The 115,343-nt window shown below is 53.7% G+C and carries 103 protein-coding genes and 1 pseudogene (2 of these 104 only partly in view); 63 read left to right on the top strand and 41 right to left on the bottom strand.

Going from position 1 to position 115,343, the window contains the following annotated elements; translation table 11 throughout:
- Positions 1-1,389: the 5' end (the start) of a YhdP family protein gene (locus COO92_RS16025; protein ID WP_101303712.1), read on the bottom strand. The gene continues 2,136 nt to the left of window position 1, outside the view; only the first 1,389 of its 3,525 coding nucleotides appear in the window; its start codon is at positions 1,387-1,389; its stop codon lies beyond the left edge, outside the window.
- Between the two features lie 221 nt (positions 1,390-1,610).
- Between COO92_RS16025 and COO92_RS16020 the strand changes: the two genes are divergently transcribed.
- From COO92_RS16020 to adhP, 5 genes are all read left to right on the top strand, one after another.
- The gene (locus COO92_RS16020) at positions 1,611-4,652 is read left to right on the top strand and encodes a bifunctional [glutamine synthetase] adenylyltransferase/[glutamine synthetase]-adenylyl-L-tyrosine phosphorylase (RefSeq protein ID WP_276307569.1); all 3,042 of its coding nucleotides are present in this window, start codon (positions 1,611-1,613) and stop codon (positions 4,650-4,652) included.
- Between the two features lie 157 nt (positions 4,653-4,809).
- A complete protein-coding gene (gene bcp, locus COO92_RS16015) occupies positions 4,810-5,274 on the top strand; it encodes a thioredoxin-dependent thiol peroxidase (protein ID WP_101303708.1) in 465 nt (154 codons plus the stop codon).
- A 161-nt stretch (positions 5,275-5,435) separates the two neighbouring features.
- A complete protein-coding gene (locus COO92_RS16010) occupies positions 5,436-6,269 on the top strand; it encodes a response regulator (RefSeq protein ID WP_240626472.1) in 834 nt (277 codons plus the stop codon).
- A 142-nt stretch (positions 6,270-6,411) separates the two neighbouring features.
- Positions 6,412-7,236, top strand: coding sequence for a ferritin-like domain-containing protein (locus tag COO92_RS16005; RefSeq protein WP_101303706.1), 825 nt, complete (start codon positions 6,412-6,414; stop codon positions 7,234-7,236).
- Positions 7,237-7,360: 124 nt separating this feature from the next.
- Entirely contained in the window at positions 7,361-8,386 is a 1,026-nt protein-coding gene (adhP, locus tag COO92_RS16000; protein ID WP_101303703.1) for an alcohol dehydrogenase AdhP, read from the top strand.
- Positions 8,387-8,433: 47 nt separating this feature from the next.
- On the opposite strand, the gene COO92_RS15995 is transcribed toward adhP, so the two are convergent.
- The 8 genes from COO92_RS15995 to COO92_RS15960 form a co-directional block, all read right to left on the bottom strand.
- Entirely contained in the window at positions 8,434-8,967 is a 534-nt protein-coding gene (locus tag COO92_RS15995; RefSeq protein WP_240626471.1) for a methylated-DNA--[protein]-cysteine S-methyltransferase, read from the bottom strand.
- Positions 8,967-10,484 (bottom strand): DNA-3-methyladenine glycosylase 2 family protein, encoded by a 1,518-nt coding sequence (locus COO92_RS15990; protein ID WP_240626470.1) that lies wholly within the window; start codon positions 10,482-10,484, stop codon positions 8,967-8,969. Before COO92_RS15990 ends, COO92_RS15995 begins: the two co-directional genes overlap by 1 nt.
- A 46-nt stretch (positions 10,485-10,530) precedes the next feature.
- The gene (locus COO92_RS15985; protein ID WP_101304006.1) at positions 10,531-11,136 is read right to left on the bottom strand and encodes a nucleoside deaminase; all 606 of its coding nucleotides are present in this window, start codon (positions 11,134-11,136) and stop codon (positions 10,531-10,533) included.
- A gap of 134 nt (positions 11,137-11,270) precedes the next feature.
- Entirely contained in the window at positions 11,271-11,525 is a 255-nt protein-coding gene (locus COO92_RS15980) for a hypothetical protein (protein WP_101303699.1), read from the bottom strand.
- Positions 11,526-11,790: 265 nt separating this feature from the next.
- Positions 11,791-12,919 (bottom strand): peptide chain release factor 2 gene (gene prfB, locus COO92_RS15975; RefSeq protein ID WP_101303697.1). Its coding sequence is split into 2 segments (ribosomal slippage): positions 11,791-12,849 and positions 12,851-12,919, totalling 1,128 coding nucleotides; the frame shifts between segments, so codons are not numbered across the junction.
- A gap of 171 nt (positions 12,920-13,090) precedes the next feature.
- The gene (locus COO92_RS15970; RefSeq protein WP_101303695.1) at positions 13,091-14,662 is read right to left on the bottom strand and encodes an alkaline phosphatase D family protein; all 1,572 of its coding nucleotides are present in this window, start codon (positions 14,660-14,662) and stop codon (positions 13,091-13,093) included.
- A 255-nt stretch (positions 14,663-14,917) separates the two neighbouring features.
- The gene (locus COO92_RS15965; RefSeq protein ID WP_240626469.1) at positions 14,918-17,329 is read right to left on the bottom strand and encodes a penicillin-binding protein 1A; all 2,412 of its coding nucleotides are present in this window, start codon (positions 17,327-17,329) and stop codon (positions 14,918-14,920) included.
- 319 nt (positions 17,330-17,648) lie between these two features.
- Positions 17,649-18,944 (bottom strand): N-acetylmuramoyl-L-alanine amidase, encoded by a 1,296-nt coding sequence (locus COO92_RS15960; RefSeq protein ID WP_101303691.1) that lies wholly within the window; start codon positions 18,942-18,944, stop codon positions 17,649-17,651.
- 691 nt (positions 18,945-19,635) lie between these two features.
- Between COO92_RS15960 and COO92_RS15955 the strand changes: the two genes are divergently transcribed.
- Together COO92_RS15955 and COO92_RS15950 are read left to right on the top strand one after the other, a co-directional pair.
- Positions 19,636-22,713 carry an Rne/Rng family ribonuclease gene (locus tag COO92_RS15955; RefSeq protein ID WP_101303689.1) on the top strand — a complete coding sequence of 1,026 codons (3,078 nt, stop codon included), beginning with the start codon at positions 19,636-19,638 and terminating at the stop codon, positions 22,711-22,713.
- A 119-nt stretch (positions 22,714-22,832) separates the two neighbouring features.
- On the top strand, positions 22,833-23,114 hold the full coding sequence (locus COO92_RS15950) for a hypothetical protein (protein ID WP_101303687.1): 282 nt from the start codon (positions 22,833-22,835) through the stop codon (positions 23,112-23,114).
- 107 nt (positions 23,115-23,221) lie between these two features.
- Here COO92_RS15950 and COO92_RS15945 read toward each other — a convergent pair whose 3' ends face one another.
- Both COO92_RS15945 and COO92_RS15940 read right to left on the bottom strand, forming a co-directional pair.
- Entirely contained in the window at positions 23,222-24,373 is a 1,152-nt protein-coding gene (locus COO92_RS15945) for a pyridoxal phosphate-dependent aminotransferase (RefSeq protein WP_101303685.1), read from the bottom strand.
- 81 nt (positions 24,374-24,454) lie between these two features.
- Positions 24,455-25,843, bottom strand: a complete 1,389-nt coding sequence (locus tag COO92_RS15940; protein ID WP_101303683.1) for a gamma-glutamyltransferase — start codon at positions 25,841-25,843, stop codon at positions 24,455-24,457.
- On the opposite strand from COO92_RS15940, the gene COO92_RS15935 reads away from it, so the two are divergent.
- From COO92_RS15935 to COO92_RS15925, 3 genes are all read left to right on the top strand, one after another.
- Positions 25,830-27,197: a M48 family metalloprotease gene (locus tag COO92_RS15935; RefSeq protein ID WP_022733484.1), complete on the top strand. Its 1,368-nt coding sequence runs from the start codon at positions 25,830-25,832 to the stop codon at positions 27,195-27,197. The genes COO92_RS15940 and COO92_RS15935 overlap by 14 nt on opposite strands.
- Positions 27,194-27,907, top strand: a complete 714-nt coding sequence (locus COO92_RS15930) for a hypothetical protein (protein ID WP_240626468.1) — start codon at positions 27,194-27,196, stop codon at positions 27,905-27,907. Before COO92_RS15935 ends, COO92_RS15930 begins: the two co-directional genes overlap by 4 nt.
- 76 nt (positions 27,908-27,983) lie before the next feature.
- Positions 27,984-28,745 (top strand): DsbA family protein, encoded by a 762-nt coding sequence (locus tag COO92_RS15925; RefSeq protein WP_101303681.1) that lies wholly within the window; start codon positions 27,984-27,986, stop codon positions 28,743-28,745.
- A 127-nt stretch (positions 28,746-28,872) separates the two neighbouring features.
- On the opposite strand, the gene thiS is transcribed toward COO92_RS15925, so the two are convergent.
- On the bottom strand, positions 28,873-29,868 hold the full coding sequence (gene thiS / locus COO92_RS15920; protein ID WP_101303679.1) for a sulfur carrier protein ThiS: 996 nt from the start codon (positions 29,866-29,868) through the stop codon (positions 28,873-28,875).
- A gap of 568 nt (positions 29,869-30,436) precedes the next feature.
- On the opposite strand from thiS, the pseudogene COO92_RS22420 reads away from it, so the two are divergent.
- From COO92_RS22420 to COO92_RS15895, 5 genes and pseudogenes are all read left to right on the top strand, one after another.
- Positions 30,437-30,517, top strand: a pseudogene (locus COO92_RS22420) (hypothetical protein); the annotation flags it as partial.
- Positions 30,518-30,545: 28 nt separating this feature from the next.
- On the top strand, positions 30,546-30,989 hold the full coding sequence (accB, locus tag COO92_RS15910) for an acetyl-CoA carboxylase biotin carboxyl carrier protein (protein ID WP_101303677.1): 444 nt from the start codon (positions 30,546-30,548) through the stop codon (positions 30,987-30,989).
- 17 nt (positions 30,990-31,006) lie between these two features.
- On the top strand, positions 31,007-32,347 hold the full coding sequence (gene accC / locus COO92_RS15905; RefSeq protein WP_022733479.1) for an acetyl-CoA carboxylase biotin carboxylase subunit: 1,341 nt from the start codon (positions 31,007-31,009) through the stop codon (positions 32,345-32,347).
- Between the two features lie 254 nt (positions 32,348-32,601).
- Entirely contained in the window at positions 32,602-33,249 is a 648-nt protein-coding gene (gene aat, locus COO92_RS15900; protein ID WP_101303675.1) for a leucyl/phenylalanyl-tRNA--protein transferase, read from the top strand.
- A gap of 42 nt (positions 33,250-33,291) precedes the next feature.
- The gene (locus COO92_RS15895; protein ID WP_101303673.1) at positions 33,292-33,774 is read left to right on the top strand and encodes a GNAT family N-acetyltransferase; all 483 of its coding nucleotides are present in this window, start codon (positions 33,292-33,294) and stop codon (positions 33,772-33,774) included.
- 81 nt (positions 33,775-33,855) lie between these two features.
- Here COO92_RS15895 and serA read toward each other — a convergent pair whose 3' ends face one another.
- Positions 33,856-35,097 carry a phosphoglycerate dehydrogenase gene (gene serA, locus COO92_RS15890; protein WP_101303671.1) on the bottom strand — a complete coding sequence of 414 codons (1,242 nt, stop codon included), beginning with the start codon at positions 35,095-35,097 and terminating at the stop codon, positions 33,856-33,858.
- Between the two features lie 227 nt (positions 35,098-35,324).
- On the opposite strand from serA, the gene COO92_RS15885 reads away from it, so the two are divergent.
- Entirely contained in the window at positions 35,325-36,479 is a 1,155-nt protein-coding gene (locus tag COO92_RS15885; protein WP_101303669.1) for a GNAT family N-acetyltransferase, read from the top strand.
- 115 nt (positions 36,480-36,594) lie between these two features.
- Positions 36,595-37,785 carry a benzoate/H(+) symporter BenE family transporter gene (locus COO92_RS15880; protein ID WP_101303667.1) on the top strand — a complete coding sequence of 397 codons (1,191 nt, stop codon included), beginning with the start codon at positions 36,595-36,597 and terminating at the stop codon, positions 37,783-37,785.
- A gap of 12 nt (positions 37,786-37,797) precedes the next feature.
- Here COO92_RS15880 and COO92_RS15875 read toward each other — a convergent pair whose 3' ends face one another.
- A complete protein-coding gene (locus COO92_RS15875) occupies positions 37,798-38,238 on the bottom strand; it encodes a VOC family protein (protein ID WP_101303666.1) in 441 nt (146 codons plus the stop codon).
- 390 nt (positions 38,239-38,628) lie between these two features.
- Here COO92_RS15875 and COO92_RS15870 point away from each other — a divergent pair, with 390 nt between their 5' ends.
- Positions 38,629-42,111 (top strand): indolepyruvate ferredoxin oxidoreductase family protein, encoded by a 3,483-nt coding sequence (locus COO92_RS15870; RefSeq protein ID WP_101303664.1) that lies wholly within the window; start codon positions 38,629-38,631, stop codon positions 42,109-42,111.
- A 56-nt stretch (positions 42,112-42,167) separates the two neighbouring features.
- Here the strand turns inward: COO92_RS15870 and COO92_RS15865 are convergent, their stop codons facing one another.
- The 4 genes from COO92_RS15865 to COO92_RS15850 form a co-directional block, all read right to left on the bottom strand.
- On the bottom strand, positions 42,168-42,614 hold the full coding sequence (locus tag COO92_RS15865) for an MmcB family DNA repair protein (protein WP_101303662.1): 447 nt from the start codon (positions 42,612-42,614) through the stop codon (positions 42,168-42,170).
- A gap of 76 nt (positions 42,615-42,690) precedes the next feature.
- Positions 42,691-42,936 (bottom strand): DUF2312 domain-containing protein, encoded by a 246-nt coding sequence (locus COO92_RS15860; protein WP_022733469.1) that lies wholly within the window; start codon positions 42,934-42,936, stop codon positions 42,691-42,693.
- A gap of 101 nt (positions 42,937-43,037) precedes the next feature.
- Entirely contained in the window at positions 43,038-44,207 is a 1,170-nt protein-coding gene (locus COO92_RS15855; RefSeq protein ID WP_240626467.1) for a carboxylate-amine ligase, read from the bottom strand.
- Position 44,208: 1 nt separating this feature from the next.
- Complete coding sequence (locus tag COO92_RS15850) at positions 44,209-45,009, bottom strand: N-formylglutamate amidohydrolase (protein ID WP_101303658.1); 801 nt, start codon at positions 45,007-45,009, stop codon at positions 44,209-44,211.
- A gap of 317 nt (positions 45,010-45,326) precedes the next feature.
- On the opposite strand from COO92_RS15850, the gene COO92_RS15845 reads away from it, so the two are divergent.
- The gene (locus COO92_RS15845) at positions 45,327-46,076 is read left to right on the top strand and encodes a FadR/GntR family transcriptional regulator (RefSeq protein ID WP_101303656.1); all 750 of its coding nucleotides are present in this window, start codon (positions 45,327-45,329) and stop codon (positions 46,074-46,076) included.
- A 60-nt stretch (positions 46,077-46,136) separates the two neighbouring features.
- The gene (locus COO92_RS15840) at positions 46,137-47,399 is read left to right on the top strand and encodes a glycerate kinase type-2 family protein (protein ID WP_101303655.1); all 1,263 of its coding nucleotides are present in this window, start codon (positions 46,137-46,139) and stop codon (positions 47,397-47,399) included.
- 21 nt (positions 47,400-47,420) lie between these two features.
- Here COO92_RS15840 and otnI read toward each other — a convergent pair whose 3' ends face one another.
- Together otnI and gcvA are read right to left on the bottom strand one after the other, a co-directional pair.
- Positions 47,421-48,212 carry a 2-oxo-tetronate isomerase gene (gene otnI, locus COO92_RS15835; protein ID WP_101303653.1) on the bottom strand — a complete coding sequence of 264 codons (792 nt, stop codon included), beginning with the start codon at positions 48,210-48,212 and terminating at the stop codon, positions 47,421-47,423.
- Positions 48,213-48,280: 68 nt separating this feature from the next.
- Complete coding sequence (gene gcvA, locus COO92_RS15830) at positions 48,281-49,189, bottom strand: transcriptional regulator GcvA (protein WP_101303651.1); 909 nt, start codon at positions 49,187-49,189, stop codon at positions 48,281-48,283.
- A 122-nt stretch (positions 49,190-49,311) separates the two neighbouring features.
- On the opposite strand from gcvA, the gene COO92_RS15825 reads away from it, so the two are divergent.
- Complete coding sequence (locus tag COO92_RS15825; RefSeq protein ID WP_101303649.1) at positions 49,312-50,001, top strand: FMN-dependent NADH-azoreductase; 690 nt, start codon at positions 49,312-49,314, stop codon at positions 49,999-50,001.
- A 23-nt stretch (positions 50,002-50,024) separates the two neighbouring features.
- On the opposite strand, the gene COO92_RS15820 is transcribed toward COO92_RS15825, so the two are convergent.
- The gene (locus COO92_RS15820) at positions 50,025-51,314 is read right to left on the bottom strand and encodes an NAD(P)/FAD-dependent oxidoreductase (RefSeq protein WP_101303647.1); all 1,290 of its coding nucleotides are present in this window, start codon (positions 51,312-51,314) and stop codon (positions 50,025-50,027) included.
- A 163-nt stretch (positions 51,315-51,477) separates the two neighbouring features.
- Positions 51,478-52,428 (bottom strand): LysR family transcriptional regulator, encoded by a 951-nt coding sequence (locus COO92_RS15815; protein WP_101303645.1) that lies wholly within the window; start codon positions 52,426-52,428, stop codon positions 51,478-51,480.
- A gap of 95 nt (positions 52,429-52,523) precedes the next feature.
- On the opposite strand from COO92_RS15815, the gene COO92_RS15810 reads away from it, so the two are divergent.
- From COO92_RS15810 to hemN, 4 genes are all read left to right on the top strand, one after another.
- Positions 52,524-53,567 (top strand): NAD-dependent epimerase/dehydratase family protein, encoded by a 1,044-nt coding sequence (locus COO92_RS15810; protein WP_101303643.1) that lies wholly within the window; start codon positions 52,524-52,526, stop codon positions 53,565-53,567.
- Positions 53,568-53,677: 110 nt separating this feature from the next.
- Positions 53,678-54,106 (top strand): HIT family protein, encoded by a 429-nt coding sequence (locus COO92_RS15805; RefSeq protein WP_101303641.1) that lies wholly within the window; start codon positions 53,678-53,680, stop codon positions 54,104-54,106.
- Between the two features lie 63 nt (positions 54,107-54,169).
- A complete protein-coding gene (locus tag COO92_RS15800; protein ID WP_101303639.1) occupies positions 54,170-54,526 on the top strand; it encodes a DUF3088 domain-containing protein in 357 nt (118 codons plus the stop codon).
- Between the two features lie 70 nt (positions 54,527-54,596).
- Complete coding sequence (gene hemN, locus COO92_RS15795) at positions 54,597-55,952, top strand: oxygen-independent coproporphyrinogen III oxidase (RefSeq protein WP_101304001.1); 1,356 nt, start codon at positions 54,597-54,599, stop codon at positions 55,950-55,952.
- A gap of 71 nt (positions 55,953-56,023) precedes the next feature.
- On the opposite strand, the gene COO92_RS15790 is transcribed toward hemN, so the two are convergent.
- Positions 56,024-56,956, bottom strand: a complete 933-nt coding sequence (locus COO92_RS15790) for an EamA family transporter (protein WP_101303999.1) — start codon at positions 56,954-56,956, stop codon at positions 56,024-56,026.
- A 118-nt stretch (positions 56,957-57,074) separates the two neighbouring features.
- Positions 57,075-58,256: an MFS transporter gene (locus COO92_RS15785; protein ID WP_101303637.1), complete on the bottom strand. Its 1,182-nt coding sequence runs from the start codon at positions 58,254-58,256 to the stop codon at positions 57,075-57,077.
- 158 nt (positions 58,257-58,414) lie between these two features.
- Here COO92_RS15785 and COO92_RS15780 point away from each other — a divergent pair, with 158 nt between their 5' ends.
- The gene (locus COO92_RS15780) at positions 58,415-59,341 is read left to right on the top strand and encodes a LysR family transcriptional regulator (RefSeq protein ID WP_101303997.1); all 927 of its coding nucleotides are present in this window, start codon (positions 58,415-58,417) and stop codon (positions 59,339-59,341) included.
- Between the two features lie 4 nt (positions 59,342-59,345).
- On the opposite strand, the gene COO92_RS15775 is transcribed toward COO92_RS15780, so the two are convergent.
- A complete protein-coding gene (locus tag COO92_RS15775) occupies positions 59,346-60,341 on the bottom strand; it encodes a mitochondrial fission ELM1 family protein (RefSeq protein WP_101303635.1) in 996 nt (331 codons plus the stop codon).
- Positions 60,342-60,582: 241 nt separating this feature from the next.
- On the opposite strand from COO92_RS15775, the gene COO92_RS15770 reads away from it, so the two are divergent.
- The 7 genes from COO92_RS15770 (at position 60,583) to COO92_RS15740 (ending at position 69,544) form a co-directional block, all read left to right on the top strand.
- The gene (locus tag COO92_RS15770) at positions 60,583-62,577 is read left to right on the top strand and encodes a sensor histidine kinase (RefSeq protein WP_101303995.1); all 1,995 of its coding nucleotides are present in this window, start codon (positions 60,583-60,585) and stop codon (positions 62,575-62,577) included.
- Between the two features lie 61 nt (positions 62,578-62,638).
- Complete coding sequence (locus COO92_RS15765; protein ID WP_101303633.1) at positions 62,639-64,015, top strand: sigma-54-dependent transcriptional regulator; 1,377 nt, start codon at positions 62,639-62,641, stop codon at positions 64,013-64,015.
- 315 nt (positions 64,016-64,330) lie between these two features.
- Positions 64,331-65,323, top strand: coding sequence for a TRAP transporter substrate-binding protein (locus COO92_RS15760; protein ID WP_101303631.1), 993 nt, complete (start codon positions 64,331-64,333; stop codon positions 65,321-65,323).
- Positions 65,324-65,364: 41 nt separating this feature from the next.
- The gene (locus tag COO92_RS15755; protein ID WP_101303629.1) at positions 65,365-65,931 is read left to right on the top strand and encodes a TRAP transporter small permease; all 567 of its coding nucleotides are present in this window, start codon (positions 65,365-65,367) and stop codon (positions 65,929-65,931) included.
- A 21-nt stretch (positions 65,932-65,952) separates the two neighbouring features.
- On the top strand, positions 65,953-67,362 hold the full coding sequence (locus COO92_RS15750) for a TRAP transporter large permease (protein ID WP_022733447.1): 1,410 nt from the start codon (positions 65,953-65,955) through the stop codon (positions 67,360-67,362).
- A gap of 360 nt (positions 67,363-67,722) precedes the next feature.
- Complete coding sequence (locus COO92_RS15745) at positions 67,723-69,009, top strand: multidrug effflux MFS transporter (RefSeq protein ID WP_101303627.1); 1,287 nt, start codon at positions 67,723-67,725, stop codon at positions 69,007-69,009.
- Between the two features lie 25 nt (positions 69,010-69,034).
- A complete protein-coding gene (locus COO92_RS15740; protein WP_101303625.1) occupies positions 69,035-69,544 on the top strand; it encodes a DinB family protein in 510 nt (169 codons plus the stop codon).
- 9 nt (positions 69,545-69,553) lie between these two features.
- On the opposite strand, the gene COO92_RS15735 is transcribed toward COO92_RS15740, so the two are convergent.
- From COO92_RS15735 to COO92_RS15725, 3 genes are all read right to left on the bottom strand, one after another.
- On the bottom strand, positions 69,554-70,339 hold the full coding sequence (locus tag COO92_RS15735; RefSeq protein ID WP_101303624.1) for an enoyl-CoA hydratase/isomerase family protein: 786 nt from the start codon (positions 70,337-70,339) through the stop codon (positions 69,554-69,556).
- A 174-nt stretch (positions 70,340-70,513) separates the two neighbouring features.
- Complete coding sequence (locus tag COO92_RS15730; protein WP_101303622.1) at positions 70,514-72,220, bottom strand: SulP family inorganic anion transporter; 1,707 nt, start codon at positions 72,218-72,220, stop codon at positions 70,514-70,516.
- 78 nt (positions 72,221-72,298) lie between these two features.
- Positions 72,299-72,589, bottom strand: coding sequence for a helix-turn-helix domain-containing protein (locus tag COO92_RS15725; protein ID WP_101303621.1), 291 nt, complete (start codon positions 72,587-72,589; stop codon positions 72,299-72,301).
- 258 nt (positions 72,590-72,847) lie between these two features.
- Here COO92_RS15725 and COO92_RS15720 point away from each other — a divergent pair, with 258 nt between their 5' ends.
- Complete coding sequence (locus COO92_RS15720; protein WP_028791713.1) at positions 72,848-73,537, top strand: orotate phosphoribosyltransferase; 690 nt, start codon at positions 72,848-72,850, stop codon at positions 73,535-73,537.
- Positions 73,538-73,630: 93 nt separating this feature from the next.
- Here the strand turns inward: COO92_RS15720 and COO92_RS15715 are convergent, their stop codons facing one another.
- Positions 73,631-74,251, bottom strand: a complete 621-nt coding sequence (locus COO92_RS15715) for an NAD(P)H-dependent oxidoreductase (protein WP_101303619.1) — start codon at positions 74,249-74,251, stop codon at positions 73,631-73,633.
- 93 nt (positions 74,252-74,344) lie between these two features.
- Here COO92_RS15715 and COO92_RS15710 point away from each other — a divergent pair, with 93 nt between their 5' ends.
- Entirely contained in the window at positions 74,345-74,968 is a 624-nt protein-coding gene (locus COO92_RS15710) for a TetR/AcrR family transcriptional regulator (protein WP_101303617.1), read from the top strand.
- A gap of 18 nt (positions 74,969-74,986) precedes the next feature.
- On the opposite strand, the gene COO92_RS15705 is transcribed toward COO92_RS15710, so the two are convergent.
- Positions 74,987-75,697 carry a glutathione S-transferase family protein gene (locus COO92_RS15705; protein WP_101303615.1) on the bottom strand — a complete coding sequence of 237 codons (711 nt, stop codon included), beginning with the start codon at positions 75,695-75,697 and terminating at the stop codon, positions 74,987-74,989.
- A gap of 72 nt (positions 75,698-75,769) precedes the next feature.
- Positions 75,770-76,141, bottom strand: a complete 372-nt coding sequence (locus COO92_RS15700; protein ID WP_101303613.1) for a VOC family protein — start codon at positions 76,139-76,141, stop codon at positions 75,770-75,772.
- Between the two features lie 132 nt (positions 76,142-76,273).
- Between COO92_RS15700 and COO92_RS15695 the strand changes: the two genes are divergently transcribed.
- The 7 genes from COO92_RS15695 to COO92_RS15665 all read left to right on the top strand — a co-directional run bounded on the left by COO92_RS15695 (position 76,274) and on the right by COO92_RS15665 (position 83,664).
- Positions 76,274-77,140, top strand: coding sequence for a LysR family transcriptional regulator (locus COO92_RS15695; protein WP_240626466.1), 867 nt, complete (start codon positions 76,274-76,276; stop codon positions 77,138-77,140).
- Between the two features lie 178 nt (positions 77,141-77,318).
- Positions 77,319-77,939, top strand: coding sequence for a hypothetical protein (locus COO92_RS15690; RefSeq protein WP_101303611.1), 621 nt, complete (start codon positions 77,319-77,321; stop codon positions 77,937-77,939).
- Positions 77,940-78,099: 160 nt separating this feature from the next.
- Complete coding sequence (locus COO92_RS15685) at positions 78,100-78,942, top strand: universal stress protein (RefSeq protein WP_101303609.1); 843 nt, start codon at positions 78,100-78,102, stop codon at positions 78,940-78,942.
- Between the two features lie 198 nt (positions 78,943-79,140).
- The gene (locus COO92_RS15680) at positions 79,141-80,544 is read left to right on the top strand and encodes an aspartate aminotransferase family protein (RefSeq protein WP_101303607.1); all 1,404 of its coding nucleotides are present in this window, start codon (positions 79,141-79,143) and stop codon (positions 80,542-80,544) included.
- Between the two features lie 527 nt (positions 80,545-81,071).
- A complete protein-coding gene (gene hemA, locus COO92_RS15675) occupies positions 81,072-82,289 on the top strand; it encodes a 5-aminolevulinate synthase (protein ID WP_101303605.1) in 1,218 nt (405 codons plus the stop codon).
- A gap of 241 nt (positions 82,290-82,530) precedes the next feature.
- Positions 82,531-83,070 carry a hypothetical protein gene (locus tag COO92_RS15670; RefSeq protein WP_101303603.1) on the top strand — a complete coding sequence of 180 codons (540 nt, stop codon included), beginning with the start codon at positions 82,531-82,533 and terminating at the stop codon, positions 83,068-83,070.
- An 87-nt stretch (positions 83,071-83,157) separates the two neighbouring features.
- On the top strand, positions 83,158-83,664 hold the full coding sequence (locus COO92_RS15665) for a GNAT family N-acetyltransferase (RefSeq protein WP_101303601.1): 507 nt from the start codon (positions 83,158-83,160) through the stop codon (positions 83,662-83,664).
- 96 nt (positions 83,665-83,760) lie between these two features.
- Here COO92_RS15665 and COO92_RS15660 read toward each other — a convergent pair whose 3' ends face one another.
- On the bottom strand, positions 83,761-84,504 hold the full coding sequence (locus COO92_RS15660) for an SDR family NAD(P)-dependent oxidoreductase (RefSeq protein ID WP_101303600.1): 744 nt from the start codon (positions 84,502-84,504) through the stop codon (positions 83,761-83,763).
- Between the two features lie 124 nt (positions 84,505-84,628).
- Between COO92_RS15660 and COO92_RS15655 the strand changes: the two genes are divergently transcribed.
- Positions 84,629-85,414, top strand: a complete 786-nt coding sequence (locus tag COO92_RS15655) for an SOS response-associated peptidase (RefSeq protein WP_240626465.1) — start codon at positions 84,629-84,631, stop codon at positions 85,412-85,414.
- 97 nt (positions 85,415-85,511) lie between these two features.
- On the opposite strand, the gene COO92_RS15650 is transcribed toward COO92_RS15655, so the two are convergent.
- Positions 85,512-85,700 carry a hypothetical protein gene (locus COO92_RS15650; RefSeq protein WP_101303598.1) on the bottom strand — a complete coding sequence of 63 codons (189 nt, stop codon included), beginning with the start codon at positions 85,698-85,700 and terminating at the stop codon, positions 85,512-85,514.
- Between the two features lie 214 nt (positions 85,701-85,914).
- Complete coding sequence (locus COO92_RS15645; RefSeq protein ID WP_101303596.1) at positions 85,915-86,772, bottom strand: universal stress protein; 858 nt, start codon at positions 86,770-86,772, stop codon at positions 85,915-85,917.
- 343 nt (positions 86,773-87,115) lie between these two features.
- On the opposite strand from COO92_RS15645, the gene COO92_RS15640 reads away from it, so the two are divergent.
- A complete protein-coding gene (locus tag COO92_RS15640) occupies positions 87,116-87,424 on the top strand; it encodes an ArsR/SmtB family transcription factor (RefSeq protein ID WP_101303594.1) in 309 nt (102 codons plus the stop codon).
- Positions 87,425-87,523: 99 nt separating this feature from the next.
- On the opposite strand, the gene pdxH is transcribed toward COO92_RS15640, so the two are convergent.
- Positions 87,524-88,144 carry a pyridoxamine 5'-phosphate oxidase gene (gene pdxH, locus COO92_RS15635; RefSeq protein WP_101303592.1) on the bottom strand — a complete coding sequence of 207 codons (621 nt, stop codon included), beginning with the start codon at positions 88,142-88,144 and terminating at the stop codon, positions 87,524-87,526.
- Between the two features lie 130 nt (positions 88,145-88,274).
- Here pdxH and COO92_RS15630 point away from each other — a divergent pair, with 130 nt between their 5' ends.
- The 7 genes from COO92_RS15630 (at position 88,275) to COO92_RS15600 (ending at position 95,850) form a co-directional block, all read left to right on the top strand.
- On the top strand, positions 88,275-88,766 hold the full coding sequence (locus COO92_RS15630) for an RT0821/Lpp0805 family surface protein (RefSeq protein ID WP_240626464.1): 492 nt from the start codon (positions 88,275-88,277) through the stop codon (positions 88,764-88,766).
- 361 nt (positions 88,767-89,127) lie between these two features.
- Positions 89,128-90,069 carry a DnaJ C-terminal domain-containing protein gene (locus COO92_RS15625; RefSeq protein WP_101303590.1) on the top strand — a complete coding sequence of 314 codons (942 nt, stop codon included), beginning with the start codon at positions 89,128-89,130 and terminating at the stop codon, positions 90,067-90,069.
- A 204-nt stretch (positions 90,070-90,273) separates the two neighbouring features.
- The gene (locus tag COO92_RS15620) at positions 90,274-91,608 is read left to right on the top strand and encodes a mechanosensitive ion channel family protein (RefSeq protein WP_101303588.1); all 1,335 of its coding nucleotides are present in this window, start codon (positions 90,274-90,276) and stop codon (positions 91,606-91,608) included.
- 76 nt (positions 91,609-91,684) lie between these two features.
- Positions 91,685-92,392, top strand: coding sequence for a thermostable hemolysin (locus COO92_RS15615; RefSeq protein ID WP_101303586.1), 708 nt, complete (start codon positions 91,685-91,687; stop codon positions 92,390-92,392).
- A 2-nt stretch (positions 92,393-92,394) separates the two neighbouring features.
- A complete protein-coding gene (locus COO92_RS15610) occupies positions 92,395-94,413 on the top strand; it encodes an AMP-binding protein (protein ID WP_101303584.1) in 2,019 nt (672 codons plus the stop codon).
- The gene (locus COO92_RS15605; RefSeq protein ID WP_240626463.1) at positions 94,385-95,188 is read left to right on the top strand and encodes an SDR family NAD(P)-dependent oxidoreductase; all 804 of its coding nucleotides are present in this window, start codon (positions 94,385-94,387) and stop codon (positions 95,186-95,188) included. Before COO92_RS15610 ends, COO92_RS15605 begins: the two co-directional genes overlap by 29 nt.
- Positions 95,185-95,850, top strand: coding sequence for a tetratricopeptide repeat protein (locus COO92_RS15600; RefSeq protein ID WP_101303580.1), 666 nt, complete (start codon positions 95,185-95,187; stop codon positions 95,848-95,850). Before COO92_RS15605 ends, COO92_RS15600 begins: the two co-directional genes overlap by 4 nt.
- A gap of 95 nt (positions 95,851-95,945) precedes the next feature.
- On the opposite strand, the gene COO92_RS15595 is transcribed toward COO92_RS15600, so the two are convergent.
- On the bottom strand, positions 95,946-97,304 hold the full coding sequence (locus COO92_RS15595) for a YihY family inner membrane protein (RefSeq protein WP_101303578.1): 1,359 nt from the start codon (positions 97,302-97,304) through the stop codon (positions 95,946-95,948).
- A gap of 203 nt (positions 97,305-97,507) precedes the next feature.
- Between COO92_RS15595 and fabI the strand changes: the two genes are divergently transcribed.
- The 6 genes from fabI (at position 97,508) to COO92_RS15565 (ending at position 102,656) form a co-directional block, all read left to right on the top strand.
- A complete protein-coding gene (fabI, locus tag COO92_RS15590; protein ID WP_101303576.1) occupies positions 97,508-98,338 on the top strand; it encodes an enoyl-ACP reductase FabI in 831 nt (276 codons plus the stop codon).
- A 97-nt stretch (positions 98,339-98,435) separates the two neighbouring features.
- Complete coding sequence (aroC, locus tag COO92_RS15585; protein WP_101303574.1) at positions 98,436-99,539, top strand: chorismate synthase; 1,104 nt, start codon at positions 98,436-98,438, stop codon at positions 99,537-99,539.
- A 68-nt stretch (positions 99,540-99,607) separates the two neighbouring features.
- Positions 99,608-100,747: a hypothetical protein gene (locus tag COO92_RS15580; RefSeq protein WP_165792377.1), complete on the top strand. Its 1,140-nt coding sequence runs from the start codon at positions 99,608-99,610 to the stop codon at positions 100,745-100,747.
- 184 nt (positions 100,748-100,931) lie between these two features.
- The gene (locus tag COO92_RS15575) at positions 100,932-101,537 is read left to right on the top strand and encodes a TetR/AcrR family transcriptional regulator (RefSeq protein WP_022733416.1); all 606 of its coding nucleotides are present in this window, start codon (positions 100,932-100,934) and stop codon (positions 101,535-101,537) included.
- A gap of 72 nt (positions 101,538-101,609) precedes the next feature.
- Positions 101,610-102,077: a DUF2269 family protein gene (locus tag COO92_RS15570; protein WP_101303570.1), complete on the top strand. Its 468-nt coding sequence runs from the start codon at positions 101,610-101,612 to the stop codon at positions 102,075-102,077.
- A gap of 150 nt (positions 102,078-102,227) precedes the next feature.
- The gene (locus COO92_RS15565; RefSeq protein ID WP_101303568.1) at positions 102,228-102,656 is read left to right on the top strand and encodes a GlcG/HbpS family heme-binding protein; all 429 of its coding nucleotides are present in this window, start codon (positions 102,228-102,230) and stop codon (positions 102,654-102,656) included.
- Positions 102,657-102,699: 43 nt separating this feature from the next.
- On the opposite strand, the gene COO92_RS15560 is transcribed toward COO92_RS15565, so the two are convergent.
- Both COO92_RS15560 and COO92_RS15555 read right to left on the bottom strand, forming a co-directional pair.
- Positions 102,700-103,440 (bottom strand): TlyA family RNA methyltransferase, encoded by a 741-nt coding sequence (locus COO92_RS15560; RefSeq protein WP_101303566.1) that lies wholly within the window; start codon positions 103,438-103,440, stop codon positions 102,700-102,702.
- 55 nt (positions 103,441-103,495) lie between these two features.
- Entirely contained in the window at positions 103,496-104,173 is a 678-nt protein-coding gene (locus COO92_RS15555; RefSeq protein ID WP_022733412.1) for a GntR family transcriptional regulator, read from the bottom strand.
- A 318-nt stretch (positions 104,174-104,491) separates the two neighbouring features.
- Between COO92_RS15555 and dctP the strand changes: the two genes are divergently transcribed.
- From dctP to COO92_RS15525, 6 genes are all read left to right on the top strand, one after another.
- A complete protein-coding gene (gene dctP / locus COO92_RS15550) occupies positions 104,492-105,499 on the top strand; it encodes a TRAP transporter substrate-binding protein DctP (protein ID WP_101303564.1) in 1,008 nt (335 codons plus the stop codon).
- A 111-nt stretch (positions 105,500-105,610) separates the two neighbouring features.
- Complete coding sequence (locus COO92_RS15545) at positions 105,611-106,300, top strand: TRAP transporter small permease (protein ID WP_101303562.1); 690 nt, start codon at positions 105,611-105,613, stop codon at positions 106,298-106,300.
- 12 nt (positions 106,301-106,312) lie between these two features.
- Positions 106,313-107,629: a TRAP transporter large permease gene (locus tag COO92_RS15540; protein ID WP_101303560.1), complete on the top strand. Its 1,317-nt coding sequence runs from the start codon at positions 106,313-106,315 to the stop codon at positions 107,627-107,629.
- Complete coding sequence (locus tag COO92_RS15535; RefSeq protein WP_101303558.1) at positions 107,629-108,945, top strand: malonyl-CoA decarboxylase; 1,317 nt, start codon at positions 107,629-107,631, stop codon at positions 108,943-108,945. Before COO92_RS15540 ends, COO92_RS15535 begins: the two co-directional genes overlap by 1 nt.
- A gap of 11 nt (positions 108,946-108,956) precedes the next feature.
- Complete coding sequence (locus COO92_RS15530) at positions 108,957-110,483, top strand: malonate--CoA ligase (protein ID WP_101303556.1); 1,527 nt, start codon at positions 108,957-108,959, stop codon at positions 110,481-110,483.
- A 158-nt stretch (positions 110,484-110,641) separates the two neighbouring features.
- The gene (locus COO92_RS15525; protein ID WP_101303554.1) at positions 110,642-111,424 is read left to right on the top strand and encodes a glucose 1-dehydrogenase; all 783 of its coding nucleotides are present in this window, start codon (positions 110,642-110,644) and stop codon (positions 111,422-111,424) included.
- 58 nt (positions 111,425-111,482) lie between these two features.
- On the opposite strand, the gene dxs is transcribed toward COO92_RS15525, so the two are convergent.
- The 3 genes from dxs to COO92_RS15510 all read right to left on the bottom strand — a co-directional run.
- Complete coding sequence (gene dxs, locus COO92_RS15520) at positions 111,483-113,402, bottom strand: 1-deoxy-D-xylulose-5-phosphate synthase (RefSeq protein WP_101303552.1); 1,920 nt, start codon at positions 113,400-113,402, stop codon at positions 111,483-111,485.
- 101 nt (positions 113,403-113,503) lie between these two features.
- A complete protein-coding gene (locus COO92_RS15515) occupies positions 113,504-114,472 on the bottom strand; it encodes an alpha/beta hydrolase family protein (RefSeq protein ID WP_101303550.1) in 969 nt (322 codons plus the stop codon).
- A gap of 11 nt (positions 114,473-114,483) precedes the next feature.
- On the bottom strand, positions 114,484-115,343 hold the 3' portion of the coding sequence (locus COO92_RS15510) for a polyprenyl synthetase family protein (RefSeq protein WP_240626462.1). Its footprint extends 37 nt past the window's final position; 860 of the gene's 897 nt are visible here — the last part of the coding sequence; its start codon lies beyond the right edge, outside the window — the gene reads right to left on this strand; it ends in the stop codon at positions 114,484-114,486.

Raw genomic sequence — 115,343 nt, 5'->3', positions numbered from 1 at the left:
GGTATGCATGGTTGCCTGATGAACAATGCCCTCAGACAGGTTTTCAATCACCCATTCGCGCGCATCATACCCGACGTTTTCCGGCCATAACCGGTTTAAATCATTGGTCGCAACGTCTGTTGCTGACACATCCAGATTGATTTTCCAGTCGGAAAACGGATCAAGGACAACACCCTTAAGGCTTGCCACCGACGCACCGACATTCAGGGTCACATCATCAAAGCTGATCCGACCGGGCACATAGCTTGTGGCAATACGCCCGCCCGTCACACGATAGGTTGCGCGCATTTCGTCGGGCAAGGAAACAACGCCACTTCCAACAGACAAATCCGCACTGGCCGAAATCAACTCGCCATTCGCGTCATACTTTGCCTTTAGCCCCCCGGAAACCGGTACAAAAGCATCGCGCAGGCCATCAAATACATTTGAAATCGTCGCAAGTTCCGCAAGCTCGATCTCACCAAGCTTAGCGGTAAGGTCAATCTCGCCGGTTCGGGTGCTGTAGTCACCGGTAACATCGATACGGGTTGCAACAGAACCAGCTGAAACCTGCATGGATGCTTCGGCTGAAACGCCGAACTTCCCACGTGACAAAAGAATATCTGCCTGTGGCGCGGCCCAGATAACACCAAGCTTCTCGTCACGCACCTGCAGATCAGCGTTTACAACGCCGAAACTTTCAAAGTAATCCGCTGCGGGGAAATCTGTCCGTGCGCCAGACAGAATATCAACAATATCGCGCAGCGCCTGACTGCCTGAATGCACATCCGATCCCGGATCAGTGCCATTTGCACCATCCTTGGGCAACGCATCAGTCCCCTGATCGTCCCCCGGAACTGGCGGCAGATCAATCACAAGGGATGGCGCGCGCTCTGTCTGATTTGAACCATCGGGTGATGCGGTGTCTTCTGTCGCAAGATTACTGCCGTCCGGTGATCGGTTTGCATCATCCACGACGTCCTCTTCGGCGGCGTATCCGATATTGATCGCGCCATCGCGTCCCCGTTCAAGTCGGATCCGCGGTCCGATCAGATTTAATTCGCGCAGGGCAAGAACACCTTCAAAAAGTGCCTTGGTTGAAAATACAACGTCTGCCTCGGGGACTTGCAGAAGTTCGTTGTTATCTGGTCCGTGCACCGAAACATCGCGCAGGCGCACATCAAACTTTTCGTCCCAACCGCGCCAATACAAAACAAGATCGTCAACAGACAGGCGGTTTTCGCCCATCGACTGATTAAGACGATCCACGATGTAAGGCGTAATACGATGCAGCGAGACAGGTCCCTGTGCGACGCGCCAGACGGTAACCGCGCCAAACACACCGACAAACAGGACGAGGGCCCCAAAAATCAGCCCCAACCATCCAGAAAAGGTTTTTAACAGGCGCACCCTATTTACCTTGAATTTTCGGTGTCATACACAGATTTACCAATTAGCCCAAAACAGTCCAATACAGTTTATCGCACGCAACACCGTGCTAAAACCGGTAAAAGAAACAAACTGTTATTGATCTTATCCCTTTTTACCGACGCACAGAAAAGATAGGGTCGGCGTCGTAACTAGAAACATGTTTCCCCGACCCTCTGGATCACGATACCATCATAGGTCTTATGCTATCAGCCGTAAATCTGTGCATAGCCCGGTTCGTCACCCTTTCGCAATACAAGGAAAGCAATAAAGTGTCTCTTTCCTGGATATCACATGATCTTCCCAAACCATTTGATCCTGAACGTACTGCCACCGCATTTGAACGCTGGCGGGCATTGGCAGAACGTCCTGCCTTTGAAAGTATTTCTGATCAAATTGTCGAGATTGCGACAAACGCGCAAACATCGTCTGTTTTGGCTGCTCTTTTTGGTAACAGCCCGTATCTGACGAACCTGTGTTTGCGCGATCCGGGGACGGTCTGTGATGTCTTTGCCAATGGCCTTGATGATGCTTTTAAAACGGCTCTTGATCCGGTCCGTGAAAGTGCCAAGGCCGCCCCGCTTGATCAACCAACCACCATGGCCACCGTTCGCATTGCAAAACGCCATGCCGCATTGGTGATCGCCATTGCCGATATCACAAACGCATGGTCGCTTGATAAAATCACCGCTGCGATCAGCGACACGGCCGAGCTTACCCTTGGCTTTACCATGGCCCATTGTTTGTCCGCCTTGGCACGTCTTCGCAAATATGATCTGCCAAATCCGGAAAACCCACTGAAAGACAGCGGGATTTTCGCCATTGGCATGGGCAAGCTTGGCGCAGGTGAGTTGAATTATTCATCGGATATCGACCTGATCTTCCTGTATGATCAGGATGTTGTGACCTATGTCGATCCGGACCGCATCCATCAGGATCTGGTGCGTATGGTCCGCGATATCGCCCGCATCATGGAAGAACGTACCGGCGACGGATATGTGTTTCGTACTGATTTACGATTACGCCCAGACCCATCATCAACCCCACCGATTTTATCGATGCTGGCGGCTGAAACCTATTACGAAACAGTGGGGCAGAACTGGGAACGTGCGGCCATGATCAAGGCCCGCATTGTTGGCGGCGATCACAATGCTGGAAATGCGTTTCTTGAAATATTGCGCCCCTTTGTCTGGCGCAAGCACCTTGATTTTCTGGCAATCCAGGACATTCATTCGATCAAACGCCAGATCAATGCCCATAAGGGCGGCAGCAAGATCAACATCCCGGGCCACAACATCAAGCTTGGCCGTGGCGGCATTCGCGAGATCGAATTTTTTGCCCAGACCCAGCAACTGATTTGGGGCGGACGCGAGGTCTCCCTGCGCTGCAAGGCAACCTGCGAAACATTACGCGAGTTGACCAAATTCGGACAAGTATCAGAAAATGTCCGCGATGAAATGCTCAGCGCCTATGCGTTCCTGCGCACCGTCGAACATCGGTTGCAAATGATCGATGATCAACAAACCCAGACCCTGCCGGAAAGTGATGAAGGCCTGCATGCATTGGCAACCTTCCTTGGCTACACCGACCGGGCCGGGTTCATTGCTGACTTGTTGCTGCATTTGCGCAACGTTGAAAACAATTATGCGGAACTGTTCGAAGACGACGTTCCCTTGGCCGGTGCGACCGGCAACCTTGTCTTCACCGGCACCGAAGACGACCCCGAAACATTGGCAAACCTGCGCCAAATGGGGTTTGAGAATGCCGAAAATGTATCGGTTACGGTGCGCGGCTGGCACCATGGCCGATATCGCGCCACCCGGTCGCGTCGTGCGCGCGAAATCCTGACTGAACTGATGCCAACCCTTCTGGGTGCATTGGCCAAAACCACCAATCCGGGCATGGCATTTCGCGCCTTTGATGATTTCCTCAAAGGACTTCCAGCAGGTGTTCAGGTTTTCTCACTGTTTACCGCCCACCCGGAACTTCTTGAACTGCTGGCCCAGATTGCCGGAACCGCCCCGCGCATGGCCAAATACATTGGCCGGAATGCGGCGGTCCTTGACTATGTGCTGATGTCGGGCTTTCACGAAGAACTGCCCGATGCGCAGGATATGATCATGGAACTTGACGCGCGCCTGTCGCGCGAAGACATGGTCGAAGACTGGCTTGATTGCGCCCGGCGCTGGGCCAATGACCAGAAATTCCAGATTGACGTGCAAACCATCCAGAACCGCCATACCCCGCACGCTGCGGGACGCGCCCTTGCCGATGTTGCCGATGTTGCCATTCGGTCCCTTTTCCCGCGCATTGCCGATGATTTTGCCACCAAACATGGACAATTCGAAGATGGCGGCTTGGCGGTCTTTGCACTTGGCAAGCATGGCGGTCAGGAACTGTCGCCGGGCTCGGACCTTGATATGGTCTTTATCTACGATGTGCCCGAAGACGCCGAAGAATCAGATGGCGATAAGCCGTTGTCACCGGGGCATTATTACATCCGTCTCAGTCAGCGATACATCAATGCCCTGTCGGCCCCGACCGCCGAGGGTATCTTGTTTGAAACCGACTTGCGCCTGCGTCCCAGTGGATCAAAAGGCCCGCTTGCGACCCATTTCAAAAGTTTCGATACCTATCAAAACAACGACGCATGGACATGGGAACACATGGCGCTGACCCGCCTGCGTCCGGTCTATGGCCCGGAAAACCTGTGTAAAAAGGTCGTTGCGACGACCAATGCGGTGCTGTGCAAAAAGCGGGACCCTGATCGGTTGGTGCGCGAAGTCTTTGACATGCGAAACCGCATGGATGCTGGCAAGGGCGACAATCACCCTTGGGCAATCAAAATGCGGCGTGGTGGTCTGGTTGATCTGGAATTCATTGCGCAGTATTTGCAATTGCGCCACGCCCATGATCATCCTGAAATATTGTCGCCAACCACCCGCGATGTGTTTAAAAATCTTGATGCAGCGGGAATTCTGGATGGGGAACAGGCAAAGTTTCTTGCCAATGCCGGATCGTTCTGGCTGGCCATACAGGCCATGCTGCGGCTCACCACCGAGGGCCCGTTTGATCCGCAAACGGCCAGCACCGATCTGCGTAAAATGCTGGCGACCGCGGGGAAATGCGACGATTTCGAACAATTGCAGGCCAAGGTCGACGAAACAGCCACCAAAACCAAGGCCATCTATGACCTGATCATTAGCGACCCGGCCGAAAAAGCAGGCCCGATCCCTGAAAGCTGATGAAAGCCTACGATAACGGTGAAAATATCAATGATCCGGATGCCGTTGCCATCCCTATAATGGATTATATTTTTATGCCCGCGCCTTCAAACACGGCGAACGATGGATGCGCGACACTACGGATCGCACATGCGCACGAACAGACAAAGGATAGAACATGACACTTGATACAGTCGCGACAGCCCCGGATTTTGAACTGCCGACCGACGGTGGCGGCAGCGTGAAACTGTCTGATCTACGCGGCAAGCCGGTGGTGATCTATTTCTATCCCAAGGACATGACACCGGGCTGCACGACAGAATCCTGCGAATTCCGTGATGCCGAACCAGATTTTAGCGCCGTTGACGCTCAGATCATTGGCATTTCCAAAGACAGTGCGGATCGCCATGACAAGTTCAAAGCCAAACATGACCTGAACTTCATTCTCGCCTCTGACGAGAATGGCACCACCTGCGAAGACTACGGTGTGTGGAAGGAAAAAAGCATGTATGGCAAGAAATTCATGGGAATTGAACGGACCACCTTTGTCATTGATGCCCAAGGCACAATCCGTAATGCGTGGCACAAGGTCAAAGTCAAAGGCCACGTCGCCGAGGTTCTTGAAGCCGTCCGCGCCCTTTAAAATCTGCATTATGATACGTAAAGGCCCGACAATCATCCTGTCGGGCCTTTTTTATTCGATCTTAAAATGCTTTAAGTTCAATGTCGTGACCGATGAGGCCCATATTGATTTGGTTGCCTTACCTTGTTTCTCAGGCTAAGAATTTGAATATGGGAATATAGGTGAGCATAAATTTCACCTATCAGGAGAAAACAAACCGGTTCACCGGCAAGGCGGGTAATTCAATGAACAAGAATGTTGTCGATCTTGACGATCAGATGCTTGCAGACTTTCGTGATGAAGCCCACGACATCATTAATTCGATTGATGTCCATTTGCAGAATGCACGTGGCAAGGCCGACCCGATACACCTGACAGCCATTCAACGCGAAGTTTTCAATTTGCGGTACAAAGGCAAATCGGTCGCCGCCCCGCTGATCAACCTGACCAGTCATCGCCTTGCAGATTATGTCACGACCTGTAAGGAACTCAATGAAGGTGCTATCGAAGACATTCAGGCCTTTGTCGATAAAATCCAGACCCTTCTTGACGGCGACATGACCGCAGGCGGCACCGACACTGCCGAGTTTGTCCGCGAACTGCCCTCAAAACGCACACCAGACATTGATCCCAACTGGCTCAAACAAACCAACGTCGAGGCCCTTTTGGTCATTCCGCAACGTTCAATGGCGGTGATTGTTGAACGTGAACTGGCTGCTTGCGGATATCGCAGCTCCGTGACCCAGACATCGTTTGAGGCCATCGAACTTGCGGTACGCACCCGCCCAGATTTCATCATTGTCGCCAAGACCATCGATGAACTCAGCGGCGTTGATCTTGCCAATGCGCTGCAAGCCATGCCCAAAACGCGCAACATCCCAACCGCGGTTCTGACATCGGATGCGCCGAACCATCCGTCTTTGCAGGACCTGCCGTGCCGAACTGCGATCATCCGCAAGGGGAACTCGTTTGGCGAAGATCTGGCAGAAGCCCTTGCGCGCTTTAACATCACCTGATCAAACGATCAGATGATCATCCATCTTTGCGGGCGTTCCGGCATTGTCGTGCTGGACGCCCTTTTTCTTTGCCCATTGACCCGACGTCTGGCAAATGTCAGACACAGCCTGCCCTTAACTCCTGCACCAGTTCCGGATGATCATGACCAAACTGACCCTCGCCGAAGCCGCCAAGCGTGCCCTGCTCACTGCAGATGCCATCGAGAAGGCCAATGTAACCGCTGAAATGGCTGCACTGTGGCGTAGTGGCGAGATCACGGAAGTTGGGTCAACCGATCTTCCCGATCGTCCGGGACGCCCGGCAAAGCCGGAACTGCTGCCACCCAACAAAATGCCCAAACGCAAAAAAGGCAGTGTTCAGGGACGTATCAGCCTTTTGCATGCGCTGGCCCATATTGAACTCAATGCCATTGATCTGGCATGGGATTTATGCGTGCGCTTTCCGGATGCAGAGATGCCAAAGCACTTCCATGATGCATGGGTTCAGGTCGCCGATGACGAAGCCCGTCATTTTAAAATGATCGTTACACGACTGGGCGAAATGGGGGCGGCCTATGGCGACCTTCCGGCTCATGACGGGTTGTGGGAAACATCGATGGATACGGCCTATGACGTTTTGCCACGTCTGGCCGTGGTGCCGATGGTGTTTGAGGCACGCGGGCTTGATGCCGCCCCGCCGACCATTGAACGGTTAATGGCCCACGGGGACACCGAAAGTGCCCGTATTCTCGAAATCATCGCCCATGATGAAATCGCCCACGTCGCAGCGGGCCGGAAATATTACGAATATGTCTGCGATCAGCGCGGCCTTCCGTACTACACAACCTGGCATGACATGCTGCGCAAGCATTTCCGTGGATCGTTAAAGCCCCCCTTTAACGACGAAGCCCGTTACGAAGCCGGCATGCCGCCTGATTATTATCAGGACTATGTGCTTGAACTGCCTGATATCGGTTATGACGCCTGATTGATCTTTTCCCGGCAAGATTGATTCAAAGCAAGGCTTTCAAACATCCATCGCACTATTCTTTTGACGTGAATTAAACAGACCCAACCAAACGGGTCTTTTCCTTCCGTCAGGAGGTCCGAACATGCCTGCCACGATGAAAGCTGCCTTAGTCCGCGAATTTGGCAAACCCTTGTCGATCGAAGAAGTCACAGTGCCCAAAGTCACACCGGGTAAGATCCTTGTGAAAATCGAAGCGTCGGGCGTATGTCACACCGACCTGCACGCCGCCGAAGGCGACTGGCCGGTAAAACCCAATCCGCCGTTTATCCCCGGCCACGAAGGTGTCGGGATTGTTTTCGAAGTTGGAGAAGGTGTTACATCCGTCAAGGAAGGCGACCGTGTAGGTGTGCCGTGGCTGCATTCGGCTTGTGGTCATTGTCATCACTGCGTTACCGGCTGGGAAACCCTTTGCGGTGAACAAATCAATACCGGCTATTCGGTCAATGGCGGTTTTGCTGAATATGTTTTGGCCGATCCGAACTATGTCGGGCATCTGCCGGACCGGCTTGAATTTGGCAATGCAGCGCCTGTGCTATGTGCCGGTGTCACGGTCTATAAGGGGCTTAAGGAAACCGAATGCAAACCGGGTGAAACGGTTGTCATTTCGGGTATCGGCGGCTTGGGCCATATGGCCGTGCAATACGCCAAGGCCATGGGCATGAAGGTCATTGCAGTTGATATCAGTGACGATAAGCTGACCTTGGCCAAGGATCTTGGCGCAGACTGGACGCTGAACGCCAAGGAAACCGATGTGGTTGCCGAAGTCCAAAAACAAATGGGGGGAGCCAACGGGGTACTGGTCACAGCCGTTTCCAAATCCGCCTTTTCCCAAGGGGTTGGCATGCTGGGCCGTCATGGCACCATGGCGCTATGTGGATTGCCGCCCGGAAAATTCGAACTTGATATTTTCGATACAGTTCTATCGCGCAAAACCATCCGCGGGTCGATTGTCGGCACCCGTGCGGACCTTCAGGAAGCGCTTGATTTTGCGGGCGACGGCAAGGTGCATTCACATTACACCACCGAACCGATGGAAAACATCAATTCGATTTTTGACCGCATGCGCGAAGGAAAAATCGATGGCCGTATCGTGATGTCGATCTCATAACGTCATGCCGGAAAAAACGGGCAGCCGTCTGGCTGCCCGTTTTGGCGTTAGGCTGCTTTTGCCAAAATGCTGGCTTCGTACTCTAGCAACCACTTCTTGCGCTCCAACCCACCGGCATAACCGGTCAGGGTGCCGTTTGAGCCAATCACCCGATGACACGGCACAATGATCGACACTGGATTCAACGCGTTCGCCCGCGCAACTGCCCGTACGGCCTTTGGGTTGCCGAGTTGATCGGCCAGCCCGGCATAGGATAAGCTTGTGGCAAACGGGATCGTGATCAGTGCATCCCACACGGATTTCTGAAAATCTGTACCGATCATATTGATATCGGCCATCGGCAAAGCTGAGCATTCACCATCAAAATACCCCTCCAGCCATCTGATGACGGATGCTGGAACGTTACCGTTTTCAGCCCATTCAAGATTTTTGAAACGGCGGTTCTGAATGGTTTTAAGTCGATCATCATTGCCGTCAAAATCCAGATGCACCAACTTACCCTCAACACTTGCAAGGCTCAGCATCCCAATCGGGCTGTCATGGCGTGCGACATTGATTTTGGTGGTCATGGTTGTTGTCATCATCCTTCTCCTTCAAGGGCGGACCAAAGATATTGCGCCGCATAGGCACGCCATGGCCGCCAGCGTTCCGAAAGTGTTTCGAGTGCCTTGGCTTTATCTGGCCCTCCGCCCATGGCGGATGCCTTTAAAATTCCAAGGTCGGCGGCAGGGAAGGCATCGGGATCGCCTAAACCCCGCAGGCCAAAATAATTCAGGGTCCATGGTCCGATCCCCTTGATCGCGGTCATTTCCGTGATCAAGGCATCGCCACTTTTCTGTTCGCAATCGGGGGCGGCAAACATATCAATGACATCCGACACGGTTTGTGCGCGCCGTCGGGTCAACCCAATGCCAATCAAGTCCAATCCCAACAGTGTTTCAGGCTGTGGAAACACGTGGGTAACGCCGGTATTCTCGGTCAAATCATCCGGCAACGCGTCGCCATATCCCTGTACCAATCGCCCGGCCAGCGTTCGGGCCGCAGCCACCGAAACCTGTTGCCCCAAGACAGCACGGATCGCCAATTCAAATTGATCCCAGCATCCGGGCACACGCAGTCCCGGACGTTTATCAATCAACGGGGCAAGCAACGGGTCATTGGCAAATTGTGCGGTGATGGACGGAACATCGGCATCAAGATCAAATAGACGTCGTACCCGGGACCCAATTTCAAGAACCGCCCCACGGGCAGGCCCGCGCAAGATCACCTCTACCCCGCTGTTATCATTTGGGAAACGACAAATCATCAGACCAATCAAACCGCCAATCCGAAAGCCCCGCACATACGTACGATCGCCAACCGATTCCAGACCGGGAATGGCGCGCGCGCGGAAAAACGCCAAAAGGTAATTGGCATCAAAAGGCTGCCGGGCGCGCAGGCGCAAAACCAAATCATCATCGCGACGCGCACACGGATCATCTTTTTTTATGCCCGCGAGTGGTGGCGACTTCATGCCCCGGCGAAACGCCGTTGGCGCCTGCCCATAGGCCTTTTTCATCGCATCATTAAACCGGCGCAAACTGCCAAACCCGGCAATGTCAGCGATATCTGTCATGGAAAGGTTGCTATCGACAATCAACTGACGGGCGCGGAGCAATCGACGCGCCTTGGCGTGATCTTGCGGGGTAACACCGGTATGTTCCTTGAAAATCCGGCGCAAATGCCTGTCCCCAACGCCCAACCGGTCTGCCAGACCGGCAATCGAGCCGGTTTCCAGCATGCCCTGATCAATCAAGCGCACCGCGCGCGCGACCGTGGCATGCACCCCGGCACTGGCGGGGCTGCCGGGGGCGGCTTCGGGGCGGCACCGCAAACACGGACGAAACCCATGGGCGATTGCAGATTCTGCACTGGGATAAAATTCGACATTCACCCGTTTTGGCGTCACGGCCGGGCAAATCGGGCGACAGAAAATCCCGGTGGTCAGAACGGCGGTATAAAACCGCCCGTCAAACCGACGGTCCCGGGTTTTGAGTGCTTGATAGCATATGTCATTGTTGAGCTGTTCCATGCCGCACAGTGTAGCAGAACGCGACAATAAAACTCGCCAGTTTCGGACTCAGACGTCAAACCGCCACCATGCTTTAGTTCAGCGGAATGTCGTTGTCCGATTTTGTGTCCTGATACTCTGTGGAAAGCTGATCATACTGATCGGAAATGGCCTGCGCACGCGCAAGGTATGCAGCTTGCTGATCTTTGGGCAGCTCGGCGATCATGCCCATCATAGAATGACTGTCCCAGAACGCGTTTGATTTATTGTATTCACCGTCTTTCAGGGTGAAGACTTCCTGCATGATTTTCAGATCATGGGGAATGGCGAACGCATCGCGGGAATCCTCATACGAGAAGAAATAATAGAAATTATCAAACCCAGCCCAGGTAATTGCCGACAGGCACATCGAACAAGGTTCGTGGGTTGACAGGAAGATAAGGTCTGAGGTTGCAGGTCGCTGATCGGCAGGCATTTCATAGAACCGCTTCAAACAATGGACTTCGCCATGCCACAGCGGGTTTTCCATTTCATTATTGGTTTCGGCAATCACTAGCGCATGGTCGGATTTACGCAAAATAGCGGCGCCAAAGACCTTGTTGCCCGCCGCAACGCCAGATCGTGTTTTGGGTAAAACATCGTTTTCCAGAACGGAAAACAGGGTATCAAGCAGTTCCGTTTGCAACGTTCCGTGTGACATGTTGGCGGCCCCTGATGGCATGGATTGAAATTTGATCCATTTCACCGCGTGTGGGCCGCCATGCCAACTTCTTTCTTGCGAACATTCTCGTGAAACAGCCTATTGCCCGATAGTATAATCGCGCAGCATGCACCTCAGGAACCGCGCAATATGCCATCGTTATCAGCAGTTTGGCGGTTTTCCGGTGCAACCGGAATGTAGAAGTCACGGTTCAACAATGTGGTAACGGCAATAAGGGTTGGCGATTTGGTATCGCGGACTTTTGTGATCTGGGCATGATCAACGGGCTTCATTTCACGGATTTTAACCACCACGAAGACCGGACCGTTGGGAGTTGCAAGTTTGAACTGGTCGCCGACTGCGACCGGGCCTAGGGACTGTTGGGCCATTTTGGACTTCACCTGAATGATAGACGTTTGCTCAGAGCTGTTCCTGCCAGGAACCAGTCATGATCTGGTCATTTGTTATTGCTTGGCAGGTGACGCTTAGCCACACCGTGGCAGGCATATCCGGCAATTGTGTGACAGAAATGGAATTTTTACGGGCAAAGCGCAGAATTATGCAGGTTAGCGCCTGGTAAACACGCCAAGCCTTTGAAATAGAACACCCCGCCAAAATCAGCGGGGTGTTCTAATTTCGATCACTTTGGTGCGATCAATCAATGTCTTCGATTTCGCCTGCTGATCCGGTGACTTTTGCCGCCAGGGCAGCCGCCATAAAGGCATCAAGATCACCGTTCAAAACACCCTGAGTATCGGATGTTTCGGTTCCTGTGCGCAGGTCTTTGATCATCTGATAAGGCTGCAGGACGTAGGATCGGATTTGATGGCCCCAACCGATGTCGGTTTTGTTGTCTTCAACGGCCTGTGCTTCGGCTTCGCGTTTTTTAAGTTCCGCCTCATACAGACGGGCTTTGAGCATCTTCATCGCCGTATCGCGGTTTTTATGCTGCGATCGGTCGTTCTGGCACTGGGCAACAATCCCGGTCGGGATATGGGTCATACGTACCGCAGAATCGGTCCGGTTGACGTGCTGACCACCGGCCCCGGATGCACGATAGGTATCAATGCGAAGATCCTTATCGAGAATTTCGATCTGAATATCGTCATCAATCACCGGATACACCCAGACCGATGAAAAGCTGGTATGGCGACGTGCCGAACTGTCATAAGGCGAAATACGCACCAGACGATGCACCCCGACTTCGTTCTTCAGCCAGCCATAGGCATTGTGACCGGAAACCTTATAGGTCACCGACTTGATACCGGCTTCCTCGCCATCGCTTTCTTCGAGCATCTCAAGCTTGTATTTTTTGGACTCTGCCCAACGATAATACATGCGTGCCATCATGCTTGCCCAATCCTGCGCCTCAGTACCACCGGCACCGGCATGGATTTCAAGATAAGCATCATTGCTGTCGGCTTCACCTGAAAGCAGGCTTTCAAGTTCACGCTGTGCGGCAATCTTGTGGATGGACCGCAGGCCGTCCTCGGCCTCGGCAACCGTATCGTCGTCGCCCTCGGCTTCGCCAAGTTCGATCAGTTCGATATTGTCATCAAGCTCTTGCGCGAGCTTTTTATAGCCGTTAATCGCATCGTCAAGCTGGGTACGTTCGCGCATGATTTTCTGCGCATTGCCCGCATCGTCCCAAAGGGTTGGGTCTTCGGCCAGTGCATTCAGTTCGTCCAGGCGCCTAAGTGCGTTATCCCAGTCAAAGATGCCTCCTCAGCAGTGCCATCGACTGCTTGATTTCATCGACCAATGCCTGTGCTTCAGCGCGCATTGATGTCTCCGTTATTCATATGAAATTCTGTTCAGCCATACATGACATATGGCTATGTAGGCGGCGGTTATAACAGTTTTTGTCTCAGTTGAAACCCCTGCAACCATGCAAAAACCCGGCACAGTGAATGTGCCGGGTTTCATTAACAAGACAAGGCCCGAAAACTAAGCGTCAGCTATAAACCGGATCGAGTGTCACGGTGTAAAGCTCTTCGTCGGCAACATCGCGCAACGACACCCGGAACTGTTCAGTGTCGGCATCAATGTCGACGAGACCAAAGAACTGCATTCCAAATGATGGCGGCAGGTTGATGCCTTGTTCTTTGCTGGGGTGCTTAGTGAATTTCACCTGTGGGCCGAATGTATTGTCCATGTCCTGGGGGCCGAATGTCCCGGCATGGAGCGGACCTGAAACAAATTCCCAGAACGGTTCGAAATCCTGAAACTGGGCCTTATTCGGGTCGTAGTAATGGGCTGCAGTGTAATGCACATCCGCCGTCAGCCAGACCGTATTGTTGATTTTGGCCGATTTGATAAAGCGCAGCAGTTCGACAATTTCAAGTTCGCGGCCCTTTGGTGCACCATCCCCATTTGCCAGATTTTCAAATGTGCTTTTGGACTTCCAGTCATCATACACAATCATGCCAATCGGCATATCTGCTGCGATGACCTTCCAAGTTGCCTTGGAATTGAGCAGGCTGCGTTTAAGCCATTCAATCTGTGTGCGGCCAAGGAAATCCGTACCATTGGTTGGAACCGGGCTATCATTAGCATCGTTCGGCCCGCGATAGGTCCGCATATCAAGGAAGAAAATTTCAAGAGACGGTCCATAGGACACCTTGCGATAAACACGGCCAGGTTCGGTATCAAACTCGGTAATCGGCAGCATTTCCCGGAAGGCCCGATTGGCACGCGATGCCAAAAGCGAAACCGACTTTTCGCTATAACGGTCATCACCGGTCAACATTTCACCTGGATACCAGTTATTGAGAACTTCGTGATCATCCCATTGATAATAAACCGGCATCATACGGTTGAATTCCAGAACGTTCTTATCAAGCATGTTGTATTTGTAGTTACCCCGAAACTCGTCAATCGTTTCTGCAACCTTGCCGGTGTGTTCGGTGGTGATATTTTTCCAAACGTCACCATCTGGCATTTTCGCCTGCTTTTCGAACGGCCCATCAGCATAAATCGTATCACCCGAATGGATAAAGAAATCGGGATTGTGCTTGGTTACGGTGGCATATGTTTTCATACCGCCGCGGTCCTCATCAATACCCCAGCCCTGCCCGGCGGTATCTCCAGACCAGCCGAACCGGATATTGCGTTTGGCTGCCGGGGCAGTTCTGAAATGACCGATAAGCGGTTCGGATGACGCGCGGCCATCGTCAAGGTTTTCAAAATGAATCTTGTAAAAGATGTCCTGTCCGGCAGGTAAATCCTGCAATGTCAATTTGCCCGCGAAATCACGCTGGGGCACGACATTCATATGCGGAATACGCACCGAGTTCTTGAACCCTTCGGTCGTTGCAATTTCGGTCACCATCTTTGATGCACGGTCAGCACGCCCCCAGATGCAGGCCGTGTTCGCGGTAACATCACCACTTTGTACGCCATGGGTAATCACAGGGCGATCCGCAGCACGCGAAATCGACGGCATGAAAAAACCGCCCATCGTCGATGCGGCACCAGCTGTTGCCGTGGTGGTGAGGAACTTGCGGCGGGAAAGACGAAAAGTCATTTTTAAACCTCTTCAAGGCGTGAACTGAAATCTTGAAGATCATGACAAAACTGCGTGACATGCCAGTGTCACACGGTTGATGATTTTATCAATGTTTGATGACGGTTGATGGGGTATTTTCGGCCCAAACGAACGTAAATTCTTTCAGACGAACACGCGCAAACACAGAAAAAGCCGGATGCTGCTCACATCCGGCTTTATTCATGTATTGAGTGTCATAAACATCAAATTTATGGCTCTCGCATTTCGGCGTGATCAGTAAATTCCGCCTGGTCCCGAAACGGCACCACTGCCGCCGTCTGATCCGTTGTTTCCGTCATAACCGCCATCAATGACATTATCATTTGAGGCCGGAATGGTGCCGGGCTTGAAGGCTTCCCAGATCACATCCTGAGCCCCCGGACCGGCCGGAAGCCCGGTACGGGAATCCACCCGGACCATACGGATACCCGGCGGGGTACGGAATGGAATGGCTTTGGTGCCTTCGAGTGCGCCGCGCATGAACTCTTTCCAGATCGGCGCTGCGGCACTTGCACCTTGTTCGCGATCACCAAGGGATCGGTTATCGTCAAAGCCGACATACACCCCAACCGCAAGGTCAGGCGCAAAACCGACAAACCATGCATCGCGGGAATCATTGGTTGTCCCGGTTTTACCGGCCAAAGGATATCCAAGTTCAGCAATCGTCCGGCCAGTACCGCTTTGAATCACGCCTTCCATGATGTGGACCATCTGGAACGCACTGGCCGGGTCGGTCAGCTGTTCACGGGTATCAGGCAAATCTGGCGGCATTTGATTGCGGAACGCAACATCCTGGCACTGCGCACAGTCACGTTCATCACGGCGATAAATCACGCTGCCGCGACGGTCCTGAATACGATCAATCAGAGTCGGGGTGATTTTCTTGCCCCCATTGACCAGTTCGGCATAGGCCGCGGTCAAACGCATCACTGTCGTTTCCGCCGCACCAAGCGCCATGGAAAGAACTTCTGGCAGTTTATCGACAATCCCGAAACGTTCGGCGTAATCGGCAACCACCGGCATGCCAATGGTCTGGGCCAAGCGTACGGTCATCAGGTTTCGCGATTTTTCAATCCCAAGGCGCATGGTCGAGGGGCCATAGAACTTGCCGCTGTAGTTGCCCGGCTTCCACTTTCCAAGCCCCGGCCCCTGATCAATCACGAACGGTGCATCAAGAACCAGTGTTGACGGGGTAAAGCCCTGATCAAGGGCCGCCAGATAGACAAACGGCTTAAACGCCGAGCCCGGCTGACGACGCGCCTGTGTTGCACGGTTAAATTTTGACAGGTCGTGCGAAAAGCCACCCGACATTGCCAAGACACGTCCGGTATGCGGATCCATCGCCACAAGCGCCCCGTTCACATTGGGAATCTGACGCAGACCATACGTGTTGGGGGGCAGCTGTTCGCCATCCAGTTCGGCAAAATGCTTCACATAGATCACATCGCCAGCATTGATCACATCGGATGGTTTATTGACCACCGGTCCCAATGTTTGACCTTTTTGCCACGGACGCGCCCATGTCAGGAATCGCTTCGGAATACGGCCCTGCTCGCCGGTCATAAGGCCAAGAATTGCCTCATCAGCATCCGTCGACAAGACAACAGCCCGGTCCCACGGGATATCGGCAGGGACTTCGACTTCACGCAGTTTTTGTTGCCAGTCATCGGCAAGCTCAATTGTCGTGATCGGACCGCGCCAGCCATGACGGCGGTCATAATCCACCAATCCTTCAAGCAGGGCTTTGTCAGCAATTGTCTGCATGCGCGGATCAACGGTTGATCGAACGGAAAGTCCGCCGTCATAGAGCATCCCCTCACCGTAGCGATCCACCAGTTGGCGACGTACTTCCTCGGCAAAGAAATCAGCCTGATAGATATCGACCGACTCACGTGTTTTGCCAATCAGCGGGGCCGCCCATGCAGCCTGTGCTTCGGCTTCGGTGATGTATTTTTCTTCAAGCATCCGGCCAATGACCCAATTACGACGCGCCTTGGCTTCGTCGTGGTTGCGGACCGGATGATAATTTGAGGGAGCCTTTGGCAGTGCCGCCAGATAGGCAGCTTCTTCGATGTTCACCTCATCAAGCGATTTATCGAAATAGCGAAGGGCCGCTGCGGCAACACCGTAACTGCCACTGCCAAGGTAAATCTCGTTGAGATACAGCTCAAGAATATGCTGCTTGGAAAAGGCGCGTTCGATACGGAATGACAGGATGGCTTCCTTGATTTTCCGTTCGTAGGAAACTTCGTTGGTCAAAAGGAAGTTTTTTGCGACCTGCTGGGTGATTGTCGACGCCCCAACCGGACGACGCCCGGTGCCAAGGTTGACGACATTGGTCACAGCAGCGCGCAGTACCGATGCAAAATCAATTCCCGGATGTGACCAGAAATTCTTATCTTCGGCGGCAACAAAGGCGTCCGTGACTTTGTGCGGGATGGCGGTGATTGGCACAAACACGCGTTTTTCGCGGGCATATTCCGCAATCAAGGCACCATCGGCCGCATGGACACGCGTCATGACCTGGGGTTCATAATCTTCAAGCTGTGTGTAGTCAGGCAAATCCTGACCAAAATGCCAAAAGATCGCCATAACACCGGCGCCACCCGCGACAGCCATCAAAAACAGAAAGCCGAAGATAATCATTAATATTCGCATTTATGCAGGTCTTTTTCGTTTTGTTGGCCGGATCGGAAAGATCGCGCATCATCATGCACAATCCCCCCAAATGCAATCATCCCAAAGGAACACGCCGCTGTTGAGGCATATCCCCCTCACTTAAGATGACTATAGCGGTTTAAAAGTGACGAGGTTGTGACAGCTCGCACTGTCATTGCTTTTTCCATCGACATTGCTTTTTCAACTGGCCCGATCCCATCATTACGATATTGGGCTTTTGCGTGTGTGAAAAAGCCCCGTGCAGGCATAATTTTGAATTTTCACGCGGACCGGAAAGGCCGCTGCCTTAGAATTTGTGGGTATCGAAATAAATATCGATGGCCCGCATGACAGCCTCGGCAACTTTTTTACGGTGGGCGGGACTTTGCAGAAGCTTGGCATCCTGCGCGTTTGAAAGATACCCCATCTCAAACAGTGCCGAGGGAATATCAGGTGCCTTAAGCACCGCAAACCCGGCAAAACGGTGCGTTCTGCGCTGCAATTCGATGCTTTTCGCCAACTGGCTGACCATATTGGCTGCAAGGGTTGCCGACAGGTTCATGGTTTCGCGCTGGGCAAGATCAATGAGGATACTTTGTACCAACGTATTTTCGTCTGACAAATCAAGACCGGCAATCACGTCTGCCTTGTTTTCCTTGGATGCCAGTGCGGCGGCTTCTTTATCCGACGCGTTTTCAGACAAGGTATAAACAGACGCGCCGCGGTGTTTCGGATTGGCGATAGAATCGGCATGCAACGAGATGAAAAGGTCTGCACCGTTTTTACGTGCAATTTCGACACGCTGACGTAATTTCAGGAAAACGTCCTTATCGCGGGTCAAAAGAACGCGATACCGGCCCGATGCGGTCAGGGTATCGGCCAATTGCCGGGCCGCCGCAAGGGTCAGGTTTTTCTCGTAAACACCATCAACCCCGATGGCACCGGGATCAACACCGCCATGACCGGCATCGATTGCAATCAACGGCTTATTATCCCCCGGACGTCCCGATTTGACGGCCACATCAGCACTTTGTTCGGTTGCACTGGTGTCATTCCGGCTGCGTGCGGAATAGGCGACCATGCTTTCACGCGACGCCTCCATAAAGGCTTCGCGCTTGGCCGGGGTTAAATCGACGACAAGCCGGTTCGGTTTATCCGCCGATGCCGGAAGTGAGAAAATCTTTGATACCAGCGATGGCTCGGCAACATCCAAAACGACACGGAACGTACCGGGCTTAAACAAGCCATAACGCAAGCCGGAAATAAGTCCTCCGCCCGAGGTTACATTACCCGGAGGCGCGCTCCAGTCGATTTCGGGCATATCGATAATGATGCGATACGGATCGGGCAGAAGGAAATATGTAAAATCAACATTCCGATCCAGATCGATCACAAAACGGGTGTAATCCGGATACACGCCAAGGCGCGCACCAAGGACTTTGGCACTGTCGGCCAGTGCCGTTCCCATGGCAAAGTGAAGGGAAAACAGAAATAAAAACAGCAACGTAACCGCCTGCCCGGTTTTGCGAGCAGCGTTACCGACGCGACCGGACCATTTTCCATTTTGTGCATTGCAATGCACGTTTGCCGCTGGTGATGCCATTTACCCTGCTGTGCCCATTTTCACGATTGGAGCCATTGATAAGCGCTTATAGCAACGCGTTGGTTAACGGGCAATTGACCAAAGGCTGACTTTAGGGTCTGAATCCAATTGAATGCTTGAAATGGGTTCAGCCCCTAATCACAAGGATGATCACCCTTTCGAGAACAAAGGCATTTTAATGCCCCGGTTAAAAACATTGCGTTTTCATAGATTTGCCCGACATTGGCCGTGCGCGGCGAAATAGAGCGGAAAACTTCCTGATTTTTGAACAAGACACCAAAAACACGACAAAAGATGTAACAAAACTGTTTGTCGCAGACGCATAAACCAGATATGTTGCAAACGAGATTCCTAATGCTTTGTGGTAAGACACTAAAAATCCACCAAGTTGAGGACGCGACTAGAGCAGTTCTTACGGTCGGTGTCTCGGTGACGCGGCAATTCCCGCTCCCGATAGAGCCCTCCTAAAAAAGGCTGTCTTGGCGCGCTCGAAAATACGCAACCAAGTTTTTTTTTCAACACCAAGACCAGGTCCAAACCGGAAGAGCAGCCGACACGCGATGAACCAGAGACATACAGGACATATCGCGGACTCAATGTACGGCGCCTCCGGTCACGCCGGTTTGTTTGCATATCAGCACAACTACGCTTTAGGCATTGAACTGGCGGGGCCTCCAGGAACAGGTTCCGAATGGTTAAACGCATGCTCATCGATGCAACGCACGCGGAAGAAAGCCGCGTCGTTGTTATTAACGGAAATCGCTTAGAAGAATACGACGTCGAAACTTCGACGAAAAAACAAATCAAGGGAAACATCTATCTCGCGAAAGTGACGCGAGTAGAACCGTCATTGCAGGCGGCGTTTGTCGACTATGGCGGAAACCGCCATGGTTTCCTTGCTTTTAGCGAAATCCATTCCGATTATTATCAAATCCCGGTTGCTGACCGCGAAGCCTTGACGCAAAGCCATACGCGCAACGTCAAGGATGCTGAGATTGTCGAAGACAATGTCAGCGACGGTGAAGACAGCCCGAAAAAAGAAAAGAAACCGACGCGTTCGCGTTCGCGCCGCAAACCGCGTGCGAAGGACAAGGACGAGACGGTTGAAGCCGCAGATGGGGATGCTTCGCCAGTCGAAGCAACCGCAACTGCGGACGCAACAACATCCCCTGACAGCAAAAACGATGCGACCACGGGCTCGGACGAAGAAGACGCCAAACCGCGTCGTCGCCGGACGCGCAACCGTCGCAAGAAATCCGATGAAGTAGATGCTTCAACGGCCGATGCAGATGCAAAAGACGCCTCAGCTTCTGAGGATAACACGTCAGATGCAAACACCGGTTCTGATGATGATGACACCCCGACGGGTGGCAATGCCGCGATGTCAGCAGAAGTCGCTGAACTGACTGTCGACATTGATGCCGATGGCAGTGATGGCGACACGGTTTCTGAAATCAACGCGAAATCAGACGAAGAAGACATCGAAGACCTTGGTGGTGACGATGCCGACGAATTTGTCGAATCGCACAGCCGTCAGCTTCAGAAACGTTACAAGATTCAGGAAGTTATCAAACGCCGCCAGATCCTTCTGGTACAGGTTGTTAAGGAAGAACGCGGCAACAAGGGTGCTGCACTTTCGACCTTCCTGTCGCTTGCAGGTCGCTATTGCGTTCTTATGCCCAACACCCCGCGTGGTGGCGGCATTTCACGCAAGATCACCAATGCGCAGGATCGTAAGCGTCTGAAATCCATTCTTGCCGAGCTGGAAATTCCGGACGGCATGGCTGTAATCGTTCGTACCGCAGGTGCCGAACGGACCAAAGCCGAGATCAAACGCGATTTTGATTATCTGATGCGTCTGTGGGATCGTATTCGCGAAACCACCCTTCAAAGTCAGGCACCTTGCCTGATTTATGAAGAAGCCGATCTGATCAAACGCTCCATCCGTGACCTTTATGCACGTGATGTTGATGAAGTTCTGGTTGAAGGTGACGAAGGTTACCGGATCGCCAAAGACTTCATGAAAATGTTGATGCCTTCACATGCCAAGCGTGTGCAGCCTTATAAAGATCAGGGCGTTCCGCTGTTCCACCGTTTCCAGGTGGAAAGCCAGCTTGATGCGATGCTCAATCCGGTCGTTCAGCTTAAATCGGGTGGTTATATCGTTATCAACCCGACCGAGGCCTTGGTCGCGATTGACGTTAACTCCGGCCGCTCGACCCGTGAACGCAACATCGAAGAAACTGCTTACAAGACCAACCTTGAAGCCGCAGAAGAACTGGCACGCCAGCTGCGTCTGCGCGATCTGGCCGGTTTGATCGTTGTCGATTTCATCGACATGGAAGATCACCGCAATCAGGGTGCGGTTGAACGCAAGATCAAAGAAGCCATGCGCAATGACCGTGCACGTCTTCAGATCGGTCGTATCAGCCCGTTTGGTCTGCTTGAAATGTCGCGTCAGCGTCTACGTCCGTCGCTGGTTGAAAGCGCATTTGAAGTTTGCACCCATTGCCGTGGTGTTGGCCTTGTTCGTTCAATCGAAAGTGCAGCCCTTCATTTGCTGCGCGTGCTCGAAGAAGAAGGCATGCGCCGCCGGTCAGGTTCCCTGACCGTTCATGTTGCAAGTGAAGTCGCCCTTTATATCCTGAACCGTAAACGTGAAGCGCTCGCCGAGATCGAACAGCGTTACGGTTTCACGGTGATGATCTTTGGCGATGACAGCCTCATTTCTCCGGATCACCGGATCGAACGCTCACGTGCGAAAAAAGGCGATGAGCTCGAAGATGTTCCTGCCGTCCTCAATACCGACAGTGTTTCACTCACCGCGATTGAAAACCCGGTCGATACTGACGATGACGACGAGGAAGAAGAAGAAGCTCCGTCGGCCAAAAACACCGCGCAGGATGACGAAGAACAGGGCGGCAAACGTCGCCGTCGCCGTCGTCGCCGTCGTGGTCGTAATGATGACCGTGATGATCGCAATGATCAGCAGCAGGAAGCGTCAGACGCCGAAGCAGGCAATGACGATAATGCCGATCAGAACAGCGACAACGAAGATGACGACGACGAAGAAAGCCAGCGCAAACGTCGCCGTCGCGGCAAACGTGGTGGTCGTCGCCGTTCGCGTCGTCAGGACTTTGAAGCCAAAAGCACACGGTCGCCAAATGATGATCCGGCCCTGACGGCAGCACGCCGTAACCGTGATCACGAAGCACCGGACGGTGCCGAAGAAAGCACGGTGATTGACGCTGAAAGCGAAGGTCAGGATGCCGACAGCTTTGATCAGGAAGGTGTTCGTGAAGGCCGTTCACGCAGTACAACTGCACCGGCCCCAGCGCGCCCGCGTCGTGATCGCAATGACAACCGTCGTAACCGTCGTGATCGCAATGATCGTCCCCGTGGCAAAGACAGCAACAACGACGGCGGCAATGATCGCGGTGATGTGAAAAACATCCCGATCCAGAGCGGCCCGGCCCCTGAAGCAGATACAAACAGCAAACCTGACGCCACCGCAGCAGCCCCTGCTGCTGCACCGGCGGAAGTAGCCGCGCCTAAGGCAGCCACACCGGCACCAAAGCCAGAGGAAAAGGTCGCACCGAAAGCCGAGAAACCGGCAGAAAAGGCACCTGAACCTAAGGCCGAGGCAAAACCGGAACCGGTTGCTGCTGAAAAACCGTCAACGGCATCAGAACCAGCTCCGGCTGCTGAACCGGCAAAAGATAAAAAATCCGAACCGAAGAAACGCGGTTGGTGGAGCCTTGGTCGCTAAGATCCAATAGATAAACAAAAAAGACCGCTGAAATTCAGCGGTCTTTTTTTTATGTCTGAGAAACTGTAGTTTTTGATAGTTATATTAAGATACCGACCGCCACATTGGACGATACATCAATGGAAAAGAAACAGTTTCATCCAAAGATGACACACCGGAAGTGGTTTAAACTTATCGGCTTACTTTGCCTGATTGATGTGCTTTTCGCTATTGGCGTTTATGGCTGGGTTGCAAGCAGCACACAGGGAACCAGCACTCTCAAGCTTCTCCAGATTCCGATTACTATTCTGGTATTGGCGACACTCGCATCAGTCTTTCTTTGGATAGCTTCGATACTGCACAGCGTCATTTACGCTTTTTTTGCGCGCCGTAGCATTCATAGTGCGACGGATCGAATATGAGAAACGCCTTTGACCCTTTATCTGATCAAAGAGATAATCGATAAAGCAGATATAGAGGGCCTAGAAAACCGCTATAATTGAGAAGGCAGTTTCTGAACCCAACCTCGTCAACGTTTCCAGCTCTGCAATGCCTTAACCGCCCCGATCATGGTTGCTTCGCTGTGCGCGAAGGAAAACCGCACATAGCCCTTGCCGCGCATCCGATCAAAATCGGTTCCGGGCGTGGTTGCGACGCCGGTTTCATCAAGCATCCGTTTGCAGAATGCTTCACTGTCGTTGGTCAGTTCGCGCACATCGGCATAGAGATAAAATGCGCCGTCCGCCGGGGCGAATTTGGTGACCCCGGCCTTCGGCAGACCATCAAGCAGGATTTCACGGTTGCGCGCATAGGCCGCGATGTTGGCCTGAAGTTCGTCTTCGCAATCAAAGGCCGCAACAGCGGCAATTTGCGATAGTGCCGGGGCAGAAATAAACAGATTTTGCTGCAAGCATTCCACCGCACGCATCAAATCAGGCGGAACAATAGCCCAGCCAAGACGCCAGCCGGTCATCGAGAAATATTTCGAGAAACTGTTGATGATGATCGCATCATCGCCGAACTCAAGGGCTGTGCAATCCTTGACGTCACCAAAGGAAATCCCCTGATAGATCTCGTCACTGATCAGGCGAATGCCATTTTCCCGGCAATAGGTTGCCAGTTCCCGGTATGTTTCAACATCAATCATACTGCCCGCGGGGTTTGACGGGCTGGCAACGATCAAACCGTCAATCGGGTCCTCAAGGTCGCGCAACATTGAAACCGTCGGCTGATAATGGGTTTCTGGTCCGGCAAGAAGATTGACCGTCTCAATCCCAAGCGCACTTAGAATGTTGTGATAGGCCGGATACCCCGGTGCGGCCATCGCCACTCGATCCCCGGCATCAAAGGCCGCCAGAAACGCCAACACAAAGATCGAGGACGAACCACTGGCAACACAGACCCTTGCCGGATCAACCGATACATCAAACTTGGATTTGTAATGCCCCGCAATGGCTTCGCGTAGGGGATCAATGCCCATGGCATTGGTATAGCCAATCAGATCAGCCTCAAGCGCCTTGGCCGCGGCTTCGCGCACTTTGCGCGGTGCAGGCGTTCCCGGCTGACCGACTTCAAGATGAAAGACAGCCTTGCCGTCATTTTCGCGCGCATTGGCCGCGCGCATCACGTCCATAACGATGAAGGGTGAAATTGCACCGCGAAGCGACTGTTTCAATGCCATGTGTGGGTCCTGCATTATCGTGAAAAGCAACAGGGCAAGAACGATGCCCTGCCCTGTGATCTCAAACCTGTATGTATCGGTTTATCGGGTTCCGGCCATGCCGCCGCCTGCCGGATCGGCAATGAAGCGGCAACTTTCCGGATGAGGTGGCGTTCCTTCAAGACAGCGAATGACATTGACCGACGCTTTCCCGTCTGTACTCATCGCAATCCCTGACGCAGCCCCTGAACCAATCAAATCTTCGGCCATGGTCGCAATCTGTTTGGTCGCACCTGCCGGTGTGCCGGTGCCTGCAATACCGTAATAATATTCCCAAACATACGGGTTCACCATCAAGGCTGGTCCGATCAAAGGCGTCGCAGCATGGGCAACATCCCCGGCAGCAAGGCCAAGCCCGAAGGCCTCAGCCCCCAGTCCGGCACCAAACGGTTTGTTCATCGTGGTGACACAGGCGACCGCATTGGCCGCACGGTCCACAACAACAAAGCCACTGCGCCCTGACGCGGCCTGTGCGCTATTGTCACCTGCGGTAATATCAGCAAGGTAACGATTTAAGATGTCCCCAAGTTCTTCGCCCTGACTGATCACCGACGGACCACTATCGGAGCGCGGCGGATAGGCAAGATAAAGGGTTTCATTGCCAACCTTGACCTCGGTCGCGGTTTTCCATTCCGGGCGGTAATTGCGCAAATCATCCGCCGTCAGCGTCCCACCGGCTTCCTGAACAGCATCGGCAACACGCGCACCAAGGGCACTGTTATAAAACTCGCCCGGCCCCTGAACCCGCAAGGATGTCAGGAGGGCCGCAAGGTTAACTGATCGAATGCGATCGCCTACCTGCAATACCTTGCCATTGGGCATAAGGCTGTTACGCAGCATCGGGCTTGCGTAGACCTGATCCTGGTTGGCTTCAATATCATTGACCAGCGACCGCGACACCGGCACGCCAAGACGGGCATATTGTTCCGCGGTACTAAGCAACGAGCGCCATTCAAGACGACCATAACGCGCACTTAGGGCATAAAGCCCGCGCGGCACAGCTGGAATGGTCGTTGCAATCTGATCAGATGACGTCCGGGTGCCCGGGCGCGGCCAGAAATCAAGAACTTCGACTTTTTTCGATACGCGATCATGGATAACACACACACCGCCACCACCGATCCCGGCAACCGATGGCTTGGTGACTGTCATCGTCGCATAAAGGGCTACAGCAGCATCCGCAGCCGAGCCGCCGGCAGAAAGAACATCACGTGCATTGCGTACAGCGCGCGGTTCATCAGCAACCACGCCCCCAAGATAACCGCTTACTGCCCCGATTTGACCAATATTTTCAGGTTCATTAGAACTGCAAGCCGCCATACCAGCAGTCATTGCGATTGCGACCGCTATCCGCCATGATGGCTTGCGCGTCGGACGCGACCCGACATCAGATGAACGAAAATATGGAACGCACATTTTGCTCAGACGCATTGTAACTCTCACTGCCATTTTCCTTGTTGCCCTGCCTAGCATGGTTTTCGCACAGGGTCGTTCTTTTATCCGCGATACCGAGATCGAGGAAACCTTACGTATGTATGCCACGCCGATTTTTCAGGCGGCGGGGCTCGATGCGAATGGTGTGTCTGTTTACATCGTTTCCGACAACAGCCTGAACGCATTTGTTGCAGGCGGCCAAAAGCTTTTTATCAATACTGGGCTGTTGTTAAAAGCAGATACTCCAGAACAGGTTATGGGCGTCATGGCGCACGAAACCGGACACATTGCCGGTGGGCACCTTTCGCGCATTCATGATCAGCTGCGTAATGCGTCTGCAATCTCCATTCTTTCGACCTTGGCCGGTGTTGCAGCGGGTGTTGCCGCCGGGCGTTCCGATGTTGGTACCGCGGCAATTCTTGGCGGCCAAAATGTTGCTCAGCGTAACTTTCTGGCCTATTCGCGGACACAGGAAAGCAGCGCAGATCAGGCGGGCGTTAAATTCCTGACAGATGTTGGCATTTCATCGCGCGGAATGCTGGACTTCATGAAAAAGCTTGAAGGTCAGGAACTTCTCAGCACCGCCAGTCAGGACCCGTATCTGCGCAGTCACCCTTTGACCACAGAACGTGTTGATTTTTTGGCAAACTTTGTGGCCAACTCCGACCTTAAGGACAAAAAAGTCAGCCCGGAGCTGTATGAACGCCATGCCCGCATGCGCGCCAAACTTTATGCCTTTACCAATCACATCCAGAATACGTTACGTACCTATCCCGAAACCGATACCAGCATCGCAGCACGCTATGCGCGCGCCATTGCCTATTATCGCGATTCGCAGCTTGATCCCGCCCTTGAAATCATCAAGGGCCTGATCGCTGATGAACCTGAAAATCCCTATTTTGAAGAACTTGAAGGTCAGGTCCTGCTTGAATTCGGGCGTGCCGCAGATGCCGTGCCGCCGTTGCAAAAATCAGTAGATCTTTCTGGTGGCGCGCCGCTTATTCGTTTGCTTTTGGCCCATGCGATGATTGAAACCGGTGATCCGGCAATGCTCGAACCGGCAAAAGCCAATCTGATCGGGGTTCTATCACGTGAACGTGGCAACTCATCTGCGTGGCGGTTCCGTGCCATCGTCGAAAGCCGCCTTGGCAATGAAGGCGAAGCATCGCTTTCACAGGCCGAATACAGCCTTCTTTCCGGCGACCGGCAGGCCGCGAGCTATCACGCGGTTCAGGCAGAACGGAAATTGGAAAAAGGGACTGCCACATGGTTGCGGTCCCAAGATATTCTTCAGGCCACCGATCCAGACGGGCAAGACAAAAAGAACGCAGAGAAAGACGCACCGAAGTGACCGGTTGCCTTCGCAACCACCCACAACTTGATGCATGGACGTCAGCACTGATTACAGCTTACCGTCGTTTTTGCCTGTTTAGCCTTCTTGTGGCTGCGGGTTTGCATTTATCTGCGTGCACATTGCCCGGGTCCGGGGTCGATGTCGGCGGCGATTTAAAGTTGCTTTATGCGCCTTTTTCGCTCTCGAACCCGCCAAAATACTGGCAATACAATCATCAGACTAATGCTTCTACGCCAAGTCAGTCACCGTCGGCGGCCCTTGAATGGCAGGACAAGGATGGCAAAATCGCACTGGCTGCACGCCCGGCGGCAGGCCCGTTTGAGTTGGGGCGTCGCACCAACATTCTTGTGCTCGCATCGCCTTATTTGTCGTTTGACTGGCAACAAAACAGCACCGCACAGGTCGGTGATGTTGAACTTGTTCTGGGATTTCGCCTGCAAGATCAAGGCGACTGGGCCGAGAATGACCTTGGCACGGGCAAACCACCAACCGATCACACCGTCCGTATCCCGGTTGGGAACAGTCAGGTGACCTATGGCCAATGGCAACGCGAATATTTCGACCTTGCGGGCGTTTATCGCCGGTATTGGCCAGATGCACCGGGTGACGAGGTTCGGTTGGTCTGGATCGGCGTCGCGTCAGGCAAGGATAAGTTGGCTGCTGTGACCAGCGTAACATACCTAACGCAGATTTTACTTTCCCGTTAGCCACTCGATCCCGTATCACAGAGCAATGATATTTTCCGTCGGGTAAAATACTGCCCAATGACAATAAGGACGTCCTATGAATTCTCAGATCGTTAAACGCCTTCTTGGTGGTGCTGGTATTGCCGCAGTCATGCTGTTTGCTGTTCCGGCTGCACAGGCAGATGACCAATTCAGCCCGGCGCAGAAAACCGAAATCGACGCGATGATCGAGGAATATCTGATTAAGAATCCGGATGTTCTTTTGCGTGCGATCCAGAATGTTCAGAGTTGGCAGGCTGCTGAACAGTCCCGTCAGCAATCCGAAGCCATCATCCCGGTCTGGGATGCACTGGTCGCGGATGCCTCGGTTCCATCCATTGGCCCCGCCGATGCGCCCGTCACCGTGATTGAGTTTTTTGATTACCATTGCGGCTATTGCAAACGTGCGCTTGATGGCGTGATGGAGATTGTCGAAAATTCCGATGGTAAGGTCCGGACCATTTTCGTCGAACTTCCCATTCTGCGCGAAGAAAGTGCAACGGCCGCACGTGCCGCCTTGGCTGCGGCCAAGCAAGGCAAATACATGGAAGTCCATCAGGCCTTCATGACCAATCGTGGTTTGCTTGACGAAGACCGTATCAATGATCTGGCGGCGGCTGCCGGTGTCGATGTTGATCAGATGCGCGCAGATATGCAATCGCCGGAAATCAATGGCATGCTGGCGCAATATTCCGCCATGGCACAGACTGTCGGGATCAGTGGCACCCCGGCCTTTATCATCAATGGCACCATGGTCTCGGGTGCGGATATGGAACGGGTCGACGCGCTGGTACAGGCGGGTCTTGAAAAGGCATCTTGATCGCGGATCAGACGCTGACTGACTACATTTGCAGTCAAGCCGTTTCGTATACCCAACAAACAACAAAAGGCCGTTTCGTTCATGAAACGGCCTTTTGTTTGCGCGGATTACCGTCGAGCAAGCGTACTCAGATGATCCCGGCCAATGGCGATGACGGATCAGCATATTGTTTCTTTGGCATCCGTCCAGCCAGGAACGATTCACGTCCGGCAATGATCGCATGCTTCATCGCACGCGCCATACGAATTGGGTCCTTGGCACCAGCAATGGCTGTGTTCATCAAAACCCCGTCACAGCCAAGCTCCATCGCAAAGGCCGCATCCGACGCCGTCCCGACCCCGGCATCAACCAGAACCGGAACACTGGCATTTTGCTTGATCAGGGCGATGTTCACCGGATTAAGAATGCCCATACCCGACCCGATCAAAGAGCCAAGCGGCATAATCGCACAGCATCCCATGTCTTCGAGCATCTTGGCCTGTATAGGATCGTCGCTACAATACACCATGACATCGAAGCCATCCTTGATCAGCGATTCGGCCGCCTTGAGTGTTTCGGGCATGTTCGGATAAAGCGTTGCCTGATCGCCCAGAACCTCAAGCTTCACCAGATTCCACCCCCCCGCTTCGCGTGCCAGACGCAACGTCCGCACGGCATCATCGGCGGTGAAGCAGCCTGCGGTATTGGGCAAATATGTGTATTTCTTGGGATCAACGTAGTCGACCAGCATCGGCTGGTTCGGGTCGGTCAGATTAACGCGGCGCACAGCGACCGTGACAATTTCCGCACCCGATTGCTCAATCGCGATACGGGTTTCATCGAAATCCTTGTATTTCCCGGTGCCAACCAGCAAACGCGACGAGAATTTTTTACCCGCGACAACAAACCCGGCGTCATCGGCTGCGGCCAAATCAGCTTCCTGCGAGCCGCCGCCAATGAAATGAACGATTTCGAATTTATCGCCATCACTCAGCGGGGTCTCGCCATAAGCTGTCTTGGGTACGATTTCCAGATTGCGTTCGACAGCAACCTTGGTCGAGGCAATGCCAAGTTCGCCGAGCAGTTCTGCAACATTACCGGCATTTTCGATATTGCGGTCTTCACCGTTGATGGTCAGGCGCATCTTTTTCGTTCAATCCCTGTAGTATCAAAATATTCACGATTGCCGCGCAGTATGCGCAGCAGTCGGGTCTGAGGCAAGCTGTGTTCCGCGGTTTTTATACCTGAGGGCGCGTAAAGCGTTCTTGATCACCGCATGCGGATCACAATCGGTTATGCAGCCAAGTCGCAAAGGCCCAATGCAAAGTTGCGTCAGACCTTGGTCGTGTTATAAAAGCTGCACCAAATGTTGGGCATGTGGGAACGAATGACGAAACCCGTCTACATTCTAAATGAGCCGAATTTGAACCTGTCAGGGTACATCCGCGAGGATTCCTTGGGCGCGGGAACACTCAATCGATCAGGGAGACAGTCACAATGACAGCACATCCCGTGACATTTGTGTTCTCGGTCGTTCAGGCCCCCCTAAAGGCGGTTCGGTTGACTGGAATGAGCACGCCCAACAAGAAGATTCTGGTATTCTTATCGATGCTGGGGCATATACGCACATATCGGTTGCGATCTTTGAGGTCCATCTGTCCAATTTTTAAAAGCGGGATGCCTTCAGACATCATTCTTACGTCTCGAAAGCTGCAAACGGCATGATCTACGGGTTTGGCTCCCAGAGCTATATACACGTTATATCCACGCCCTGGATGCCATGCGCGGATTGATCCACTCACCATCATAAAAGATATCGAAATGAGCAAGTTCAACATCGACAATGACGCCATTCGCCAGCTCGCCGAGCTGCTTGACGACACCAAGCTGACCGAAATTGAAGTTGCCGCTGGTGACAACCGCATTCGCGTTGCCCGTCAGGGCACCATGGTTGCAGCCGCACCGGCAGCTGCCCCGGTTGCAGCAAGCGCACCTGCAGCCGCCGCTGCACCGGCCGATGCAGGCGCCCATCCTGGTGCCGTCAAATCACCTATGGTCGGTGTGGTCTACTTTGCACCGGAACCGGGTGCTGCACCTTTCATTTCGGTTGGTTCGTCCGTTACCGAAGGTCAGACTCTTATGCTGATCGAAGCAATGAAAACGTTCAACCCGATCCGTGCGCCGAAATCCGGCAAGGTGTCCCAGATTCTGGCCACCGACGGCCATCCGGTCGAATATGACGAACCGCTGATCATTATTGAATAAGCCGGGGCAATAACCGCATGTTCGACAAAATCCTGATTGCCAACCGTGGTGAAATCGCGCTGCGTATTCAGCGGGCCTGCCGCGAAATGGGCATCAAAACTGTCGCGGTGCATTCGACCGCCGATGCAGACGCAATGCATGTCCGTTTGGCCGACGAATCGGTCTGTATCGGACCGCCTGCATCCAAAGACAGTTATCTTAACGTTCCTGCCATCCTGTCGGCCGCCGAAATCACCGGGGCAAACGCCATCCATCCGGGATATGGTTTCCTGTCGGAAAGCGCCGACTTCGCATCGATGGTTGAAGAACACGGCTTTACCTTTATCGGTCCGACGCCAGAACACATCCGCACGATGGGTGACAAGATCACCGCAAAACAGACTGTGGAAAAGCTTGGTATTCCAGTTGTTCCGGGGTCCGACGGCGAAATCACGACGGTCGAAGAGGCGCGTAAATGTGCCAATGAAATCGGCTATCCGGTGCTGATCAAGGCATCTGGTGGTGGTGGTGGCCGCGGCATGAAAGTCGTGGAGCGCGACGAAGACCTTGTTGATGCCTTTTCCATGACACGTAAGGAAGCATTGCAGAACTTTGGCAATGCGGCCGTTTACATCGAAAAGTATCTCGGCAAGCCGCGCCACATCGAACTGCAGGTGATTGGCGACACACATGGTAATGCCGTGCATCTGTTCGAACGTGACTGTTCGTTGCAGCGTCGCCATCAGAAGGTTCTGGAAGAAGCACCCTCACCGACCTTAACGCCCGAAGAACGCCAGCGTATCGGCACCACGGTCGCCAATGCCATGATCGGCATGGGCTATCGCAATGCTGGCACGATTGAGTTCCTGTATGAAAATGGCGAATTCTATTTCATTGAAATGAACACCCGTCTTCAGGTCGAACACCCGGTCACGGAAATGATCTCCGGCGTTGACCTTGTACGTGAACAGATCCGTGTCGCAGCGGGTCTTGAACTGTCGTTCAAGCAGGAAGACCTTGAAATCCACGGCCATGCGATTGAATGCCGCATTAATGCCGAGGACCCAGAAACTTTCGTTCCGTCACCGGGCAAGATCAAGGAATACCATGCGCCAGGTGGTCTGGGCGTGCGTGTCGATAGCGGTATTTACACCGGTTATTCGATTCCGCCCTATTATGACAGCATGATCGCAAAACTGATCGTGCATGGTCGTGACCGCGAAGAATGCATGATGCGCCTGCGCCGTGCACTGGCGGAATATGCGATTGGCGGGATTAAGACCACCATTCCACTGCATCAAAAGCTTCTTGCCAACCCGGACATCCAAAAAGGGGATTACGACATCCACTGGCTGGAAAAGTTCATGGGCATGAAATAAGCAATCAATTGATTGTCACGAAAAACGGGGATCTTTCAGGTTCCCGTTTTTTTATGATCTGCCGTCATCCGCCAGACAGATCATGCAACTTTCATTTGTCTTGCCAACGATTGGCATCAAATATTTAATCAAACGCACCTAAGATGGAAAAACATCATGATCAAACGCCTTGAACAGTCTTGTCAGGGCGAACGACCGCCACATATGTACAGTGTCGTCAGATAGACAGGACGGAAACCATTATCACTGCCATCATGTCAAACCAACTGACACCTGATCTATTGATCCGGGCATATTCTGTCGGACTTTTCCCGATGGCCGAAAGCCATGACGATCCAACCCTTTATTGGATTGATCCGGAATGGCGCGGGATATTGCCCCTTGATGGATTTCATGTGCCGCGCTCCTTGCGAAAGGCCGTGCGCAAGGGTGATTTCAAAATCCATGTTGACCGGGCTTTCCCGGATGTGATTCGCGCCTGTGCAGAACCAACTGACGACCGTGATGACACATGGATCAATGATAATATTCTCGATGCCTATTGTGCACTTCACAAAATGGGCTGTGCACATTCCATCGAAGCCTGGAAAGACGGGCAGCTTGTCGGGGGCCTTTACGGGGTCAGTCTTGGCAAGGCCTTCTTTGGCGAAAGCATGTTTTCACGTGCGACCAACGCATCGAAAATCGCCTTGGTCCATCTTGTCGCGTTAATGCGCCAAGGCGGCTACAGCCTGCTGGATACTCAGTTCGTCAATGATCACTTAAAACAGTTTGGCGTTCTCGAAATACCACGTGAGCGGTATCGCAATGAACTCGCACAGGCGCTTGCCGGGCGGGCGAACCTTCCGTTTGAGGTCGAACCGGAATTTCTTGAACTCACACTGTCGGGCGGCGATAAATAGAAACACATTATCGTGTCTCACAGTTTAGAAGTTTGCCATTCGATGCACATCCGAGAAGCCGCCCCACGTGACAAGGATGCCATCCTTGCGATTGTCGAACCGATCCTGCGCGCGGGTGATACCTATGCGATTGATCCCAACCTGACACGCGACCAGATCGCCGATTACTGGCTGGGCGCCGACAAGACCACACTGGTCGCAGAGCAAGACGGTCAAATTCTTGGCACCTATTACATCCGGACCAATCAGGCCGGTGGTGGCGCACATGTCTGTAATTGCGGCTATATGGTTGCCCCAAACGCCAGCGGGCAAGGCCTTGCACGCAAGATGTGTGAAGACTCGCTTGTTCGGGCCAAGGACCTTGGCTATCGCGCGATGCAGTTCAATTTCGTCATCGCCAGCAACGCCGCCGCCATTCACCTGTGGCCAAAACTCGGCTTTGAAGTTGTCGGCCGCCTGCCCGATGCCTTCATGCATCCGACATTGGGCGAAACAGACGCACTGGTGATGTATCGCAAGCTATAAATACGTCGCGTTAAATAGAAAAAGGGGCGGGATCCATATGGGTCCCGCCCCTTTTAATTTATGTTCATCAGGCTGTTATGATCAGAACAGGAAGCGCACCCGCAAAGTACCTTCGATGTTGGCAAGTTCCTTGCGCACACCAAGGCCCGGTTTGATTTCCTCGTCGACTTCGACGACGACATACCCAACACCACCTTCGGACCGCAAGTACTGGCCACTGATGTTCATGCCGCGCGTTGAAAACACGTCGTTGATTTTCGACAGAACACCCGGAACGTTGCGATGAATATGCATGAAACGGGTATGAGTGCGGTCCTTGACCGGAAGGGACACTTCCGGGAAGTTTACAGCACCCAATGTCGAACCATTATCGGAATATGTGATCAGCTTGTCCGCAACTTCAAAACCGATATTTTCCTGTGCTTCCTGCGTCGATCCACCGATATGCGGGGTCAGGATGACGTTACTCATGCCCCGAAGTGGGCTTTCGAACTGCTCATCCTTGCCTGCCGGCTCAACCGGGAACACGTCAAGCGCCGCACCGGCCAAATGACCACTTTCAAGCGCAGCAGCCAAGTCTTCGATTACAATGACATTGCCGCGTGCCGCATTGATCAGATGTGCGCCAGGCTTCATTTTGCCGATCTCAACTGCCGTGATCATGTTTTTGGTCTGATCATTGGCCGGAACATGCAGTGATACCACATCCGATTGCGCCAGCAATTCATCCATCGATGTGCATGTGGTGGCGTTGCCCATGGCAAGCTTGTTGATCACGTCATAGTAAATGACATTCATACCAAGCGATTCGGCCAAAACCGACAGCTGCGAACCGATATGACCGTAACCAATAATGCCAAGCGTCTTGCCGCGTGCCTCATAGGACCCTTTGGCATTTTTCAGCCAGTCACCCGCATGGGCAGCAGCATTACGCTGCGGAATACCGCGCATCAACATGATGATCTGGCCCAGAACCAATTCAGCCACCGAACGGGTATTTGAATAAGGCGCGTTAAAGACCGGAATACCGCGCATGGCAGCCGCCTTCAGATCGACCTGATTGGTGCCAATACAGAAACAACCGATTGAGGTCAGCTTGCCTGCTGCGTCGATGACTTCTTCGGTCAGTTTGGTGCGAGAACGGATGCCCAGAAAATGCGCTTCGGAGACAACGGATTTCAATTCATCCGCGTCGAGCGCAGCAGGGTAATGGTCGACATTAGAGTAGCCGGCCTGTTTGAACATCTTTACAGCGTTTTCATGGATACCTTCGAGCAGGACGATCTTGATCTTGTCCTTCTCCAACGAAAGTTTGCTGTTCACGGCGCACCATCCTTTTCTTAAGCGAGGGCGACACGGGAGAATCCCGAGCCGTCAGTGATCGTCACAGGACAATCATGGCCCAATGGAATAGGACTTTGAGACATCTGCGTCAAAGGCTTTCCCTTGCGTAAATACGCAATGCGCCTATCTTCTGAACGCATATACCGGCTACTGCGTATAAAACTGGCCACCCGTTGCGATCAGAATACAAGTCAGGGGACTACAACTTGCCCGCCGAAATCAAGACCGTCACCGATATCCATGAAATCGGGCAAGCCCAATGGGACAAATGCGCTGGTTCTGATAATCCCTTTGTCAGCTTTGCATTTTTGTCGGCCATGGAAGACAGCGCCTCAACCTGCGCTGAAAATGGCTGGCAACCCTTTCACCTTGTACTTAAAAACGAAGATGGTCTGGTGATCGGAATCGTCCCGCTCTATGTCAAGGCACACTCCTACGGGGAGTATGTTTTTGATTGGGCGTGGGCCGAGGCCTATGAACGTGCCGGCGGTCAATATTACCCAAAACTGCAATCAGCCGTCCCCTTCTCACCGGTCACCGGCCCCAGACTTCTTGTGGCAAACGATCATCCCGATCCCAGCAGTGTGCGGCGCATGCTGATTGAAGGCCTTTCGATACTGCCCGAAAAGCTGGGCATGGCGACGTTGCACGTCACCTTTTGCAGTGGTGACGAAAGCAAACAAATGCGCGACGCCGGGTTTCTGACGCGCACCGGCTTGCAATATCACTGGCATAATCGGGACTATCAGACCTTTGACGATTTCCTCGGCGCACTAAATTCGCGCAAACGCAAAAACCTGCGCAAGGAACGCAAACAGGTTCTTGAAGCCGGATATACGTTCAAGGCCCTGCGTGGTGATGATCTAAAGCCTGAACACTGGGATAGGTTTTACCATTTTTATCGCGATACATCGGACCGCAAATGGGGTCAGGCTTACCTGACCCGGCAGTTCTTTGAATTGCTGCATGAACGGTTGCGCGACAGAACGGTTTTGGTGGCGGCGTTCCATGATGACGAAATGGTTGCCGGCGCGCTGAACCTGATCGGGTCCGAAACCCTTTATGGGCGCAACTGGGGCACAATGGACCGTACCCCGCTTTTACATTTTGAAACCTGTTATTATCAGGCAATTGATATCGCGATTGAACATGGCCTGAAAACCGTCGAAGCAGGCGCACAGGGCGAACATAAAATTCAGCGTGGCTATGAACCGGTCATCACCCATTCCGCCCACCTGATCGCCGACCCCGGCCTACGCCGTGCGGTCGCGCAATTCCTGGCTCAGGAAAAAGATCACATCGCACAGGACCAAGAATTCATTAAATCCGAACACAGCCCGTACCGGCAGGATCAAGGGTAATTCAGCAGACCAAGAAAAACTGGTTTGTTTAAAAAGTTCCCGCTAGGGTCAAAAACCCTGTGGTTAACGGCTTCTCCATGCGCCACTAACCTTTGATCAACCTGCCGGAGCCACCATGCTGCGTGATATTTCGCCCCAGAGTATTTTCATGGGCCTACTGGCCGGGTTTGTTGGGTCGGCTAGTTCATTTGCTGTTGTACTACAGGGGTTAACGGCAGTTGGTGCCACGCCTGAACAGGCAGCATCGGGGTTGATGGCACTGTCCCTTTCCATGGGGTTATGTGCGATTGTTTTATCGCTTAAGACAAGGCTTCCAATCAGCATTGCCTGGTCAACTCCGGGGGCGGCACTTCTGGCAACGTCCGGGGCGATTGACGGCGGCTTTGCCGTAGCGGTCGGGGCCTTTATCATCTGTGCCATCCTCATCATCATCAGCGGTGTTTGGAAACCCTTGGGCCGTGCGGTTGCGGGCATCCCTGCCCCGCTTGCCAATGCGATGCTGGCCGGTGTGCTGCTTGGCCTCTGCTTTGCCCCGGTCAAGGCGGCTGCCTTTGATCCGCTGTTGGGCCTCCCCATCGTGATTGCGTGGCTGGTGGTCGGGCGGATTAACCGTCTGCTTGCGGTGCCTGCGGCCCTTTTGGCGTTTATTGGCGTGATGATTTTCGGGATCGATTTTCCGCCAAATGCCTTGGCGAACCTTGGCAACTCCATCGCCCCACCAGTGGAATTCATCATGCCGGACTTTACCCTTGCCGGGCTGGTTGGCATTGCCTTGCCACTTTTCATCGTCACCATGGCATCGCAAAACATTCCGGGCACGGCGGTTCTGCGCGCCAATGATTATGACACACCACCGGGTCCTCTTTTTACCGTGACCGGCATCTTTTCATTGCTTTCGGCCCCGTTTGGCGGACATGCGGTCAACCTTGCCGCCATTACGGCTGCATTATGCGCAGGCAAGGATGCCCACCCCGATCCAGCCAAACGCTATTGGGCGGCTGTGTTTGGCGGGGTGTTTTATATCGCGTTCGGATTGCTCGCCGGACTTGTCACCGCCTTCATCAGCCTTGCACCAAGCATCCTGATCGAAGCCGTCGCGGGTCTTGCCTTGATCGGCGCGTTTGCCGGATCGGCTGTTGCGGCCTTCAGGCAAGAAGATGCCCGTGAAGCTGCCGCTGTCACCTTTATCGTCACGGCAGCCGGTTTGACATTCTATGGCATATCGGGTGCGTTTTGGGGATTGCTGGCCGGGGGGCTTATTTACCTGCTTACACATTTGCGCAATCGAAAACCGCCGACCGCGTAAGGTGGCAACACGCTATCCCTGCGGCGGAATATGCAGGTTTCCGGCGTCATCAAGTTCCCAGAATGGGTTGAACGCCACTTCCCATGCATGTCCGTCGGGATCGCGAAAATACCCGGAATAGCCGCCCCAGAATACTTTCTCCGCCGGTTTCTGGATTTTGGCCCCGGCTTTTTCGGCCTCAAGCATCACCGCGTCGACCTCGGCCTCGCTGCGCGCATTAAACGCCAATGTCAGCCCGCCAAATGTCGCCCCGGTATCATCGTCAAACTTGCCATCCTTGATCAGATCCGCCCGGCCAAACAGACCAAGTGCGAGCCCATTGGACAGTTGATAGAACACAACCTGACCCTCGACCATCTGGGTGACGTGCCAGCCAAGCCCGTCTTCGTAAAACCGCCGGGACCGATCCAGATCGGCAACACCAAGTGTGATCAGTGAAACACGTTGGTCCATCTACATGATCCTTTCCTGATTCTTTACCCAAGTTCCACGCAAACGATACCACGTGGGTTTTGCTGTTCCGAGCAGAGACTCGGCCAACCCGAAATATCGCACCGCAGCAGAAACGCAATTATATTGCGCGCAAATCGGTACCGGAATAAGTAAATATTAAGTTGACGTAACGTCAATCCATACAATCGGGCGTTTTGGGCTGTGCACTGCGAGTTCGCTTTGAAAAAAGGTCAGCATTCATTACCATTACGACATCTCGCATTGGTCCCGCAAACCGTGCGAGATGGATTTACACACGGGCCATACCGAAACACTGCACCAACGCCCATATCCCTATAAGCAGTGTGTAAAAGGTCCGGCACATCAGAGAGATTCCGAGGGAGACTGGTCATGGCACAATTGGCGGCAATTAGCCTTGATGATAAATATACGCTTGAAGAAGGCCGGGTTTATCTGACAGGCATTCAGGCACTTGTTCGATTGCCTCTGATGCAGCGCCAGCTTGATGCGCGCGCAGGCCTTAATACTGCGGGCTGTATTTCCGGCTATCGCGGGTCGCCGCTTGGTGGTCTGGATCAACAATTATGGCGGGCCCAAAAGTTTCTATCCAAGCAACAGATCGAATTTCAGGCCGGGGTCAACGAAGACCTTGCCGCCACCGTTGTTTGGGGCAGCCAACAGGTCAATATGTACCCGGATGCCAAATATGATGGCGTTTTTGGCATGTGGTATGGCAAGGGACCGGGCGTTGACCGGTCCGGCGATGTCTTTAAACACGCCAACTATGCTGGCACATCCCAAAATGGCGGTGTCCTTGTTCTTGCCGGGGATGACCATTCTTGCAAATCATCCACCCTGCCCCATCAGACCGAATATGCCTTTATTGATGCGCAAATCCCGGTTTTAAACCCATCCGGTGTTCAGGATATCCTTGATTTCGGCATTCATGGTTGGGCCATGAGCCGTTATTCCGGTTGCTGGGTGGCGATGAAAACCATTGCCGAAACGGTCGAAAGCTCGGCTGCGGCCGATGTCGCACCAGACCGCATCACTCCGATCATCCCCGATGATTTCGCCATGCCCGAGGGCGGCCTGCATATCCGCTGGCCCGATACCCCCAAGGAGCAAGAACATCGCCTGATGAAATACAAGCTCTATGCCGCATTGGCATATGCGCGGGTCAATAAACTCAATAAAACCGTGATCGATAGCCCGAATGCGCGGCTTGGTATCATCACAACGGGTAAGGCATATCTTGACGTCATGCAGGCGTTTGATGACCTTGGCATTTCCGAGCAAGACGCCGCACAGATCGGCATTCGGGTTCTAAAAGTCGGGATGAGCTGGCCGCTCAACCGTGACGATGTGCGCGAATTTGCCATGGGCTTAGAGGAAATCATCGTCGTCGAAGAAAAACGCGCGGTGATGGAAAATCAGGTCAAGGAACAGCTTTATAACTGGCGCGAAGATGTCCGCCCGCAGGTTATTGGCAAGTTTGATGAAAAAGGCGAGTGGATCCTGCCATCGATGGATGAGCTGACCCCGGCCCGCATTGCCGTGGTTCTGGCCGAGCGGATCAAACGGTTCTATGACAGCCCGGCCATTCATGAACGCATTGACTGGCTGGCCGAAAAGGAAAAGGAAATCGCCGAACCGCGCCCGGATGTCGCGCGCATTCCGTGGTTCTGTCCGGGCTGCCCGCACAACAGTTCAACCAAGGTCCCCGACGGCAGCCGTGCCATGGCCGGGATCGGGTGCCATTACATGGTTAACTGGATGGACCGTTCGACCGAAACCTTTACCCATATGGGCGGCGAAGGTGCGACCTGGATCGGTCAGGCACCCTTTACCCATGAAAAACATGTTTTCCAGAACCTTGGTGATGGGACCTATTACCATTCCGGGTCTTTGGCCGTGCGCGCCGCCGTCGCGTCGGGTGTCAACATCACCTATAAAATCTTGTTTAACGACGCGGTTGCCATGACCGGTGGCCAGCCGGTTGATGGTCCCCTGACCGTGCCACAGGTCACCCGTCAGATGTTTGACGAAGGTGCCAAGCGCATCATCGTTCTGTCTGACGAGCCAGATAAATACCCGATGGGGTCTGACTTTGCCCCCGGTGTGGATATCCGCCATCGTGATGAACTCGATGCCACCCAAAAAGAACTGCGCGAGATCGAAGGTGTTACCATCCTTGTGTTTGATCAGACCTGTGCGGCGGAAAAACGCCGTCGTCGCAAACGCAAACTGATGGTCGATCCGCCCAAGCGCGTTTTCATCAATGACCTTGTCTGTGAAGGCTGTGGCGATTGCGGTGAAAAATCGAACTGCCTTGCCTTGGTGCCGGTCGAAACCGAATTTGGCCGCAAACGTGCCATTGACCAATCGGCCTGTAACAAGGATTTCTCATGCCTAAACGGCTTTTGCCCAAGCTTTGTAACGATTGAAGGCGGATCGCTGCGTAAGCCAGATGCCGCTGCCAAGGGCGACAATCATGGCGATGCCGTCTTTGCCAGCCTGCCGCGCCCGACCCTGCCTGATATCGACGAACCATGGTCGGTTCTGATCACGGGCGTTGGCGGGACCGGTGTGGTTACCATCGGCGCATTGCTGGGCATGGCCGCCCATATTGAGGGCAAGGGCATTGTCGGACTTGACATGGCCGGCCTTGCGCAAAAAGGCGGGGCTGTGGTCAGCCACATCCGCTTTGCCAACGAACAAAGTAAACTGCATGCCGCGCGCATTCCGGCCGGCGAAGCCAATGTCGTGCTGGGGTGTGACCTTTTGGTCGCGGCAAGTTACGAAGGCTTGGCCAAAATGCGCCGCAACTTTACCCAAGCCGTGATCAACACCCATGAAACCGTGACGGGTGCCTTTACCAGCAACCCGGACTTTGAGCTTAAAACCAACGAGCATATGAAAGTCATCTCCGACACCTGTGGTGCGGACGCGGTCAATTTTGTCGAAGGCAGTGACATTGCCACCCGCTTAATGGGCAATTCGATTGCCACCAACCTGTTCATGCTTGGTGTCGCGTGGCAGCGCGGCCTGATCCCGATCACCGAAGAAGCCCTGATGCAGGCGATTGAGCTTAATGGTGTGGCCGTTGATATGAACAAGCAGTCATTCTATTGGGGCCGGTTATATGCCCACGAACCCAATCGCGTTCTTGAGGTTGTTGGCCCGAACGAAGTGCAGGCTCACCCGGTTGCCACCGAACTTTCCGACATCATCGCCAAACGCGTCGATTTCCTGACCGGTTATCAGAATACCGCCTATGCCAACCGCTATACGACCCTTGTTGATCAGGTCGCCGCGGCGGAAAAACGCCTTGATGGTGGGGATGAATTGACCCGAACAGTGGCGAAATACTACTTCAAACTGCTGGCCTATAAGGACGAGTACGAAGTCGCACGACTTTATACCGATCCAGCGTTCCTTAAGAAGTTGGCCAAAAACTTCACGGGTGATTACAAAATCAAATTCCACCTTGCCCCACCGGCGATTGCCGATAAGAACCCGGAAAATGGTCAGCTAACGAAATCGACCTATGGTCCATGGATGATGAATGCCTTCCGCGTTCTGGCGAAGTTCAAATTCCTGCGCGGTACCGCCCTTGATCCGTTTGGCCGCACCCATGAACGCAAAGCCGAACGCCAGTTGATTACCGATTACGAAGTGCTGGTTGCCGAAATCATTGGCGGGTTGACCCATGACAATGTACGTATTGCCAACGCGCTTCTGGCATTGCCCGAACAAATTCGCGGATATGGTCACATCAAAGATGGCAATATTGAAAAGGTCAAAACGCGTGAGGCCGAGCTGATCGACCAGTTCCGCAACCCGCCAGAACACCTTAAGGCCGCGGAATAATCCCGCACAGACCACCAAAACCAAAGGCCCCGACAAATGTGCGGGGCCTTTGTATTTCAGGGCATAAACACGTTATCGCCAATCGTGTTGCCTAATCGTCCAGCCGCCGTTTGCCCAAATGAAATCAACAGCTTCTTGCGCCGTGCTGCTGAAAGTTTCTGTTCTTCGGGCATGCGAAGGATCGCTGCTTCAAACCGGTCGGCAACAATTAGTCCCACACTCTCGGGGATCAGTTCCTTGGGAAAATCCATCGGCACGGCAAAAAACAACCTGTCGCAATACTCGACATAGCTTTCCCATTTCTGATCGGCTTTAAAATCCGCGACCGATGATTTGACTTCAACCGCCCAAAGTTCCCCCTTGGCCCCAAGCGCCAACACATCCAGCCGCCGCCCATTGCCCAACCGAAGCTCGGTCAGGCAGGACATCTGATGGTGATACAAAAGCCGACAGACACCGTCTGTGACTTCGGCTGTGATTTCGGGACGGGTTTGCGTGTTCATTGGATCAGGATACAAAAACAAAAGCCCGCTCGAAAGCGGGCTTTGAATTCATGTTGCAGTCTGCTGACACAAGGTGTCAGCTCATGCCAAGCGCGCGCTTGTACACTTCAAGGATTTGTTCCTGTTCGCTGCGTTCGTGGTCTTCGATTTTACGCAGACGGATAATCTGACGCAGGATTTTCACGTCATAGCCAAGTGCTTTGGCTTCGCCGTAAACTTCCTTGATATCAGCCATAAGGTTGGCTTTTTCTTCTTCAAGACGTTCAATACGCTCAACATAACTCGCAAGCTGATCAGCTGCGATACCACCGACTTCGGTCATTCATTCTTCTCCGATGATGGGCTGCACAGCGGATACCCGGTGCGCGAAAACTTTTAATGCGGCGCGACGATACTCAATGCGTTGCGCGCTGACAAGGGGCGTTAGACGACCGATTGCGACCCCGGCACTGTCTGTTCAATCAAGTGGTCCGCCACCGCGACAAGCGCATCGCGCGGGCTGATCCCCTTTTCAATCGCAGCGTCAAAGACCTCGCGCTGACGCCGCGCACTTGTGCCTCGCCGCACGATTTCACGCGCATGTTCAATTTCCGCAACACAGCCAAAAAATTCCGCATCCGGGCGGATCAGTTCAAGGATTTCCTCGACCAGATCGACATACGGCACAATTTCAGCCCGGCCAAAATCAATCAATCCGGTTTTCTCGCCCGGATCACTGCCATATCGGCAGGCCCGCCAACGGTTTTCGCGTACCAGCATGTGCGAATAAATACGCCACCGCTGATTATTACGCCGCAATCGATACAACATCCGCATCAAGCATCGCGTAATTGACGCAACACACACCGCATCTTCAAGATCGGTACAAACATCGGCAATCCGCATCTCAAGAGTCGGCCACCGGTCCGATGGGCGCAAGTCCCACCAAAGCTTGGTACCGTCCTCAATCACACCGGCCTGGATCAGCATATCAACATGGCGGCGATATTCCGCCCACGACCCAAACACTTCGGGCAGTCCCGTACGTGGCAGGTTATCAAACACCGAAAGCCGGAAGGTCTGAAGCCCGGTATCACGGCCCCGCCAAAACGGCGAACTGGTGGTCAGGGCCAGAAGATGCGGCAGGAAATAACTGGCCTGCGCCATCAGTTCGATCCGAAGGTCATCATCCTCAATACCCACATGCACATGCATGCCACAGATCAGCAATCGGTCAACAACCGTGCGCAAATCACGCGCGATGGTGCTGTAGCGTTCGCCTTCGGTGTGTTTCTGGCTGTCCCATTGGGCAAATGGGTGGGTCGATGCCGCCAGCAACGCCATATCATATTTGCTGGCAATTTCGGCCAGGGTTGAGCGCATATGGGTCAGTTGTTCGCGGGCGTCCTTTGCACTGTTGCAAACCTTGGTACCGGTTTCGATCTGGCAGCGCATAAACTCGCTGGAAACCTGATCACCCAGCTTTGCCTTGGCATCCTTTAAAAAGTCCGCTGGCGGATCATTTGCAAGATCGCGGCTTTGGCGATCAACAAGCCAGAATTCCTCTTCGATACCAATCGAAAACCCCGGTTCTTGCGTCTGGAACGCCGCCAAATCAGTCTCTCCTGATCTTATAAAGGTTTGGATCGGCAAGAATATCGACAAACGCGTCGCCAAGAATTTTTGCCCATTTCTCGCATCCTTCATCAGTATCAATCAGATCCTGACGGATTTCAATCGACACACAGGGCAAACCACCGGCTTCACCATGATGATCAATGGTATAATCCGCCATTTGCTGCCCGGAATAAGGTTCATTGTCACCAATGGTCAGATCGGGATTCTGTTCGCGCAGCCTGGCCAGCAGCGGAACTGGAATACGATCATCCTGATCCCAAAGAATGCCAAGCTCCCAAGGCCGTTCAAACTCTTGAAACACCGGCGTGAAGCTGTGGATTGCGATCAAAGCTGGGACAATTTTATGGGCATGGAAATTGGCAATCTGTTCTTCAATCGCCCAATGATACGGCAGGAAAATCTCACGGATCCGTTTCATATGTTCTGTGGGCGACACGTTTTTATTGCCCGGCACCACCGTCTGATCAGAAATTTCAGGCATCCCGGTCGGATCCCAAAGTTGCCGGTTGCAATCAATCACCAACCGCGAATATCCCCCCAGAACAGCCGGGCAATCAAACCGGTCAACGAGAATTTCGGTTACTTTGCGCGCCCCGATGTCCCACCCGATATGACGTTTGCGTTCCTCTTCTGGCAAGCCAAGCGTACCAAGACTTTGGGGAATTTCACGCGATGCATGGTCGCAAACAAAAAGCGAATATCCTTTGCCATTTGCGTTCAAAATTTCAAACGGGGCCGGATCATCTTGGCCCAAAAGAGGCCCTGCATGGTGACGCACGCGTATTCTCCTGAAAGTCGGTAACGGAACGGCAAACCGGTAAATCGTCAAACATGCCTGTCATGGGGCAGCCATGCTGTGTTGGTTTACACCTGTTGAAGTATCAATTTATCGACGCTCAGACAAGCTCATGCAAGCCGATCTGCCCTGAAAACCAAGGGTCATTATCAATGAGCCTTGGCATAACAATGCGTCTTGAGCGTATCGTGCTTTGCGTCCGCCCCAAACATCCCCTAAACTGGTATGACCATTTATAAAAATACGGTACGACTTCGTGACAGCATCGGCTGATAAACCGCGACTGGAGAAACCTTAAAATGCCGTCTGCCAAAATGACCCCGGCCCCGGACGATCAGGAAACGAAGCGTCCCAAACGGATTGCCGATCAGGTCGCAGACCAGCTGCTTGAAAAGATTTCAGACGGTATTTTCCTGCCCGGTGACCGACTTCCCGGTGAACGCCAACTGGCTGAAACCATGAAAGTCAGCCGGGTTTCCGTGCGTGCCGCCCTGCAAAAGCTGAAAACCCGCGGCTATCTACGCGCGGTTCAGGGCGGTGGAACGGAAATCCTGTCATCGACCGGGATCGACATGGATACCGCCATGACCGATCTTGTCCGCGATTCCATCAGCAACCTGCGTGATCTGCAAGAAATACGCTGCACGCTGGAAACATGGGCGGCTAGGCGCGCCGCAATCAACGCCAGTGACGAAGACATCAAGTTGCTGCGTATTGCCTACCGTCAGGCCCATGATCCGCGCCGTGCGTCCAAATACCGCGCCGATGACGATCATCGTTTGCACATGATGATCGGCCGGGCCACAGGATCGATCATTTATTATCACGTGATGAAAATGCTGCACGATGTGTTGCAGGCTGCCTTGATGGAAATCCGGTTTAACAATCTGACCGGTCCCTCGTTTGACCGGATGGTGCAGGAACATCATCATGACATCATCGAAGCCATTGCCGCACGCGATCCTGATGCGGCGGAAAAGGCGATGTCAAATCACCTGCAAGCGGTCCTTGATTTCTTTAAAACAGCCTCGGACAAACAATCGACCTGACAATATTCAAACCGCCGCCCAAAGACGGTCAGACCAAAACTCCATTCAGGGAACCGAACCATGACAACCGCGCGCGAAAAACTTTTGGCCATGATGGATGCTGCGTTAAAGGCAGCCGATCCAGCCGTTCAAATCCCATTGAACATGCCCGCAAAGCCCAAAGGCAAAACCATTGTCATTGGGGCCGGCAAGGCATCGGCCAATATGGCCCGCGCGTTTGAAAAGGCGTGGGATGGTCCGCTTGAAGGATTGGTTGTCACCCGCTATGGTCATGCGGTTGCCTGCGAGAAAATCGAAATTGTCGAGGCATCCCACCCGGTCCCTGATACGGCGGGTCAAAAGGCCGCCGAACGCATACTTGAGATTGTCCAAAAAGCTGGCCCAGATGATCTCGTGGTCTGCATGATTTCAGGCGGTGGGTCGGCCCTGCTGGCCCTGCCCGGTCCGGGCTTGACACTCGAAGACAAACAATCAATCAGCAAGGCACTTTTGCGCAGTGGTGCGACCATTTCGGAAATGAACTGCGTGCGCAAACATCTGTCCGCGATCAAGGGCGGCAGACTGGCACAGGCATCCGCCCCGGCGCGCATGGTGACATATCTTGTGTCTGATGTTCCCGGTGATGATCCGGCGATCATTGCATCGGGTCCAACGGTTGCCGACCCGACAACGGGTAAGGATGCGCTTGATATCCTGCGCCATTATCAGATCGATATTCCAACGGCTGCCAAGGATCTTCTGACCGACAGCGCCCATGAAACCATCAAACCGGGTGATCCCTGTTTTGATGGCCATAAAACAGTCATGCTGGCCCGCCCGCAAGACAGTCTTGAGGCCGCCGCCAAGATCGCCCGCGAATTGGGTCTTAACCCGGTCATCCTAGGGGATGCCATCGAAGGCGAAGCCCGTGAAGTCGCCATCATGCATGCGGGCATTGCCCATCAGGTCGCCAACCACGGTCAACCAGCAGCCAAGCCCTGTGTTCTGCTTTCCGGTGGGGAAACCACGGTCACCGTGCGCGGCAAAGGTGGACGCGGCGGGCGCAACAGTGAGTTTTTGCTATCCCTGCTTATTCAGTTTCGCGATCAAGCTGGCCTTAGCGCGATTGCGATTGATACCGATGGTATTGACGGCAGCGAAGACAACGCCGGTGCGATCATTGATCCGACAAGCTGGCAGAAGGGCCAAGATGCCGGAATTGATCTACGCGAATATCTGGCCAACAACGACGCCTATAGCGCCTTTGCCAAGATTGACGACCTGCTGGTCACCGGCCCGACCCTGACCAATGTGAATGATTTCCGCGCTATTTTGATTGAGTAACCACCGCGACCAATAGAACGATCAAGTCCCCGGCTTTGACATCCATGGCCGAAGCCAACCCAGCCCGTCTTCGGTCTTGCCATGTGGCTTGTATTCGCAGCCGATCCAGCCGTCATACCCGATCCGATCCAATAGATACAACAAGAACGGGTAATTCAGTTCCCCACTGTCGGGTTCATGACGGCCCGGCGCGCCAGCCACCTGCACATGACGGGTGATCTCAAAATACTGGTCAAGACGGGCGGCGATGTTCCCGCCGACAATTTGTGCGTGATAGATATCAAACTGCAATGCCAGACGTGGATGGTCGAGCTGTTTGAGGATAACCGCCGCCTGCTCCACCGAATTAAGCAAATAGCCCGGCATATCCATCGGATTGATCGGTTCAATCAGGATATCGACACCGGCCTGATCGGCCAGATCGGCGGCATAGAGCAGGTTGTCACAATAAAGCCGGGCAATTTCACCGGCATCTTCGTCCTTGCCCATAACACCGGCCATGCAATGAAGCATCTTGCAATTGGTCGCCGCCGCATAATCAAGCCCCTTGACCACCGCGTCACGAAATTCATCTTCACGGCCCGGTCGGCACGCCAGCCCACGATCCCCGGCATCCCAGTCGCCAAGTGGCAGATTGAATAAAACCTGCTCAAGGCCATTATCGGTCAGAAGCGATTTTGCCGTTGCCATCGGCACATCATAAGCCCCGATATATTCCACGCCGACAAATCCTGCCTCTGCTGCTGCCGCAAAACGCTTCTCAAACGGCAGATCAGCAAACAGGAACGACAGATTGGCAGCAAAACGTGGCATAATGCACCTTCAATGGCTTTAATATATCAAGACTGTATCGTTTCGCATGCGACCCTTTAGGTCAATCATCAATCGCCTGCGGGTTTTGAATGTTCTTGTGATCTGGCAATTTCACTCACAATCCAGTTTCCAAACACCTCGACTTCTGCCCGATGGTCGCCGCGGCCGGTATGCACCAGATTGTAGGTATGACCTTCGATCACTGGCCCAAACGGCTGCACGAGCAGCCCACCGTCAAGTTCGGCGCGTGCCAGTTCGCGGCTGGCCAGAACCACGCCCTGCCCGGCAATGGCCGCCTGAATGGCATGGGCATCATCAGAAAACGTAAATCCCCCCGAAAGTTTCAAGCCACTGATACCCGCTGCCGAGCCCCAGCGTTCCCATGTCGGTGTCTGATCATCGGGTCTTAGCCAATCGAGATGCAAAAGCGCACAGTCCTTAAGGTCTTCAGGATGCTTCAGACCCAGCATCGGACTGCAAAGTGGCACGAACCGTTCTTGAAACATGGTTTGCGCCACAAGTCCGCGGTAGGGCCCGGCGCCATAACGGATTGCAGCATCGACAACCCCGCTTGGCAGATCAACCACCTCGGGCGAGGTATGCAAACGCAGATGAATATCAGGATGTTCGGCCTGAAAGCGCGGAAGTCGCGGCAACAGCCATTTGGCAGCAAAAGATGGCAAAACCGACACCGTCAGGCTTCTGGTCTTTGTGCGTTGCCCAACATGATCAATCGCCAAGGCAAAGGATGCAAACCCATCACGCAGAACAGGGAAAAGCTCATGCCCCGCCGGTGTCAAAACAACCTGCCTTGGCCTGCGATCAAACAAACGAATGCCAAGCGTTTCCTCAAGCAGGCGTATCTGATGGCTGATTGCTGTTGGCGTTACGGCGATTTCAGCCGCAGCCTTTTTAAAACTCTGATGGCGGGCGGCGGCCTCAAAGGCGCGCAATGCGGCAAGTGGTGGCAACGACATATAGGTGAACCTAATTCATCCATGAACTGAGGAATTCGATTTTGCCGAAACATCCAAAACAAGGCAAGTCTTGGTCATCGAACAAACAACAGATGAACAAGTATCATCCTTAGGAGGATATCATGACCACGATCTTGCACATCGACAGCAGTGCCCGCCCCGGCCGGTCCGACCAAAAACAACACGGCTCCCAAAGCCGCCGCCTGAGTGCCAAATTCATCGAACTCTGGCGCACCCAACGCCCCGATGATGAAATCATTTACCGCGATGTTGGCGCATCCCCGCCCAAACCCGTCACCGGTGACTGGGTCCATGCGGCATTCACCAAACCCGAACAACGCGAAGACTGGATGCATGATGCCTTGGCCCAAAGTGACACACTGGTCGATGAATTGCTGCGTGCCGATGTGATTGTTGCCGGTGTTCCAATGTATAATTTCGGGATGCCCGCCCAGATGAAGGCCTGGCTTGATAACATCGTCCGGGTGGGTCGCACCTTTGGGTTTGACCGGACACGCGACGGTGTTCCTTATTGGCCGATGGTAACGGGCAATAAATCCATCGTTGCCCTGTCATCGCGCGGTGATTACGGCTATGGCCCGGATGGCCGAATTGCGCATCTGAACTTTGTCGAAGGTGCTCTTTTCACCCCGCTCGAATATATCGGGATCACCGATCAATACGGCGCGGCCATCGAATATGACGAGTTTGCCGATAACCGAACCCGTCAATCCATCGCCGATGCCGAGGGTGAGGTTGCCAACATCGTTGATCGTTTGATCGCAAAACACAGAACTGAAAACGCGGCCTGATGTTTGTGGCCACACACAGTCGTTCAGGTTTCCTTTTGCGGCGGCGGCACAACCGCCGTCGCATTTTCCCTGTCCTGCCCGGTAATCAGGCGCGCACCTTTTTTACGAAACAGGTAACTCCACATCCATTGCACCATGACAAGTGCCGGGGCGCGCAACCCGATCAGAAAATAAATATGCGCCAGCCCCCAGAACCACCAGGCCAGCCATCCTCTTAGCTTGATGCCATTAAGGTCCATCACAGCACGGTGTCGGCCAATCGTCGCAAGGTTGCCGGCGTGACTATATTTAAACGGCGATGTTTGCCGCCCGTTCATCAGATCAAGAATACGCTGCCCGACGTATTTTCCCTGTTGCTTGGCCGCCGGTGCAATGCCCGGCACGGTTAAACCATCGCGCCACGCAACATGGGCAGCATCGCCAATGACAAAAACATGTGAATGGCCCGGAACCGAAAGGTCCCCCTCAACCATGATCCGCCCGCCACGATCCGCAGGTTTTTGCGTCCAGTCTTGCAAATCAGGAACCTGAACTCCGGCCCCCCAGATGACATTGGCACTGGGAATAAATTCATCGCCGATTTTCGCACCTTGTGCGGTGATCTCGGTGACAGCCTGCCCAACGCGCACTTCAACCCCAATGCTTTCAAGCGACTTTTGCGTATAGTCAGACAAATCTTCGGGGAATGCAGCCAGCAACCTTGGCCCACCTTCGGCAAGGATGATGCGCGCGTCACGCGGATCAATTCGGCGAAAGTCATCAGACAGTGTCTTTTTGGCAAGTTCGGCAATTGCCCCGGCCATTTCGACACCGGTCGGACCACCGCCAACAACAATGAAATTCAAAAGTCGGCGTTTTTGATCCTCATCCTGACTGTTCTCGGCCCGCTCAAACGCCATCAAAAGGCTTTTGCGGATGTCGGTCGCCTCGGTAATATTCTTCAAACCCGGAGCCACCGACGCCCAGTCATCATTGCCGAAATAGGACGTCACCGCCCCGATTGCCAAGACAAGGTAGTCATATTCCAGAACATGCTCCCCGGACAGAACACGCTGATTTGGCAAGTCAATCCCGGTGACTTCACCCATAAAAACGGAAACATTTGGCGATTTACTGAACATGCTGCGGATCGGCCAGGCAATTTCAGCCGGCGACAAATCCGCCGTTGCCACCTGATACAGCAACGGTTGAAACAGGTGATGATTGCGTTTGTCGATCAGAATGACGTCAACATCTTTACCAGCAAGTTTTTTGGCCGCACTCATGCCACCAAATCCGGCCCCAACGATAACGACGCGCTTTCGATCCGACATACTGAGGTTTCCTTTTGCTGCGTAAGGCATGAAAGCCAACCCAGTTGTTAGCTAGGAGCAAACCAATCAAATCGCAAGCAAACCAGTGTGATCAGCACCACAGGCCACTGCTGCAAAAGGATAAGGTCGCCGTGGCTTCGCATGAAACCATATGCGTCACCTGTCAATCACCGAGCGATCCAACAGGCGGTACTGAAAGACCTTTTAAGCCACCGCGCACATAAGATTTCATTCCCCTAACCAGGGCATCGAACACCATCCGGCAGCGCAATGTATCGCGCAGGCCTTCGTGCATGGTTATCCACGTGTCCAGTCCGACCGAAAACTCTGGAATCAGACGCACACAATCGCCACTTCGTGCAGCCAGATGCGACTGGCAAAGAGCAACACCGAAACCCGCCCGCATCATCGCCAACTGCGCGGTATTGCTATCAACACGCATGTCAAATTCCACATTGCCAAGGTGCTGATTTCTTTCAATAATCGATCGAATGTCAGCTGTCTTGGTGTCAAAACCGATCAGATCAAGTTTGACAAGCTCCGACCAGTCAATTTTATCATGGCGATCCGCCCAGCCAGATTGCGCAAGATATCGCGTCGTCGCATAAAACCCGATCTCAACGGTCCCGGTCTTCTGCGCGATGAGGGAATCCTGATTTGGTGCAACCATACGCACCGCAATATCGGCATCGCGTCGCAGCAAATTTTCCACCCGGTTTGACAACACAAGCTCAAATTCAAGATCAGGAAATGAATTGCGAATACCCGTCAGGATGGGCGGCAAAATTTCAATCCCGACCACTTCAGCTGCGGTGATGCGCACAGTACCTTGAACGGCACCTCTCTCGGCACTTGCAGCGCGTTGAAGTGCCTTTGCCGTTGATCGCAGTGCTTCTGCATGTGGACGTAACCCAATGGCTGTATCTGTTGGCACCAAACCAGATTGCGACCGGGTGAAAAGCACAATCCCCAACTGCTCTTGCAATTCATCAATGTGTCGCCCAACCGTCGGCTGCGTCAAGCCGAGCACGCGTGCAGCCGCCGAAAGAGACCCATGCTCTAACACAGCAAGAAACGTCCGATAAAGGTCCCAGTTGGGTTCATGCATTGCCATACATTTATGTATATCATAAATGCCAATTTATAGAATACCGTTTTACCGACATGACCAGTACCCTTTGTCCATCCCAATTAACGGAGGACAAAATCATGACCCGAAATTCAAACCGTATCGCCCTTGTCATTGGTGCCAATGGTGGCATTGGATCGGCCATTACCACCGCACTTCATGATCATGGCTGGCAGGTTCGTGCACTGGTGCGAACATCCCCCAAGGCCGATCAATCCAATGCAGATGATATTGACTGGCGCGTCGGCGATGCCATGTGCCGTCATGACGTGTTAAATGCAAGCCGAGGTGTTGATGTCATCATTCATGCCGTTAATCCGCCGGGCTACCGCAATTGGTCCAAGTTGGTTTTGCCCATGCTTGACAACACGATTGCGGCCGCCATCGTAAACAAGGCACGCATTGTCCTGCCCGGAACGGTTTACAATTTCAATGAAGACCAACTTTCCAATCTGACCGAAACCAGCCCGCAGCTCCCGAACACCCGCAAAGGCGCTATTCGGGTCGAAATGGAACGGCGGATGCGCCGAGCTGTTCATTCAGGTGCAACAGGATTGATTGTTCGCGCAGGTGATTTTTTTGGACCGGGCGCAAACAACAACTGGTTCTCCCAATGTCTGGTCAAGGCCGGTCAACCTGTTCGTGAAATCACCTATCCGGGCAAGGCGGGCGTGGGCCATCAATGGGCGTATTTGCCCGACGTCGCCGAAACGATTGTGCGGCTTCTTGATCAATCCGATGTCTTAGGATCCTTCGCGCAATTTCACCTGCAAGGACATTGGGACAACGACGGGACACAAATGATCGCTGCGATCAAACGCGCGGTTGGAAATCCCGATATTCCAGTCAAATCCCTTCCATGGACGATGATTGGCCTGCTGCGCCCATTTGTCCCGTTCTTCCGCGAAGCCTGGGAAATTCGTTACCTTTGGCGCAACCCGGCCCGCATGCACAATGATCGTTTGCGTACACTGTTTGGCAACGAACCCCATACGCCGCTTGATGTCGCTGTTCATCGGACACTTGATGCCTTGGGCTGTCTGGCGCCTCAAGACCATCAAAAACAAAATACGCGCCCCGATCAACCGGTCGCCACACCACCCCATCTTCGAATGGTCGGATGAAAGTGACGTGATGCCGACCACTTGCCAAATAATCACCACGCAAGAGAAGACACTTCCGACTGAGCAGGTTATAACAACACGTCTTTTTGGCTTAAGATTGAGGTCCCCACATGAACAACGCCTTTTCGCTTCATCCCCAACTTGCTGCTGATACGACCTTGGTCACAGACGGCCCGCTATCACATGTTTTGTTGATGAATGATGCGCGCTATCCATGGCTCATTCTTGTTCCTAAACGTCCTGATCTTGTTGACTATGATGATCTCAGCCCGGAAGATCGCAAAACGCTGGGCGACGAAGCCGCCACCGTTTCAGCCGCTCTAAAACGCCGGTTTGATGCCCATAAAACCAATGTCGCGATGCTGGGCAATATGGTGCCACAGCTCCATTGCCATGTGGTTGCCCGCTTTAAGGATGATGCTGCTTGGCCCGGCCCGATCTGGGGTGTTGGACAATCAAAACCCTATGAAGAAGACGAAGGTCGCGAACGACTGGCCACCCTTAGAGCCGATCTGATCTCAGCGTTCAAGCACCTCTGATAAAGTGTTGCGATATCCACGCGGCGAAGCACCTTCTCGCCCCCCATTAAAAGGCGCTGCCCCATGCCTGTTATCGAGCGTGATACGATTTTTGTCCTAAAACCCAATTTCGAAGATCCGGCATGGCCCGGACAGCGATTTTATTGCTGGCACTGCGCGCTGATCGAGGGTGTTCTGGCGTCTTTTCCCGATCTGTGCGGCGACCTTGATATTCATCGCATTGCATGGCCGCGTCCGCGCGCGGAGATAGTTGACCTTCTGGGGGAAGACCACCAATCTCTTCCGGTGATGATCCTGAAATCGGGTGATACGTCTGATGTTCAAACCGGCGTAGCCAATGGCCATGCTTTTATTGATGACAAAGACACCATCCTGCAGGCCCTGAGCAAACGGCACGGTTTTCCCGTTCCCCATCCTTGACGCACATCAAGGCGCGCATCATTGGAATGATGCAAAAGACGGACAGAACGCACCAATCGGGATGTCCGTCATGCAGCTTGCCCTTTATGAAAAATACGACCTGCGCCTGCCGCGCTACACCAGCTATCCAACGGCACCGCATTTTCATGACGCCATAAACGGCAAAGTGTTTGCAAACTGGCTTGGCGAGTTAAATCCGCTTCAGCCGCTATCGCTATATCTGCATGTCCCCTATTGCGAGGAAATGTGCTGGTTCTGCGGCTGTAACACCAAAATCACCAAGCATTACAAACCCGTTGGCACCTATGTCGCGGCCCTTCTGACCGAGATCAAAAACACGTTGGGCAAGCTTGATCCCACACACAGGTTCACGGTCTCGCACATTCATTTTGGCGGCGGCAGCCCGACCATCCTTAAGGCCGATGATCTTCGGACCATCATGGGTGCTATCCGCAAAAAGGTTGATATCCTGCCCACAGCCGAAGTCGCCATTGAAATGGACCCGCGCACGGCAAATGATGATCTGATGGATGCCATGATCGAATGCGGCTTTAACCGCGCAAGCATTGGCATTCAGGATTTCAACGCCGATGTCCAGCGCGCGGTTAACCGCGTCCAAAGTTATGATCTGGTCCGTGACGTCATTTCCCGATTGCGCCATCGCGGCCTTCGCGGCATCAACGTCGACCTGATGTATGGCCTGCCCAATCAAACCGTTCAATCCATCCGCCAGACCGTCGATCAGACCGCCACACTCTGCCCGGATCGTCTGTCGGTATTTGGCTATGCCCATGTGCCATGGATGAAAAAACACCAAAACCTGATCCCGACCGAAACCCTGCCAGATACGCAGGAACGCTGGGCACAGTATGAAGAAATCCAGAACAGGCTGGCCTATCACCGCTATGTCGCAATCGGTCTGGACCATTTCGCCCATCAGGCAGACCCGATGGCAACCGCACTTTACAACGGCAAACTACACCGTAATTTCCAGGGATATACCACCGACCGCGCCGAGGCCCTGATCGGGTTTGGTCCATCGGCCATTTCGTCCCTGCCGCAAGGCTATGCTCAGAATGATCCGGCACTGGCCCGTTGGCAGCGCGCGGTTGAGGGCGGCGACTGTGCGATTGAAAAAGGCGTTGCCGTTTCAAACGAAGACCGCCTGCGCCGTGACATCATCAACGAGCTGATGTGCAATCTGTCGGTGGATGTCGCAAAAATCTGTGCCACACACGGCACATCTGCCGACAGATTTGCACCAGAACTCAATCGCATTCGTGCAATGACCAATGATGATATCGTGGAAGTTAACAGCACGCACATTAAACTGACCGATACGGGGCGCCCGTTGGTTCGTGCGGTCTGTGCCGTGTTTGATACCTATCTCAATCATGCCCATGTCAGGCATTCGCAAGCGGTCTGAGTTTTCCACTCATAAGCATTACAAAAGGGGCCATCTGGCCCCTTTTCTGCATTTTGACCTATGCCCGACAATCAGGCTGATTTGCGCAAACTCAGGATCACAATCCCGCTGATCACGACAAGGCCACCCGCCATCTGTATCGGGCTGATCATTTGACCAAGCACCACCCAGGCAAACAGCAATGTCGCAATCGGTTCCATGTTCATCACCGGCGCGTTGCGCGCCATATCAAGACGCGGCACGGAGATGAACAGAACCGAAAACGCCCCACCATAGAGCAAAACCAAGGCCGCCAATCCGAACCAGCCCGGTGTTGCATCAGGCAAGGCCATGCCACCGGGTAAAACATCGCCAAGACCAGCAATGATCATGGAAATAAAAACCACGACCATGGTGAACATTGACCGAACAGACCCGTTCAAGGCCGCAAGTTTATGATCGGTCACCCAAAACGCCACGGACAAGGCGGTCGCCGCCGTCAATGCAAAGGCAATTCCCTGCCACCAGGTTTCACCGACCGAAACGTCACCATCGAGTTTACCGGGCACATCAAGCGCCAAGACCAGCCCCGACAGAATAAACAGCATCAGCGCAGTTGATTTCAGTGTTGGACGCGCGCCCCCTAAACCCCACGTCAGAAGGGCCAGAATGATCGGGAAACTGTTGGCCGTCAGCAACGCCAGTGCAACAGGAATGCGCGCAACCGCCGAATACAGGCACAGGCTTTGGATCGTGATCATCAAGCCCAAAAGAATCTGCCAGCGCACCGAACTTTTCGGCAGACGAATGGAATGGCGTTGTCCGACAACAATCGCGATCAGGATCAATAACGCCACCCCGGACCGGCACAAGATTGCCAACAGCAACCCCGTCCCGTTTTCAAAGGCAAGACGCGCGGCAACGTGGTTCGCGGCAAAACAGCACGCCACAGTCGCCAACAGCAGGATCGCCGTTTTGCGTGGGAAAAGATCAGGTGCAGTCATCGCACCATTGGTCGCAGACATAGGGACAAAACCTGTTTTGTGGGGCACGTGTTCAAACAACGCCAAAACGGCAATTAAAACAAGCCTTTCTGACACCCACCCCATCTGATGCAACAGATGGGGTGGGTGTCAGAAACGGTTATGAGGCCGAAAGAACCGAACTGGCCCGACGATCCAGCGCACCACTAATCCGTGTCAACCCGACAGCAAAGGTAACAAGAATGGCCGCCACCCACGGCGTTGCCGACAGGCCAAGTGACGATGAAACCACCAGCCCGCCAACCCATGCCCCAATGGCAATGCCAAGATTGAACGCCGCAATGTTTAGCGCCGATGCCACATCAACCCCACCCGGGCGATGCAATTTCGCCAGTTGCACAACATAAAGCTGAAGCCCCGGCACACTGGCAAATTGCAAGAAACCAAGGGCCGCCAGTGTCACCAATGCCAGAACCGGCGAGACGGCGGTAAAGGTAAAGACAACCAATGTTGCCGCCTGCAACGCAAACAGCACGCTTAAGGCACGCACCGGATTGCGATCTGCAATACGGCCCCCGGCAAGGTTCCCCACCGCAATCGCCAATCCGTAAAACACCAGTATCAGGCTGACCGATGCCTCGCTAAATCCGGTAATATCCTGCAAAACCGCGGACAGATAAGTAAAGGTCACGAACGTCCCGCCATAGCCAAACGCCGTCATGCCAAACACCAGCAACAAACGACCACTGCCCAGCACGCGGACCTGATCAAGCAACCGTGCAGGTTCCGCACGGGTCAGGTTTGATGGCAACAAAACGGCAATCGCGGCAAAGGCAATCACGCCAAGTGATGCAACACCCCAGAACGTCGCACGCCAGCCAAATAGCTGACCGATGAATGTGCCCAATGGCACGCCGGTGACAATCGCAACCGTCAACCCCATGAACATCATGGCAATTGCCGATGCCCGACGATTTTCCGGCACCAGATCGGCGGCAATCGTCGCCCCGATTGAGAAAAACACACCATGGGCAAAGGCCGAAATTACCCGGGCCACCAACAGCATCTCATAATTCGGGCTGAGTGCGGCGGCTCCATTACCCAACACAAACACCCCCATCAGACCAAGCATCAGAGTTTTGCGCGGCAACCGCCCGGTAAGGGCGGTTAAAACAGGCGCACCAAACGTCACGCCAAGGGCATAGACACTGACGATCAACCCGGCCATCGGCAGCGTAATGGAAAGATCATTTGCCACGGTCGGCAACAAGCCAACAACGACAAACTCCGTTGTCCCGATTGCATAGGCCGCAATCGTCAACGCAAATAAAGCAAGCGGCATTTTCATTCTCCGGCCCGCGCGCACTACGCTGCGGGCTAAAAAGGTGATGGGGCATTCGACCCCGTCCATTGCCGCCCAATATGACGATGGAATGGTTGCGCGATAATCGGGAATGCGCGACAAATGCCTTTGAATTGAATTCAAAGGCGGAGGATCAGTTGGATAATCGTGCAGGGGAAATGGAAGCCTTCATTCGGGTGGCCGAACTCAAAAGCTTTTCCGAAGCCGGGCGCAAACTGCATCTGTCGCCATCCGCCGTCAGTAAGCTTGTCACGCGCATCGAAGACCGATTGTCGACCCGCTTGATCGTGCGGTCCACTCGTGGCCTTCAACTCACGCCAGAAGGCGACATGTATCTGGTGCGGGCACGCCGTGTTCTTGATGAAATCGACGATGCCGAACGTGCGGTTGCCAGTGGCGGCAAGGCCGCACCAAGTGGCCGTTTGCGCGTCAATGCGTCGATTGCCTTCGGGCTGATGTATGTGCAGCCACTGATCCCGGCCTTTCTGGAACGCTATCCAGACGTCGAACTGGATTTTTCACTGACCGACGGAATTATTGATTTGCTCGAAGAACGGGCCGATATCGCCATCCGATCGGGGGCACTGCCCGACTCATCGCTTAAGGCCCGCAAACTGATCGAAAGCCACCGCATGGTCGTGGCATCCCCCGACTATATTGCCAAGCACGGTTTGCCACATCATCCCGACGATCTTGTGAACCATAATTGTCTGCGGTTTAACTTCCCCCTGCCCTTGAATGAATGGTCATTTCGCAGCCCCGAAACAGGCGACAGGCTCAAGCGCACCATATCGGGGAATTTCATGTGCGATAACGGCCCGACAATGCGGCGCATGTGCCTTTCCGGGCTTGGCTTGGCCAGACTGGGACGTTTCCACATTCAGGCTGATATTAAGGCCGGGAATTTGGTCGAAATCCTGTCAGACTGGACGCCACAGGACGAACAACTCATTCATGCGATGTTTGCCGGCCACGAACATCTTGCCACGCGCATCCGCGCCTTTATCGACTTTCTGGTCGATCACATCGACCCGATGGGAAATGGTCTGCGTCACCCAGATTAACGGATCAGGATACCGGCGCACTTAGCAATTCAAGACACCGCTGGGCAACCGCGCGTGCGGGCTGCAACGATGGATGTTTGAATGGGACGAGTTCGGTACTATCAAGCAACGGTCGGGCATATTGCCCGTCATATAACGCCTGATGTAGACGTTGATGCCGTATCGCCGCCAGTCCTTGCGGCGCATAGATATAAACGCCCCCCGGTGCGGCGGCGGCTTCACAACACATCGAAACCGAATCACCTGTTACGATCAAGACATCGGCCAGTGCGAGATACCCGAAATACGGATTTTCGGCATCCGATGTCCAGTCATGCAAATGATACGAAATCCCCGACTGCGCCAACCGGTCGGCAATCAGTTGTTCGTTTTCGCGCCCGGTGCGTCGGCTTGTCGTCACCAGAAGGCTACCGTCAACAGCCTTCGCCGCATCAATTGCGTGTGAAATCAGATCATCGGCCATGTCTGCGGTAAACGTCGTTTTCTTTGAACTGCCGCCAACAATCACGGCAAACCGGGGACCGGGCAAACCTTTGAAATGGCTGCGCCAATTATCGGCTTCGATCAAAAGACGCGTTTCCGTGATCCGATGCGGCGCACCGGGAATTTCCAAAACGTTTTCACGCGCAGGCATCTGGTCATGGGCCGGAACGGCAATCAGATCAAAATCCTTTTCACCACTATCAGGGCGCATGATTTGACAAATTCGGGTGTGACCGCGGCTTTGCTTTTTGATCCAGCGGGCAACAGGGGCCGTTCGGCGCCCGGCCGCAATGACAAGATCGGGCCAGGGTGTGGTCAAACGCGCACGCGTTCCGTCATCCACACCAAGCAAACTCGCACCACGCAGGATGTTGGGCAGCCGGGCCAGCTTTGTATATTCGATATCAACCCGCTTGAATGGCTGTGCCAGCGCTTCGGCAACGCCGATTGCCTGATTGATGTTTCCGGCCCGATCATCGGCCAGAACCCAAATCAGGTGTGTGTCTTGTTCGCTCATTCAAGGGGAACTTTCTTGATACGGTAAACGGCTTTTTGATCTTGGCGGATGCCAAACCTGCTTTCAAACCGTGCTGACCAGCATAGTCGCGTCCTTGATAGGTACAATCTGATCAAGCGATTATCAAGCGTCAGGCCGAACTTGTGAAATTTCATCTGGGAATTGAAATGAATTTGTAATTTAATCCTCCGGAACCACCTATCCTTAAGTGGTGGATGATCGTAAAAATGAATGGGTGGAAATGCTAAGAACATCAGTCTCGGTCAAACGCACATCGCGTGCTGTTCTTTGCATATTGCTGCTGTTGCTGCCTGTAACGGTTTGGACTGTGACAGAGTTCTGGCGCGAAACCCGCCTTGTCGATATAGCACAGGATGGCCGCAACAAACTGGAATTGTATCGCTCCAACCTTCAAGGCGCGATCAAGGAACACGAATATCTGCCGATCACGCTGGCTTCTGATAACCGCATCCTCAACCTTGCCACCTTTGCCGATCCCGCCAATGCCGCACAGGTAAATGTCTATTTGGAAAAACTTGCTGCCGACAGTGGCGCATCCGACATTTATTTCATGAACCGTGACGGCACGACCATTGCGGCCAGCAACTGGAACAGTGACGCGTCCTTTATCGGGCGGAATTTCTCCTTCCGGCCCTATTTTCAGCAAGCACGCCGTGGCGAAACCGGCCATTACTTTGCCTTTGGCATAACATCGAACGTTCCGGGCTACTATATTTCCCATCCGGTGCGCTCCGATGGTGTGACGTTTGACGGGGCGATGGTTGTTAAAACCCACCTTGATACATTGCTGCAGCGCTGGACCAAGGGTGGAGAAAGCGTGCTTGTCACGGATGAAAACGGCGTCGTCATCATATCAGCACGTCCGGAATGGCGTTTTCGCACCCTCGAAGACCTGCCCGCCAAAAATCGTCCGCGCATCATCGCATCGCGTAAATACGGCGATTCTCCACTTGACCTGATGCCTCTGACCGACGGGCAATGGCCCAAGGGCGATGAACTTTCTGTTCTGACGTTGTCGACCATTCCCAAAGACCTGTCTGACATGCCACCAGCGGAGCGTGCGGAAAAAGCAGAACCATCGTCAACAAAGACCAACCTAGGCAAGACGACATATCTCGCGACCAGCAGTTCCCTTCCCAAGCAAGGGTGGCGGATGTTTCTTTTGACCGACAAGTCGGTTCTGGATCGCTCAACGCTTAGTGCCGGACTAATGGCCGGGGCCGCCCACGTCATCTTTGCCGGGCTGGTTTTCATCATCCTGCAACGCCGTCGCACGATGCTTGAACAACTTGAAATCCGTGATTGGTCACAGCGCGAACTTGAACGCCAGGTCCGGCTTCGCACCGCCGACCTTATGAGCACCAACTTGCGTCTGGCACAGGAAATCAATGAAAGGTCACGTACCGAAGATGCCCTACGATCCGCCCAAACCGAATTGGTCCAGACAAGCAAACTGGCCGCCCTTGGCCAAATGTCGGCGGGCATTGCCCATGAAATCAATCAACCGCTGACTGCCATTCGCAGTTATGCGGAAAATGCGTTGAAATTCATATCGCGCGGCAACAGCGATACGGCCAACCGGAACCTGCAACGCATTTCCGAACTGACAGACCGCATGGGCCGGATCACAAGCAACCTTAAAACCTTTGCCCGCCGTCCCGAACAGGACAATCAGCCGGTTGATGTCCATGAACAAATGCAAAAGGCCATTGACCTGATACTTGAAACCGGTCGCACTGGCGCATCAAACATCGTGCTCAGCTACGCCCCGGACTTAAAACCCGTCATTGCAGAACCCAACCAGCTCATTCAGGTCTTTACCAACATCCTCAATAATGCCGCCGATGCCTGCCCGAGTGATGAAGACGCAAAAATCGAAGTCCACATCACCAAGGGCGACGACCGCCTGCTGGTCAGCATCAAGGACAATGGGCACGGCATCCTGCCCGAAAATCTGCCCAAACTGTTTGACCCGTTCTTCACCACCAAGCCATTCGGCGACGGGTTGGGGCTGGGGTTGTCGATCTGCTATGGCATCATCCGAAGCTTTGGCGGCACCATTCGTGCGAAAAACCGCCCAAATGGCGGTGCATCCTTTATCATCGAACTTCGTTACGATGCGGTCACCGCCGACAGTGGCGATAACTGGCACTCGACGCAAAACGCTTCGACTGATAAACAGATCGAAACTCCGCATCAATCGGAGAGTTCATAACAGATCACGCATTGGATATGCCTTGGCCGCGTGATCTTTGAAACGGATCGAAGGAAAGCCAGTGCAAACCACCGCCCATTGCGTTCTGTTTGTTGATGATGATGCCGATGTGCGAGAAGCCGCACAGCAGACACTCGAACTGGCAGATATCCGGGTTGAGGTCTTTGCCGATGCGCTATCCGCCCTTGCCCGACTGCGCAAAGGCTGGTCGGGCGTTGTCGTCTCTGACATCCGAATGCCCAAAATGGATGGTCTGGAATTTTTGACCGAAGCCCGCAAAATTGACGGCGAAATGCCCATCGTCATGATTACCGGACATGGTGACATCGCAACCGCTGTCCGCGCCATGCATGACGGGGCCTTTGATTTCATTGAAAAACCGTTTGATCCCGATCTTTTTATCGACATCACCAAACGCGCCATCAGCCACCGCAAACTGGTGCTGGAAAACAGAACGCTTAAGGTCGAACTGGCCCGCCACAGCAAAAATGTATCGGGCTTCATCGGTCAAAACCCGGCGATGGAAAAACTGCGCACCCTGATTGGTAATGTCGCATCGACCAATGCACATGTGCTGATCAATGGTGAAACCGGTTCTGGCAAGGAAGTCATCGCACGCAACCTGCATGAAATGTCGGGGCGCAGCGGTCCGTTTGTTGCCGTGAATTGCGGGGCAATGCCCGAACAACTCATTGAATCTGAACTGTTTGGCCACGAGGCCGGGGCTTTTACCGGGGCGGATCACAAACGCATCGGAAAATTCGAATTTGCCGACAAGGGCACCATGTTTCTTGATGAAATCGAAAGCATGCCGCTCGCCCTTCAGATCAAGCTTTTGCGGGTTTTACAGGAACGCGCCCTTGAACGGCTGGGCTCAAACCGCGTCCAGCCGATTGATCTGCGCGTCGTTGCCGCCACCAAAATTGATCTGCGCGATGCCGCCTCACGCGGGGAATTTCGCGAAGACCTCTATTACCGCCTGAACGTCGTGCAACTTCATATCCCGCCGCTTCGCGATCGTAAGGACGACATTCCATTGTTGTTTGAACATTTTGCCCGCGATGCCGCCAATCGATTTGACCGTCCGACAAAACCGATCACCCCGGCCGAACAGGCAACATTTAACGCCCATGACTGGCCGGGAAATGTGCGCGAATTGCGCAATGCCGCCGAACGCCGGGTCCTGGGGCTTGATCCACTGGCCAACGGCAAGGACGACAGCAACTCGGAAATTGCATCCCTGCCCCAACAGGTCGATGCCTTTGAAAAAGGTGTGATTTGCGAAGCCCTGCGTGAACATGGCGGCAATGTCACTGCAACGGTCATGACCCTTGGCCTGCCGCGCAAGACATTCTATGACAAATTGACAAAATACGGCATTACCCCCGCTGATTTCAGAAAACCCCGCAGTTCCACCGATGCAGAACCCGCCCGATAAGGCGGGTTTTTGTTTATCCCAGTCCATCCACATCATCGCAGAAATACGCACACATCACCCCCAACTTACGTGTGTGGATTTTCACACACTCGTGAAATTTGATGTGCGAAATCCCCAACAAAAACAGTCACTTATGCTGCATCGCACACTTGCATCAATGCCCCTAACCGGTTGTTTTCATGCAGTTTATAGGCAACCGTAAAAACTGGCCCGCGCCTTGCTGATAAGAGGCCAGCGCCGCACGGCGTTTCAAAACGACGCCGACAAAAGGCGCGCTACCGGGAAAACGCACAAAACTTATAGGGAGACATTTTGATGCGTCTTATCAGCAAGAAAATCCTCGCAGCCAGTGTTGCAACGGCCGCAATCCTTGGCATGAACGGCATGGCATCCGCACAGGAAGTCATCAAGTTTGCCCATGTGGTCGCGCCGAACACCCCCAAAGGCAAGGGTGCGGAATTCTTTAAAAAACGCGCCGAGGAACTCCTTGGCGACAAAGTTAAAATTGAAATTTACCCGAACTCGCAGCTGTTTGATGACAGCAAGGTTCTTGCCGCCATCCTGCGGGGTGATGTTCAGTTCGGCGCACCGTCGCTGGCGAAATTTGGCAAATGGACCAAAAAGCTTCAGGTCTATGACCTTCCGTTCCTGTTTAAAGACATGGATGCTGTTTCCTGCTTCCAGAACGGTGAAAAAGGTCAGGAACTTCTGGGCGCCATGTCCGACAAGGGTTTGACCGGTGTTGGCTATTGGCACAACGGCCTCAAACAGCTTTCGGCCAACAAGCCACTCAACAATCCTGCCGATGCCGAGGGCCTGAAATTCCGTATTCAGTCGTCTGACGTAATCGCTGCACAGTTCGAAGCCGTCGACGCGGTGCCACAGAAAATGGCGTTCTCGGAAACCTATTCCGCCCTGCAAACGGGTGTTGTTGATGGTCAGGAAAACACCTGGTCGAACATCTATTCGAAGAAATTCTTCGAAGTTCAGGATTACATCACCGAATCAAACCATGGCCTTCTGGACTACATGGTCGTCACCTCGACCAAATGGTGGGACGGTCTGGACCCGGAAATCCGTGATGGTCTGACCCAGGCCATGAACGAAGCATCCGATTACGCCAATGACCTGTCGGCTGAACTGACCGCCGAACAGCGTCAGGCCGTCATTGATTCGGGTGAAACCGAAGTTCTGCAGCTGTCCGGTGACGATTTCTCCGCATGGCAGGAAGCTGTCAAACCGGTTTGGGCGGAATTCTCCGACGACATCGGTCAGGACATCATCGACGCGGCGGCTGCGTGTAACTAATCCGTTCTTCTTTCCCTACATTTGGAAAAGGGCCGTTTCTGATGATTTCAGCGGTCGTTACCCGGCTGGAGGAGGGCTTAATTGCCCTCCTGCTCGCCGCCATGACGTCACTTACCTTTGTGAATGTCGTCATGCGCTACGTGTTTAATTCCGGCCTGACATGGGCTCTGGAAATCACCGAATTCCTGTTTGCCTGGCTGATCCTGTTTGGCATGTCCTATGGGGTGAAGGTTGGATCGCATATCGGGGTAGATGCGCTTGTGCGCCTGTTCCCCGATAAGGTCCAGCGCGTCATTGGCCTTATCGTTGTTGGCGCAGGCATCCTTTATTCAAGCTGGCTGATCATTGGCGGGTGGGAACTCGTCAGCTTCAACCACATGCTTGAGATGGAGGCCGAAGACAGCCCGGTCATGCTGTGGTTCGTCTATCTGATCATGCCGGTTGGTGCCACCCTTTTGGCGTTCCGTCTGGCACAGGTTGGCTGGCGGATCATTACCGGCAAGCAGGTTGGTTTCAATCTGGCTGACGAAGCCCGCGAAGCGATTGATCAGATTGCCCCCAATGGCAGTGACGATGATCAAAATGCTTCTGCCAAGTCTAAATCATAAGTCAGGCGGGGACACAAAATCATGACAATTGCATTCCTGTTTATCCTGCTGTTCGGCTTGATGGCATTGGGCGCACCGATTGCCATTTCACTTGGCGTGTCGTCGCTTGCGACCATTATGCTGTTTGGCGATGACAGCCTTGCCACATTGGCAGAAAAGCTGTTTGGCGGGATGGAACATTACACCCTTCTTGCCATCCCTTATTTCATTCTGGCATCGGCGTTTTTATCGACCGGTGGTGTCGCGCGTCGTCTGATCCGCTTTGCCATTGATACGGTCGGCTGGTTCCCTGGTGGTCTTGCCATGGCATCGGTTCTGGCCTGTATGCTGTTTGCCGCCGTTTCCGGCTCCAGCCCGGCCACGGTTGTTGCCATCGGCTCCATCGTGATCGCCGGGATGGTGCGCGCGGGCTATCCGCAAAGCTTTGCGGCTGGTGTGATTTGTAATGCCGGAACACTTGGCATTCTGATCCCGCCATCGATCGTTATGGTGGTTTATGCCGCCGCGACCGAGGTTTCGGTTGGCCGCATGTTCCTTGCCGGGGTGATCCCGGGCATAATGGTCGGCCTGATGTTGATGATTGCGATTTACATCGTCGCACGCGTCAAAAAACTGCCAAGCCAGCCACGCCCGACCCTTGGCGAATGGGGTCGTGCATTGCTGTCGGCATCTGGTGGACTTTTCCTTGTAGTACTGATCATGGGCGGTATTTACGGTGGTGTTTTCACCCCGACCGAGGCCGCCGCCGTTGCAGCCTTCTATGCCATGATCGTTGCCGTGGTATTTTACCGCGACATGGGCCCGATCAAGGAACAGTCATGGGTGCCTGAAAACGGCAACACCGGTTTTGGCAGCCTGCTTGCCTATAACCTGCCGAAAATGGGCAAAGCAATCGCACTGATCCCGTTTGACAAGGACATCCGTCAGGTCCTGCTTGAAGCAGGAAAAGTCACGATCATGCTGATGTTCATCATCGCCAATGCGATGCTGTTCGCCCATGTTCTGACCTCGGAACGTATTCCTCATACCATTGCTGGAACCATTATCGACTGGGGACTTCCGGCATGGGGCTTCCTGATTGTTGTCAATATCGTGCTGCTGATTGCCGGGAACTTTATGGAACCGTCCGCGATCCTTTTGATCATGGCACCGATCCTGTTCCCGATTGCCATGCAGCTTGGCATCGATCCAATCCATCTGGGCATCATCATGGTGGTCAATATGGAAATCGGCATGATCACCCCGCCGGTTGGATTGAACCTGTTTGTGACATCCGGGATCACGGGCATGCCGTTGCTCAAGGTTGTAAAGGCGGCATTGCCGTGGTTGATGATCCTTCTCGGCTTCCTGATCCTGATCACCTATGTTCCGGTCATCTCGACCTGGTTGCCAAATACATTGATGGGTCCTGAACGGATCATGACCCATTGATCGGGTGAGCTGATCTGCAATTCAAATTGCCAAATACATTGTAACGCAAAGGGCGGCATTCCAACGGATGCCGCCCTTTGCGCGTTTACGATCAATGGCCTGCATGGCTGCCATACTGCTGTTCATATCTACCATCTCTGGAAAGAACGGTTTTTTTGTGGATAATGAAGGACTTGAATCGTTTCAGGTTGCTGGTGCCCTATAATTTCCAGAGCCCCACACCACAGTCACCATCGTCCTGCCTGCCTCAGGCTGACGGCATTCGCAACGTCCTCCGTTGGCAAGTTGAAATCATGCTCTGATCTGGACATCGGGAAACCTGCTCTCCACCTGCCACCTCATGAAACGGAATGGAATGATATGGCCAGCAACGCGCCAAACACCGAGTTAAACCCAAAACGTCTGGCATTGTTGCTGGCGGCGTTGATTGCGACGGCCCCGTTCGCAATTGATACCTATCTGCCAGCAATCCCCGCCATGGCGGATGATTTTGGCGCGACAACCCACGCGGTTGAGGTCTCCATCAGTACGTTTCTTATCGGGTTTGCCTTGGGCCAGTTGATTGGCGGACCGGTGTCTGACCGTATTGGCCGTCGCCCCATCGCACTCACCGGGCTTGTTGTTTACATCATCACCAGTGCGATCATCACCAGCGTTGAAAGTTCCACCGCCCTGAATGTCATGCGGTTTATTCAGGCGATTGGTGGTGGCTTTGCCCTTGTGGTCGTCGGCGCATCGGTGCGTGATCTGTACGACGGCAAGGAAGCCGCGCGCATGTTCGCGCTGATTGCCGTGATCATGATGATTGCCCCGCTTGTCGCGCCAACCGTCGGATCGGTTCTTCTGGTCTGGTTTAACTGGCAGGCGATCTTTGTTTTATTGGTGATCTATGGCAGCGTTATGCTGTTTGTCGTCTGGTTCAAAATGCCCGAAACCACCAAATATCGCCCCCGCTATGCCGGACCCGCACGGCGCATCTGGTGGACATATCTTGGGGTTTTGCGTACGCGCAAGGCAGTTGGTTTTATGCTGACCCACACAGGTGCCAGTGCGGTGATGTTTAGCTTCCTGACCGACAGCCCGTTTATGTATATCGACTTTTTCGGCGTATCCCCGGCGGTCTTCCCCTATCTGTTTGGCTGTAATGTTGTTGTGATCGTGATTTGCAACCGGCTGAACAATCCATTGCTGCGCCGTCTTGAATGTCATCAAATTCTGATGATTGGTTCTGGCATCCAGCTTGCCAGCGTCATTGGATTGTTCTTTGCAATCAACGTGTTTGAGCCGACACTTTATAGTGTCGTGCCATTGGTGATGCTGTCAGTTGGCATGATCGGGTTGACAGCCCCCAACGCCACCGCATCCTTCATGCAGTATTTCCCCCATATCGGTGGCACGGCCACGGCCTTGATGGGCACCATTCAGTTTGCCACCGGTGCGGTTGCCGGGATGTTGATTGGGCATTTTCATGACGGCACGCTCTTGCCCGTCACCATTTCAATGCTCTGTTTTGCGATTTTTGCCAATCTGATGGTGCATTTCGTGGCCGAGGCGAAACTGCCCGAAGTTGCCTATGACTTTAACGCGCCAAACACGCCAAACACGCCAGAACCCAAAACAGAAACCAAACCGGTATCCGCAGAATAACCCGCCCCACAGGAGCCCCACGCACATGGCGAAAATGACGTTTGATGATTACGGCCATGTGATGGCCCGCTACAACCGCTGGCAAAATGACGTTCTGTTTAAGCTTTGTGATCAGATCGGGGATGAGGAACGCCGCCGAGATCGCGGCATGTTTTTCAAATCAATTCATGCAACTCTGAACCACCTGGTCCATATCGACATCCGCATTCTGGGCATCATGAAAACCGGTGAGGCCCCGGTGTATGATGCGCATGGCACGGTTGCCGATGATTTCGATACCCTGCGCCAAGCACGCCGTGACCTTGATGCAGAGATCGAAGCATTTGTCACATCCGATGATCACGACTGGCAGGACGGGTTTCGCGAATTCACCGGGGTTGACGGCATCACCCGCAATTTGCCCCGCCCACTGTTTCTGATCCAGTTTTTCAATCACCAAACCCACCACAGATCCCAGATCACCAGCGAACTGCATAAGATGGGCCTTGATTACGGCATCACCGATGTGCCGCTGACGCCGGACCTTCCGCTTTGATGGGTCGGTCTATTTGCCGCTAAACACCGCTTTGCGCTTTTCAAGAAACGCGGTGTAACCTTCCTTGAAATCCGCACTGTCAAAGGCGCGGTATCCATCGTCAAATTCACGCGCATCAATCGCCCCGCCTTGACGCAGCCGGTTGATCATTTTTTTGTGCAGACGTTGGGTGATCGGCGCACCGCCAGCAATACGGTTTGCGGTTGTCGCCACTTCGCCGTCAAAATCAGCAATCGGCACATGGCGGGCAACAAAGCCGATTTCACGCGCACGTTCGGCACCAAACATCTGTCCTTCAAGCAGGATTTCAAACAGGGCCGCCTCGCCCAGCAAATCCAGCATAATTTGCAATTCCGGATACCCAAGTGTTGCGCCCAGTTTCATCGGCGGCACAGCAAATTTGGCGCTGTCGGCGGCAATGCGCAAATCACACACGGCGGCCAAAACAAACGATGCCCCCATGCACGGCCCGTCAATCGCGGCAATCACTGGATGCGTGCAGGACTGAATGGCTTGCAGGGCTTCGGCATGCAGCATTCCGTAATCGCGCGCCTTTTCAAATCCGGCCCGTTCGCGCACAAACTCATGAATGTCCGCCCCGGCGCCAAAACCAACGCCGTCGCCCCCGCGAATGACCACACAGCGCAAATCCATATCATCAGATAATTCCTGTGCAATGCGCGCCAATGTGCCCCACATCGGTTTGGTCAGGGCATTTTTACGTTCCGGTTGGCAAATGGTGATGGTCGCAACACCGCCATTGGTATCCACAACAAGTCCGGTTTCCTGCGCCATCGTCCTGCCTTTCAAATCAACAAATCGGTATTCATATACCAAATAACGCCCAAACCCCTATTTGCCAATACTTTAGGCATGAATCCCCCAGCAAACGCGACAAATCTGGCTGATCTTGCTTGTGTCGGCTATGCCGTCATATGGACGGTAATATTGAATGTGAGGCGCCCACCTTTACCCCCGTACGCTGCCCACAGCCTTTTCAATCGTGTGTTCGTACTGCACCAATGGCGGCTTGATGCCATGGGCAAACAGTTCCCGTCGCACGTCGTGGGATGTTCCGGTCAATATTACCTGCACACCGCGCCCATCGGCCTTGCTGGCAAGACTGGCCAGCGTATTGGCCGCTGTAGAGTCCAGAAACGGCACGGCGGCGAAATCAATGATCAAGGCCCGATGAATATCGCCAATCTGGTCAAGCACCGAACCGATCGAAGCCGCCGCCCCAAAAAAGAACACGCCCGAAATCCGGTATACAATAATACTGGAATCAGTTGCGGGTGCGACATCCGATGATATCGGAGCCCCCGCCTTTCGATCAGCCTGATCTTCAGAAACAAACGGCGTATGGCTTGCAATGGCGGTGGTTTTTGACATGCGCTGGATAAACAGCACCGCGCCTAAGGCAAAGCCAACCACGATGGCCTCCATCAGATCGCGGAAGATCGTTAAAAGGAATGTCGCCATCAGGACCGCCGCATCCCCGCGCGAGGCCCGCAAAAGCGTGGCAAAGGCATGTCTTTCAATCATGTTCCACGCCACAACCGCCAGCACCCCGGCCAAACAGGCCAGCGGGATGAAACTTGCCAGCGGTGCGGCAATCAAAATGAACATCAACAAAAACAGCGCATGAAGTATTCCGGCAATCGGTCCATGGGCGCCTGCGCGAATATTGGTTGCCGTGCGCGCAATCGTGCCGGTCACGCAAATCCCGCCAAACAGGCCTGACGCAATATTGGCAACCCCTTGGGCCACCAATTCGCAGTTGGAACGATGTCGCCGTCCGGTCATGCCATCGGCCACAACGGCCGACAGCAGCGATTCAATCGCGCCAAGCAACGCAAAAGCAATCGCATTGGGGATCACCGCCTGGACCTTATCGATTGAAAATGCAGGCAAAGACGGAAGTGGAAATTCACTTGGAATACCACCAAACATGCTGCCAATCGTCGAGACCTGAAAGTCAAACGCGATGGTCACAATGGCTGTGCCAGCCACCGCAATCAGCATGCCTGGCCAATGCGGCCGCAACCGTTTTAGTCCAACAATCACAACAATCGTTCCGCCTGACAGCATCACCGTGATCGGATCAATGCTCGGCAGTGCCGCCCAGATTACCGGCAGTTTTTCAAGCAACGGCCCCGGCTCTGGCCCAAACAGGGTCAAGCCCAGCAAATCCTTGATCTGGCTGGAGAAAATGATCACAGCAATGCCAGCGGTAAAGCCAACCGTCACCGGATAGGGAATGAACTTGATATAGGTGCCGAGCTTCAATCCGCCGACTCCCATCAGGATGAAGCCCGACATGATCGTCGCGATAATCAGCCCGTCGATGCCATGCATCTGAACAGTGCCAGCCACCAAAACGATAAAGGCCCCTGCCGGTCCACCAATCTGAAACCGGCTCCCACCAAGCAGCGACACCAGAATCCCGCCAACGACGGCAGTATAAAGCCCCTGTGCCGGGGATACCCCCGATGCAATCGCAATCGCCATAGACAGCGGCAGGGCGACAATTGCCACCGTCAGTCCGGCAATCGCATCTGCCCGCAATTGCGCAAGCCCATATCCCTCGCGCAGGACGGTAACAAGCTTCGGGGTAAAAAGATCAACATATCCGGGGTCGGAAATCGTCTTGGTTCTGGTCGTTTCAGTTTTCATTTTGTCCGGCGGCCTTGTGAAAAGGCGGCGGGATCGTCGGCAAGTGTCGGCGGTCTCCGTCGCAAGTGATGTTGCGTTTTATTCTTCGTCCTGTTTGGTCGTGTTTTCGGCGGGACGTATTGCAGGATCCTTCAGGCGCACACCTCGGCCCGTCGAGATACTTTGCACGTTATCCCCGATCAGCTCGATCCCGGCACGATCAAGCGCCTCGACAACCTTAGCCAGCGTATCGACCACACCGCGCACATTGCCCTTGCTGGCCTCCATTCGCTGAATGGTCGGCACCGAAACCCCGGCCATTTCAGCCAGTGTTTTTTGATCAATGCCCAACAGGGCCCGCGCCGCGCGCATTTGTCCTGCGGTAATCATAAAGCAAACCCTTTATTGGAACCGAACCAAAGCCTAACAAAACGCATCTAAAACTTCAATTATGATATTTGAGATATCACTTATGATACCTTATACCTTCATTTCACAATTCACGCCGCGCTCATTCTTTGCCAATTCTCGTTTTCGCCGCGCCGCAGCCCCAATCCTGACCACCCGGACAGCGGCTTTTCTTTGCGCTTTTTGGCCAAAAGCGTTATGAGGTCGGCAAATCTTCGAGCCAAAGAGGGTAAAGCTGCCATGACCACCCCATCGCCGACCGCGCATTGTTCCTATGCTGCCAAAACCGTTGCCAAGATTTTGCTCGATATCGGAGCGGTTAATTTCCGCCCGGAAGAAGCCTATATCCTGACATCTGGCTGGGCCAGCCCGGTTTATATCGACTGCCGCAAACTGATTTCATTCCCGCGCGCACGCCGCAAGGTGATTGAGCTTGCCGCCCGTCAGGTTTCTGACAAAGCGGGTTACGAGGCATTTGATGCCGTCGCCGGTGGTGAAACAGCGGGTATCCCTTATTCCGCATGGCTGGCCGATGTAATGGACCTGCCGATGCAGTATGTTCGCAAAAAACCCAAAGGGTTCGGTCGCAAGGCCCGCATCGAAGGCGACATCCACGAAGGTCAGCGCGTTCTTCTGGTCGAAGATCTGGCTACCGATGGTGCCTCGAAAGTCAATTTCGTCAATGCCATCCGGGACGCCGGTGGGGAATGCAAACACGCCTTTGTCGTGTTCTTCTATGACATCTTCGAAGGTGCGCTTGAAGAACTGCGCAAAGACGACATCGAAATGCATTACCTTGCCACCTGGGCGGACGTTCTGGCCGTTGCCGAAGAAGGCGAATATTTCAGTCAAGACGCCATCGAAGGGGTGCGCTCGTTCCTTGCTGATCCGATTGGCTGGTCCAAGGCACATGGCGGCAAGCACGACTAAGCGAAGCCAAACAGCACACATTCAAACGCCCGCCAGATTTTGGCGGGCGTTTTGTTTTTCACCTTGTGACGGCCAGGATAAAAGAACCGGGATTTATCCCGCCATATCCAGATCAGGTTGAACAACCTTGGCCGGGATCGCCGCACCAAGATCACGCGCCGTTTTAAAATGCGCGACCGGATCATTGCCATCGGCCAGCAACATCAATTCGGATGACGCGACCTCAACGCCGCAATAATCAAAAATGCCCTGATGGATTTGCAGCTTCATTGCGCCGAAATACCCATGCCGGGCAAATGTGCCCAAACCGGCACCGCCAATGGCGACAAGATGAACCTTCAAATGAGTCAGCTTTTTAATGACCTTTTCGCCGTCTATGTCCTCATAGGCCCAGCCATTGGTAAACACACGGTCAATCCACCCTTTCATGATGGCGGGTATCGACCACCAATAGATCGGAAAAACCAGAACCAGCGTATCGGCACGGTCGATCCTCTGTTGTTCGGCGATGACGTCATCGGGATAAGGCGTGATAAGGCCAAACCCCGCGACATCGCCCAAACTGAACCGCGGATCAAATCCCTCTGCCGTAAGGTCGGCAAGTTCGAAACTGTGGTCCGAACCGGCATCTTCGATGCCCTTGCCGATATGACTGGCAACAGCATGGGTAAACGAACCGGTATTTGGATGTGCAACAACCACAAGTGCGTGCATGACAGATCTCCTTCTTAACCGATTGCCTCGGGGTGGCAATCTCTATATACTTTTAGTAAGTTACTTTCCGTAAGTTACGTTTGGTATATAGAGATGTCAAGCATCAGCGCAAATAATTCTCCAACCCGCCACAAACCGCGCAAACGGCTCTCGCGGGAGGATCGGTACCGTCAACTTGTTGATGTCGCGTGGCAAATGGTGCGTGGGCAAGGAACCGAGGCACTCAGCCTTGGGTCCCTTGCCGAGCAGGCCGGTGTGACCAAGCCGGTTGTCTATGATCATTTTGGCACCCGATCGGGATTGCTGATCGCCCTGTATCAGGATTACGATATGCGCCAGTCCGCCGTGCTTGACGCTGCCCTTCAGGCAAGTGCGCCCAGCCTGAACGATAAGGCGGCGGTGATTGCATCATCTTATGTTGATTGCGTATTGTCTCAGGGGCGTGAAATATCAGGTGTCATTTCCGCACTTGCCGGGTCGCCAGAGCTTGAGCAGGTGAAACGCGACTACAACCTTCTGTTCCTTGAAAAATGCCGCGATATTCTTGCCCCTTTTTGTGCCAGCGGCACCGTATCAACGGTCAGCCTGTGGGGGTTCCTTGGCGCGGCAGAGGCCCTGTCCTACGCGGCGGCAACCGGTGAAATCACACAGGAACAGGCGAAAAACGAACTTTTTGACACCATTGTCGCCATGGTGGCACGACACGTATCCGACTGACATAACAGGCACAGGTCTCTAACCAGCATCTTGTCTGTAAGCCAAATGCACAGGCGGCAGCACCGCCAACCGGCGGGCAAGATACCCTTCCTTCGTCGCAATGAATTTCTGCATTTCCGCAAGGTAGCTCCGGGGCACGGCATTTTGGATAATGTCGTGCCCCGAAAGCTTGATCGACCAGTCTTTCAGACAATCCATTCCGGCATAAAGATCCCGGTTCAACCCAACCGAAAGCAATGGAAACGGTCGAAAAGCCGTTGCGAAAACAAAATCAAGCAGACCAATGCGTCCCGGCGCCTGCAAAGGTTTTGTCTCAACATGGTCGGCAAGTATTTCAAGCCGTTGGGTTATCTGTGCCACCGTTGCATCGACCGTATCCTCCGTTGGCGCCTGATAAATCAGCATCGCCGTCAACGACAATATCTGTTCGCCAAGTGCAATCAGCCCACGGTGCAGGCCACGTTCATAAGGATCGCGTGGCAACAACATCTTGCCGGTTAAATCATCAAGATACTCACAGATCGCAGCGGCCTCGAACAGGAACCGCCCGTGATCAACAACCAAGACCGGCACTTTGCCCGTCGGGCTGATATCAAAAAGCCAGTCCGGCTTATTCTCAAGTGAAATATCAACCCGTTCGTGATCAATTGAACGTGCGGCCATGACCATGGAAACACGCTGCACATAGGGACATAATCGATGTCCCACCAGACGAAAATGAGGGTACATCACACATCCCCGAGATTTAGAAAATTCTGAAAATCATTCTGACGAACAGCCGACGGAAATCATGACGCCGCACTATCCCATGAAATGCACGTTCAGTTTATTGCCATCCAGATCACGGAAATATGCGGCATAAAATCCGTCGTCGGTGCGTGGACCGGGTGTGCCTTCTGATGTACCGCCCAACGCCAGCGCCTTTTGATAGACCTCGTCAACCTGCTGGCGCGACTGTGCGGCCAAGGCGATCATTGTGCCATTTCCGACGGTTGCCGGTTTGCCGTCAAACGGAACATGGACAGAAAAACATGGGCTATCGGTACTCTGTCCCCAGACAATAAAATCGGAAACAACCATGACGCGGCCTGCCCCAAAACACTCAAACAGTGCGTCATAAAATGCGCCAGAGCGCGTCAGGTCATTCGTTCCAACGGATGTGTAGCCAATCATCGCAATTCCCTTTGTTATGTGCGTTCAACATTTCGCAGGAACAGAAATAGAGAATTGCAAATTTGCAATACATACGCGATTTTGAAATCAATGATTGCAAATTTGGAATTTACGCCGATGGACTGGAATTACATGAAGTCCTTTCTCGCCATCGCAGAGACAGGCTCGCTCGAACAGGCATCACAGAAACTACGCGTCAGCAGCACGACCGTGTTCCGTCATATTCACGCTCTGGAAAAAGAAACCGGTGCGAGGCTGTTTGACCGGGTTCGGGGCGATTATCAATTGACCGAGGCTGGGGCAGATATGCTGCACCCTGCCCGACAGATCATGAACAGCTTCGATGCGATCAACCTGAACATTTCCGGGCGTGATGTATCGCCGTCCGGGTTGGTGCGCATTACCGCCCCGACAAGCTTTTCATACTTCCTTTTGCCCGATTGCTTTGCGCGATTTCATACAGAACATCCTGACATTCAGCTTGAACTGCTAACGAGCAATCAGGAATTCAACATGACACAACGCTATGCCGACATCGCAATTCGGGTCGCCAGCCATCCGCCTGAACATCTGGTCGGTCGCGAGGTCCGAAAAATCAGTTGGGCCATTTACGGCACCTCTGATGACGTTGCGACTGACGATCTGGATGTTCTGTTGCAGCAGAACTTTATCGGCGCGTGCGGGACGCTTCGCAGTCACCCCGTTTTCACATGGTTGGAAAAATGCCACCGGGGTAAAATTCATCAGCAATCTGATGACCTGATTGCAATGGCGCAACTTGCACTTTCGGGATGCGGCTTTGCCTGCTTGCCGACCGATCTTGCCATTCCCGGTTTGAAACGTATCACCGTGCTAAAGGATATCGCGCCAAACAGATTGTGGGTTTTGACCCATCCTGACCTCAGACACATCGAACGGATAAAACTTACAATGCGCTGGATCGCCAGCACCTTAAAAAACGAACCGAAATTATCAACGCCCGAAATACACACAGCGTAATGCCCGGAGATCGCCGGTCGGTCAAAAAGCTTTCATCGGCCCATATCTGGACAGGCGTGATAAGTCAGTCCAATATGTTCCATAACAAAAGCAAAGTCGTAGCATCCAATACGACCGGTTTTAGGGACAACGCGATCGCGTGACCACGGCAAAACGCCACAGGTCCAAGGAGCACGACATGTCGATGCATACAACAGCCAAGACTCTGACCATGATTGCACTGACATGTGCTGTATCTGCCTGCATGGCACCGGTCGAAGATCCCGTCACCGTCGCCAATGACAGTCAAACCATCGTCACCCCATGGGGCCGGCCATCCAATGCACAAGCCAATAGCACGCCCCAAACCATGGCACGCCCAACCGGGACAACCGCCGGATCGGTCGCAACACAGTCTGACAATCTGGTGATGATGGAAGACCAAAATCAAAAAATGCTCGATCAAATGCAGAAACAGCAAATTGATGAGGCCCGCATTGCGCTCGGCATTCTGGATCGCATGGCGCAACGCTGTGTTCAGCAAGGCGATGCCGCGTCCTGCGCCACCTTGCAGAAAAACTGGGCCCCACTATCCCAGCAACTGCATAAAAGTCTGTCGATGTTGTCGGGCGATGCGATGAACATCCCGATGTCCGACCCAACCATGAGCAATATGCCCGGCAGCAACGTGGGTGGCCAAATGGCACCCCAAACAACCCAGACTCCACAAGCTCCACAAGGCATGGCACCGTCAACTGGTGCCGACACCCCGGAAATGGAAAAAGTCATCCCGATGACCCAGCCGGGCACGGATGGCTAGCGGCACATACGCCCCATAAAGTCGTTTTAAATTATTCAATTTGAGATAGAGCAAAGACGCCCAAAGCACCCGAGATTATGCTTATTCCATATCGAAAGGACCCGCGTGTGATCCTCACCCTTCTGGTGAAGATGACGGGCCGTACAATGGAGACAGTCTCATGTATCGGGATATTCTTGTTCACATCGACAATTCGCCTGCCTGCACAGAACGCCTTGCCGTCGCCCTGAAGGTTGCCAAGGCGCAGAAGGCCCATCTGACTGGTCTGTTTCTGCTGCCTGTGACTGATATTCCGCGTTTTATGGAAGTCCAAATTCCACAAGAAATCATCGCTCAGCAACGTCAGGCCATGGCCGATCAGGGCAAAGTGGCGCAAGGCGTATTTGAAACCGCCTGCACAGATGCCGGTATTGAATTTAGCTGGCAGCAAACAACCTGTGCCGCCACCGAACTTGCCGATACGGCAGCAATGTATGCCCGCCACCATGACCTGACGATTTTAGGACAGCACGACCCGGAAAGTGGTGATCCGTGCTCTGTCTCTGAAATGCCAGACAAGGTTGTTCTGACGTCTGGCACACCTGTTCTGATCGTGCCCTATGTCGGAAAGTTTGCCACCGTCGGCGAACGGGTTCTGATTGCCTGGAAACCTTACCGCGAAGCCGTTCGCGCGGTAAACGACAGCATGCCGTTCCTTGAAACCGCCAAGAAGGCCGTGGTTCTGTGTGCTGATCCGAACAAGGGCGCACGTGATACCCTGCCCGTGCCGGGCATCGACATCGCGGACCGTCTCAAACGCCACGGCATTAGTGCGACCAAGGAAACGATGAATGCATCGGGCATCAGTGTTGGTGACTTGCTGTTGTCGCGGGCCGCGGATGAAAGTTCTGATCTGATTGTCTGCGGGGCCTATGGCCGCCCGCGCCTGCGCGAATTGATGATGGGCGGTGTGACACAGCATCTTTTGCGCCACATGACCGTTCCGGTCCTGATGTCACACTAAGCCAATATCGCGCACACCCGCATCAAAACCCCATATCAAAACCGGTCGGATCATTCCCGCCGGTTTTTCGTCATTACGGTAAATCCCGCGCAAAGTTATCGCAGTGCAAAGGAATGGGTTGCGCCCGATCAAAGTGGGATTAAAGTGCCTTAAAAGCATTTACGGGTTTCAGGGCCCCACATCAAAACGAGGTTCGCCATGACCATCGACGCCACCAACGTCAATCCAGCCGTCGCCCCAACCGTTCCGGGCAATTCAGATGCCAGCCGCGATGTCGCGAGCTACCTGCATCCCTATACCAATCATGCCACCCACGAACAAACCGGTCCGCACATCATTACCGGCGGGGACGGCATTTATGTCACCGATGATGCGGGTCACAAACTGATCGAAGGCATGGCAGGTCTTTGGTGTACGTCGCTTGGCTTTAGCGAGAAACGACTGGTGGATGCCGCCACCAAGCAGCTCAACATCCTGCCCTATTATCATACCTTTGCATCCAAAAGTACAAACCCGGCGATTGATCTGGCTGAAAAGCTGCTGGAAATCGTACCCGTACCGATGTCGAAGGTCTTCTTTGCCAACAGCGGCTCTGAAGCCACTGATTCGGCAGTCAAAATGGTTTGGTATTATCATAATGCTATTGGCCAGCCGGAAAAGAAGAAGATCATCTCGCGCAAGAAGGGCTATCACGGGGTCACCGTGGCGGCGGCCTCAATGACCGGCCTTCCGGGCAATCACAAACTGTTTGACCTGCCGATTGATCGCATTCTTCATACCGAAACACCGCATTACTGGCGCGATGCCCTGCCGGGTGAGGAAGAAGAAGATTTCGCCACCCGTCTGGCCGAACAGCTTGAAGACCTTATCCAGGCCGAAGGCCCCGAAACCGTCGGCGCGTTTATCGCCGAACCGATCATGGGGGCCGGTGGCGTGATTGTGCCGCCACGCACCTATTTTGAAAAAATTCAGGAAGTGCTCAAACGCTATGACATCCTGTTTATTGCCGATGAAGTGATTTGCGGCTTTGGCCGGACCGGTCGGATGTTTGCCAGCGAAACCTTCCGACTTAAACCCGATATGATCACAGTCGCCAAACAGCTGTCATCGGCGTACCTGCCGATTTCGGCCCTGTTTATCAATGAGGCTATTTATCAGGCCGTCAAAAAGGGATCAGACGAAGTCGGGACATTCGGCCATGGCTTTACCTATTCCGGGCACCCGGTGGCAGCGGCCGTCGCACTTGAAACCCTTAAAATCTATGAGGACGACGGGATTATAGAGCATGTCCGTAGTGTCATGTCGCCGTTCCAGAAACGCCTCAAAGACCTTAACAAGTTCGAACATGTCGGCGAAACCCGGGGCCACGGCCTGATCGGGGCGTTTGAACTGGTTTCTGATAAGTGTGCGAAAACACCGTTTGATCCCTATGGTGCTGCGGGCAAAGCCGTTGCGGCCAAATGTCTTGAGCATGGTGTGATCCTGCGTGCGCTTGGCGATACGGTTGCCTTCTGCCCGCCGCTGATCATCACCGAAGACCAGATCCATACGATGTTTGACGCGGTCGAAGCCGCCCTGACCGAGTGGCACAGCAGCCTTTAAGTCGCGACACAGATCAAAACATCAAAAAGCCCGGCTCAAATCCGTTTTGCGCCGGGCTTTTTTTCTAAAACCACACATCTGATCCCACAAAACACCGCCTAAAATCGCACCCAATAGCCTTAAATGCCAAATTACACCAAATCGATTGATTAAAACTATGGCCTGAATTGATATAATTGTGGGGTGAAATGCGTTCAAATCCTTGCCAAATGCCGCCAATGGCCCCAAATTGACAACTGAATTGAGACGGGGTACGCCAAGTCCTTGAAACAGGACCAACCCTGCGGCGAGATCGACAAACGAAAGATGGAACGCCTTCTCTGACCGTGCGGTTCAAAACAAACTGGAATCGCTTTAATTTTTGACAAGGGTCAATGCCGTGTCGGACGCCATGTCCGATAAGGGAAACATCAAGACCCGGTCAAGCCGGACGACATGTCCAGATCAGATCACTGATCAGGACAAGACCAGAGCTTTGTGATGTGCGAAACTGTTCCGTCGCAAAGAGACAGGCGAAAGTAACAAAGATGAATTATAACAACTTCTTCAAAGACGCGATTTCTGGCCTTAAGGCTGAGGGCAGATATCGCGTGTTCGCCAATCTTGAACGCATTGTCGGCAAATTCCCCAAGTCCCTCTATCATCCGGAAAATGGGGAAGCGCCGCGCGAAATCACTGTCTGGTGTTCCAACGATTATCTTGGCATGGGTCAGCACCCCAAGGTGCTTGAAGCCATGGACAAAGCCGTTTCCGGCCAGGGTGGCGGTGCGGGTGGCACACGCAATATTTCCGGCTCCAACCATCTGCACGTCGCGCTTGAGCAAGAGCTCGCCGATCTGCATGGCAAGGAAGCCGCCCTTCTGATGACATCTGGCTATGTCGCAAACTGGACCACGCTGTCGACCCTTGGCTCCAAATTGCCCGATTGCGTGATCATTTCCGACTCCCAGAACCATAATTCCATGATCGAAGGCATGCGCCATTCCAAGGCCGAACGCCGCATCTGGAACCACAACGACGTCGAACATCTTGAAGCTATCCTCAAGGACCTCGGCCCGGAGCGCGCCAAAATCGTCGCGTTCGAGTCGGTCTATTCGATGGATGGCGATATCGCCCCGATTGGCCAGATTCTTGATCTTTGCGAAAAATACAACGCGATTTCATACCTTGATGAAGTCCATGCGGTGGGCATGTACGGCCCGCGCGGTGGCGGTGTTGCCGAACGCGATGGCGTTATGCACCGCGTTGATATCGTTCAGGGCACACTGGCCAAGGCATTTGGCGTCATTGGCGGTTACATCGCGGCCAAACCGGAAATCGTCGATTTCGTACGCAGCTTTGGCAACGGGTTCATCTTCACAAGCTCCCACCCGCCCAGCATTGCGGCGGGTGCGCTGGCATCTGTGCGCCATCTTAAGGAAAGCAATGCAGAGCGCGTTGCACAAAAAGAACGCGCTGAAACGCTGCGTGAACGCATGCGTGCGGCAGGCCTACCGGTTATGGACGCCCCATCCCACATTGTCCCCTTGATGGTTGGCAATGCCGCGATGTGTAAGGAAGCCAGCGACCGCCTGCTGTTTGAACATGATATTTATGTGCAGCCGATCAACTATCCAACCGTGCCGCGCGGCACCGAACGCCTGCGCTTCACCCCCGGTCCGTTGCATAATGACGAATTAATGGATCACCTGATCGACTCGCTGCTGGCCGTCTGGAGCCAGTTGGGCATTTCCAAGGCCGCCTGATCGGGCGTCAGGGATCAGAAAACGAAGGCCAGTGGCAAATACCCTGGCCTTTTTTGATCCGTCGACGAAACTGTTCTGATCTAACATCTTCAAATCGGACCCGAATGTTTGCTTTCGCCATAGGGCGGCCTATATTCATGCTGATGATGATTGCGGGCATTTAAAATGCCTTTAAGATCACATATTGCAATTAATAACCGTTCGCGTTAACGTCGGTCCTGTCATCAAACAGGGGCCGCCCATGTATTCGGATAGAACCTTGCTCCCCAAAGAATGTCTGCGCCTGTGCGCACTCGGCACACTTGCCCTTTCGGATAAACCAATCAGCTATGCTGATCTGGCCAATTCCGTGCGTCATTTCATGTCCCATATGATGGGGCCGTCGCTGGATATGATGGGAAGTTCATTACAGCTTTTGAAGCTTGAAGGACTGGTCAAGGAAGACAGTGGAAGCACCGCATTTTCCGACGGGCAGCTTATCCTGACCCAACAGGGCCACGATAAATTCGTCGAACTGATGCAAGGCAACCTGCGCGATACATCGGGTGAACTATCGCGTTTGATCATGGCGCTTAAGATGCGCTATCTGCATTTGCTTGATGATGACATCCGTCGTGAGCAGCTCGAAATCCTTCAGGATGTGTGCGAGCTTGATCTTGAACGTGTTTTGGCCCTGCGCGAAGAGCACGCCAACGAAGCATCAAACTTCACCGGCTGGCTTGAAATGGAAGTCAAACGCCTTGAACAAAAAAACGACTGGCTGAAAAGTCTGCTGGTTTAACACAGCCTTGCCCTACGACGTTTTCCCGTTATAGTCGTGGGTGACGGTCCGCAGGAAGCAGACCCTACGTCACAGGCAGGGACGAAAATGCTTATTCGTGAAGAAACCGAACATGACATCGCGGCGATTCACGCGCTTCTGGCAGGTGCATTTGAAACAGCACCCCACAGCCAGCAGACAGAACACCTTATTGTCGATGCCCTGCGTCAAAAAGGGAAGCTCACCCTTTCACTGATTGCTCAACAAGATGACGAGCTTATTGGCTGCATTGCCTTTTCCCCGATTAAAATCAATAACCTGGAATGTGGATGGTACGGGCTTGGCCCGGTTGCCGTCCTGCCCGACCGTCAAGGGTTCGGCGTTGGCTCCGAACTGATCCAAAGCGGCATCCGTCATTTGCGTGCCGATGATGCCGCCGGGTGTGTTGTTCTGGGGGAGCCAAACTATTACAGCCGGTTTGGCTTTGCGCCCCTGCCCGATCTTAAGCTTGAAGGTGTGCCTGATGAATATTTCATGGCCCGCCCGCTGATCGATGAAATCCCGGCTGGAAAAGTTGATTACGACCCGGCCTTTTACATTAGCCAGAACGCATAAGGCAGCCAAGCTTGGCTGCCTTTGGTCTTTTAAGCATATCGGCTCAGAACCGCTACATCATCACCATCAATTGCGGCGAACGTAGCGATCCGCCGATTAATAAAGATGCTGCCCGCCGGTAACAAAGATTTCCGTGCCGGTAACATAACTGCTGTCTTCCCCGACCAGATAATGCACCGCGGCGGCGACGTCTTCGGGGGTGCCCATCCGGTTCATCGGGATGCGCGGCACCAGTGCTTCATATTCAGGGGAAATCATGTCGGTTTTAATTTCGCCAGGCGCAACGGCATTGACCCGCACACCCAGTTCGGCAAACTCCACCGCCATTTCACGCGTCAGCCCGGAAAGGGCCGCCTTTGATGTGGAATAGGCAGATCCGGCAAACGGATGCACATAGTGCCCGGCAATTGATGTGATGTTGCAAATTGCCCCCTTGCCACGGTGCAAGGCCGATGCAAACCCGCGCGCCAGTGTTAGCGGGGTGAAGAAATTAAGTTCAAACACATCGCGCCACGCATCAATATCGCCGTTCAAACAGCCAAGCCGTTCCTTATAGGGCGTCTTGGGCGACACACCGGCATTATTGACCAGGGCATGCAGCGGATCATCGCCCAGCACCTCATTGGCCTGTGCGATGAAAGACTCCACGTCTTCGGGTTTGGAAAGATCAGCACGGATATGAATGCCAAGTGAAGGGTCACGCGGACAACTGGGTGGCGGTGCTTCACGTGAACAGCAAATCACCCGCCAACCACGCCGGGCAAAATAACCAACCGTAACGTGACCGATACCACGGCTGGCACCTGTCAGAACGACTGTTTTCGGGGCTGGGTTATTCATTATTCGGGCTCTTTATGTGGCGTGCGCATGCGTGACTGCATGTGATCGCACTGTTATAACATCCCCCGTCAAACCATTGAAGGAAATGCCCTGTTTTCGTTAAAATTTCTGTCGGCCTTGGATCATGGCCTCGTTTCACGTAGTACGCATCGCAGGATTTGGCAAAGCCCGCAGCAGCTATTATCCTGATGACCGAACCAGTGCAGGCAAATACATGTGCAGTCGATTTGATCTTAACAGCAACGTCCACGCCCTTCAGGCGCAATTGGGACTGGAGATGGAAGACATCCGGCGCAGCATTTTGCACAACGGGTTTGACGATGCGCAGCTTGCCCATCAAACCGCCGAAAACCAGAACGACCTTGATGCCGCGTTTGAAGGCCTGACCGGCACGCGCCGCCCGACCGATCCGATTGCCGTCATGCTGCCGGAACGCAAAGCCGCAATTCGCCACTGGGGGCTTACGGTTTCGGGCCTGAACACGCCACTGATCAATGCGCGGGCCGAAACACTTGACCAGAAACCCACATTTCGCCCCCTGCTTACCCGACGATGCCTGATCCCGGCCACAAGTTGGTATGAATGGCGCAAAGACGGCACGGCAAAGCGTAAAAATCAGATCACGCTTCCCGATCATCAACCGTTTCTATTTGCCGGACTGGAAAACGGGTCAGAGGCGACCATTATCACCTGTGCACCATCGGGTGTGATTGCCCATATTCATGATCGCATGCCCGTGGTGATCGGACCAAATCACCTTGATGCGTGGCTTGATCCGACAGAAAACTTCGCACAGGTTGCCCATATGCTGGCTCCACTTCCCGACCATGTTTTGTCATGGCGCGAAGAACCACCCATCACGCAAAAAACCAAACGCGATGAGGATCAGATCAGTCTGTTCTCAAAATAGGAAAATGGACCTGCTGTCAGCGCAGGCGTGCTTCCGGCACCATAAGAAGCATCAGGTTGGGGCATATATCACTATCACGTCGCCCCGCATCGCCTGCTTATTTGCCGTCACACTCGTTGGCAGCACAGGGTGTTGCTTCGCAGCCGCGAATGGAATTGTCGCCACCACCAACTTGGCCAACAACCGCAGCACCAAGATCGGGCAAACCAATTTTAAGACTGTTTAATTCGTCAGCCAAATCCTCGGACATGGCCGCAAAATCAATGATGTCGCGAAGTGATAACATCGCAATTCCCCTAGCAGACGTTTCTTCCTCAATGCGGAACGCCTCGTTTTTCGGGGTTCCGTCTTTGTAAGATTTCCGTAACCCTCCCTCTATTTGTTCGCGGATGCAACAAAAAAAGGCGCACCAAAATGCGCCTTTCTGACCCATTCAAAAGAATAGGTAATTTAATTTCGCGAAATCATATGGTTATGCTGACGCCCGGTCAGCGGAACACTCAGTGCATGATCCAAAGTGGCAACGTACATTTTGCCAGCATATCTTGCGTCACACCGCCAAGGATCATTTCCTTGAACCGTGAATGGCTATAGGCACCAAGTACGATGCTATCAGCAGCGCATTTTTCTGCTTCCAAAATCAAGGTATTAGCGACATTTCCGCCTTCGGTATGTTCAACAACGCCCGCCTCGACTCCGTGCCAGCGGAATTGTTCCGCCAATTCTCTGGCACTGGCCCGGCCATACGGAACATCCCCGACACTGACGATTGTGACGGTCTTTGCCGTGCGCAACAGCGGCATGGCCGACGTCACGGCACGCGCGGCTTCGACCCCGCCGTTCCATGCAATCATGACCTTTTCACCAATCGTCGCAGGCGGGTCTATCGGGGCGACAAAGATCGGCCGCCCGGTTTCCATCAATGCAGCATCAAAGGTCAGTGACGCAGAAGCTTCTTTGGGATCGCGGCCAACCACCACCAGATCAAACAGGCGGCCCCGGCGCGCAACGGTTTCGTCTTCGCGGCCATTGTCCTTGCGCCACGCACAGGTTGCTTTGGACTGGGTCGTCGGTGCCTCTGCAATGTCGATCCCGGCCGTGGCGACAGCGGCCTCAAACGCAGCCTTGCCGTTGGCTTCGCGTTTTCCTGTTTCGGTTTCCGCCGCCCGGATCATTTCTTCAATGATCAGACCCGACATGCCTTCGCCAACAATTGGAATGGCATCCTGTGGTTCGGCGGCGACAAAAAGCGCCTCAAGATGCGCATCGAACCGCTTTGCAGTACGGAACGCCATATCCATCACACGGCGATCAATTTCCGAACCGGCTACTGGCGCCAGAATTGTTCTTATTGCCATTGCACTCACTCCCGCCTGTCATCTTGTGAACAGTGCCCGCGTCTGATCGATCATCATCACGCAGGATCGCCATTATGTTGCTACTTTTGATCACTCTATTCCTTGTTCAAGATCAAAAATATTGCGGCTGTAATTGTTCTTTCAACGCTGTATAGAAACAAGATCAGCTTTTCGTAAACCTGCCCGATAGAATAGCTTACAAGGTGTATTGTATCATTTATGGCTCCGATTACGATGGCTGTTTGACGACAAGACCGAAAATACGCTGACCCCGACCGATACCAACCAAGGTCAGACCGTAGATGTAGATTGGTATGTAATTTGGAAATGGGTTTGCTGGCGGATGGATTACGAAGCGCTTCATCAAAATGCACGCGAAGCAGCAGAATTTCTCAAAACGCTGGGTAATGAATGGCGGCTGATGATTCTTTGTTCCCTTGGCGATGCCGAAAAATCGGTTGGCACGCTTGAGAATGAACTGGGCATTAAACAATCCGCCCTGTCACAGCATCTCGCACGGCTGCGGCGCGACAGGTTGGTCAAAACCCGGCGCGAAGCCCAGACGATTTATTATTCGCTGGCAGATCAGAACATCATGAAAATCATTGCCGTCTTGCAGGAAACATTCTGCCCGCCCGAACAGACTAAATAGTCAGACGAACCGGACCGGGGAAACAGGCATCCCAATCAAAAACGCGCAAAAGATCAACTCTTTTGCGCGTTCTATCGTTCAGGGCATAAAGCCAAATCCTTACGGGAACAGCTTTTGCGTATTCCAGCCCGCATCATCGGCATCACGGGTAAACAGTTTGCGATCATGAAGACGGAATTTCCCCTCGGCCCAAAATTCAATCCGGTCAGGCACAAGGCGGAAACCACCCCAGTGATCCGGGCGTGCGACCTTGCCCAAACCAAACTTGGCAGTAAATTCCGCCACCCGTTTTTCCAGATCAAACCGACCGGTCATCGGGCGTGACTGTATCGATGCCCAGGCGCCAAGCTGGCTGCCACGTGGGCGCGATGCGAAATACTCATCGGATTCAGCATCATCGACCTTGGCGACCTTGCCTTCGATTCGCACGCATTTCTCGACCGTTTTCCAATGAAAACACAATGCCGCATAGCTGTTTTCAGCAAGTTGGCTGCCCTTGCGGCTTTCATAATTGGTGTAAAAGACAAAGCCACGATCATCAAACCCCTTAAGCAGGACGATCCGTGCTGAAGGACGGCCATCTTTGTCCGCGGTGGCCAATGTCATCGCGTCAGGATAGGCATCTTCGTTGCTTTTGGCGTCTTTGAACCAATCGTCAAACATCTCAAACGGGGCGACATGGGGTTCATGCCCCATTTTTGGCGTATTTTTTTCGTCCATTGGGGTCAAAGTTCCTCTGATTATCCAAAATCGGCTGGCTTAAGTGACAGCGGATGACGAACACGGGGGTGGCAACACAGGATCATCGTTCGTATATTCAGAGCATATCGGTTGGGACAGGAAAAACAAGATGGGCAGAAGTAACATGAAATTCCGTCATATCGTCATACCATTGATCATGACCGCCTTCATCGCAGGCTGTGCTCAGGATCAGGGCCAGAAACAAACCGCTGGCACCTTGCTGGGTGCGGTTGGCGGTGCGGTTGCTGGCGCACAGTTTGGCAAAGGCAAAGGTCAGTTGGTCGGTGTTGCACTTGGTACCATGGCTGGCGCGTTTCTTGGCAGCGAGGTCGGGCGTTCACTTGATAACGCGGACCGCGCGATCATGGCACAAAGCACACAGCAAACCCTTGAAAGCGCGCCAACAGGCAAAACATCAAGCTGGCAGAACCCAGATACCGGCGTTCAGGGCACCGTGACACCAACACGGACCTATCAGAAACCCGAAACGCAGGAATATTGCCGCGAATACCAGCAGACCGTCATGATTGGTGGGCAGGAAGAAACCGCCTATGGCACAGCGTGCCGCAAACCTGATGGCAGTTGGCAGGTCGTGAATTGATCAGCCCCGTCTGATCTGAAACCAGATTTTCAAAAAAGGCGGTGTGGTCCTTGCGATCTGCACCGCTTTTTTTATATCCGGACACAGCAATAAATAGCCTTTCTTGTTTTCGCCAAGACGGGCTAGAGTACGGAGCGCGCAATCAGCGCCATTTTGTTTGTTTTGGCATGTCGTTTGGCAAAAGACAGCGCGGCAGAGCAATGTGACGAAGCCCTTGATCGTAGCCCCGCTACATTCACTGGATTTGTCCTTGCTTGATATAAAACGTGCCCGACGAAATCGTGACGAAATGGTTCTGATTGCGCGCATCATGCACTTAAATTGTGCCACCGCCCATTTTGTTCATCCAACCGGTTAATTCATGCAGGATCCCTACAAAATACTCGGCGTTGAAAAAAACGCCACCCAGGACGAAATCAAAAAAGTCTATCGCAAACTGGCGCGTGAACTCCATCCCGACGTCAATCCCGGCGATACCAAGATTGAAGAACGCTTTAAAAAAGTTTCAAGCGCCTATCACCTGCTTGGCGATCCTGAACGTCGCAAGAAATTCGACAATGGCTTGATTGATGCCGACGGTCGCGAAACCGGGCCTTTTGGTCGCGGTGGCGGCGGTGGTCACTCGCGCGCGGGCGGTGGATTTGGTCAGAACGACCCATTCGGCTTTTCCGGCTCGAACCCCGAAGATATCTTTGACGAAATTTTCGGCAAAGGCGGTCGGGGTGGTCGCGGTGGCGGCGGTTTTGGTGGTTTTGGCGGTGAACGCAAACCGCAAAAGGTCAAAGGCCCGAACATCTCCTATGAGCTGAGCCTTGATTTTTCCGAGGCCATCATTGGCACGACCAAGCGGATCAACCTTGCCAGCGGCAAAAGCCTTGAAGTCCGCATCCCACCGGGAAGTGAAGACGAACAAACCCTGCGCCTGAAAGGTCAGGGCATGGCAGGCATGAATGGTGGTGAGGCAGGCGATGCCTTGATCAAGCTGCATGTTCATCCCGACAAAACATTCCGTCGCGAAGGCAATGACCTGCATTGTGAATTGGCGATCACACTGGCCGAGGCGGTCCTTGGCGGATCCATCGAAGTCCCGACGGTCAATGGCAAGGTCAATATGAAATTGCCTGCCAACGCCAACAGCGGCACAAAATTGCGCCTGCGCGGTAAGGGGGCACCCTATGATCGCAACACCAAACACGGCGATCAATATGTCCATCTGACGGTAAAACTTCCCGATGAACGCGATGATGAATTGATCGAGTTTATCCGTGACTGGTCGGAAAAGCACCCCTACAGCACCCGATAGTATCCCGCTTAAAAGCCGGCTTCTCGCCGGCTTTTTTAGTGCCCAAATTGTCAAAACACCTGCACTCACCGTGGCAGGTTACAGTTCCAATTTGCTTTTAAATGCAACGTCCTGCCTGAAAATCCGTTCTCGTGTTACCATATGATTTAAAGCGTTTTGCCGTTAAGAGCCAAAACAGAAAATCAGGAACACATCAGGGCACCAATGGAACAGTTTACCAACCCGGATCAATATTTGCTCTGGATTGACCAAGCCATAGACTGGGTACAGGCCAATATTCTTCTCGGCCCAATCCTCATACAAATTGCGGCCTGCCTGCTGGCGATGCTGCCGGCCCTTTTGCTGCGTCCGACATTGACCTCCCTTCTTGCTCGGCTGCAAAACTGGAAACCGCTTTTGCACTATGCCGGTTTCAGACGACTGTTTTCTGTTCTGCCTGACTTGGCGTTTCCCCTGCTGCTGGTCGTACTGGTCTGGGTCCTTGAGGCCATTGCTGTTCAAACGGGATATCGCCACAATATCCTGCGCCTTGTCGCCAGCCTGCTCAACGCGTGGATCGTCATTCGTCTGGCGGCGGCTGTGGTGAATGATCCGGTCTGGTCACGCACCATTGCGGCTGTGGCGTGGGGGTTGGCTGCCCTTAATATCGTTGGCTGGCTTGATCCAACCATCGCAGCGCTCGACAGTCTTGCCATGCAAGTCGGCTCATTCCGCGTTTCGGTCTATGGCGTTATAAAAGCTATCCTGTCGTTGGCAGTTTTGCTTTGGGTTGCATCCTTTTCATCCCGACTCTTTGAACAACGCATCAAAAAGGTCCACCGCCTGACTCCCTCGGTTCAGGTGCTGATGTCCAAACTGCTCAAACTGGTTTTACTGTCCGTTGCGGTTCTATTTGCCCTGTCAACGATTGGCGTTGATTTAACCGCCCTTGCGGTGTTTGGCGGTGCGGTTGGTGTCGGCATTGGTCTTGGCCTGCAACGCATTGTTGCCAACCTGATCAGCGGCGTGATCCTGCTTTTGGATCGGTCGATCAAGCCCGGCGATGTCATTGCCATTGGCGAAACATTCGGCTGGATACAGTCCCTTGGCGCACGCTACACCGCCGTTCGCACCCGGGACGGCACAGAATTCCTGATCCCCAACGAAGACCTCATCACCACACAGGTCGAAAACTGGAGCCACACAGACGTCAAGCTACGCCTGAAAATCCCGGTTGGCATTTCCTATAACTGCGATCCGCATTTCGCGATCAAACTGTGCAACGAAGCCGCAGCAAAATGCGCGCGTGTACAGGACAACCCCGGCCCCAACACGTTGTTGCGCGGCTTTGGCGACAACTCGGTCGATCTTGAAATCCGCTTCTGGATCACCGACCCGCAAAACGGGCGCGGCAACATCATCAGCGAAGTTCTGCTCAACGTCTGGGATGCCTTTAAGGAAAACGATATCGAAATCCCGTTCCCGCAACGCGATCTGCATCTGCGCAGCCTTGATCCCACCATTCGCGTTGAAATGAGCCCCACGTCCCCCAAGAGCTGATCACCTATCCGCCATTCAGACTGCTGTCAGGTTAACGTGCCAAATTGCGTAACATAAGCAATTGAAGGCACCCCTGATGCTGCACCTGAATTACAATGAAAACGGTTTCCCAACTGCAAAGCTCAGCTTCCGCAAACGTGGTTTTCTGGACCACTTGCAAATGCGCGCCTGCGCCATTTCGGTGCTGACAGTTCTTGCTGCTGAACGGCCGGAAGTCGAAACATTCATTGCCAACATCTATGCCGATGTCTATGACGCCGCCATCAAGGTCCAGTATGGCAGCCTGATGAGTGTCCGTGATGATGCCGGGCGCATTGTTGCTGCCCTTGGTTTTCGGTCTGCCGGGCACGGCCCGCTTTTCCTTGAACAATATCTTCCAGCCCCGATCGAAATCATTTTGGGCATCCCGCGTCATCAGATCGTCGAAATCGGCAATCTGGCATCCTCGGGTGGCGGGGCGTCATCCTTTTTGTTCGCAGCCCTATCGGCCTATTTGCACCATAACGGCTTTAAGCAGGCGGTCGTTACCGGAACAGACGCCCTTGAAAAGCGATTGCGCAAGATGGGGCTAAAACCAGCGCGCCATGCCCAAGCCAACCCGTGTGATCTGGATACTCCAACCACAGGCGACGGCGAATGGGGCCGTTATTACGACACCTGCCCACATGTTCTTTCCGGTTCTGTATCGCATGGATACCGCCGCCTTCAGATGTTGCTTGGCGCGGAATACACCCACATGCGCCCGCGTCTTTACCCCCACCTTCAACATAATGGCGAGATCTGATTATGCTGTTTGAACGCATCCTCAACCAGTCCCCTGAAAAAGTTGCCCTGCGCGAAGGCAATGATGAGGTTTCCTATGGTGATCTTTATGATCTCATTGACGCGCGGTGCCTTGAACTTGCGGGCGTCGATGTTTTGGGCATCGCCCTTGATAACGGGATCGACTGGCTGATCTGGGATCTGGCAGCGCTAAGCGCCAATACAATCTGCGTGCCGATCCCGCCTTTCTTCACCCGTGACCAAATCAACCACACCATCGCATCCGCGGGCATCACCCATATGCTCACGCCTGACGGCATGACTGAAACCTGGCAATCACAATCCACCGACATCCCCGTTGGCACAGCAAAGATCACCTTTACATCCGGCACGACCGGCACGCCCAAAGGCGTCTGCTTGCCATCATCGGCAATGATGAATGTTGCATCCTCGATCCATGAAATGCTCGGTGATGATGTCACTCAAACCCATGCCTGCGTGCTGCCGCTTGCCGTTCTGCTGGAAAACGTTGCAGGGGTATATGCCGGTCTGATGGCCGGATGTACCATTGTACTGACACCGCTTGAGCAGTTCGGCCCACAATATCAGGGGCTACACGGCATCCTCAGCCAAACGCGGGCGACATCCGTTATTTTGGTACCGGAAATCCTGCGTGCATTGATGATGCAGGTCATCAAGAACGGCGTCCTCCCCGACCTTAAGTTCATCGCTGTCGGCGGATCGCGCGTTGACCCGGTGTTGATCGCCAAGGCACGCCAGATTGGACTTCCGGTGTACGAAGGATACGGATTATCGGAATGCGGCTCTGTGGTGTCGATGAATATACCGGGCAAGGATAAACCCGGCACCACCGGGCGGCTCCTGCCCCATGTCGTCGCCGACATTTCCAACGGTGAAATCGTCATCCGCGACCCCGGCTTTCTCGGCTATATCGGCGAACCGGCCACAGGGGTATTTGCCACTGGCGATCTTGGCAAGATTGACCTTGATGGCTATGTCAGTGTGACCGGACGCCGCAAAAACGTACTGATCACGTCATTGGGCCGCAACATATCACCTGAATGGCCTGAATCTGCGCTGCTGGCACAGCCCGGAATCTATCAGGTGATGGTTTTTGGGGATGGCGAACCCGAACTTGGCGCGCTGATCGTTCCCACCGGCCCAAATGCCGACGTCACGGCTGCCGTTGCCGCCGCCAATTCCACTTTACCCGACTACGCCCAGATCAAACGTATTCGCGTCGTATCGCCGTTTACCATTGATAACGGCTGCCTCACCGGCACCGGACGTCCGCGGCGCGATACCATCACAAAAATGTACACATCCCCCCTGTCTGTCCCGGAGAAAACCATGAATTTTTATGATCGCCTTGTCTCTGAAACCGCTCAGTCCCGTGCGGCTCTGTATCACGTTCCCCAACTTGTCGATGGCTTGCAGGGGCACATTTCACGCTCGACCTATGTCGCCTATCTGACCGAGGCCTATCACCACGTCAAACATACCGTGCCCTTCCTGATGGCCATGGGATCGCGCCTGCCTGATGACAAACGCTGGCTGCACAAGGCCGTGATTGAATACCTCGAAGAAGAAGAAGGTCACGAAGAATGGATTCTCAATGATATCGAGGCCGCCGGTGGTGACAAAGAAGCCGCACGCAACGCGCAGCCCAATCTCGAAACACAAGTGATGGTTGCGTATAACTACGATTACATCAGCCGCAAGAACCCGGTTGGTTTCTTGGGCATGGTGTTCATGCTCGAAAGTACATCAACCCAGATCGCCAGTCAGGGGGCCGATGCCGTCATGAGCGGCCTTGACCTGCCGAAATCGGCTTTCACCTATCTGTTTTCGCACGGCACCCTTGATCTCGAACATATGAAATTCTTCGAGAAAACCGTCAATCAGATCAGTGACCCGGACGATCAGGCCGCCATCATCGAAGTCGCCCAAAATGCATTTCGTTTATTTGCCAATTTGTTCGCGGCGATCCCGCATGAAGGACAACGTAAAAATGTTGCTTGATGGAAAGACCGTCTTTGTCACGGGGGCAACTGGCGGTATTGGCGTGCCGCTGGTCAACCTGCTGGTTGCGCGCGGCGCACGTGTCATTGCCTATAACCGGGCTACTCAGGGAAACCTGATGGAAAACATTGATACGGCTTGCAAAACATTGCGTGAAGACACCCCCGATATTCTGATTAATCTGGCCGGCATCAATGATTTCGGCCACGCCGAAGATCAGGATTACGACGCCCTCGTGACATTGAACCTTCTGGTGCCCATGCGTCTTTGCCAGGCAGTCCTCCCGACGATGCGCGCACGCGGATATGGCCAGATCGTCAATATCGGCTCCATGGTCGGCATGATCCCGCTTCCTCACGTCACCGGCTACGCTGCGGCCAAATCGGGCCTTAAGGGATTTAGTGACGCCCTGCGCCGTGAACTTTTTGGCAGCGGCGTTACGGTCTGCCACGTTGCACCACGGGCAGTTCGCACATCGATGAACAGCGGCAAAGTCGGTATCCTTAACCGTCAGACCCGCGTTACCGAAGACGATCCACAAAACGTTGCCCACCGGATTGTGATAGCGATTGAGCATGCTGAAATCGACATCCGGATCGGCTGGCCGGAACGGTTATTTGCGGTTCTGAACGCCGTATTCCCCAAACTGGTCGACAAGGGCCTGCGCAAGAACGCCGCCATCGGCGAAGAAATCCTCAAACCAGGTCATAGACATACCCCAACCACCCTGACCACCCCCAATCGGGGCACCAGCCCAAGGAGCCACAACGCATGAAAATCAACCGTTTTGTCCTTTTATGTGCCGTTGCGGTCGGTCTGCCATTTGGCGCCAACGCAGGCACCACACATGACGACATCATGGCCGGTGTTAGCGATTTGCAAACCGAATGGGCGCGCATCAAATATCAGATCAGTGACGAGGAACAGCAACTCGATGCCATCCATCTGCTTGAAACCGAGGCCCAGAACCTCCTGATCCGCTATCCCGACAGCCCGGAAGTCATGATCTGGCAAGGCATCATTCTTTCGACAGATGCAGGGATCGTGCGCGGTATCTCAGCCCTTGGCAAAGTACGTGACGCACGAGATCTGTTTGAACATGCCATTGCCACCGATCCAACTGCCATGGATGGATCGGCCTATACGTCCCTTGGGTCGTTGTATTATCAGGTGCCCCCATGGCCACTTGCCTTTGGCAGTGACACCAAGGCGGAAGAGTTCCTCAAAAAGGCACTCGAACTCAATCCGGACGGGATTGATCCGAACTACTTCTATGGTGACTTCCTGCGCCAGAACGATCATTTCAAAGACGCCAAAACCTATCTGGAAAAGGCACTTCGCGCCCCTGACCGACCAAGCCGCGCGTCCGCCGACACCGGACGCCGGGCAGAAATTGCCAAGGCACTGAACGAAATTGCCGCGGAAATGGCCCACTAACAATTGCCTGAACCATCATCATGATGTCTCCTCAAACATCAAGGCCGGGATTACATGTCCCGGCCTTGTGTATTTTCCATCAGAAGAACATCATTCTAATCGGTGGTTTGCACCATTTCCTTATTACCGATATCCGATGAATTACCATCGTCATCGGCTCGCTCGATCACCTCAGGAACCTTGTCTTCGGACTTAGGTGTATCAAGCAAGGCGCCAACTTCGACGTCGAGAACCGACTGGCGTTTCTTTTCAAGCGCGATCAACCGTTCACGCATCACCACCGGCCAGCCAGCATTGGTATTGACCACCAGCAGCCGGTCATAATCGAGAAACAATCCCAGACGGCTCATCAAATCGTTCAATGTCAGACGCGATAAATTACCAGATAGCAACCAGCGATGACTTTCGGACCGATCAATCAGCTTTTCCCGCCGAAGGGCGGCCAATGCCCAGTTCAAGTCACGCCCGCCAAGCTTGACCTCACGCATCATGCGGCGATAGGTCGGCGGTTTGGATGCGTTATGGAAACCATTTTGCAGGTATTCCAGCACCCGCAGAACCGCAATAATGCGTTCCATGTGGCCCGGCACCGCCCCGCGCGGATCGGGAATAAGGCCCGCAGCCCGGGCCGCACGCCATTCAGACCGTGCAGCCGCCACCTGTGCGCCCAGCAGAATCACAATCCACGTCAGATACATCCACAGCAGAAAAATCGGCACAATTGCAGCCGCGCCATAAATCGTCTGATAGGTCGGGAAATTGGTAACATAAAATCCGAACCCTTTTTTAAGCGCCTCAAACAATCCCGCCGCAACAAGGCCGCCCAGAAACCCATCAATGATTTCAACTGAACGGTTGGGCATCCCAATGAACAACAACGAAAAAGCGATTGCCGATAACAGGAACGGCGCAACAAAGGTAAGCTGACCAAGTTGCCCGCCGATCAAATCACCGCCGACCATATAGCGCATGGCAAACAGATAGGACGCCAACGACAGGCTCAATCCCAACAACATCGGCCCAACAGTCAGAAGCGTCCAGAACACCACAAGACGCGACAGCAACTTGCGCGGGCTTGTCACGCGAAAGACGTCATTCATCGCCCCTTCAATCGCGCCGAGCAACATCACCGCCGTCAGACCAAGCACCATGGTGCCAACAGCGGTCATCTGGCCGGTGTTTTGCAAGAAGTTTCCAAGGTAGTCGGTTACCTGTTCACCGGTTTCTGGCAGAAAGTTATTTAAAACAACGCTCATGATTTGATCTTTGAATTGATCAAATACCGGAAAAGCCGAAAGCACTGTCAACGCGACAGCCAGAAACGGAACCATCGCCAAAAGAGTCGTATAAGACAGGCCAGCCGCGCGCTGCACCGATTTATCATAGACAAACCGCATCAGCGCATAGCGCCAGAATGCTGTTCGATCTTCGATCAATTTCTGAATTTCCACCATTAAACGCTTATCCCTACGCATTTTCCGGTTATACTGTAATTGATCAACAGGATAGCGTGCCCGCACACGTTATAACAGGCCAGATTGACCTTGGCCTTGCTTTGTGTAGGATGCGCCCAATGACCAATAGCTCCTGTACCGGTCGTGGCTTTATTTAAAGGGCCTCCACCTGACAGAGAGAGATCGTGGGAACGAGAGGAAAAATGAGCCTGTCCACCGATAACATCTCGGGCCTGATGGCCGGTAAGCGTGGCCTGATTATGGGCGTCGCGAACGACAAATCCATTGCTTGGGGCATTGCACGCGCTGCCGCTGCTGCTGGCGCCGAAGTTGCTTTTACCTATCAGGGTGAAGCACTGGAAAAACGTGTCCGTCCTTTGGCAAGCTCAGTTGGCAGCGACATCGTGTTGCCATGTGACGTGACCGATGCGGCAAGCATCGATTCCGTTTTCGACACCCTCAAGGAAAAATGGGGCAAACTCGACTTCGTCGTTCATGCCATCGGTTTTTCCGACAAAAGCGAACTGCGCGGTCGCTATGTCGACACGTCGCTTGAAAACTTTACGATGTCGATGAACATTTCGGTCTATTCCTTTACCGCTGTTGCACAGCGCGCGGAAAAGCTGATGACCGACGGCGGATCGCTTTTGACCCTGTCCTATTACGGGGCGGAAAAAGTCATGCCGCATTACAACGTCATGGGCGTTGCCAAGGCCGCCCTTGAAGCCAGTGTCAAATATCTTGCCAATGACCTTGGCCCGGATCGTATCCGCGTCAATGCCATTTCGGCTGGCCCGATGAAAACCCTTGCCGCTTCTGGGATTGGCGATTTCCGCTATATCCTGAAATGGAACGAGTTTAACTCACCGATGCGCCGCAATGTCACCCTTGATGATGTTGGCGGGTCGGGGCTTTATTTCCTGTCGGATCTGTCAACCGGTGTGACGGGTGAAACCCACCACGTCGATTGCGGTTATCATACCGTTGGCATGAAACAGGCCGATGCACCTGACATCAATGTTCAGAAATCCTGATCTGAACATGATATGATTTTACGGGCCGCCTTTCGGGGTGGCCCGTTTGTCACTTTAATACGTTTTTCCGTACCCTTTGAATTCTGGATTTTGGCTTATGGCTGGCAACAGTTTTGGAACGCTTTTTCGCTTCACCACCTTTGGCGAAAGCCACGGCCCGGCCATTGGCTGTGTCGTTGATGGCGTCCCACCGCTTCTTGACCTGACCGAGGCCGACATTCAGGAATTCCTTGAAAAACGCAAACCCGGTCAGTCGCGCTTTACCACCCAGCGCCGCGAACCTGATCAGGTCAAAATCCTCTCAGGTGTGTTCGAAGGCAAAACCACCGGCACCCCGATCGGCCTTCTGATTGAAAACGTTGATCAGCGGTCCAAGGATTACGGCGAAATTAAAAACCAGTTCCGCCCCGGCCATGCCGATTACACCTATTGGGAAAAATACGGCACGCGTGATTATCGTGGTGGTGGCCGTTCATCGGCGCGCGAAACCGCCATGCGGGTTGCCGCCGGTGCGATTGCGCGTAAAATCCTGGGTGATGATATTAAAATCCGTGCCGCCTTGGTCAAAATGGGTACCAAGGAAATCAACCGCGATAACTGGGACTGGGACGAGGTTGATAACAACCCGTTCTTCTGCCCGGATCCCGAAGCGGTGCCTGTGTTCGAAGAATACCTTGATGGCTTGCGCAAGGATGGCTCATCGGTTGGCGCTGTGATCGAAGTGGTCTGTTCGGGTGTTCCCGTCGGGCTGGGCGATCCGGTCTATGACAAACTTGATGCCGATCTGGCCAAGGCCATGATGACCATCAATGCGGTCAAGGGCGTTGAAATCGGCAATGGCTTTGAAGCTGCCGAGCTGACCGGCATTGAAAATGCCGACGAAATGCGCCTTGGCGAAGGTGGCAAACCGGTATTTGGCTCCAACCATGCAGGTGGCATTCTCGGCGGCATTTCATCGGGTCAGGATGTTGTCATCCGCTTTGCCGTCAAACCAACCAGCTCAATCCTCACCCCGCGCAAAAGCATCGATATTTACGGCAAGGAAGTCGATATCGTCACCAAGGGTCGCCATGACCCATGCGTTGGCATTCGCGGCGTCCCTGTGGGCGAAGCCATGGCCGCCATCGTTCTGGCCGATCATCTTCTGCGCCATCGCGGACAGTGCGATGGCTGGAACGCCAACAAGCATTTCCCAAGCTAGGGCCTGAACCGAACGTTTCCCTGTTCTGATTTCCGATCACAAACGGGTTTTTGCCACGTCTAGGTGGCATGAACCCAATTTTGCTCAAAACATTGATGTCACTTGCATCCTCCAACGCCTCTGGCGCCCCTCGTGCTGCGGGGGGTATGGATGCCAATTTGCGCAATCGCACCGTTCTTTATCCCGATGAACCGGTCGATCTGCCGCGCTGGGGTATTTCCGCCCTACCCTCGATGATCTTGGGGGCTGCGCCGCAAACGTGCCTGTTTGTGAATGATCTTTCTGTTGGCTCTGCCAGCACGGATCACGGAGCTGGCTCGGACAATATGTCCGATCATGACGATGCGGACCAAGCCAGTGAGACCGTCTCGTTCTCGCTTGCACTTGATAGCCCCCCGGATAAGACAAGCGGGCTTACCGCGCGCAAAATCACATGGCAACTTTCCATGCCGATTGCTGGCTATCGCGACATTAAAACCAGTGCCAATAGTGCCAGCGTTCGCGCGCCCGTCATCCGCACACGCATGCAATTGCGCGGCATTGACCGTGACGTTGAAATCGGACTTTTGGAAATGGCTGGCCTCGAACAGCCACTTTTGATCGGACAGGATACACTCGGCGATCAATTCTTGATCCGCCCGGACCGGGCAAAAGACGAAAAACCCGCAACCCCGCCCTCTGCCAATCTGGCTGCGAACACACCCGAGGCTGCGTCAGACGACAAAGACAAAAGTGCGCCCAAAGATGCAGCAATACAGAACGGCGACACAACCCCATCGACACCGGCAACTCCGACTGACGTCGCACCTGTCACACCGCCTGCGTCCAATGCACAACCACCGTCAGACACATCAACCGATACCAAGAATGCCGACAGCGCCGTGACAGCATCCACACCCGATGCTGCCACACCAACCGCCGATTCCCCAACGCCACCAGCGGCACCTGCCACGCCATCACCGGCACCAACACCGCAACCAACACCATCCGCCGACGCGGCCAACGCACCTCAAGGCGCACCTGCGTCTGATCCTGCACAAGCAACGACAGAACACGCAACAGAGACACCCCCGTCTCCTGCGCCGCAAACAGATACCACGAGCACAGAAGCAAACACGTCCAACACCCCATCAACCCAACCGACAGCTCCGGTCACACCGCCGTCACCAAACGAAACCCAACCCGAACCAAAGCCAGAAAACACCTAAGTTCAGCCCAAAAATGACATCAGCTTTGACAACAATCTTCCTCCCCCTAAACGCACTGCGCCGCCCATTTGGGCGGCGCTTTTGTTTGAAAGCCGGGTGAGAAACATAAAATACACCCTTGCATCGGGATATTTTTCAAGATAATGTAAACAGAGTTAACATAAGAAAATAGAGATGCAAACTTATGGGGAAATACCACCACGGTGACGTCCGCAATGTCCTGCTGCAAAAAGCCGAGAACATCCTGATCGACGAAGGCCCCACCGGGCTTTCCTTGCGCCGTCTGGCCCGCCTGACCGGTGTGTCGGAAGCCGCACCCTATCGCCATTTTGACGGTAAGGATGGCATTTTGGCGGCAGTGGCGATTTCGGCTTTTGAACGCTTTGCGCAAAAGCTCGAAGATGTTGCCGCCCGCATTGACACGCATGAAGACCGCATCATGGCGCTTGGTGCGGCCTATGTCGGCTTTGCCATCGAACACCCCCAACATTTTCGCCTGATCTTTGGCCGCGAACGCCCGCCGCTTGATCAATATCCCGAACTGCGTGATGCAGCCGACAACGCCTTTGATGTACTGCAACGCGCGGTGACATCGGTGGACCGCAAAGCCGAAATGACCCTGACCGAGGCCGCGACCGCCTATAACCGCGCCCTTGCCGCCTGGAGCCGCGCGCACGGTATCGCCATGCTGGTGATTGATGGCATGATTGCGCCCCCCGCAGATATCGAACTTGATGATTTCGTGTTGGGATTATTGGCCGAGGATTTAAACCGTACAGACGCCGCCTGATCGTGCAACGCAAAATTCTCGTAATGCTCATGTTGCTAGTTACAGCACACATTTTTGACCTTGGGACACACCATGGAATATTCCATTGTTAAGCTCGTGCACCTTTTGGGTGTTATCCTGTTTATGGGCAACATCATCGTTTCCGCTCTTTGGAAAATTCAGGCTGACAAGACCGGAAATCCTGTCGTGATCGCCTTTGCGTGCCGTCTGGTAAATATGACCGATCTGGCCTTTACCGCATTTGGTGCCGCCCTGATCATCGTCGGCGGGATCGGCCTGTTTCATGCCACCGGCATTGCCATTTCCGACGCCCCGCATTTGACGATTGGCATCAGTCTGTTTGGTATGGCTGCTGTTTTGTGGTTGGTCGGGTTACTGCCCCTTCAGCTGTATATGTCCAGAATTGCGACCCAAACCGCTGCGAAAGGGCAGGATGTCATGCCAGCGGCTTACGATAAATGTCGCAAGCTCTGGGGCCTTGTTGGCTTCATCGCCACCGCCCTACCACTTGGCGCGCTGTATTTCATGATTTTTAGATGATGGGGTTCGTGACGCTGTGACGCGTAGCATCAAAGCCGCCACCGCGCAGTTCCACCATACGGAAAGACGTTTTATGTGATTGATCACTCTTCAGCGCTGCCCATAAGATGCCGCCAACTGAAGAACCCTCAATCCACCGGAGACGCTGTTATGTTGACCATCAAACGCCTGTCGATCGAAGACGCCTATATCCTGATTGAAGGTGCACGTGCGCGTGCCACGGAAATCGGGGTACCGATGTGCATCGCGATTACCGATGAGTCCGGTGTTTTGATCGCGTTTGAACGCATGGATGGCGGCAAGGTCACCAGCACGACAATTGCACAGGACAAATCCTTCACAGCATCGGGTGCGCGCAAGGCAACCCATGAATATGCCGCCGCCGCCCAGCCGGGAAAACCGGCCTACGGCATTGATTCGGAAATTGGTGGGCGGCTTTCAATTGTTGCCGGTGGCCTGCCTGTCATGGTTGACGGCGATTGCGTTGGCGGCATCGGGGTAAGCTCCGGCACTCCGCCACAGGATCAGGATTGCGCACAAGCCGGGATTGATCATTTCCTGAAAAAAATCGGCAAATAAGGCCCGGAATTTCAGCGGGAAATCTCTACGAAATCGGCGTTGTTTACGCCGATTTCCGCCCGCCAATCAAAAACTCAACATTGCCTTCCGGTCCGGTGATCGGGCTTGTCGCGATCCCCAAAACATCCCAGCCCGGCAAATTGCCCAGCCACTCGGAAATGGTATCGCAGACTTCCTGATGCAGCTCAGGCTCGCGCACGACACCCTTTTTGCCCACCCGTTCCTTGCCGACTTCAAATTGCGGCTTGATCAGTGCAATCACATAACCACCGGGCTTGACCCGCTCCAGACTGGCTGGAAGTACGGTGCGCAGGCCAATGAAGCTGGCATCGCAGACAACGATATCAATCGGGTCGGGAATGTGTTCTTCGGTCAAATGTCGCGCATTGGTTTTTTCCATGACAACCACCCGGTCATCATTGCGCAGCTTCCAGTCAAGCTGCCCCTGCCCGACATCGACGGAATACACCTTGGCCGCACCATTTTGCAGCAAGACATCGGTAAAACCACCCGTCGATGATCCAACATCGACACCAATAAAACCGGTCACATCAAGCCCGAAATGCGACAAGCCCTTTTCAAGCTTGAGCCCACCGCGTGATACCCATGGGTGCGGTTGCCCGCGTAGGGTCACCGCAATGTCTTCCTTGCACTGCATGCCCGGCTTATCAAGCCGCTGCTCACCGCTAAAGACATTGCCTGCCATAATAAACGCTTGCGCCTTGGATCGGCTTTCCACCAATCCACGTTCCACAAGCAACTGATCCAAACGTTTCTTTGCCATCCGCGGTTTTTAGCGCAAACGATTTAAAAGGTCACGCACGGTGTTGAGATTTTGGTCAGCTCGCCAACGGCTCCAGATACCCGCGCGGGACAATCGCCAAAAGGTCATTCAACGCTTCGCCCTGAACGGCAACATGCTGATGCATGAGTTTCCCGGCTGTCTGCGCATCCCCGGTCGAGATGGCGGTCAGAATATCTTCGTGCTCGGCATTTGATTTTTTGACACGGCCCGGCCGATGGAGCTGCAAACGCCGATACGGCGCCAAACGGTTGCGAACATTCTTGGTCTGGCGTTCAAGAAAGCTGTTGCGGCACCCGGCATAGATCGCTTCGTGAAAACTGACATTGGCCTCGTAATAGGCATCCGCGTCGGCGTGCTCCTGAAGCGCATCACACGCCGCTGCCAGCTTGATCAGGTTTTCAATATCGACACGCGGCATGCGCCGTGCGGCAAGACGGGTACACATGGCTTCAAGTTCTGCCATGACTTCGAACATTTCGATTAGTTCGCCGACCGTGATCGCGGCAACAATGGTGCCGCGTCTTGGCATGGTTGCGACAAGCCCCGATCCGGCAAGCGTTTGCAGCGCTTCACGTACCGGCGTGCGCGAAACTCCGAACCGTTCGCTTAACGACCGTTCATCAAGTTTGTCCCCCGGTTTAAGAACACCGGTGACAATATCGCGCTCCAATTTCTGCACCAAATCGGTAGCAAGCTTTCCGTTCTGCGCCATCAACGCCCTCATTCAACAACCATTCACTGGTATACCAGAACACATAATCTGGCACTAATCAAAACCTTTTGGACGTCTGCTCAACGTGTTTTTGTGCTGCACTGCAAAAGTTATTTCCCGGTTTTCCGGGATTCCAGCGCAAACACTCAAGCGCGAGTTTGTGGCACTGCGAAACGCATCTCTGGTATACAAAATTGCATGGACAGGATGCCAGAAATCTGTAACGCTTTCTCTCAATGCGAAAACCGCATCAATAAAAAGACGCGTAAAAGCCCATTCAAATGCATTTAGAACGCATGCTTCATCCGGGAGGAAAAGATGAAGATTTTTAAGAAGACCCTTTCGGCGTCCGTCGCCGCCATTACCATGTCTGTTGCCGCTTTTGGTATGTCTGCATCAGCAGATGCTGAAACCCTGAAGCTGTCGCATCAGTGGTCCACCAGTGACATCCGTCACAAGGTTGCACAGATCGTTGCCGACGAAGTCAAAGCAGCCAACGTTGATCTGGAAATCCAGATTTTCCCATCAGGCTCCCTGTTTAAAGCGAAGGAACAGTGGACCCCGATGACACGTGGCCAGCTTGATATGATTGTTTACCCGCTGGCATATGCCGGTGGTCGCGTTCCAGCAACCAACCTGACCCTGATGCCGGCCCTGGTTAAAAACCACGACCATGCCAACCGCATCAATGAATCTCCGTTCATGGAGAAAATTGAAGAACTCCTGAACGAAGACGGTGTTGTCACGGTTGCCAAAGGCTGGCTCGCTGGTGGCTTTGCATCGACCAAAGGCTGCATCCGCAAACCTGCAGACGTAAAAGGCCTTCAGATTCGTGCGGCAGGTAAATCCTTTGAGCAGATGCTTGAAGGTGCCGGTGCGTCAATCGCCGCAATGCCAAGCTCGGAAATCTATCCAGCCATGCAGACCGGCGTTCTTGATGCGACCAATACAAGCTCATCAAGCTTCGTTTCCTATCGTATCTACGAACAGGTAAAATGCTATACCCCGGCCGCAGGCAATGCGCTCTGGTTCATGTATCAGCCGGTTCTGATGTCGAAGGCGAGCTACGACAAACTGAACGACGCACAAAAAGAAGCGTTGGCAGCAGCTGCGAAAAAGGCAGAAGCCTATTACACCGCAGAAGGCAGCAAACAGGATTCTGACAGCATCGCGGTCTTTAAAGAAAACGGTGTTGAAATCGCAGAATTGAGCGACGAGGACTTCGCCGAATGGCAGAAACTTGCCATGGAAACTTCTTATAAGAAGTTCGTCGAAGAAACCCCGAACGGTCAGGAACTTCTTGATATGGCACTTGCCGTCAAGTGATCCGTCCGTGATGTGATTTGATGGTGGTGCCGGACGTTCCGGCACCACCCCATCATTTCCCAAAGAATATAAACAAACAGAACAATACGGTTCCGTCAGAGGAGTACGCGCGTGTCGAACGCCATGTCCCCGCACACACTTCCGATTGATCTGCCCGATGATTTCGCGCAGACACCAAGTGCGTCGCATTCCGTTAAATCCGATATGCCGCCCCCACCGGATGTCGAGCCGATCGATCCGCAAGATGCACAGGCAGAAGATCGTAGACGACCGCCCCAAGGGCCGCTTGATACGTTCATTGCCATCATTCATTTTGCGTCAAGAATTTGCGGTGTTGCCGCTGCTGCCATGTTTGCCTTGGCAATGCTGGTCATTTGTCAGTTGGTCTTCATGCGCTATGTACTGAATGCCTCCACCGTCTGGCAGACCGAAGCCGTTATTTTCATGATGATTGGCGCCACACTTGTTGGCCTGCCCTATGTCCAGTTGATCCGCGGGCATGTGAATGTCGATCTTTTGCCGCTGTATCTTAAAAGCACGGCCCGCATGGCACTTGCCGTTGTGACCTTGCTGTGTGGCATGGGGATCAGCGCCCTGTTTGCCGTCTATGGTTTGGAATTGGTTGTCGAGGCATTTGAAGGTGGTTGGCTTTCTGAAACCATCTGGGCTGTGCCTTTGTGGAAACCATATGCCGCTTTGCCCATCGGGTTTGGCTTGCTGTTTTTACAGTTCCTTGCCGATTTCCTGTCCCTGATCACCCGCCGGTCGACACCGTTCGATCTGCGTGACGACGCATTCTAAGGAGGCCGCACTATGGATCCCTTGCTTCTTGCGGCCATCGTTGGCATCGCAACCACTGTTGTTCTGTTTTCCGGCATACCTGTTGGCATCGGCCTTCTACTGGTAAGCCTTGGCTTTATCATCGTCTTTGATGGCACCGGTTCCTTGCCGCTGTTGCCAGAAATCCTGTTTGGTAAACTTGAAAGTTTTGAAGTTCTCGCCATCCCGATGTTCATCCTGATGGGGGCGGTTGTCGCCTCCTCCCGGGCGGGTGGTGATCTTTATTCCGTGCTTGATCGCTGGTTGACCCGCGTTCCGGGCGGTCTGGTTATTTCCAACCTTGGCGCCTGCGCAATTTTCTCTGCCCTTTCGGGTTCCTCACCTGCGACCTGTGCGGCCATTGGTAAAATGGGCATCCCGGCGATGCGTGAACGCGGCTTCCCCGATACGGTTGCGGCCGGATCGATTGCGGCGGGCGGAACACTTGGCATTCTGATCCCGCCAAGTGTCACCATGATTGTCTATGGTATCTCAACCGAAACATCGATCGGACGTCTGTTCCTTGCCGGTCTGTTGCCCGGGTTAATGTTGACGGCACTGTTTATGGCGTGGTCGCTGTATTCGACCTGGCGTCAGGGCAATGCGCAAGGCGCGCTTAGTGCTGTGAAATATAGCTGGAAGGAAAAATTTGAAATCCTTCCGCGTGTGTTGCCATTCCTGGTCATCATTGGTGCGGTTTTGTTCGCCCTTTATGGCGGCGTTGCAACCCCGTCTGAGACGGCCGGCGTTGGTGCCCTGTTCTGCCTGATCACGGCGATGATTGTCTATCGCATGTGGAAGCCCGGACAGCTGTGGCACGTTATGCGCGACACCACCAAAGAATCGGTCATGATCCTTCTGATCATTGGTGCGGCGGGCCTGTTTAGTTACATGCTGTCATCGCTGTTCATTACCCAGTCGATTGCACAGTGGATCTCCATGCTTGATGTCAATCGCTGGGTCCTGATGGGCTTCATCAATATCTTCCTGCTGATCAGTGGCTTCTTCCTGCCGCCGGTTGCCGTGATCCTGATGAGTGCACCGATCTTGCTGCCCGTCATCATCAACGCCGGATTTGATCCCTATTGGTTTGCCGTGATCCTGACCATCAATATGGAAATCGGCCTGATCACGCCGCCGGTTGGTTTGAATTTGTACGTGATCAACGGGATCGCACCCGACATTCGCTTGCAAAGCATCCTTAAGGGCGCGTTCCCATACGTTCTGTGCATGATTGCAGCGATTATCATTCTGTGCTTCATCCCGGAAATCGCCACCTGGCTTCCAGAAACGGTTATTGGAGGACGCTAATGTCAGGCATTTCTGTCAGAAGCTGGATTTCCAGCATTGCGGACCGTGGGCGGGAACTTCTTGACCTGCCACTGTCCACACCGCAAGACCAGTTCGCGCAGCTGACCGCCATGTGCAAGGACCTCGTTTCGCAAAAGGGTGAGGCCCGTGGCACGGCCATCGCCCGCGAAGTGGTCCGCATGTGGGAAAACCTGCCCGACGAAGACAATTTGCGTTTTTTCAAGATGATGCAAAATGACTTCAGTGCCGACCGTGCCAAAGTCACCAAGGCCGCCGAAGCATTTGCCAACGACCCGTCAGAACCCAATCTTGCGGTCCTGACCCACGCATCCGAACCCGTCCGTCAGGACCTGTTGCGCAAAATCAACATGGCCCCGGGCGGCACGCGTGCGATTGTCGATATGCGTGAAACCCTGATCGGGTTGCTTAAGACCAACCGCGATCTTGAACCGCTGAATGCCGACATGCAGCATTTGCTGACCAGCTGGTTTAACCGCGGCTTCCTTGAGTTGCGCCATATTGACTGGGATACCTCGGCCGCCATTCTTGAAAAACTGATCCGCTACGAAGCGGTGCATGAAATTCAGGGATGGGACGATCTGCGCCGCCGTTTGGCAACGGATCGCAAATGCTTTGCCTTTTTCCATCCGGCCATTCCCGATGATCCACTGATCTTTGTTGAAGTCGCCCTTGTCCATGGTCTTGCCGATAGTGTGCAGGCGCTTCTGGCACCCGAAATCGACAAAGCCGCACCCGAAACGGCCAACACAGCGATTTTCTATTCGATCAGCAACTGTCAGGCCGGGCTTAAGGGTATTTCGTTTGGCAACTTCCTGATCAAACAGGTTGTCGAAGAACTCAAACGCGAATTCCCCAAACTCAAACAGTTCGCCACCCTGTCACCCATTCCGGGCTTTGTCGGATGGCTGCGCACCCGTCAAAAAAGCAAAGCCGCCGATGCAAATATGGCGGGCAACGTTCTTGATGGCTTAAGCCAGGATAACTGGATGGATGATCCGGTTCAGGTCGAAAAGCTGCGCAAACCAACGCTTACCTTATGTGCGACATATCTTGCGACGTGTAAGCGCGGCAAATCGCCGCTTGATCCGACCGCACGTTTCCATCTTGGCAATGGCGCACAGCTTGAACGGCTGAACTGGCTCGGCGATACGTCGGACAAAGGATTGCGTCAGGCTGGCGGCATGATGGTGAATTATGCCTATCATCTGAACGATATTGAAAAAAATCACGAAGCACTGATGAATGACGGAAAAATCGCCACATCAAAATCCGTTGCACAGCTTGCCGGTATCTAAGGAACAAGACCATGTCAGATAATCTATTTCAAACCTTCCTTGACCGCTTCCCGGCAGACAAATCAAAGACCTTTTTGGTCGAGCGCGACGGCACGGAACGCAGCTTTGCCTGGCTGATTGACCAGACCGGGCGCTATGCCGCCGTTTTGGCATCCCATGGTGTCATCAAGGGCGACCGCGTCGCCGCACAGGTCGATAAATCGTCCGATGTCCTCGCACTGTATCTGGCCTGCCTGCAACTTGGGGCCATCCATTTGCCGCTCAACACCGCCTACACCGGTGACGAGATCGCCTATTTCCTGGGTGATGCGGCCCCGCGTGTCTTTGTCTGTCGCCCGGCAAACATCGATATCGCACAGGAACTTGGCAGCAAAAATAACGTCGGCACCGTCCTGTCGCTTGGCAGTGCCGGGGATGGCAGCCTGAATGATCAGGCCAAAAACGTGACCCCGCTTATTGATGTGGTTGATGCCAATAAGGATGACGTTGCTGCCATCCTGTACACATCGGGTACCACCGGCCGGTCCAAGGGTGCGATGTTGACCCATAACAATCTGGGATCAAACGCCAAAACGCTGCATTCCGCGTGGGGGTTCAAACCCGGCGATACGTTGCTGCATGCCCTGCCGCTTTTCCACACCCACGGCCTGTTTGTCGCCATCAACATCATGCTGATGAATGGTGGCAAGGTCATCCTGCTTCCGAAATTCGATGCTGATGATGTGATTGAACGTTTGCCGCAATCAACCGTTCTGATGGGGGTTCCGACCTTCTATACTCGCCTTCTCGCACATCCGCAGTTTACCAAGGATGTTACCGCTAACATGCGGTTGTTCGTTTCGGGGTCAGCCCCGCTTCTGGCCGAAACCCATGATGCGTTCTTTGAACGGACCGGCCATAAAATCCTTGAACGCTATGGCATGACCGAAACCTGCATGAACACATCCAATCCGCTGGACGGCGAACGCCGCCCCGGTGCGGTTGGCCCGACATTACCGGGTACCGAGGCGCGCGTCTGTGACAAGGATGGCAAGGTTCTTGGCGCTGGTGAAATTGGCGTCCTCGAAGTCCGTGGCCCGAATGTGTTTAAGGGATACTGGCAGATGCCTGAAAAAACCGCGTCGGAGTTTCGCTCTGATGGGTTCTTTATCACCGGCGATCTCGCCACCATCGGCGAAGACGGTTACATCACCATTGTCGGACGTGACAAGGATCTGATCATTTCAGGTGGCTTTAACGTCTATCCCAAAGAAGTCGAAGAAATCATCGCCGACTATGACGAAGTTGATGAAGTCGCGATCTTTGGCTTGCCCCACCCTGATTTTGGCGAAGCCGTTGCGGGTGTGATCGTCCCCGCAAACGGCAGCACGCCCGACACCGATGCCATCATCAAACGCACACAGGACAAACTGGCAAAATTCAAAGTCCCCAAACGCATCTGGATTTTGGATGAATTGCCGCGCAACACCATGGGCAAAATTCAAAAAGCCCAACTGCGCAAAGCCTACGAAGACACCTTTGCCACAGGACCTAAATAAACCACTCGCTATCTCCCGCTGCCGGACACGCAGCACCCAACTTCCGGTCAGAAACGTTCTGGCCGGATTTTTTTTGGGCCTTGCGCGTGCGCCCATCGTAAACCAGTTATGACATGTCCACTTCCGGCATATCCCCGTACTCCAGACAAAGGCCCGTCATGATTGATCACCCCGACCACAAAGTTGCGTTTGTCACCGGTGGCGCACAGGGACTTGGCCTTGGCATCACCCAGCACCTTTTGAAGTCCGGGTGGAAAGTCATGATGTTTGACCGTGATGAAGAAGCCGGGCATGAAGTCATGGCCGCACTCGACGATGAAACCCGGACCCGGTGCCTGTTTTTCCCCGGTGATGTTTCCAACGAAAAGGATGTCGCCATCGCCGTGCAACGCACGATTGACCGGTTTGGCCGCATCGACGGGCTTGTCAACAATGCCGGCATTGCCAATCCGCATTCCGGCTCGGTCGAACATCTTGACTGGGATGATTGGCAACGGGTGATCAATGTCAATCTTGGCGGTGTGTTTCTAACGACCAAGCACGCGACCCAGCACCTGCGCAAAACCAGCGGTGCCATCGTCAACATCACCTCGACCCGCGCGTTTCAGTCTGAACCCGACACCGAATCCTATGCCGCCTCCAAGGGCGGCATCGTCGCCCTTACCCACGCTTTGGCGGTCAGCCTATCGGGCGATGTCCGGGTCAATGCGATTGCACCGGGCTGGATTGAGGTTAGCGATTGGCAAAAACAATCCAACAAGTCGTCGCCCGACCACAGCGAAACCGACAAATCGCAACATCCCGTCGGGCGCGTTGGCACGCCAGAAGACATCGCGCAGGCTGTTTCCTTCCTGCTAGATCCTGCACAATCGGGATTTATGACCGGGGAAACCATCCGGATTGATGGCGGCATGACTCATAAAATGATCTATGCCGAATAAAAAACGCCGCCCTTTTTCGGGCGGCGTTTTCAGTCAACAATCTTCATCACCAGTTTGATCAGGCCCGCGCCTTGCTTTCGCTCAGTCCCAACGCACCAAGGGCGGTTTTGACAATTGCCTTGGCATCAAGGCCCGCTTTCTCATACTGGATTTCCGGCTTGTCATGATCCATCAACACATCTGGCAACGCCATGGTGCGAATTTTAAGCCCGTTATCAAGCAACCCTTGGCCCGCCATATGTTGCAACACCATCGCACCGAACCCGCCGATTGATCCTTCTTCGATAGTGATCAGGACTTCGTGGTTGCGTGCAAGGTCAGCAATCAATTGATGATCCAGCGGCTTGGCAAAGCGCGCATCAGCCACCGTGGCGGGCAATCCGCGTGCGGCAAGGTCTTCCGCGGCAATCAAGGCCTCGGCCAGACGCGTGCCATACGACAGAATGGCAATCTTGCCGCCTTCGCGCAGGATACGGCCCTTACCGATCTCAAGCACCAGTCCCTCGATCGGCATTTCAACGCCAACCCCTTCGCCGCGCGGATAGCGGAATGCACTGGGGCGATCATCAATCGCCCATGCGGTCGTGGTCATATGCACCAGTTCGGCCTCATCGGCCGCCGCCATCAACACAAAGTTCGGCAAACAGCCAAGATACGCAATGTCATAGGCCCCGGCATGGGTGGCCCCATCGGCCCCGACCAATCCGGCCCGATCCATCGCAAAGCGCACCGGCAAATTCTGAATTGCGACATCATGCACAACCTGATCATAGGCACGCTGCAAGAACGTCGAATAGAGCGTACAGAACGGTTTATATCCTTCGCACGCCATCCCGGCGGCAAAAGTCACCGCATGCTGTTCTGCAATCCCGACGTCAAACGCACGGTCCGGGAAATGATCGGCAAAGATGTTCACCCCGGTGCCCGATGGCATGGCCGCAGTAATCGCGGTGACTTTGTCATCCTTTTCGGCCAGCTTGACCAGTGTTTCGCCGTACACCTTTGTGTAGCTGGGCGCATTGGGCGTCGGTTTGGCCTGTTTGCCGGTGACAACATCAAACTTGGCAACACCGTGATATTTATCCGCCGCATTTTCCGCCGGACCATAACCCTTACCCTTTTGCGTCACCGCATGGATCAGGATCGGGCCGTCAACCTTGGCATCGCGCACGTTTTTCAAAACCGGCAACAGATGATCCATGTTGTGACCATCAATCGGCCCGACATAGAAGAAACCCATTTCTTCAAACAGCGTGCCGCCCGTGACCATGCCACGGGTATATTCTTCAAGCTTGCGAGCGGCTTCTTCGATCTGACGCGGCAAATGCTTGGTCAGGCCTTTGGCCGCATTACGCAGCCCCTGATACCCCTTACCGGAAATCAGGCGCGACAAATACCCCGACATGGAGCCCACCGGCGGGGCAATCGACATGTCGTTGTCATTCAAAATCACAATCAAACGCTGATCGGTGGCGGCGGCATTGTTCATCGCCTCATAGGCCATGCCCGCACTCATCGACCCATCGCCAATCACGGCAATGACGTTTTTACGTTTATCTTCGGAAAGCTGGTTGGCAACCGCCATCCCAAGACCAGCCGAGATCGAGGTCGAACTATGCCCCGCCCCAAACGGGTCATATTCAGACTCGGATCGTTTGGTAAAGCCCGAAAGACCGCCGCCCTGACGAATGGTGCGCATACGATCACGCCGCCCGGTCAGGATTTTATGGGGATAGCATTGATGCCCGACATCCCAGATCACCCGGTCATAGGGCGTATCAAACAGGTAATGAATGGCAACCGTCAGCTCAACCACACCAAGGCCCGCGCCAAGATGGCCGCCAGTGACCGATACGGCATCAATCACCTCGGCGCGCAATTCATCGGCAATCTGCTTCATCTGAGCAGGCTGCAACGTGCGCAGGTCTTCCGGAGTGTTCACCGTATCAAGGAGCGGGGTCTTGGAGGTCGTGCTCATACCGATCTCAATTTTCAATTTTTTATAAGACGATTGTTACAACAGGGTGACGTGTTAAGCCCGATGTTGCAAGCAGCGTAAAATAGCGGGGTTCACCTGATTTAGCGACCCTGAATTTCACCTGTTTTCACATGCTGCAAAAAGCCATAAACAACCTGCTCGACCGTGCGGTGAATGGCCTCTCGATCCCGCCCGAAATCCCGGCATAAAAAGCCGAAATTTTCGGCAATATAGGGCGTACATTTGGGCAAAAATGAATAATGCCCTGCGCCCTTGATCCGAACAAATTTTGCACGGCCCTTCAACAGCTTGCGAAAATGCGCTGCATTGACATGATCAAGCAGGATTTCATCTGTATCCGCCTCAACAAACAACATCGGCACATTGATATCGGCCAATCCATCATCGGTTGCCGCCACCCCAAAGGCCGGCGTAATCGCAATCACGGCCGAAATCCGCTCGTCGCGTACGGAAACCACCGGCTCACCATATCGACCTTGTAGCCCTTCAATGTGATGATCTTGCGGCGCATATTGGCAAATCACATGGTCTTTATCCGCATTGACCGCGCAATAGCTTTTCCACGCCCTGGCATCAAAATTCCATCCGGCCATCTTAAGCACCGTCGCCCCGCCCGCCGAATGGCCAAGGGCATAGATTTTATCTTGATCAATATGCGATGCGATATCGCCGTGATCCAGCAACAGATCAAGGGCGATTTCCATTTCACGCGGACGGCGTTCAATGATCGTCAATTGGCGCGCATCGGATGGATCAAGGTAATTGTCCCCGGCATGCTGCGGGGCGGCAACGATATACCCCCGCCGTGCGAGATATTCCGCCAACCAGAACTGGTTAAACCGATGCCCTTCCGACCCATGCGAAAACACCACCATCGGAAACGGCCCATCGGAGGCAAACGCCGCACCGCGCGCCGCAGTTGACGCAACACCCATATGCCGAACCGGGTTTTCGGGCGCCTCCGCCGGATACCAGATCGCCAATGGGAACGGGTCTTTATCAAACAGCCGGTCGCGAAAACCGGCTGTATACTGCGGCTGATCCGTCATATTAGGCGCTCTTAACGACCACGCTCAACCACAAACCGTGCGACGGCGCGCAGTGGTTCGGCCTCATCGTCAAAGCACCCCAGATGATTGATCGCCTGATCACACAGCATTTGCGCCTGATCACGGGCCTGATCAAGCCCGAGCAATTTGACGAAGGTTGACTTGTCCTGATCAACATCCTTGCCTGCCGTCTTGCCCAGTTCTTCCGAACTTGCCTCAACATCAAGAAGGTCATCCTTGATCTGGAACGCCAGCCCCATGTCATGGGCGTAGGATCGCAATGCCATGCGAATACTTTTTGGCGCCTTGCCCAAAATCGCCCCCGCTTCGCAGGCAAAGGCAAACATCCGGCCGGTTTTCAAAAGATGCAAATGGGTCACTTGCGCCTGATCAAACGACTGGCCCTCGCCCGCCAGATCAATCATCTGCCCGCCGACCATGCCATTCGGTCCGGCCGCACGCGCCAAGGCCCGCACAAGATCGGTGCACACACGCGGATCGGGATGGGTATCCTCATCAGCAATCACTTCAAAGGCTTGGGTTAACAGGGCGTCGCCCGCCAAGATCGCCGTCGCCTCGTCAAACTGCTTGTGGCAGCTTGGCTTGCCACGGCGCAGATCATCATCATCCATCGCCGGTAAATCGTCATGGATCAGCGAATAGCTGTGCACCATTTCAACAGCAGCCGCGACCCGAAGGGCCGACCGGCGCGACACCTTAAACAGGGATGCGGAGCTCAGCACCAAAAACGGGCGCAGTCGTTTGCCATCGCCCAGGGTTGAATAGCGCATCGCCTGATACAGGCGTTGCTCAATCTGGCCATTGGGACGTGGCAAAATATCATCGAGCGTCTCGCCAAGATCGGCAGCAG

It is taken from the genome of Thalassospira lohafexi, from assembly GCF_002844275.1.
Taxonomy (GTDB): domain Bacteria; phylum Pseudomonadota; class Alphaproteobacteria; order Rhodospirillales; family Thalassospiraceae; genus Thalassospira; species Thalassospira lohafexi.
This window is presented reverse-complemented; position numbering and strand designations above follow the sequence as displayed.

What these genes read in the sequence shown, in the direction of transcription:
- COO92_RS16020 (WP_276307569.1), top strand. Translation starts at nt 1,611, where the DNA reads ATGCTATCAGCCGTAAATCTGTGCATAGCCCGGTTCGTCACCCTTTCG.
- bcp (WP_101303708.1), top strand. Translation starts at nt 4,810, where the DNA reads ATGACACTTGATACAGTCGCGACAGCCCCGGATTTTGAACTGCCGACC.
- COO92_RS16005 (WP_101303706.1), top strand. Translation starts at nt 6,412, where the DNA reads ATGACCAAACTGACCCTCGCCGAAGCCGCCAAGCGTGCCCTGCTCACT.
- adhP (WP_101303703.1), top strand. Translation starts at nt 7,361, where the DNA reads ATGCCTGCCACGATGAAAGCTGCCTTAGTCCGCGAATTTGGCAAACCC.
- COO92_RS15995 (WP_240626471.1), bottom strand. Translation starts at nt 8,967, where the DNA reads ATGACAACAACCATGACCACCAAAATCAATGTCGCACGCCATGACAGC.
- COO92_RS15985 (WP_101304006.1), bottom strand. Translation starts at nt 11,136, where the DNA reads ATGTCACACGGAACGTTGCAAACGGAACTGCTTGATACCCTGTTTTCC.
- COO92_RS15980 (WP_101303699.1), bottom strand. Translation starts at nt 11,525, where the DNA reads ATGGCCCAACAGTCCCTAGGCCCGGTCGCAGTCGGCGACCAGTTCAAA.
- COO92_RS15970 (WP_101303695.1), bottom strand. Translation starts at nt 14,662, where the DNA reads ATGACTTTTCGTCTTTCCCGCCGCAAGTTCCTCACCACCACGGCAACA.
- COO92_RS15965 (WP_240626469.1), bottom strand. Translation starts at nt 17,329, where the DNA reads ATGATTATCTTCGGCTTTCTGTTTTTGATGGCTGTCGCGGGTGGCGCC.
- COO92_RS15960 (WP_101303691.1), bottom strand. Translation starts at nt 18,944, where the DNA reads ATGGCATCACCAGCGGCAAACGTGCATTGCAATGCACAAAATGGAAAA.
- COO92_RS15955 (WP_101303689.1), top strand. Translation starts at nt 19,636, where the DNA reads ATGGTTAAACGCATGCTCATCGATGCAACGCACGCGGAAGAAAGCCGC.
- COO92_RS15950 (WP_101303687.1), top strand. Translation starts at nt 22,833, where the DNA reads ATGGAAAAGAAACAGTTTCATCCAAAGATGACACACCGGAAGTGGTTT.
- COO92_RS15945 (WP_101303685.1), bottom strand. Translation starts at nt 24,373, where the DNA reads ATGGCATTGAAACAGTCGCTTCGCGGTGCAATTTCACCCTTCATCGTT.
- COO92_RS15940 (WP_101303683.1), bottom strand. Translation starts at nt 25,843, where the DNA reads ATGCGTCTGAGCAAAATGTGCGTTCCATATTTTCGTTCATCTGATGTC.
- COO92_RS15925 (WP_101303681.1), top strand. Translation starts at nt 27,984, where the DNA reads ATGAATTCTCAGATCGTTAAACGCCTTCTTGGTGGTGCTGGTATTGCC.
- thiS (WP_101303679.1), bottom strand. Translation starts at nt 29,868, where the DNA reads ATGCGCCTGACCATCAACGGTGAAGACCGCAATATCGAAAATGCCGGT.
- accB (WP_101303677.1), top strand. Translation starts at nt 30,546, where the DNA reads ATGAGCAAGTTCAACATCGACAATGACGCCATTCGCCAGCTCGCCGAG.
- accC (WP_022733479.1), top strand. Translation starts at nt 31,007, where the DNA reads ATGTTCGACAAAATCCTGATTGCCAACCGTGGTGAAATCGCGCTGCGT.
- aat (WP_101303675.1), top strand. Translation starts at nt 32,602, where the DNA reads ATGTCAAACCAACTGACACCTGATCTATTGATCCGGGCATATTCTGTC.
- COO92_RS15895 (WP_101303673.1), top strand. Translation starts at nt 33,292, where the DNA reads ATGCACATCCGAGAAGCCGCCCCACGTGACAAGGATGCCATCCTTGCG.
- COO92_RS15880 (WP_101303667.1), top strand. Translation starts at nt 36,595, where the DNA reads ATGCTGCGTGATATTTCGCCCCAGAGTATTTTCATGGGCCTACTGGCC.
- COO92_RS15875 (WP_101303666.1), bottom strand. Translation starts at nt 38,238, where the DNA reads ATGGACCAACGTGTTTCACTGATCACACTTGGTGTTGCCGATCTGGAT.
- COO92_RS15870 (WP_101303664.1), top strand. Translation starts at nt 38,629, where the DNA reads ATGGCACAATTGGCGGCAATTAGCCTTGATGATAAATATACGCTTGAA.
- COO92_RS15865 (WP_101303662.1), bottom strand. Translation starts at nt 42,614, where the DNA reads ATGAACACGCAAACCCGTCCCGAAATCACAGCCGAAGTCACAGACGGT.
- COO92_RS15860 (WP_022733469.1), bottom strand. Translation starts at nt 42,936, where the DNA reads ATGACCGAAGTCGGTGGTATCGCAGCTGATCAGCTTGCGAGTTATGTT.
- COO92_RS15845 (WP_101303656.1), top strand. Translation starts at nt 45,327, where the DNA reads ATGCCGTCTGCCAAAATGACCCCGGCCCCGGACGATCAGGAAACGAAG.
- COO92_RS15840 (WP_101303655.1), top strand. Translation starts at nt 46,137, where the DNA reads ATGACAACCGCGCGCGAAAAACTTTTGGCCATGATGGATGCTGCGTTA.
- otnI (WP_101303653.1), bottom strand. Translation starts at nt 48,212, where the DNA reads ATGCCACGTTTTGCTGCCAATCTGTCGTTCCTGTTTGCTGATCTGCCG.
- gcvA (WP_101303651.1), bottom strand. Translation starts at nt 49,189, where the DNA reads ATGTCGTTGCCACCACTTGCCGCATTGCGCGCCTTTGAGGCCGCCGCC.
- COO92_RS15825 (WP_101303649.1), top strand. Translation starts at nt 49,312, where the DNA reads ATGACCACGATCTTGCACATCGACAGCAGTGCCCGCCCCGGCCGGTCC.
- COO92_RS15820 (WP_101303647.1), bottom strand. Translation starts at nt 51,314, where the DNA reads ATGTCGGATCGAAAGCGCGTCGTTATCGTTGGGGCCGGATTTGGTGGC.
- COO92_RS15815 (WP_101303645.1), bottom strand. Translation starts at nt 52,428, where the DNA reads ATGGCAATGCATGAACCCAACTGGGACCTTTATCGGACGTTTCTTGCT.
- COO92_RS15810 (WP_101303643.1), top strand. Translation starts at nt 52,524, where the DNA reads ATGACCCGAAATTCAAACCGTATCGCCCTTGTCATTGGTGCCAATGGT.
- COO92_RS15805 (WP_101303641.1), top strand. Translation starts at nt 53,678, where the DNA reads ATGAACAACGCCTTTTCGCTTCATCCCCAACTTGCTGCTGATACGACC.
- COO92_RS15800 (WP_101303639.1), top strand. Translation starts at nt 54,170, where the DNA reads ATGCCTGTTATCGAGCGTGATACGATTTTTGTCCTAAAACCCAATTTC.
- hemN (WP_101304001.1), top strand. Translation starts at nt 54,597, where the DNA reads ATGCAGCTTGCCCTTTATGAAAAATACGACCTGCGCCTGCCGCGCTAC.
- COO92_RS15790 (WP_101303999.1), bottom strand. Translation starts at nt 56,956, where the DNA reads ATGTCTGCGACCAATGGTGCGATGACTGCACCTGATCTTTTCCCACGC.
- COO92_RS15785 (WP_101303637.1), bottom strand. Translation starts at nt 58,256, where the DNA reads ATGCCGCTTGCTTTATTTGCGTTGACGATTGCGGCCTATGCAATCGGG.
- COO92_RS15775 (WP_101303635.1), bottom strand. Translation starts at nt 60,341, where the DNA reads ATGAGCGAACAAGACACACACCTGATTTGGGTTCTGGCCGATGATCGG.
- COO92_RS15770 (WP_101303995.1), top strand. Translation starts at nt 60,583, where the DNA reads ATGCTAAGAACATCAGTCTCGGTCAAACGCACATCGCGTGCTGTTCTT.
- COO92_RS15760 (WP_101303631.1), top strand. Translation starts at nt 64,331, where the DNA reads ATGCGTCTTATCAGCAAGAAAATCCTCGCAGCCAGTGTTGCAACGGCC.
- COO92_RS15755 (WP_101303629.1), top strand. Translation starts at nt 65,365, where the DNA reads ATGATTTCAGCGGTCGTTACCCGGCTGGAGGAGGGCTTAATTGCCCTC.
- COO92_RS15750 (WP_022733447.1), top strand. Translation starts at nt 65,953, where the DNA reads ATGACAATTGCATTCCTGTTTATCCTGCTGTTCGGCTTGATGGCATTG.
- COO92_RS15745 (WP_101303627.1), top strand. Translation starts at nt 67,723, where the DNA reads ATGGCCAGCAACGCGCCAAACACCGAGTTAAACCCAAAACGTCTGGCA.
- COO92_RS15740 (WP_101303625.1), top strand. Translation starts at nt 69,035, where the DNA reads ATGGCGAAAATGACGTTTGATGATTACGGCCATGTGATGGCCCGCTAC.
- COO92_RS15735 (WP_101303624.1), bottom strand. Translation starts at nt 70,339, where the DNA reads ATGGCGCAGGAAACCGGACTTGTTGTGGATACCAATGGCGGTGTTGCG.
- COO92_RS15730 (WP_101303622.1), bottom strand. Translation starts at nt 72,220, where the DNA reads ATGAAAACTGAAACGACCAGAACCAAGACGATTTCCGACCCCGGATAT.
- COO92_RS15725 (WP_101303621.1), bottom strand. Translation starts at nt 72,589, where the DNA reads ATGATTACCGCAGGACAAATGCGCGCGGCGCGGGCCCTGTTGGGCATT.
- COO92_RS15720 (WP_028791713.1), top strand. Translation starts at nt 72,848, where the DNA reads ATGACCACCCCATCGCCGACCGCGCATTGTTCCTATGCTGCCAAAACC.
- COO92_RS15715 (WP_101303619.1), bottom strand. Translation starts at nt 74,251, where the DNA reads ATGCACGCACTTGTGGTTGTTGCACATCCAAATACCGGTTCGTTTACC.
- COO92_RS15710 (WP_101303617.1), top strand. Translation starts at nt 74,345, where the DNA reads ATGTCAAGCATCAGCGCAAATAATTCTCCAACCCGCCACAAACCGCGC.
- COO92_RS15705 (WP_101303615.1), bottom strand. Translation starts at nt 75,697, where the DNA reads ATGTACCCTCATTTTCGTCTGGTGGGACATCGATTATGTCCCTATGTG.
- COO92_RS15700 (WP_101303613.1), bottom strand. Translation starts at nt 76,141, where the DNA reads ATGATTGGCTACACATCCGTTGGAACGAATGACCTGACGCGCTCTGGC.
- COO92_RS15695 (WP_240626466.1), top strand. Translation starts at nt 76,274, where the DNA reads ATGAAGTCCTTTCTCGCCATCGCAGAGACAGGCTCGCTCGAACAGGCA.
- COO92_RS15690 (WP_101303611.1), top strand. Translation starts at nt 77,319, where the DNA reads ATGTCGATGCATACAACAGCCAAGACTCTGACCATGATTGCACTGACA.
- COO92_RS15685 (WP_101303609.1), top strand. Translation starts at nt 78,100, where the DNA reads ATGTATCGGGATATTCTTGTTCACATCGACAATTCGCCTGCCTGCACA.
- COO92_RS15680 (WP_101303607.1), top strand. Translation starts at nt 79,141, where the DNA reads ATGACCATCGACGCCACCAACGTCAATCCAGCCGTCGCCCCAACCGTT.
- hemA (WP_101303605.1), top strand. Translation starts at nt 81,072, where the DNA reads ATGAATTATAACAACTTCTTCAAAGACGCGATTTCTGGCCTTAAGGCT.
- COO92_RS15670 (WP_101303603.1), top strand. Translation starts at nt 82,531, where the DNA reads ATGTATTCGGATAGAACCTTGCTCCCCAAAGAATGTCTGCGCCTGTGC.
- COO92_RS15665 (WP_101303601.1), top strand. Translation starts at nt 83,158, where the DNA reads ATGCTTATTCGTGAAGAAACCGAACATGACATCGCGGCGATTCACGCG.
- COO92_RS15660 (WP_101303600.1), bottom strand. Translation starts at nt 84,504, where the DNA reads ATGAATAACCCAGCCCCGAAAACAGTCGTTCTGACAGGTGCCAGCCGT.
- COO92_RS15655 (WP_240626465.1), top strand. Translation starts at nt 84,629, where the DNA reads ATGGCCTCGTTTCACGTAGTACGCATCGCAGGATTTGGCAAAGCCCGC.
- COO92_RS15650 (WP_101303598.1), bottom strand. Translation starts at nt 85,700, where the DNA reads ATGTTATCACTTCGCGACATCATTGATTTTGCGGCCATGTCCGAGGAT.
- COO92_RS15645 (WP_101303596.1), bottom strand. Translation starts at nt 86,772, where the DNA reads ATGGCAATAAGAACAATTCTGGCGCCAGTAGCCGGTTCGGAAATTGAT.
- COO92_RS15640 (WP_101303594.1), top strand. Translation starts at nt 87,116, where the DNA reads ATGGATTACGAAGCGCTTCATCAAAATGCACGCGAAGCAGCAGAATTT.
- pdxH (WP_101303592.1), bottom strand. Translation starts at nt 88,144, where the DNA reads ATGGACGAAAAAAATACGCCAAAAATGGGGCATGAACCCCATGTCGCC.
- COO92_RS15630 (WP_240626464.1), top strand. Translation starts at nt 88,275, where the DNA reads ATGGGCAGAAGTAACATGAAATTCCGTCATATCGTCATACCATTGATC.
- COO92_RS15625 (WP_101303590.1), top strand. Translation starts at nt 89,128, where the DNA reads ATGCAGGATCCCTACAAAATACTCGGCGTTGAAAAAAACGCCACCCAG.
- COO92_RS15620 (WP_101303588.1), top strand. Translation starts at nt 90,274, where the DNA reads ATGGAACAGTTTACCAACCCGGATCAATATTTGCTCTGGATTGACCAA.
- COO92_RS15615 (WP_101303586.1), top strand. Translation starts at nt 91,685, where the DNA reads ATGCTGCACCTGAATTACAATGAAAACGGTTTCCCAACTGCAAAGCTC.
- COO92_RS15610 (WP_101303584.1), top strand. Translation starts at nt 92,395, where the DNA reads ATGCTGTTTGAACGCATCCTCAACCAGTCCCCTGAAAAAGTTGCCCTG.
- COO92_RS15605 (WP_240626463.1), top strand. Translation starts at nt 94,385, where the DNA reads ATGAAGGACAACGTAAAAATGTTGCTTGATGGAAAGACCGTCTTTGTC.
- COO92_RS15600 (WP_101303580.1), top strand. Translation starts at nt 95,185, where the DNA reads ATGAAAATCAACCGTTTTGTCCTTTTATGTGCCGTTGCGGTCGGTCTG.
- COO92_RS15595 (WP_101303578.1), bottom strand. Translation starts at nt 97,304, where the DNA reads ATGGTGGAAATTCAGAAATTGATCGAAGATCGAACAGCATTCTGGCGC.
- fabI (WP_101303576.1), top strand. Translation starts at nt 97,508, where the DNA reads ATGAGCCTGTCCACCGATAACATCTCGGGCCTGATGGCCGGTAAGCGT.
- aroC (WP_101303574.1), top strand. Translation starts at nt 98,436, where the DNA reads ATGGCTGGCAACAGTTTTGGAACGCTTTTTCGCTTCACCACCTTTGGC.
- COO92_RS15580 (WP_165792377.1), top strand. Translation starts at nt 99,608, where the DNA reads ATGAACCCAATTTTGCTCAAAACATTGATGTCACTTGCATCCTCCAAC.
- COO92_RS15575 (WP_022733416.1), top strand. Translation starts at nt 100,932, where the DNA reads ATGGGGAAATACCACCACGGTGACGTCCGCAATGTCCTGCTGCAAAAA.
- COO92_RS15570 (WP_101303570.1), top strand. Translation starts at nt 101,610, where the DNA reads ATGGAATATTCCATTGTTAAGCTCGTGCACCTTTTGGGTGTTATCCTG.
- COO92_RS15565 (WP_101303568.1), top strand. Translation starts at nt 102,228, where the DNA reads ATGTTGACCATCAAACGCCTGTCGATCGAAGACGCCTATATCCTGATT.
- COO92_RS15560 (WP_101303566.1), bottom strand. Translation starts at nt 103,440, where the DNA reads ATGGCAAAGAAACGTTTGGATCAGTTGCTTGTGGAACGTGGATTGGTG.
- COO92_RS15555 (WP_022733412.1), bottom strand. Translation starts at nt 104,173, where the DNA reads ATGGCGCAGAACGGAAAGCTTGCTACCGATTTGGTGCAGAAATTGGAG.
- dctP (WP_101303564.1), top strand. Translation starts at nt 104,492, where the DNA reads ATGAAGATTTTTAAGAAGACCCTTTCGGCGTCCGTCGCCGCCATTACC.
- COO92_RS15540 (WP_101303560.1), top strand. Translation starts at nt 106,313, where the DNA reads ATGGATCCCTTGCTTCTTGCGGCCATCGTTGGCATCGCAACCACTGTT.
- COO92_RS15535 (WP_101303558.1), top strand. Translation starts at nt 107,629, where the DNA reads ATGTCAGGCATTTCTGTCAGAAGCTGGATTTCCAGCATTGCGGACCGT.
- COO92_RS15530 (WP_101303556.1), top strand. Translation starts at nt 108,957, where the DNA reads ATGTCAGATAATCTATTTCAAACCTTCCTTGACCGCTTCCCGGCAGAC.
- COO92_RS15525 (WP_101303554.1), top strand. Translation starts at nt 110,642, where the DNA reads ATGATTGATCACCCCGACCACAAAGTTGCGTTTGTCACCGGTGGCGCA.
- dxs (WP_101303552.1), bottom strand. Translation starts at nt 113,402, where the DNA reads ATGAGCACGACCTCCAAGACCCCGCTCCTTGATACGGTGAACACTCCG.
- COO92_RS15515 (WP_101303550.1), bottom strand. Translation starts at nt 114,472, where the DNA reads ATGACGGATCAGCCGCAGTATACAGCCGGTTTTCGCGACCGGCTGTTT.